The following is a 113284-nucleotide window of genomic DNA, read 5'->3' as shown; positions in this document are numbered from 1 at the left end:
TCAGGCGCTCGATCTCGACCCTGAAGCCCTCCCAGTCCCGTTGCAAGGCCTGGAACACACCGGCGCCGATGGCGGCCGCGCCGACATAGGTGCCGGCCAGCGGGAAACCGGCCATTTCCGTCCATTCGGTGCGTTCGTCCATGTCCGCCAGCATTCCGGCGAGGTCCCCACGGCTAGAGGCCGCATAGTGATCGCTGACGATCCGATAAGCGCTGCGCATCGTTGTCGCTCCGTAGCAGGGCAGAGAGGTCCATGCTCCTCGCTGGCGGGAGCGGAGGCAAGCGCGGCGCGCCGACTTGTGTTGCCGCGACCTTTTCTTACAAGGGCAAGCCGCCGGGGGTTACGCGCGTGCCGGCAAGTCTCTACCCTGAGCCGACCGGCGGGGTTCGCCCGCCTGCTGCTCGGGATCAACAATGTATAAAGACCTCAAATTTCCCGTCCTCATCGTCCATCGCGACATCAAGGCCGACACCGTTGCCGGCGAACGCGTGCGGGGCATCGCCCACGAACTGGAGCAGGACGGCTTCAGCATTCTCTCCACCGCCAGCTCCGCCGAGGGGCGCATCGTCGCTTCCACCCACCACGGCCTGGCCTGCATCCTGGTCGCCGCCGAAGGTGCCGGGGAAAACCAGCGCCTGCTGCAGGATGTGGTCGAACTGATCCGCGTGGCCCGCGTGCGGGCGCCGCAATTGCCGATCTTCGCCCTCGGCGAGCAGGTGACCATCGAGAACGCGCCGGCCGAGTCCATGGCCGACCTGCACCAGTTGCGCGGCATCCTCTACCTGTTCGAAGACACCGTGCCGTTCCTCGCCCGCCAGGTCGCCCGGGCGGCGCGCAACTACCTGGCCGGGCTGCTGCCGCCATTCTTCCGTGCGCTGGTCGAGCACACCGCGCAGTCCAACTATTCCTGGCATACGCCGGGCCACGGCGGCGGTGTCGCCTATCGCAAGAGTCCGGTGGGACAGGCGTTCCACCAGTTCTTCGGGGAGAACACGCTGCGTTCCGACCTGTCGGTCTCGGTCCCCGAGCTGGGATCGCTGCTCGACCATACCGGCCCCCTGGCCGAGGCCGAGGACCGTGCCGCGCGCAATTTCGGCGCCGACCATACCTTCTTCGTGATCAATGGCACTTCCACCGCGAACAAGATCGTCTGGCACTCCATGGTCGGTCGCGAAGACCTGGTGCTGGTGGACCGCAACTGCCACAAGTCGATCCTCCACTCGATCATCATGACCGGGGCGATACCGCTCTACCTGACTCCGGAACGCAACGAACTGGGGATCATCGGGCCGATCCCGCTGAGCGAATTCAGCAAGCAGTCGATCGCCGCGAAGATCGCCGCCAGCCCGCTGGCGCGCGGCCGCGAGCCGAAGGTGAAGCTGGCGGTGGTGACTAACTCCACCTACGACGGCCTGTGCTACAACGCCGAGCTGATCAAGCAGACCCTCGGCGACAGCGTCGAGGTGTTGCACTTCGACGAGGCTTGGTACGCCTATGCCGCGTTCCACGAGTTCTACGACGGACGCTATGGCATGGGCACCTCGCGCAGCGAGGAGGGACCCCTGGTGTTCGCCACCCACTCCACGCACAAGATGCTCGCCGCCTTCAGCCAGGCCTCGATGATCCACGTGCAGGATGGCGGGACCCGGAAGCTGGACGTGGCGCGCTTCAACGAAGCCTTCATGATGCACATCTCGACCTCGCCGCAGTACGGCATCATCGCTTCGCTGGACGTGGCTTCGGCGATGATGGAAGGGCCCGCCGGGCGTTCGCTGATCCAGGAGACCTTCGACGAGGCCCTCAGCTTCCGCCGGGCCCTGGCCAACGTACGGCAGAACCTGGACCGGAACGACTGGTGGTTCGGCGTCTGGCAGCCGGAGCAGGTGGAGGGCACCGACCAGGTCGGCACCCATGACTGGGTGCTGGAGCCGAGCGCCGACTGGCACGGCTTCGGCGATATCGCCGAAGACTACGTGCTGCTCGACCCGATCAAGGTCACCCTGACCACCCCGGGCCTGAGCGCTGGCGGCAAGCTCAGCGAGCAGGGGATTCCGGCCGCCATCGTCAGCCGCTTCCTCTGGGAGCGCGGGCTGGTGGTGGAGAAAACCGGTCTCTACTCCTTCCTGGTGCTGTTCTCGATGGGCATCACCAAGGGCAAGTGGAGCACCCTGGTCACCGAACTGCTCGAATTCAAGCGCTGTTACGACGCCAACCTGCCGCTGCTTGACGTCTTGCCCTCCGTGGCCCAGGCCGGCGGCAAGCGCTACAACGGCGTGGGCCTGCGCGACCTCAGCGACGCCATGCACGCCAGCTACCGCGACAACGCCACGGCGAAGGCCATGAAGCGCATGTACACGGTGCTGCCGGAGGTCGCGATGCGGCCGTCCGAGGCCTACGACAAGCTGGTGCGCGGCGAGGTCGAGGCGGTACCGATCGCTCGGTTGGAAGGGCGCATCGCTGCCGTCATGCTGGTACCCTATCCGCCGGGTATCCCGCTGATCATGCCGGGTGAGCGCTTCACCGAGGCGACCCGCTCGATCCTCGACTATCTCGAGTTCGCGCGGACCTTCGAGCGCGCCTTCCCTGGTTTCGACTCCGATGTGCACGGCCTGCAGCATCAGGACGGACCGTCCGGGCGCTGCTATACCGTTGAATGCATAAAGGAATGAGGCCGACAGGCTAAGGGGTGTCGATGGCGGGGGGAGAGAAGGCCGGCAAGCGCGGCATGGGGTTCTGGACCTGCAGCGCGCTGGTGATCGGCAACATGGTCGGTTCGGGAGTCTTCCTGCTTCCCTCCAGCCTGGCGGCGTTCGGCGGGCTCAGCCTGTTCGGCTGGCTGGTGTCGAGCACCGGCGCGGTGCTGCTGGCGCTGACCTTCGCCCGCCTGGCGCGGGTCAACCCCGGCGCCGGCGGCCCCTACGCCTATACCCGCGACGGTTTCGGCAGCTTCGCCGGCTACCTGTGCGCCTGGACCTACTGGAAAGCCGCCTGGATCGGCAACGCGGCGATCGCCGTGACCCTGGTCGGCTACCTGCGGGTATTCATCCCGGCGCTGGCGGATCCGCTGCTGATGGTCAGCGTGGCCATCGCCGCGATCTGGCTGTGCACCCTGATCAACCTGCGAGGCATCGGCACCTTCAGCGTGGTGCAGAACCTGCTGACCATCCTCAAGCTGCTGCCGTTGTTGCTGGTCGGTATCCTCGGCTGGTTCCACTTCAATCCCGAGCACCTGGCGATCCCGGCGCGCAGCGAGCTGCCGAACATGGGCTATGCCCAGGCGATCGCCACCACCGCGGCGCTGACCCTGTGGTCGTTCATCGGCCTGGAGTCGGCCACCGTGCCGGCCGACGACGTCGAGGATCCGCGCCGCACCATTCCCCGTGCGACCCTGTTCGGCACGCTGGCCGCGGCGGCCCTCTACATCCTCTCGATCACTGCGGTGCAGGGCCTGATGCCGCCGGAGGTGCTGGCCCGCTCCACCTCGCCGTTCGCCGACGCGGCGCGGATCCTGATGGGCGACTGGGGCTACTACCTGGTGGCTGCCGGGGCGGTGATCGCCTGCCTGGGCGCGCTCAATGGCTGGGTCCTGTTGCAGGGCCAGATCCCGGTGGCTCCGGCGCGCGACGGGCTGTTCCCGGAGTCGCTCGGCCAGCTCAACAAGAACGGCGCGCCGGCCCACGGCCTGCTGGCCTCGGGGCTGCTGGTGACGGCGCTGGTGATGGTCGACGGGCATGGCGACCTGGTCGATGTGTTCAACGTGATCATCCTGCTCGGCACCATGACCGGGGTGGTCCCCTACGCGTTCTGCACCGCCGCGCTGTTGCAACTGCTGGCGGTGCGACCGGACGAGTTCTCGCCGCGTTCACGCCGGCAATTGCTGGTGATCGGCTCGCTGGGCTTCGCCTACTCGCTATGGGCGCTGTATGGCACCGGCCAGCAGGCGATCTTCTGGGGCTTCCTGGTGCTGATGGCCGGTATCCCGATGTACACCTGGCGGCAATGGCGCAACCAGGTCAACGGAGTGCCGACGCTCAAAGCCAATGACTGACCGCCCACCAGCCCAGGCCGCCCATCACCAGGGTGTAGGGTAGCGCCATCCAGACCATGCGGCCGTACGACAGGCGCACCAGCGGGGCGATGGAGGAGGTCAGCAGGAAGAGGAACGCCGCCTGGCCGTTGGGCGTCGCTACGCTGGGCAGGTTGGTGCCGGTATTGATCGCCACCGCCAGGGTATCGAAATGCTCGCGGCTCATGTGGCCGGCATCCAGCGCCTGTTTCACCTCGGTGATGTAGATGGTGGCGACGAATACGTTGTCGCTGATCGCCGAGAGCAGGCCGTTGGCGATGAACAGCATGCCCGGCTGGCGTTCCGCCGGCAGCGCCAGCACCGCCTGGATGATCGGGGTGAACAGGTGCTGCTGGTGGATCACCGCGACCACCGCGAAGAACACCACCAGCAGCGCAGTGAACGGCAGGGCCTCCTGGAAGGCGCGGCCGATCTGGTGTTCGTCGGTGACGCCGGTGAAGGCAGTGATCAGCACGATCACCAACAGGCCGATCAGGCCGACCTCGGCGACATGCAGGGCCAGCCCGACGATCAGTACCAGCGCCGCCAGGGCCTGCACCAGCAGCGCGGCCTTCTGCTGCGCTCCGCGTTTGCGGCTTTCGCTGGCGGCGTACTCGGCGAGCACCTGGCGCACCGCCGCCGGCAACTGGGCGCCATAGCCGAAGCGGCGGCTCTTCTCCAGCAGCACGCAGGTCAGCAGGCCGGCCGCCAGTACCGGCATGGATACCGGCGCGACCTGGCGGAAGAACTCGACGAAATGCCAGCCGGCCTCGTGGCCGATCAGCAGGTTCTGCGGCTCTCCCACCAGGGTGCAGACGCCGCCCAGCGCGGTGCCGACCGCCGCGTGCATGAGCAGGCTGCGGAGGAAGGCGCGGAATTCCTCGAGATGGGCCCGGTGCAGCTCGGGGACCTGGCGGTCGGTGGCGGGATCGTAGTCCTCGCTGGCGCGCTGCCCCGAAGCGACCCGGTGATACACGGCGAAGAATGCCACCGCCACGCTGATCACCACGGCGGTCACGGTGAGGGCGTCGAGGAAGGCCGAGAGGAGGGCGGCCAGCAGGCAGAACAGGAGCGATAGCAGGGTCTTCGAGCGCACGCCGAGCAGCAGGCGGGAAAACAGCAGGAGCAGCAGGTCCTTCATGAAGTAGATGCCGGCGACCATGAACATCAGCAGCAGGAGCACCGGGAAGTTGTGCTGCAATTCCGCATAGAGCGCCTCGGGGGTAGCCAGGCCAAGCAGCAGCGCCTCCAGCACCAACAGGCCACCCGGCTGTAGCGGATAGCATTTCAGCGCCATGGCCAGGGTGAAGATGAACTCGCCGACCAGCACCCAGGCGCTTGTCACCGGCCCGGCCAGCCATAGCAGCAGGGGGTTGAGCAAGAGGAAGGCGAGCACCGTCAGCTTGTACCAGCGCGGCGAATGCCCGAGGAAGTTCTGTGCGAAAGCCTGGCTCAGGGGACTGCTCACGATGGACTCCACGGCAAGGAAAAGACTGAAAATGCCAGCAGGACTTTCGTTGGATCAAGCGTTTAGCGCAATCATCGAAGAGATTGCGGTATCAATGGGCGTGCCGTGCATCACATAGTGCAGCATCGACATTTGGCTCGCCCTTGTTATAGTTGCGGGATTTTCCGCACAACAAAAATCTCTGCGTTCTGACAGCGCAGTTGCTCTGCCGAGGACTATCGCCGTGACCGAGTACAACGCATTCCGTGTGGAGCTGGCAGACAAGATCGCCCACGTCCAGATCAACCGTCCGGACAAGATCAATGCCATGAACCAGGACTTCTGGCGCGAGATCATCGAGATCTTCCGCTGGGTCGACGATACCGACGAAGTGCGGGTGGTCGTGCTGTCCGGGGCGGGCAAGCATTTTTCCTCGGGGATCGACCTGATGCTGCTGGCCCAGGTCGGCAGCCAACTGGGCAAGGACGTCGGCCGCAACGCCGACGCCCTGCGTCGCAAGATTCTCGAGCTGCAGGCCTCGTTCAACGCGGTCGACAACTGCCGCAAGCCGGTGCTCGCGGCGATCCAGGGCTACTGCCTGGGCGGCGCCATCGACCTGGTCTCGGCCTGCGACATGCGCTACTCGACCGCCGACGCGCAGTTCTCGATCAAGGAGATCGACATCGGCATGGCCGCCGACGTCGGCACCCTGCAGCGCCTGCCGCGGATCATCGGCGATGGCATGATGCGCGAGCTGGCCTACACCGGGCGCATGGTCGACGGCGAAGAGGCACGGAGCATCGGCCTGGTCAATCGTACCTACGCGGACCAGGCCGCATTGATGGATGGGGTCTTCGAACTGGCGCGGCAGATCGCCGCGAAGTCGCCGATCGCCATCCGTGGTACCAAGGAAATGATCCGCTATATGCGCGACCACCGGGTCGACGACGGCCTCGAGTACGTCGCTACCTGGAACGCCGCCATGCTCCAGTCCGCCGACCTGCGGGTGGCGATGGCCGCGCATATGGCCAAGCAGAAGCCGGAATTCGCTGATTGATGCCGTTGTATATTCTTGCGCGGGAGGCGCACTAGACCGATGGTCACAGGAGCCACGTCCCTCAGTCTGGTGCGCGACGAGTTGTTCGCCACCATGGAACAGGCCGAACAGGGTCTTGAGCAGTTCATTGCCGAGCGGCAGAACGGCAGCCTGCTGCAGCACGCCGTCGAATGCCTGCAACAGATCCGCGGCACCCTCAACCTGATCGAGCTGGCCGGCGCCGAGCTGCTGGCCCAGGAAGCCCTGCAGCTGGCGACCGACATTCCCACCGGCGTCAGCGAGGAGCGCGACGGCCAGCTGGCAGCCCTGGGCAACGCCCTGTACGTGCTGCGCCGCTACCTGGAGAACGTCGAGGCCAATCGCCAGGAGATCCCCGAGCTGCTCTTGCCGGCGATCAACGAAGTGCGCTGTGCCGCAGGGCAGCCGGCGCTGCCGGAAAGCTTCTTCTTCAGCGCCCGCCTGGATATCCCGCGGCCGCCGAGCACTGCCATCGACCACCTGCCTTCCGAAGCCGAACTGGGCGAGGAAAGCCGGCGGATGCGCCACATGTACCAGATCGGCCTGCTCGGCCTGATCCGCGAACAGAACCTCTATCCCAGCCTCAAGCTGATGGGCCGCGCGCTGGCGCGCCTCGACAGTCTGCACGGCGGGGTGGCCCGTTCGCGGCTGTGCTGGATCGGCGCCGCGGCGATCGAGTCGATCGTCGATGGCCAACTGTTGCCGCGCAAGTCGCGCAAGCAACTGTTCTCGCGCATCGACCGCGAGCTCAAGCAATTGCTGATCGGCCCGGCCTACGAGGCGCCGCGCCATCTGCTCAAGGAACTGCTTTACCTGGTGGCGCTGTCCGACGGCCAGGGCCCGCGTTCGCGCGAGGTCCGCGAACTGCATGGGCTGGCGCCGCTGCCGTTCACCGACCACCTGCTGGAAGAGGAATCGCAGCGCCTGTCCGGCCCCGGCCAGTCGGTGATGCGTTCGCTGTCCACGGCGATCCGCGAGGAACTCGCCGGGGTCAAGGACATGCTCGACCTGATCGAGCGCGGCGTGGCCCAGCCGGATAGCCTGACCAACCTGCATGCGCAACTGGGCAAGCTGAGCAAGACCCTCGGCATGGTCGGCCTGAACTCGGCCGGCACCGCCCTGCAGACCCAGCTACCCACCGTGGCCGCCTGGGCTGCCAGCGGCGTCGCCGATTCGCCGCCGGCGTTGCTGCGCCTGGCCGATGCGGTGCTCTACGTGGAAAGCATGGTCGGCAACCTCGAGCGCGGCGAGCGCCGCATCATCCGGCCGACTCCGGCGGAGCCCGGGCAGGAAGCCGATGCGTTCGCCGTGCACCAGTTGGCCGAGGCGCGCATCGTGGTGATCGAGGAGGCCAAGGCCGGCCTGGCCCTGGCCAAGCGTGCGATCACCGCGTACCTGGAATCCAATGGCGACAAGCTCAACCTGGCCAACGTCCCGGCCAGCCTGCAGGCGGTCCGGGGCGGTCTCTGGTTCCTCGGTCAGGAGCGCGCCGCGCTGCTGGTCGGCGGCTGCGCCGACTACATCCAGCAGCGCATGATCGAGACCGCGCAGATGCCTTCGGAGCAGATGCTGGAAACCCTCGCCGACGCCCTGACCAGTCTCGAATACTATCTCGAGGGCGGTGCCGTGCTGCGTCCGCAGGGCCAGCCGGACGTCCTCGACCTGGCCAGCGCCAGCGTCAAGGCGCTCGGACTGCCGGTGGCCGCCTGATGGCCGGCGAGTTCCGCTGGCAGGCAGGTCGGCCGGCTACCGCCCAGGTCGGCGGCTGGGTGCTCGCGCACTGTCAGCAGCGCTTCCTCCAGGACGACAACGGCCTGCTGTTCCCCCGCGAATGGCTGAAACGCCAGGAACTCCCGCTGCTCGCCGAACATGGGGTCGGCCATTGGCAGGGCGAGCCGGTCTACGTGCTGGAACTGGACGAGCCGATCGAGCTGCCGGGCATGGCCTGGGCGCCGTTGCGGCAGTTCATGCTGCACGGCGATTTCGATCAGTTCTGCATGCTCGGCTATGCCAGCCAGATCGGCATCTGGGCACGTCACAACCGGTTCTGCGGCAATTGCGGCACACGCATGCAGGCGCAGGACCACGAGCGGGTGATGCAGTGTCCGCAGTGCGGGCTGCACCAGTACCCGCGCCTGTCGCCGAGCATGATCGTCCTGGTGACCCGGGGCGACGAGGTGTTGCTGGCGCGTTCGCCGCGCTTCGTGCCGGGGGTCTACAGTACCCTGGCCGGCTTCGTCGAGGCCGGCGAGTCGGTGGAGCAGTGCGTGGTCCGCGAGGTGCGCGAAGAGGTCGGGGTGGAGGTCGCCAATCTCGAATACATCGGCAGCCAGAACTGGCCGTTCCCGCATTCGCTGATGCTCGGTTTCCACGCCGAGTACGTGTCCGGCGAGATCGTCCCGCAGGAAGACGAGATCGAGGACGCCCAGTGGTTCTCCCTCGATGCCTTGCCGCCGCTACCGGCGCAGCGCTCGATCGCCCGGCACCTGATCGACCTGTACCTGGCGCGCCGCTCAGGCGCCGCTGAACCAGTGCTGCCAGGCTAGCCGCGCGGTCAGCGCCAGGACCACCAGGATGAACACCGGGCGAATGAACTTCGCCCCGCCGCCGATGGCGGTGCGCGCGCCGAAATAGGCGCCGACCATCAGCGACGCACCCATGCACAGGCCGAGCAACCAGATCACCTGGCCGGAGGCGATGAACACCGCCAGCGCCACTATGTTGCTGACGAAGTTCATGCTCCGCGCCACACCGCTGGCGCGGACCAGGTCCAGCGGGTACATGAGCAGCGAGCTGACGGTCCAGAACGCTCCGGTGCCCGGTCCCGCCACGCCGTCGTAGAAGCCCAGGGCGAGGCCCTGCGGCCACTGGCGCTTGCGTCCGAGCGGCGCATCGGCGTCCAGCGGCGCCTTCGGCGTGCCGCCGAAGAGCATGTAGAGGCCGCAGGTGAATACCACCACCGGGAGCATCCGGTTCAGCCACTCGGCGGGCAGCAGGTGAGCCGCCCAGGCGCCTATGGCGGCGCCGATCGCGGTGGCGAGCAGACCGTTGCGCCACTTCCCGGGATGGAACAGCTTGCGCCGGTAGAAGGTGTAGCTGGCGGTCGCCGCACCGAAGGTCGAGCTCAGCTTGTTGGTACCCAGCGCCAGGTGCGGCGGGACCCCGGCGGTGAGCAGCGCAGGGATGGTCAACAGGCCGCCGCCGCCGGCGATGGCGTCGATGAAGCCGGCGAGAAAGGCCACCACGGCCAGGATGATCAGGGTGCTGGGGTCTATCGCGAGTTCGAAGGGCATGAAAAACCGGACCTGCTTCCAATCGGGAAACGGCCTCGCTGGCCGTCGGGAGGAGGGGTGCGCATAATGCCCGCAATTTCACGCAGAAGGAATCGCTTGCATGCAGTACGACGGTCTGGCCTGGGCATTCGCGTTACTGGCCTTGCTGGCCGCCCTGGTCGCGGTGCGCATCCTCTTCGAACGCACCTGGTTCCTCGGCTGGCTGCGCGGCACCTGCGGCTTGGCCTTCGTCGCCGTGGCGGCGCTGCTGCTGGTGCTCGCCTGGGACCTGCGCAGCTATTCGCTGCTCAAGCCCGAGCAGCCGATGGCCACCCTGAGCTTCCAGGCCGAAGGGCCGCAGCGCTACCGGGTGCTGATCCAGGAGGGCGCCAACGAGCGCAGCGTGGTGCTGGACGGCGAACTCTGGCAACTGGACGCGCGGATTTTCCGCTGGAAGGGGCTGGCCGCGTTGATCGGTCTGGCGCCGGGCTATCGCCTCGACGCGCTCAGCGGCCGCTTCCTGGCTCTCGAGCAGCAGTCCCGGGGCCGCCGCCTGGGCTTGTCGCAGAGTCCGCTGGGGGTCGATCTCTGGCGCTGGCTGCGGGCCGGCGAGCACGACCTGTTCCTGTTCGAGCCGCTGGCGGGGCGGGTGACTTTCCTGCCGATGGCGGACAAGGCGGTGTTCGCGGTGAACTACGGCGTCGCCGGGCTGCTTGCCGAGCCGATGAACCTGGCGGCCGAGGAGGCGCTCAGGGACTGGCGCTAGGCCATGCGAAAAGCCGGGGCGGCGGCGATCGCCTGGGCGGTTTCGCGAAAGCGTTCGATGAGTTCCGACGGCGTGCGGTAGGCCAGCGCCAGCCGATAGGGAATTCGCGCCCGCCGCCCTTGCAGGGGACGAAAGGTGACCCCCGGCGGGCGCAACGGTTGTAGCAGCGAAGGCACTAGCGCGACGCCGATGCCGCCGGCCACCAGCCCGGCGATGGTCTGCATCTGCCGCGCCTCCTGCACCACCTCCGGGACGAAGCCGGCTGCCGCGCAGGCGGCGACGATCAGGTCGTGCATGCCCGGCCCATAGTGCCGTGGAAACAGCAGCCAGGGTTCTCCGGCCAGTTGTTCCAGGCGCAGGCGCGCATGGCGTGCCAGCCGATGCCCTTCGGGCAATGCCACGCGCATGTCGCCGTCCACCAGTAGATGTGTGTACAGGCCGGGCTGGCGGTCGACCGGCAGAACGATCAGGCCGGCATCGATGCGGTCTTCGCGCAACGCCTCCAGTTGCCCTGCGGTGGTGTCTTCCTGGAGCTGGAAGTCCAGCGCGCCATGCTGTTGGCGGAACGCCTGGAGTATGCGCGGTAGCAGAATATTGATGGTGCTGTCGACGAACGCCAGGCGCAACGTTCTGCGTCCGCTGGCGGCGCTGCGCGCGGCCGCCAGGGTGCGTTCGGCCTGGGCCAGGGTGCGCCGGGCTTCGTCGAGGAACGCGCGGCCCGCCGGCGTCAGGCGGTGGATACGGTTGTCACGCTCCAGCAGGCTGGCGCCGACTTCTTCTTCCAGCCGCCGGATCGCAGTGGTCAGCGGTGGCTGGGCCATGTGCAGGCGCTCAGCGGCGCGGCGGAAGCTCAGCTCCTCGGCAACCGCGACGAACTGGCGGAACTGGCGTAAGTCGGCCATTGCGATATCTCCCGGATATGGTGAGTTAAGAAAGACAGTATTGGATATATCGCGGCGGATCCGTCGAAAATCCATCCGTACGCTCGCTCTGGCCAGACGAGGCGTTCCATCCATTACAGAGGAAGCCCGTCATGCACACTCATTCTCCAATCCCCCGTACCGCCCTGGTCACCGGCGGCTCGTCGGGCATCGGCCTGGCCATCGCCCGGCGCCTTCGGCAACAGGGTTATCGGATCGCCCTGGTGGCCCGTGATTCCCAGCGCCTGCAACGCGCTGCCGCCGAGTTGGGCGGTGTGCCCTGGATGGCCGCCGATCTTTCTCGCCGCGAAGCTGTCGAGGCGGTGGCCGCCTGGGTTGGCGACACCTTCCAGGGGCTCGACGTGCTGGTGAACAACGCCGGGTTCACCCGAAAGATCGCCGCCACCACTCCGCTGGCTGAGGCCGAGCGGGAATGGGATGCGCTGCTGGACGGCAACCTGAAAAGCGCGTTCCTCATGTCGCTGGCGGTGTTGCCGCATTTCGCGGAAGAGGGCGGGCGGATCATCCATATCGGATCGATCGCTGCGCAGACCGGTAGCGGCAGTCCTGGTGCGCTGGGCTATGCGGCAGCCAAGGCCGGCCTGCATGGCTTCGGCGTGGCCCTGGCGCGGGAACTCGGTTCGCGCGGGATCACGGTGAACAGCGTGGCGCCGGGTTACATCGCCGACACCCGGTTCTTTCCCGGCGGCCTCGATCCGCAACGGGTCGCCGCCATCGTCGGCGAGACCCCGCTGGGCAGGACCGGCCGGGTCGAGGACATCGCCGCGGCGGTGGCCTGGCTGGCCTCGCCCGAGGCGGGGTTCGTCACCGGAACGGTGGTGTCGGTGAACGGTGGCTGGCGGGTCGGCAACTGAAGTGGAAGCGGCGGGTAACGCCTATGGGGGTACTCGTCCGGCTACCCGAGAACGCAGGTGAATAGCCGTGGGGCGCCTGTCCCGCGCTGGTGCGAGGCATTGGCAATCCTGAAATGAAAAGAGGGAGCCCTGGCTCCCTCTTCGCGCGTTCGCCGTTCCGTCAGGAAAGGAAGCCGCCGTCGACGTTCAGCGCCACGCCGGTGGTGTAGCTGGACGCTTCGCTAGCCAGGTAGAGCACGGCGCCTGCCATTTCGCTCGGCTCGGCCACGCGCTTGAGCGGGATGCGCTGCAGGGCGAGGTTGCGGATCGCGTCGTTCTTCACCAGCGCCGAAGCGAACTTGGTGTCGGTCAACCCTGGCAGGAGGGCGTTGCAGCGGATGCCGAACTGCGCGCATTCCTTGGCGAAGACCTTGGTCATGCTGATCACGGCGGCCTTGGTCACCGAGTAGATGCCCTGGAACTCGCCGGGCGATACGCCATTGATCGAGGCCACGTTGATGATGCTGCCGCCGCCGTGTTCCTTCATCAGCTTGCCGCCCTCGATGGACATGAAGTAGTAGCCGCGGATGTTGACGTCGACGGTCTTCTGGAAGGCGCCGAGGTCGGTTTCCAGTACGTTGCAGAACTGCGGGTTGGTGGCGGCGTTGTTGACCAGGATGTCGAGGCGGCCGAACTGCTCGCGGATCTGTGCGAAGACGTTCTGGATCTGCTCCATCTCGCCGATGTGGCAGGCGATCGCGGTGGCCTTGCCGCCCTCCGCGGTGATCGCGTCGGCGACCGCCTGGCAGCCATCGATCTTGCGGCTCGAGACGATCACGTGGGCGCCTTGCTGGGCCAGCAGCTTGGCTATCGCCTCGCCGATGCCGCGGCTGGCGCCGGAAACGAAGGCGATCTTGCCGTCGAGGTCGAACAGGTGGGTCTTGGACATGGGCTATCCCCTTGTAGTGGTCGGTTACAGGCGGGAGCGCTCGATGGCCTGCAGGCTCATCTGCTCCAGCAGCTTGTTCATCTGCACGAACTGGGCGAAACGCTTGTCCTGGGTCTGCCCGTGGTAGTAGCGGTAGTAGATCTGCTGGACGATGCCGGCAAGACGGAACAGGCCATAGGTGTAGTAGAAGTCCAGGTTGTCGATCGGTGGGATCCCGGCCCGCTCGGCGTAGTAGTCGGCGAACTCTCGGCGGGTCAGCATGCCCGGCAGGTGGCTGGGCTGGCGGCGGGTCAGCTGCACCGGAGCCGGGTCGCCGGCTTCCACCCAGTAGGCGAGGGTATTGCCGAGGTCCATCAGCGGATCGCCGAGGGTGGCCAGTTCCCAGTCCAGCACGCCGATGATCTGCATCGGGTTTTCCGGGTCGAGGATCACGTTGTCGAAGCGGTAGTCGTTGTGCACGATGCCCGGCTTGTGGTGATCGGCCGGCTGCTTGTCCTTGAGCCAGGCCTTGACCGGTTCCCAGAGCGGCGCGTCGGGGGTCAGGGCCTTCTCGTAGCGGTCGGTCCAGCCGGCGATCTGGCGCTGCACGTAGCCGTCCGGGCGGCCCAGGTCGGCCAGTCCGCAGGCGGCGTAGTCGACGTTGTGCAGTTCGACGAACTTGTCGATGAAGCTCTTGCACAGGCTGCGGGTCTGTTGTTCGTCGAGATTCAGCTCAGGCGGCAGTTCGGCGCGCAGGATGATGCCCTTGACCCGTTCCATGACGTAGAACTCGGCGCCGATCACCGACTCGTCGGTGCAGTAGAGGTAGGCTTTCGGGCAGTAGGGGAAGCCTGCGTTCAACTGGTTCAGGATGCGGTATTCGCGGCCCATGTCGTGGGCCGACTTGGCCTTGTGGCCGAATGGCGGGCGACGCAGGACGAACTCCTGGCGCGGATACTCGATCAGGTAGGTCAGGTTGGACGCGCCACCGGGGAACTGGCTGATCTTCGGGGTGCCTTCGAGGCCGGGGATATGGGCTTTCAGGTACGGGTCGATGACGGCGGCGTCGAGTTCTTCGCCGGCGCGGATGCGAGTGGATTGGTCGGTCAGCGACATGGGGTTCCCTTCTCGTGGTGCCACGGCGGAGCCGCGGGAGCCGGTGCGCGCATCAGGCTGCGCAATGATGGTGACCGGCGATAATTGGCTAATCTAATGCCCTGTCCCGGCCCTCACAAGCCGCCGCCAGGCGTTATGGGCAAGCGTGTTGCCGCTCCATCACGGTCCCTGATCGTCGGCCTGGAGGAATGCCGGACGAAAAAAAACCGGAGCCGCGAGGGACTCCGGTTTTCCTTCTGGCATGGCGCCGGAAACGGTCAGACCGGGAACAGTTCGCCCAGCTTCATCGCCAGCATCATGTCGCCTTCGGCGCGCAGCTTGCCGGCCATGAAGGCCTGCATGCCGTCGGTCTCGCCGCTGGTGATGCCCTTCAGGGTTTCGCTGTCCATGATCAGGGTGACGTTGGGGTTCTCGGCGTCGCCCTGTACCACTTCGCAGGTACCGTCCTTGACGACCAGGTAGTGGTTGTCGCCGTCTTCGATGTTGAACTGGAACACCAGATCCAGGCCGGCGGCCGCGCTGGCGTTGAACTTGCTTTTCATGGTGGAGACGATGTCAGCAACGGTGGTCATGGGTTCTATTCCTTTCTTCTAGGGTTTTTTCGGCGACCGGAACGGTCGCGGTAGGCCGGCTCATCGATAGGTGATGAGTTCCGGCGCCTTCAACAGTTCCAGGTGCACGTGACTGTTGAAGGAAGCCAGGGACACTTCCTCGCCGCGGAATCTCAGGCGAGTCAGCGAGGTATTGACGATCTGCCAGTTCAGCTCGAAGGCCTTGAGCGGCGGAACGCCGACGATCAGCTGGAGCAGGGCGGTAATGGTACCGCCGGAGGTGAACACGGCGACCCTGTCCTTGCCGCTGGCCTGCGCCAGCAGACGACGAAGACCGTCATGGACCTTATCGAGGAATTCCTGCCAGCTTTCCAGCCCATCTTTCTCATGGTTGCCGGAAACCCAGCGCGCGATGATGGTGGAGAACAGGCGCTGGAACTCGGCCCGATGCTCGGCCGCATGGCGAAGGATGTGCAAGGCTTCCGGCTGCTCATCGAGCAGGTCCGGCAGGTGCGCGCGGATCACCGCGTCGGCTTCGAATTCGTTGAACGCCGGATCGACTTCCAGCTCCGGCGTGGCCAGCCCGGAGGACTCCAGGCGTTCGAGGGCGGCGCGGGCGGTGTGCTGCTGGCGGCGCAAGCCGCCGCTGAGGACGCGGTCGAAACGGACGCCGAGATTCAGCAGGTGGTCGCCGAGGATTTCCGCCTGGCGGATGCCGGTCGGCGACAGCACGTCGTAGTCGTCGGCACCGAACGACGCCTGGCCATGTCGAATCAGGTAGATGCTGCCCACGGGCGGACCTCGGCGGGTGAAAGTTCCGCGAGGGTATGAGGATCACCCAGGGCTGTCAACGAAAAAACATACGCTTGTTTGAATGTCATTCGCTGCCTTTATCGGCTGCTCCGGGCGCGCCCTGCAAAGGCTCTCCAGGCAGTGGCATCGCTGGCCGCCCGTCGGTGGCCTGGGTATGCTTGCGCAATCGTGTCGCCCGTAGACGGGTGCGTCAACAGTAGAGAGGGGGTTGTGTGGAGTTCATTGCCGAATATGCGGGCTTTCTGGCCAGGACCGTGACCGTGCTGGCGGCGATCATCGTGGTGCTGGTGGTGATCGTCGCCCTGCGCGGCCGCGGCCGGCGCGGCGCAGGCGGGCACCTCGACGTGCAGAAGCTCAACGATTTCTACAAGGACCTGCGCGAGCGGGTCCGCCACAGCGTCCTCGACAAGGCCAGCCTCAAGGCCTTGCGCAAGGAGGAGAGCAAGGCGGCGAAGCAGGCGAAGAAACATCCTGAACAGAAGTCGCGGGTCTACGTGCTCGATTTCGACGGCGACATCAAGGCCTCGGCTACCGAGCAACTGCGCCACGAAGTGACTGCGGTGCTGAGCATGGCGGGCAAGGACGACGAGGTGGTGCTGCGCCTGGAAAGCGGCGGTGGCATGGTCCATGGCTACGGCCTGGCGGCCTCGCAACTGGCGCGCATCCGCCAGGCCGGCGTGCCGCTGACCGTGTGCGTCGACAAGGTGGCGGCCAGCGGCGGCTACATGATGGCCTGCATCGGCGATCGGATCCTTTCCGCGCCCTTCGCCATCCTCGGCTCGATCGGCGTGGTGGCGCAGTTGCCCAACGTCCACCGGCTGTTGAAGAAGCACGATATTGACTTCGAGGTGCTTACCGCCGGCGAATACAAGCGTACGCTGACGGTATTCGGCGAGAACACCGAGAAGGGCCGGGAAAAGTTCCAGGAGGACCTGGAGGTGACCCACGAACTGTTCAAGAACTTCGTGGCCCACTACCGGCCGCAACTGAACATGGACGAGATCGCCACCGGCGAGGTCTGGCTGGGCCAGGCCGCACTGGGCAAGCTGCTGGTGGACGAACTCAAGACCAGCGACGAGTACCTGGCCGAGCAGGCCAGGGAGCGCGATGTCTACCAGGTGCAATTCGTCGAGCGCAAGAGCCTGCAGGAACGCGTCGGCCTGGCCGCCAGCGTGGTTATCGACCGCGTGCTGGTGACCTGGTGGGGGCGGCTCAACCAGCAGAAGTTCTGGCAATAGGCCGGCGCCGACAGGGACGAACACGCTGTCTTCAGGGTTTTCACGAGAGGAGGTCGAAATGGCTGTATTCAAGGCGTTGTGGGTGACGGAAGCGCCCCACGGCGTTTACGAAACGCAGGTGGTCGAGCGCGATACCGGCGACCTGCCGGCGGGCGACGTACTGATCCGCGTGCAGTATTCCTCGCTGAACTACAAGGATGCGCTGTCCGCCAGCGGCAACCGCGGGGTGACCCGCAAGTACCCGCATACCCCCGGCATCGATGCCGCCGGTGTGGTCGCCGAGTCCTCGGTGGCCGAGTTCGCGGCCGGTGACGAGGTGATCGTCACCGGCTACGACCTGGGCATGAACACCGCCGGCGGTTTCGGCCAGTACATCCGCGTGCCCGCGGCCTGGGTGATCAAGCGCCCGCAAGGCCTGAGCCTGCGCGAGGCGATGATCCTCGGCACCGCCGGCCTGACCGCGGCGCTCTGCGTCGAAAAGCTGGAGCGCAGCGGCCTGCGCCCCGACCATGGCTCGGTGCTGGTCACCGGCGCCAGCGGCGGGGTCGGCAGTATCGCCGTGGAACTGCTGGCCAAGCTCGGCTACACCGTGGCGGCCGCCACCGGCAAGCTGGAGCAGGCCGAGTTCCTCAACCGCCTGGGGGCCAAGCAGATCCTCGATCGCGCCACCGTGGCCGATGGCGTCGACAAGCCGTTGCTCAAGGAACAGTGGGCCGGCGCGGTGGACACCGTCGGCGGCGACATCCTCTTCAACGTGGTCAAGTCGTTGCAGTACGGCGGCAGCGTCGCCTGCTGCGGCCTGACCGCCGGCGCCGGCTTCAAGGCCTCGGTGCTGCCGTTCATCCTGCGCGGGGTCAACCTGCTCGGGGTGGACTCGGTGGAGCTGCCGCTGGTGGTCAAGGCATCCATGTGGGACAAGCTGTCGCTGCAATGGAAGCTCGACAACCTCGAAGAGGTGGCGCGCGAGATCGCCCTCGAAGAGCTGCCGGGGGCGATCAACCAGATCCTCGCCGGCAAGCTGGTCGGCCGGGTGCTGGTCAACCTCGGCTGAGGGCGTTGCCGGAGCCCAGCTCCGGCAACAGGTAGCCCGCCCAGAGCGATTCGGCGAACTGCGGCCGGAAGAAGCCGAAATGGCCGATGTGGCGGGCGCCGATTTCCTCGGGAGCGATGCGCCAGGCGGTTTTCGGCGCTTCGCGGTAGAAGCCCAGCAGCGACTCGATGCTGCGTCGGGACATCATTTCATCGTCGGTGAACGACAGCGACACGATGGGCGTGCGTACGGCGGAGAAGGCGCGGCGGATGGCCTCGCCATCCGCGAGGGCGTACTGCGGATGCAGGCACCAGCGTCGCCATTGTTCGATCACCCCGCGCGGCAGGTCGCCGACCATGCCCAGGCGGCGCCCGGGAAAATAGCCGAGCAGCGGCGTCAGCAGGGGCGCGACGAGGTACCAGAACAACCAGACCTTGTTGCGCAACCGCGGGCTGTTTTCCTTCCAGTAGCCACTGCCGCTGGCGATGCTGAAGACCCTATCGATACGCTCGCGCCCTTCGACGAAGGGCAGGATCTGGCCGCCCAGGCTATGGCCGATCCAGTACAGGGGCTTGCTCCCGCTCTCGGCGAGCGCGGCGGCGAGCATGGCGCTGCAGTCATGACGGGCCCAGCCCAGCACATCGACCTCGAGACCGCGCAGCGAGCCGTTGCGCGATTGCCCCATGCCCAGGTAGTCGAAGGTGATGGCCAGGTAGCCGCGCTCTGCCAGCCAGGCGGCGAAGGGCGCGTAGAAGCGCTGTTCCACTCCCATCGCCGGGACGATCAGGAGATAGCCGCGCGGCTCCCCGGCAGGCCGGTACCAATGGCTGACCAGCGGATGGCCGTTGCCGTTATCGATGAGGCGTGGTTGCGGAGGGTTCATGCCGGTCTCCGTGGTCTGCTCATGGCTTCGAGAATAGAGCTGGCCGCCAGGGCGCCTCCAGCCGGCCGAAAGCACGGCCGGGACGCCTTGGCGGTCAGGCCTGGCTGACGTACATGGTGATCTCGGCGCGGAATACCGGCTTGTCGTCGACATAGGCGACCACCGGCACCACCAGGTTGCCGGTGGCTTGCCAGTCGATCTGGCTGCCGTCGGCCACCGCGCGCACGTCGCCAGTGGCCTTGGCCAGGTACTCGACGGTCATGCCGCGCGGAATCCAGCGATGGCCGGCGGGAATCGAGGCGTCGGTCATGGTCCCGGCGGCCAGTTCGGCGGCATTGCACAGGGCGATGGCATGCACCGTGCCGATATGGTTCAGCACCTCGCGGCGCTTGGGGAAGGTGACTTCGGCATAGCCGGGACGCAGTTCGACGAACTGCGGGGCGATGCTGGCGAAATAGGGTGCGAACTGGCCGATCATGGCGCTGAACTGGGCCGGGCCGACCTGCTGGTACATCTGCATCATCTGACTCATGGAAAACTCCGGGCGTTTCAGGATTGAAGATGTGTGCGCACCGGGGCAGTATACGAAGGTTAGAAATTTATTCTAGAAAAATATTCTAGTCAGCGTTTCGACGATTAACGACAAGGACCGACATGGGCCGTTCTTCCCGCAAAGACGAGATTCTCCAGGCCGCCCTGGCCTGCTTCAGCGAGCATGGCGTAGACGCCACCACCATCGAGATGATCCGCGACCGTTCCGGAGCGAGCATCGGTAGCCTCTACCACCATTTCGGCAACAAGGAACGCATCCATGGCGAACTCTACCTGGCCGGGATCGGCCAGTACGCGGCGTTGCTCGAAGCCGGCTTCGCCAGGGCGCGCAGCGCCGAGGAAACGGTCAGGTTGCTGGTCACCAGCTACATCGACTGGGTCGTGGCGAATCCCGACTGGGCACGCTTCATCCTGCACAGCCGCGGGCGGGTGGAGGCGGGGGAGCTGGGCGAGCGCCTGCGGGCCGACAACCAGGCGCACTTCGCACGGATCCATGCGGCGCTGGCGGGATATCGGGCCGAGGGCCTGTTCCGCGAGATGCCGGACGACTGCTTTGCTTCGGTGGTGATCGGCCCGGCCCACGACCTTGCCCGCCAGTGGCTGGCCGGGCGAACCCGGGTGGCGTTGGCCGACTGTCGCGAACTGCTGGCGCAGGTGGCGTGGGACAGCGTGCGGGCGGCCTGAGGCGTCCGTGACCTCGGGAATGAAAAAGCCCCGCGGCTGCGGGGCTTTTCCGTCAGGGCGGGGGTCAGCCGCGGCGGCGGAACAGCGGTAGAGGCTGCTCCACCGAGGTCTGGTAGACCTCGCTGAAGTCGTCCAGGCTGGCCAGGGCGTCTTCCGGGCTGCGGTCGGCACGGATGGCATAGGCGTCGAAGCCGCAGCGGCGCATGAAGAACAACTGGTCGCGCAGCACGTCGCCGATCGCGCGGATCTCGCCCTTGTAGCCGTAGCGCTCGCGCAGCAGGCGCGCGCTGCTGAAGCCGCGGCCATCGGTAAAGGCGGGGAAGTTCACCGCGATCACCTGGAACCTGTCGAGGTCGCCGGCGATGCTTTCCGGCTCCTCGTCCGCGTCCAGCCAGACCCCCAGGCCGCCGTCGCGGCCGCGCAGGGCCGGGCCGTGCTCGAGCCACAGGGCCAGCGGGATGATCACGTCGTCGCTGTTGGGTACGCTTTCCAGGGTCGCGTCCTTGGGCAGCAAGTGCCAGCGGTCGTCGACCACCTGGCGGTCCTTAATGATTCGCTGCATATACGCGCTCCTTGAACGGGTCGATACCGATACGGCGGAAGGTGTCGATGAAGGGTTCTTCCTCGGTCCGGCGTTCCACGTAGACCTGGATGATCTTGTCGATCACGTCGGCCATCTGCTCCTGGGCGAAGGACGGGCCGAGGATCTGCCCGAGGCTGGCGTCGCGCGCCGAGCTGCCGCCGAGGGAGACCTGGTAGAACTCCGCGCCTTTCTTGTCGACCCCGAGGATGCCGATGTGGCCGACATGGTGATGGCCGCAGGCGTTCATGCAACCGGAGATGTTCAGGTCGATGTCGCCGATGTCGAATAGATAGTCGAGATTGTCGAAGCGGCGCTGGATGGCTTCGGCGATCGGGATCGACTTGGCGTTGGCCAGGGAGCAGAAGTCGCCGCCGGGGCAGCAGATGATGTCGGTCAGCAGGCCGACGTTGGGGGTGGCGAAGCCCAGTTCGCGGAGTTCGCCCCAGAGGGCGAAGAGTTCGCCCTGCTCGACGTCGGCGAGAATGATGTTCTGATTATGGCTGTTGCGCACCTCGCCGAAGCTGTAGCGGTCGGCGAGATCGGCGATGGCCTCCAGCTGTTTGTCGGTGACGTCTCCCGGCGCGGTGCCGGTGGGCTTCAGCGAGAGCGTCACAGCGACGTAGCCGGGCTTCTTGTGGGCGAAGGTGTTGCGTGCGCGCCAGCGGGCGAAGCCGGGGTGCTCCGCGTCGAGCCGGGCGAGGGACTCGTCGAGGTCGTCGAGGGCCTTGTAGGCCGGATCGACGAAATGCGCGGCGACGCGCTGGACTTCCGCCTCGGTGAGGGTGCTCGGTCCGTCCTTGAGGTTGGCCCATTCGGCCTCGACGCGCTCGGCGAAGACTTCCGGGGTCAGCGCCTTGACCAGGATCTTGATCCGCGCCTTGTACTTGTTGTCGCGCCGGCCATAGCGGTTGTAGACGCGCAGGATGGCATCCAGGTAGCCGAGCAGGTGCTGCCAGGGCAGGAATTCATTGATGAAGCTGCCGACGATGGGGGTTCGGCCCAGGCCGCCGCCGACCGAGACGCGGAAGCCGAGCTCGCCGGCCTCGTTCTTCACCGCCTCCAGGCCGATGTCGTGCACTTCGATGGCGGCACGGTCGCTCACCGCGCCGTTCACCGCGATCTTGAACTTGCGCGGCAGGTGGGCGAACTCGGGGTGGAAGGTCGACCATTGGCGGATGATCTCGCACCAGGGGCGCGGGTCCACCAGCTCGTCGCGGGCGACGCCGGCGAACTGGTCGGTGGTGGTGTTGCGGATGCAGTTGCCGCTGGTCTGAATCGCGTGCATCTGCACGGTGGCCAGCTCGGCGAGGATTTCCGGCACGTCTTCCAGCTCCGGCCAGTTGAACTGCACGTTCTGCCGGGTGCTGATGTGGGCGTAGCCCTTGTCGTAGTCGCGGGCGATCTGCGCCAGCTTGCGCAGTTGGCGCGAGGAGAGCAGGCCATAGGGAACGGCGATGCGCAGCATCGGGGCATAGCGCTGGATATAGAGACCGTTCTGCAGGCGCAGCGGGCGGAACTCCTCACCGGTCAATTCACCCGCCAGGTAACGGCGGGTCTGGTCGCGGAACTGCTTGACGCGGTCCTCGACGATCCGTTGGTCGTACTCGTCGTATACGTACATGAATATTCCTGCTGTCAGGCTATGCGGCTTACTGCGTTAACCAGCGCGCACGGCTACGCGCTCCACGCGGAGTGGGCGCACGATACCAGTTCATATTTATGCGTAAAAGTGATGTTTGAGTATATGGTAAGAACCAAAAAGACTAAGTCGCCAGGCAAGCATAACCGCTTCGCAACGGCGCCTTTCTTGAGCGATGGGCGGCGCTGGTCTTAACTGGAGAGTGCCTTTCGATGTCTTCGTCCCGATACCCACAAGAAACAGGGGGAGTCATGAGCGAGCCGAGCAAAACCCAGGAAAACCGCGACAGCGTGGTCGACGCCCGCGCGGCCTTCGTCCTGATCCTGCTGGTGGTGGCTACCGCGGTGTTCTGGGTCAGCCACCAGTGAAAGCCCGCCTCGGCGGCGCAGAGGTCACAGGCCGCTGAGGCTCAGCACCAGTTTCACGATCCCGGCCAGCAACAGCACGAACACCAGGGTGAAGAGCAGGCCCAGCATGATGAAGTGCACGGGCTTGCCGTGGGTGAAGTCGCGGGCGCGGTTTCGCCCGCTCTGTACGCCGAAGGCGGCAGCCATCACGCTATGCAGCATCTGCCAGAAGGTCGGCGGCTTCTGGTTCGGTTCTTCCGTCTCGATACCCATCGGTGGTCCTCCCTTTTCCATACCTGCCCTGAGAGTCTAGACCCTTGGCGGGAGGAGGGTGGCTTCAGGCCTGGCGGGCGGGGATGCGCCGTTCCACCGTGGCCTGCGTGGCCCTGGCGCGCAGTTGCCCGCAGCCGCCGTCGATGTCCTGGCCGGCCGAGTTGCGCACCTTGGTCAGCACGCCGCGGCTGTGCAGGTAGCGCACCAGCTCGACGATCCGCTCCCCGCTCGGGCGCCGGTAGGCGTCGCCGTCCATGCTGTTGTAGGGGATCAGGTTCATCACCGCGAAGCGGCCCTTGAGCAGGCGCAGGATGCCGTCCATTTCCTCCAGGCTGTCGTTGATCCCTTCGAGCAGGGTCCATTGGTACTGGATCGGATAGTCGACCCGGCGGGCGTAGGCCTCGCCGGCTTCCACCAGTTCTTCCGGGCTCAGCGGCGGCGCCTTGGGCAACAGTTGCCGGCGCAGTTCGGCGCGGGTGCTGTGCAGGGACAGGGCGAGGGCGGGCTTCACCCGTTGCCGGGGCAGGCGCTCGAACACGCGGGGATCGCCGACGGTGGAGAACACCAGGTTCTTGTGGCCGATGCCGCCATCGGTGCCGAGCAGGTCGATGGCTTCGAGGACGTTGTCGAGGTTGTGCGCCGGCTCGCCCATGCCCATGAACACCACTTTCTTCACCGCTCGCCGACGGCGCGCCAGGACCACCTGGGCGACCATCTCCAGGCTGCCGACCTGGCGCAGCAGGCCGCTGCGGCCGGTCATGCAGAACACGCAGCCGACCGCGCAGCCGACCTGGGTCGAGACGCACAGCCCACCGCGCGGCAGCAGCACGCTTTCCACCATCTGCCGGTCGGCCAGTTCCACCAGCAGGCGCGACGAGCCGTCGCTCGCCGGATGCTCGCTGTGCAGGCGGGCGATGCCTTCCAGTTCCGCTGCTACCTGGGGCAGACCATGGCGTACGCCCAGCGGCAGGAAGTCCTCGGCCCGCTGGCGGGCGGTGCAGGCATCGAGGGCGCGGCCCTGCAGCCAGGCGCGGACGATCCTCCCGCAATGCAGGGGCTTGGCGCCGAGATCGGCGAGGCGCTGGTGGAGGTCTTGGCTACGCATGGGGCGCGCATCCTACCATTGCCCGTCATGAGGCGGTATGGCCGGCGCCGACGTGCTATCGTTGCGCTCCGCTCCACCGCAGCAACGGAACCGTTCCATGAAATTCGTCCACCAGCGCGAACACCTCAACGAAGACGACATCGTGGTCATCGAGTGCTCGCAGCAATGCAATATCCGCCTGATGAACGACGCCAATTTCCGCAGTTTCAAGAATGGCGGGCGGCATAGCTACCATGGCGGCGCCTTCGACCGCTTCCCGGCGAAGATCAAGGTGCCCAGCACCGGGTTCTGGAACATCACCATCGATACCGTGACCCGGCGCCCGATCAGCGTGACGCGCAAGCCGAACTTCAAGTGGTCGATCAAGTTCGTGCGCCGTTCCGGTTCGCAGTTCACCTGAGGGCGCGCGTCCCATGAGTGCGAAAATGGACGAGCAGGCGCTTCTGGCGTTGCTCCGCGAGCTGGCCATCGACAGCCAGCGGGTCGAGCATCCCGCGATCGCCTCCATCGAGGAATATTACGCGCAGGGCATCGAATTGCCCGACCAGGGCATCAAGAACCTGTTCCTGCGCAACCGCAAGGGTACTCGCCACTACCTGGTGCTGCTCGACGAGCGCAAGGAGGCCGACCTGCCGGGCATCGCTGAACAGATCGGCGAAAGCCGCCTGTCGTTCGCCTCGGTCGAGCGCCTGCGCGAATACCTCGGCGTCGAACTGGGCTGCGTGACGCCTTTCGCGCTGGTCAACGATCCGCAGCACAGGGTCGAGGTGTTGCTCGACGATGCCATCCGCCAGGACCAGTTGCTCGGTTTCCACCCGTTGGTGAATACCGCCACCGAGTGCATCCGCTACGCAGACCTGCTGGCTTTCCTCGCCCACACGGGGCATGAACCGCGCCTGATCCGGGCGTAGGTCGCAGCTTCGCGCCTGCCGGCGCCAGGCCAGGTCATGCCGGCGCCGGTTTCACTCGAAGAAGTTGTGCCAGCAGTCGCTCAACGGGCCGACCTCGAAGGTCTTGCACCAGGGTTGGGCTTCCAGCCACAGACGGGCGCTTTCCCGGTCCGCCTCGTCCAGGCTGCCGACCCGCGCCAGGCACAGGTAGCCGCTGATCTCCGCCTGTTCCGGCGAGCCGCCACCGCCGAACACCCAGCCCTGGGCCTCGACGAAGTCGATCAGATGGTCCAGCGCATCGTCGTGGGAGAGGGCGTTGCGGTCGTAGGTCAGTTCGAAGCTGAAGCCGAACTCCTGGAACTCGCCCAGGCGCAGTTTCTTGCGCAGGCGGCGCTTGCGCGGCTTTTCCATCTGCTCGGGAGTGAGGAATTTCATCGTCGCCTTCCTGGTCAGTCATCGTAGCCAAGGTTCGGCGCCAGCCAGCGCTCGCTGACGCTGGCTTCCTGGCCCTTGCGCTGGCTGTAGCGTTCCACCTGGTCCTTGTCGATCTTGCCGACCGCGAAGTACTGCGCCTGCGGGTGGGCGAAATACCAACCGCTGACCGCCGCGGCCGGGAACATCGCGTAGTGCTCGGTCAGGCTGACGCCGGACAGGCCCTGCGGATCGAGCAGTTCGAACAGAGTGCCTTTCTCGGTATGGTCGGGGCAGGCCGGGTAGCCCGGTGCCGGGCGGATGCCGACGTATTGCTCCTTGATCAAGGCCTCGTTGTCGAGGTGTTCGTCGCGGGCGTAGCCCCAGTACTCCTTGCGCACCCGCTCGTGCAGCCACTCGGCGCAGGCTTCGGCGAGGCGGTCGGCGAGCGCCTTGACCATGATGCTGTTGTAGTCGTCGCCCTTGGCTTCGTACGCCTTGGCCACTTCCTCGGCGCCGATCCCGGCGGTGGTGATGAAGCCGCCGATGTAGTCGCGCACGCCGCTTTCCTTCGGCGCGACGAAATCGGCCAGCGACAGGTTCGGCTTGCCGTCCGGCTTGATCGTCTGCTGCCGCAGGTGGTGCAGGGTGGCGAGGGTCTCGCCATCGGCGCCGTAGACCTCCAGGTCGTCGTGCTCGACCTGGTTGGCCGGCCAGAAGCCGAACACCGCGCGGGCCTTGATCAGCTTCTCGTCGATCAGCTTCTTCAGCATCGCCTGGGCGTCGTTGAACAACGAGGTGGCGGCCTCGCCGACCACCTCGTCGGTGAGGATGCGCGGGTACTTGCCGGCCAGGTCCCAGGAAATGAAGAACGGCGTCCAGTCGATGTACTCGGCGAGCACCGCGAGGTCGATCTCGTCGAGCACCCTGACGCCGGTGAAGGAAGGCGTCGGCGCCTGGTAGCCGGCCCAGTCGAACGCCGGCTTGTTGGCGATCGCCTGTTCGTAGCTCAGCCGCTCGGTGCGGGCGCTGCGGTTGGCCGTGCGTTCGCGGACCACCGCGTAGTCGGCGCGGGTGCGGGCCACGTAGTCGGCCTTCAGCTCCTTGGACAGCAGGCTGGTGGCCACGCCTACCGCGCGCGAGGCGTCGGTGACGTAGACCACCGCGTCGTTGCTGTACTGCGGATCGATCTTCACCGCGGTATGCGCCTTCGAGGTAGTGGCGCCGCCGATCATCAGCGGCAACTGGAAATTCTGCCGCTGCATTTCCTTGGCGACGTGGACCATCTCGTCCAGCGACGGCGTGATCAGGCCAGACAGGCCGATGATGTCGCATTTCTCGGCGATGGCGGTCTGCAGGATCTTCTCCGCCGGCACCATCACGCCGAGGTCGACCACGTCATAGCCGTTGCAGCCGAGCACCACGCCGACGATGTTCTTGCCGATGTCGTGCACGTCGCCCTTCACCGTGGCCATCAGGATCTTGCCCTTGGCTTCCGGCTTGTCGCCTTTCTCCGCCTCGATGAAGGGAATCAGGTGGGCCACCGCCTGCTTCATCACTCGCGCGGACTTGACCACCTGCGGGAGGAACATCTTGCCGGCGCCGAACAGGTCGCCGACCACGTTCATCCCGGACATCAGCGGACCTTCGATGACCTCGATGGGACGCGCACACTGCTGGCGGCATTCCTCGGTGTCCTCGACGATCCAGGTGGTGATGCCCTTGACCAGCGCATGCTCGAGGCGCTTCTCGACACTGTAGCTGCGCCATTCCTCGTCCTCGGCCTCCTTGACCGCGCCGCCGCCCTTGTAGTCGTCGGCGATCGCCAGCAGGGCCTCGGTGGCCTCGGGCGTGCGGTTGAGCACCACGTCCTCGACCCGGTCGCGCAGCGCTTTCGGAATCTCGTCGTAGATTTCCAGCTGGCCGGCGTTGACGATGCCCATGGTCAGGCCGTTGCGGATCGCGTAGTAGAGGAACACCGAGTGGATCGCCTCGCGTACCGGGTTGTTGCCGCGGAACGAGAAGGACACGTTGGACACCCCGCCCGAGCTCAGGGCGTAGGGCAGGTGGTCGCGGATGTAGGCGCAGGCGTTGATGAAATCGACCGCGTAGTTGTTGTGTTCCTCGATGCCGGTGGCGATGGCGAAGATGTTCGCATCGAAGATGATGTCTTCCGGTGGGAAGCCGACTTCGTCGACCAGGATGTCGTAGGAGCGCTTGCAGATTTCTTCCTTGCGCGCCTGGGTGTCGGCCTGGCCGTCCTCGTCGAAGGCCATCACCACCACCGCGGCGCCGTAGCGCTTGCACAGGCGGGCATGGTGCTTGAAGGCCTCGACGCCTTCCTTCATCGAGATCGAGTTGACGATGCCCTTGCCCTGGATGCACTTCAGGCCGGCCTCGATCACTTCCCACTTGGAGGAGTCGATCATGATCGGCACGCGCGAGATGTCGGGCTCGGAGGCGATCAGGTTGAGGAAGGTGACCATGGCCGCCTTCGAGTCCAGCATGCCTTCGTCCATGTTGATGTCGATCACCTGGGCGCCGGCTTCCACCTGCTGCTGGGCGACCTCGAGAGCTTCCGCGTAGTTTTCCTCGCGGATCAGCCGGGCGAACTTGGCCGAACCGGTGATGTTGGTGCGCTCGCCGACGTTGACGAACAGCGAGCTGCGGTCGATGGTGAACGGCTCCAGGCCGGACAGGCGACAGGCCCGGGGAATCTCCGGGATGGCCCGCGGCGGGTACTTGGCCACTGCCTTGGCGATCGCCTCGATGTGCGCCGGGGTGGTGCCGCAGCAGCCGCCGACGATATTGAGGAAGCCGGCGGCGGCGAATTCCTCGACCACCACGGCCATTTCCGCCGGCGATTCGTCGTATTCGCCGAAGGCGTTCGGCAGGCCGGCGTTGGGGTGGGCCGAGACATGAGTGTCGGCCTTGGTCGACAGTTCCTCGATGTACGGCCGCAATTCCTTGGCGCCGAGGGCGCAGTTCAGGCCTACCGAGATCGGCCGGGCATGCCGCACCGAGTTCCAGAAGGCCTCGGTGGTCTGGCCCGACAGGGTGCGGCCGGAGGCGTCGGTGATGGTTCCGGAGATCATGATCGGCAGCTCCACGCCGAGTTCCTCGAACACGCCCTGGACGGCGAAGATCGCCGCCTTGGCGTTCAGGGTGTCGAAGATGGTCTCGATCAGGATCAGGTCGGCGCCGCCTTCGATCAGGCCGCGGGTCGCCTCGACGTAGTTCTCCACCAGTTCGTCGAAGGTGACGTTGCGGTAGCCGGGGTTGTTCACGTCCGGGGAAATCGAGCAGGTGCGGCTGGTCGGGCCGAGCACGCCGGCGACGAAGCGCGGCTTGTCCGGGGTCTCGGCGGTCTTCGCGTCCGCCACCTGGCGAGCCAGGCGCGCCCCTTCGACGTTGAGTTCGTAGGCCAGCGACTGCATGCCGTAGTCGGCCTGGGACACCTGGGTGGCGTTGAAGGTATTGGTCTCGAGGATGTCGGCGCCGGCGTCGAGGTAGGCCTTCTCGATGGCCTGGATCACGTCCGGGCGGCTCAGCAGCAAGAGGTCGTTGTTGCCTTTCACGTCGCTCGGCCAGTCGGCGAAGCGCTCGCCGCGGTAGTCGGCCTCTTCCAGCTTGTAGCTCTGGATCATGGTGCCCATGCCGCCATCGAGGATCAGGATACGTTCCCTGAGGGCGTGCTGGAGGGCTTGCAGGCGGGCGCTGCGATCGGTGAGCGGGCTGGACATGGATGGACCTGGCGTCAGTGGGCGGAAAGGTGAAAAGCATAACAAAGGCAGGGGCTTTCCGACCGGGGGTGGCTGGACCATGAATTTCATTCAAGTTGAAAGATGTTCATCCGCGGGCCGGAAAAGCCCCTGGCGCCGTTTTGTCGCAGCATACGGGCGGAATGCGGAGGTCGGAGTGCGCAGGCGGGCGGCGAAGGGGCGGGCGAGTGGAGTCGGGATGCTCGTGGGAATCGTGCTGCGAATGAGTCTGGCTCATTCGCAGCACGGCCTGAATCAACTGGCCCTGGGCAGGCTGCAACTGGCCAGGGAGTAGACGTAGTAGTTGAGGCGGTCGCGGTCGGTGCGATTCCATACCTGGCCGACCGACTTCAGGCCCTGGCTCTGGCCGACCGCGCCGGCGATGCTGCCGCACCAGCACATCGGGTACTTCTGCCGATACAGCGGACCGCTGATGACCACCGCGACGTGCCTGTAGGTGCGGCCCTTCAGGCCGGCGATCACCAGGAAGCCCTGGGCCGCCTTCTGCGCGGCCTCGGCGCCGGAGGCGAGCTTGGTCCAGCTCTGCTCCAGGCCGTCGACCATGGCGTTGGCGTTGCCGCGGGGCATCGGTACGCCCAGCTCGGCGGCCACCGACTGGACGAAGCCGGAACAGTTGTCCTTGTTCGGGGTGCCGGCCAGGTAGCTCTTGTCCCAGCTGTTCTTGCAGGCGTTGACGATGCATTGATCGAGACTGTCCATGTATCACCTATGCGTGTCGATAAGGGGCGCTCCGGCCCGGATCATTTCTTTGCGGTCTGGCAGAACGGCGCGAGCGAACGCTTCACGATCTTCGCGCAGCTGTCGACGGATTCGCCCGAGCATTTCTCACCCAGGCGCAGCCCGTCCTTGTCCACCGCCCAGCGCTGGCCGGAGATGTCCTCGCGGTGCACCACCTTGCAGGTGGCGCTGTCGTAGGACACCAGCTCGGCGCTGGAGCCGCTGAATTCATGCATCAGCACGCGCCGGCCGTCCTGGCTCAGGAACACGCCGCCGCGCGACCAGATGCCGCCGTCCTCTATGCGGCAATCGTTGCCGCTGTCGCGGTCGGCCAGGTAGACCGGCGGTTCGGGAAAGGCATCGGGGTTGTCGTCGTTGGGATCCTCGTTGCTGAACATCACGCGGACGTGCTCGTCCTCGCCGCCGAACATGTTCGGCGAGCCGAACTGGGGCACGATTTCCAGCTGGGTGAAAGTACAGTCCGCCGCCTGGGCCGAAAGGCTCAGGAAGAGAGCGGCGAAGCTGCCGGCGAGCAGTTTCATGGGGCGGGTTCTCCGTTGGGCCGCCAGGGCGGCGAAAGGATGGACCAGGCCGCGCCGGGCGCGAACGGAAGCGCCGCCTGGCGACAGCAGGCGGAAAGCGGCGAAGAGGGGACGTGGGGCGCACGCGAACCGGCGCGGATGGGGCGCGGCGAGTCGAAACATATCCCTGTTTCCTCGAAGTCATCGTCCTTGATCGCCAGGGCGGGCCTGGGAGCCCGGCTAGCATACGTGGCGGCCGAAGCCGGTGGAATGCTGGCGAAATGGCGGCTCATGTCCGGGGCGCGTTCGCCCGCCGTTGTGAAAGTGCGGCGTAGAGAGGCGGGTTTGCTAGAATCGCCCGTCGCCGAGTGAGGAGTGGTTCATGTTGCCAAGACCGTTGGTTGGGTTGGCCTTCGTTTTGTCGTCTTTTATCCAGTCTGTTTCCGCTGCTGAAATTTCCTATAGCCGTGACGTCCAGCCGATCTTTACCGCCAAGTGCGTCGCCTGCCACGCCTGCTACGATTCGCCCTGCCAGCTCAACCTGAGCAGCGCCGAGGGCGCGCAGCGCGGCGCCAACCAGCTGCCGGTCTACGACGGCACTCGGACCAAGGCGCAGGAAACCACCCGCCTGTACCTCGATGCGCACGGTGCCGACGCCTGGCGGCGCAAGGACTTCTGGTCGGTGCTCGAACCGCAGGACGGCCAGGCCGCACTGATGGCGCGGATGCTCGAGCTTGGCCACAGCCAGCCGTTGCAGCCGAATGCGAAGATCCCCGAAGGCCTGGACATTTCGATCAACCGCGCCAACCAGTGCCCGACGCCGGCCAGCATCGATGCGTTCATCCGCAAGAACCCAGGTTCCGGCATGCCTTTCGCGGTGGCCGGGCTGAGCGACGACGAATACGCCACCTTGCAGAAGTGGCTGGCCGCGGGCGCCCCGGTCGACCAGCAGCCGTTGCGGCCGACCGCCGCCGAGGCGCGCCAGGTGGCCAGCTGGGAGCGTTTCCTCAACCAGCCTGGGGCCAAGCAGAGCCTGGTCTCGCGCTGGCTCTACGAGCACCTGTTCCTGGCGCACCTGTATTTCCCGGAGCAGGGCGCGCCCGGCCACTTCTTCCAGCTGGTGCGTTCGCGCACGCCCAGCGGCCAGCCGATCGACCCGATCCCGACCCGGCGTCCCAACGACGATCCGGGCAACAGCTTCTATTACCGCCTCTGGCCGATCCAGGGCGTGATCGTACACAAGACGCACATCACCTATCCGCTGACGGCGAAGAAGCTGGAACGCGTCCAGGAGCTGTTCTTCGGCACCCAGTGGAACACCGACAAGGTTCCCGGCTACGGCGTGCAGAGCCGTGCCAACCCGTTCGCCACCTTCGCCGCGATCCCGCCACGGGCGCGCTACCAGTTCATGCTGGACAACGCCGAATACTTCACCCGTACCTTCATCCGCGGGCCGGTGTGCCGTGGACAGATCGCCACCGACGTGATCCGCGACAACTTCTGGGTGGTATTCCAGGACCCCGAGCAGGACCTGTTCGTCACCGACGCCAACTTCCGCGCGCAGAGCGAGCCGCTGCTGGCCTTGCCGGGGCAGATCGACGAGCTGAAGAACCTGCTCGGCCTGTGGAGCGCCTACCGGGACAAGCGCAACGAGTACGAAGACCTGCGCCAGGACGTCTACGCCGACGCGCCGCCGCCGACCTGGAACACGATCTGGCACGGCAACGACAACGCCCTGCTGAGCATCTTCCGCCAGTTCGACAGCGCCTCGGTGCGCAAGGGCCTGCTTGGCGAGGTACCGCAGACCCTGTGGCTGATGGACTACCCGCTGTTCGAGCGAACCTACTACGGGCTGGTGGTGAACTTCGATGTCTTCGGCAACGTCTCGCACCAGGCGCAGACGCGGCTGTACTTCGACCTGATCCGCAACGGCGCCGAGCAGAACTTCCTCCGCCTGATGCCGGTCGACGCGCGCCAGCCGTTGCTCGACGACTGGTACCAGAACAGCGGCAAGCTGAAGATGTGGATGGACTACCAGGCCTTCGACGACGACACGCCGAGCGCGCTGGGATTGCCGGAGAAGCAGCCGAAGAAGGCCTTCGCCGAAGAACTGCTGCGTCGCTACGGCGACCTCAATGCGCGTCCCGACCCGATCAACCGCTGCCTGGACGGCAACTGCTATCGACCGGGCATCGACCGCGAACTGCAGGACGCCGAGCAGGCCTTCAGTCGCCTGGTGAGCCGGCCGGCGGCCGGCCTCAAGGTCATCGAGCGCTTCCCCGAGGCGACCATGCTGCGGATACGTACGTCCAGCGGCAAGCGCGAGGTCTATACCGTGCTGCGCAACCGCGCGCACAGCAATGTCGCCTTCATGCTCGGCGAGTCGCTGCGCTACCAGCCGGGCCTGGACACCCTGACGATCTACCCGGGCGTGCTGTCCAGCTACCCGAACTTCATGTTCGATCTGCCGGCGACGGATGCCGAGGCCTTCGTCGGCGCCCTGGAGGCGGCGAAGAGCGGCGAGGACTTCGACAAGGTGGTCGAACGCTGGGGCGTGCGCCGCAGCAATCCGCAGTTCTGGAGCTACTTCCACGATCTCGAGGCGTACATCCGCGAAACCGAGCCGGTCGAGGCGGGCGCACTGGACATGAACCGCTACGAGAACCTCTGAGTCTCGCGACCCGCTCCACAAGGGGCGGGTCGGTTATCGCGAATTATTCCTACTAATTTACTAGGGCTTTATCCGCAAGTACCGATTGGCGTAAACTGTCGGCATATTTGCGAGGAGTTGCCATGAGCGCCATCACCATTACCGAAGCTGCCCAAGCGTATCTGGCCGAGTTGCTGGAGAAGCAGAGCACCCCGGGTATCGGCATTCGTATCTTCATCACCCAGCCGGGTACCCAGTACGCGGAAACCTGCATCGCCTACTGCAAGCCGGGCGAGGAAAAGGTCGAGGACACCGCCATCGCCCTGAAGGACTTCACTGCCTGGATCGATGCGGTCAGCGAGCCCTTCCTCGAAGATGCGGTGGTGGACTACGCCACCGACCGCATGGGCGGCCAGCTGACCATCAAGGCGCCGAACGCCAAGGTGCCGATGGTCAACGAGGACAGCCCGATCACCGAACGCATCAACTACTACCTGCAGACCGAGATCAATCCCGGGCTGGCCAGCCACGGCGGACAGGTGAGCCTGGTCGACGTGGTCGAGGACAACATCGCCGTGTTGCGTTTCGGCGGCGGTTGTCAGGGCTGCGGGATGGTCGACATGACCCTCAAGGATGGCGTCGAGAAGACCCTGATCGAGCGTATTCCCGAACTGAAGGGCGTGCGCGACGTGACCGACCACAGCAACAAGGAGAACGCCTACTACTGAGGCGTTTCCGTAAGGCAGAAGAGGCGACCGCAAGGTCGCCTTTTTCGTTGCCGGCGTTTCAGCGCGACAGCGTCCGCGTTCGCCGTACCGGCCAGAGCAGTGCCAGCGCCACCAGCAGCGCCGGCCAGACCAGCAGGTTCACCGCGTTCCAGCCAAGGCTGGTGATCAGGGCGCCGGAGCCGAACGACATCAGCGCCGCCACCAGGCTGTTGCCTTGCTCCATCAATCCTTGCGCGGCGCCGCGCTCGCTTTCGGCGTGGCCCTCGCCGAGCAGGGTGGTGCCGGCGATGAGCATCAGGTTCCAGCCGCTGCCCAGGGCCAGCGAACTGAGCAGGAAATGCGTGACCGACTGCCCGTCCAGGGCGATGCCGGCACTTGCGGCGAGCAGGAACGCGCCGAGCAGGGCGACGCGACGGTTGCCGATGCGGTCGACCAGCGGTCCGGCGAAGAACGCCGGAAGGAACATTCCCAGCACGTGCCACTGGATGACCCGACTCGACTGTTCCAGCGGCAGGCCGCAGAAGCTCATGGCCAGCGGCGTGGCGTTCATGATCAGGATCATCAACCCGTGTCCGGTCGCGGTGCAGGCGATGGCCGCGCGGACCACCGGCCGCCGCAACAGGCCGCCTATGTCGCGCCAGGCGAGTCGTGCCGGGCGTGGCGCCTGGCCTTCGCGGAGCAGAGCCATCAGCAGCAGGCCGGCGAGGGCCAGCACGGCGATCAGCAGATAGGCGCCGACGAAGGGCTGGGCCAGCGCGTTGCGCGACCACAGCGCCAGGCTCGGCGCCAGCAGCGCGGCGAGTACTCCGCCGGCGAGCACGTAGGCGCTGGCGCGGCCTTTCCGCCCGGCATCCACCGCCTCCAGCGCGGCGAACCGGTAGTACATGGCCGAGGCCTGGTAGACCCCGATGCCCAGCGCGCCGAGACAGAACCAGAGGAAATCGCCAGTCCAGACACCGGCGGCGCAGACCAGGCCGCCGAGCACGCCGCCGCCGGCGCCGAGCATCAGCCCGGGACGTCGGCCGTGGCGCTGCATGAAGTGCGACAACGGCTGCACCGCCAGCAGGTTGCCCAGCACCAGCAGGGCCAGGGGCAGGGTAGCCAGGCTGTTCAACGGCGCCAGCTGGACGCCGACCAGGGCGGTCAGGGTTATGCCGATCAGCGAGCAGGACCAGTACAGGGCCTGGCCGCAGAACAGCAGGAGCAGGGTCGGGTTGCGTAGCAGCATGGCGTCACTCCGGACAACCGCCGGGCCTGACGACGCGTCGGCTGGAGGCAGGCTGACGGACCAGCGCATCCCGCGGACGCCTTGGCCGGGCCAGCAGTTCGCCGCCGCAGTTCGGGCACTGGCCGCCCAGGCGGGTCGTCGCGCAATCGCGGCAGAAGGTGCACTCGAAGGTGCAGATCAGCGCGTCGCCGCTGTCGCCGGGCAGGTCGCGGTCGCAGCACTCGCAGTTGGGGCGCAGTTCCAGCATGGGAAGGTCCTCGGTGGGAGCGTCAGGCCAGCATGCCGAAGCGTTCGGCGTATTCCTGGGGGCTGACCGAAAGATGCTTGTGGAACGTCCGCCGGAGGTTTTCCGGATGGCCGAAGCCGCACAGCCGGGACACCGTGGCGATCGACGCCTGGGCGTCCTGCAGCAGGGCGCGCGCGGCCTCCAGGCGAACCCGCTCGACGTAGCGACCGGGCGCCACGCCCAGTTCCTGGAGAAATACCCGGGACAGCGTACGCGGGCTCATGCAGGCCTGGTCGGCGAGGGCTTCCAGGGACAGGTCGCCGGCGAGGTTGGCGGGAATCCACTCCAGCAGCGCGGCCAGGCGCGGGGTGCGGCTCGGTTCCGGGGTCAGCCAGGCGCTGAACTGGGCCTGGCCGCCAGGACGCTTGAGGAACATCACCAGGCGTCGCGCGACGCTGAGCGCCAGGCTGCGGCCGAGGTCGGCCTCGACCAGCGCCAGGGCCAGGTCGATTCCCGCCGTGACGCCGGCCGAGGTGAAGATGTGGGCGTCGCCGTCGCGGCACCGCGGGTCGTAGGTGTGCAGGCGGTCGCCTTGCACATGGACGCCGGGAAACCCCTGGCGCAGCGTCGCCACGTCGGCCCAGTGGGTGGTCGCTGGGTGCCCGTCGAGAACCCCGGCGGCGGCCAGGATCAGCGCTCCCGAACACACCGAGCCGAGCCGCCGTATGCGCGGTTCGGCGGCTTTCAGCCAGGCGAGCAGGTCGGCGTTGCGGGTCTGCGCCTCGACACCGAGGCCGCCGGGCACCAACAGGGTGTCCAGGCTTTCCGGCGGACAGTCGCGCCAGGCGAGGTCGGCGCAGATGCGGATGCCCGCGGAACTGGGCACCGCTTCGCTACGCTCGCCGAGCACCTGTATCCGGTAGAAAGGCGGCAGACCCTGGCGCTGGCGTTCGACGTTGGCCGAGGCGAATACCTGCAGCGGTCCGGTCACGTCCAGGCTCATCACGTCGGGATAGATCAGGCAGGCAATCAGGCGTGGTTCGGGCATGGCATGACCTCATGGCGATGGCGGCAGTCTGGCGTCCTTCGGACCTGGCCGCAATGCCAGTTGGCCCACGGATCTTGCCATTCGCTCGCCGGGGCGTCCCGCTGCGCCGATGGCTGGTATCGCCTCGGCACGCCGCATGCCCTATTGTCTGGTAACGGGTGATGGCTTTTTGACTCATCGCTGTAGAGGCGCCAGGGTATTGTCGTCCAGGCCTGTTCCAGCGTTCGGTCCGAGGTAGGGGAGTCAGCATGCTTGCACGCGACGGCCTGGTACAGGCTGGTCTGCCGGATAATCCGTATGCGCGCCAGTTGCGCAACGGTTTTCGTTGGTTGCGGTTCGAAAAGGAGCTGGAAAACGAGTTTCGCGAGTTTCTCAGTTGGAACTCGCTGATGCAGCGGCGTGCTGCCATCGGGGTGGCGTTCCTGATCTGGACGCTGTTCATCGTGGCCGACTGGTTGATGGTGGACATCCGCCTGCATCCCAACCTGTTCGAGCAACTGCTGGGCGTGCGCCTGGGAATGATCGGCCTGCTGCTGGTGGTCTGGCCGGCGGCCTTCCTGCCCAGCCTGCGCAAGGTCGGCGATGCCATCGCGCCCTACTGCCTGCTGCTGATCAACCTGGCGGTGCTGGCCTGCGACGTGCTGTTCGAGTGGCATGGGGTGCCACGCTTCACCCAGTTGGGCGCGACCCTGGGCATCCTCGCGGTGTTCTTCCCGCTCGGCCTGGCGTTCTGGGCCTGCGTGCGCCTGGCGTTGCTGTGCCTGGCCCTGAACCTGGCGGTATTCCTGCTCTTCGGCGGCGAAGAGAACCTGCGCACCAACCTGCTGAATACGCTCTACAACGGCCTGGTGGTCTTGATCTGTTCGTTCGCCCTGTACCTGCAGGACTACGCCCAGCGCGAGCAGTTCCTCGGCCGGCGGCTGCTGGGCATGATGGCCGAACAGGACAGCCTCACCGGCCTGGTCAACCGGCGCTACTACGAGCTGCTCGCCCAGCGGGCCCTGGAGCAGGGCGCCCGCGAGGAAAAGGGGGTGGCGCTGATCCTGGTGGATGTCGACGACTTCAAGGCTTACAACGACCATTACGGGCATCCGGCCGGCGATGCCGCCCTGCGCCAGCTTGGCGTCGTGCTCCGGCAGGGCGCGCGGCGGCCGCTGGATATCGCCGCGCGCCTGGGCGGGGAGGAGTTCGCCGTGTTGCTCTACGACAGCGAGGAGGGCAACACCCTGGCCATCGCCGAGCGCCTGCGGCAGGCGGTGGAGGCGCTGGGCATCGAGCACCTGGGCTCCAGCGCCGGCCCCTGCCTGACCATCAGCCTGGGGGTGGCCTATTCGACCTCAGGCATGGGCCTGGACGCGCTCTATCGCGAGGCCGATCGCGCGCTCTACGAGGCCAAGGATGCAGGGCGCAACGCGGTGCGCGTGGCGTTCCGGCAGCACGACCGCCTCGAATAGAGGAAACGAAAAAAGGCGCCCGTGGGCGCCTTTCGTCGTATGGAGCGGCTCAGCCTTGGCTGGGCATACTCCAGTCCTGCAGGTTGTAGCCGTTGTGGCTGAGTTCTTCGCGTGCCTGTTGCAGCAGGCCGGCAAGCTGCTCCGGATCGGAGTAGGCGGAGCTCGGAATGCGCGCACGGCCCAGCAGGCGGGTGCCAGTGCGATCGACTACGGACAGGCTCAGGCCGCCGTCACTGCCTAGCTCGGACCAGGCAACGCACTGGTATGGCTGGAAGGCGCGCCCGGTGATCAGCAAAGCCTCGTTGAAACGGAGCGTAGCGTTCATGGGAGTCGGTCTCTCTCGTTCATGTCTGTGTGGAACATGGGTGGCGCTTCCCGGCTCCACCGTGTTCGGTCACGCTAACTGATGCTTTCGAAAGCGAAAAAGTCACGGCGTGGCGCGTTTGTGCAACAGGTTGTCGCTTTTTCGAAGGGTTTTAGCGTGCCGAAGCGGCTAGGCGCGGTGTTTTGTCGCAGAACTCCAGGAGGGCGGCCAGGCCGCCTTGCGCTCGCCGCCCGCGCCTGCACAGCCTAGAATGGCGGCCCACCTGTGGCAGCGGACCGCTTCGCATGGATATCGACCTCGCCCGTACCTTCCTGGAGATCGCCCGCAGCGGTAGCTTCGTCGCTGCCGCGGAACGCCTGCACCTGACCCAGACCGCCGTCACCGCGCGCATCCAGAACCTCGAAGGGCAACTCGGCTGCCGGCTGTTCGTGCGCAACCGCGCGGGCGCGCGCCTGACCGCCGACGGCGAGCACTTCCTCGGCTACGCCAGCCAACTGGTGCAGACCTGGGATGCGGCGCGACGCGACCTGCCGCTGCCGGACGGCTTCCGCAACCTGCTCAACCTCGGCGGCGAGGTCAGCCTGTGCAATCCGCTGCTGCTTAACTGGATGCGGCGCCTGCGCGAGGCGATTCCCGGCCACGCCGTGCGGGTCGAGATCGGCCAGGGTGCCGACCTGCTCAAGCAACTGGAGCAGGGCGCGCTGGACGCCGCGCTGGTCTACCAGCCGGAATACTGGCCGGGGCTGCAGGTCGAGCAGTTGCTGGAGGAAAAGCTGGTGATGGTGCGTTCCGTGCTATCCGCGGAGCCTTATCTGTATGTCGACTGGGGCCCGGATTTCCGCAGCCAGCACGATGCCGCGCTGCCGGACCGGGCCAAGGCCGCGCTAGCCTGCAACCTCGGTCCGCTGGCCCTGCAGTACATCATGCAGAACGGCGGCAGCGGTTATTTCCGTACCCGGGTGGTGAGCAGCTACCTGGATGGCGGCACCCTGCAACGGGTCGAGCAGGCGCCGGAGTTCGCCTACCCGACCTACCTGGTGTACTCCCGCGAGCGCCTGTCGCCGACCCTGCGCCATGCGTTCCAGTTGCTGCGCGAAGTGGTCCGCGAGGACAGCGACTGGTCGCAGCGCTGGGACTACGTGATCTGATCGGCCTGGCCCAGGTGCTGCAGCCAGTTGCGGTAGAGCGCGGCGATCAGGTCGGTCTGGCTGACGATGCCGACCAGGTAGCCGGCCTCGTTGAGCACCGGCAGGCAGTGCAGGCCTTCGTCGGATAGCAGCGAGACCAGTTCGACGGCGTGGGTGTCGGCCTGTACGCAGACCACCGGGGTGGTCATGATCGTCTTCAGCTTGGTCCCGCGCAGGAAGCGCAGGCGCTTGAACGGGCTGCCGTCGGGGCGGAAGTGCTTGAGCAGGTCGCTCTGGGTGACGATGCCGGCCAGCCGCCGATGCTCGTCGAGCACCGGCAGGGCCTTCAGACGGTGTTCCTGCAACTGCTTCCAGGCGTCGTCGATGAAGGTCTCGGTGCTGGCGGTCTGCACGTCGCGGGACATGATCCGTGCCGCGGTCAGCTCGCCCATGCGCCGGCGCAAGGCGTAGCGCTCGGTATGGTGGATCAGTCGCTCGAGGTCGTCGCGGGTGATGTCGACGTATTCGCCGAAGTCCTGCAGCGCCTGGTCCAGGTCCCGGGCGGAGAAGTCCGTACGCGCGCTCGGCGCCAGGTCGCGGGTGCCATGGAGATTGGCCCGCGGCGACTGGTAGGGGCGCGGGTAGGGAGAGCGCATCAGGTTGTTGTAGAGCAGCGCGCAGCCGATCAGCACCAGGGTGGAGAGCAGGATCGGCCAGACCACGTCGATGCCGAGTTCGCTCAGGGACGGGTTGAGGGCCACGCTCAGGGCCAGCGCGCAGCTCGGCGGATGCAGGCAGCGCAGGGCGAACATCAGCAGCATGCCGAGGGCCATGCCGACCAGGGCCGGGGCCAGATCGTGTCCGAACCAATAGGCGCTGAGGCCGCCGGCCAGGGCGGCGACCAGGTTGCCGCCGAGCATCGACCAGGGTTGCGCCAGGGGGCTGGAGGCGAGGGCGAACAGTAGTACGGCGGATGCGCCGAGCGGCGCTGCCAGGCGCAGCGCCAGCTCGCTGCCGAACAACGCCTGGCAGGCGAATACCGCGGCGAGCGCGCCGATGCAGGCGCCGAGTCCGGCGCGCAGGCAGTCGCGTGGTCGGGCGTTCAGGGTCAGGGGGCGGAAGCCTTTCAGCCAGGTGCGTACGGCGGTGCTGGGGGAGTCGTTCATGGAACTCTTCGAAGCGAAAGAAAGGGGCCGTTGCCGGCCCCGTAAGGCACTTTCGTGCTGGAGGCATCCATCCCTGGATGATGGAGTCGGTTCAGGCGAGGAACGGCGGGCCGGCGGCCTCGCGGGATTCCTCGAGGGGGCGGACCACCTGCCGGCAGATCTTGCCGGTATCCCGGGCGACCCGGCGGGCGGCCTCGGGATCGTCGGCGAACGGCAGCAGGGCGGCCTGCTCGCGTTCCTCGCGGGTACTGCCGGCGAGGCTGAGGGCGAGGCCGAGCGCCAGGGTGGAGAGGCACAGCAGGGACAACAGCATGTTCAGGCCCCCTGGCCGGCCGCCAGGACCGGCTGCCGCTGGTCCTGCGCGCTGCGCAGGGTCCGCCAGGTGTTGTAGGCCATCAGCAGCATGCCGCTGGCGAAGGTGGCGCCGCCGAGCAGGCGCACCACGTAGCCCGGATGGCTGGCCACCAGTGCCTCGACGAACGAGTAGGTGAGCGTGCCGTCCTCGTTGATCGCCCGCCACATCAGGCCCTGGGTGATGCCGTTGACCCACATCGAGGCGATGTACAGCACGGTGCCGATGGTGGCCAGCCAGAAGTGCGCGTTGATCAGGCCGACGCTGTGCATCCGCTCGCGGCCCCAGAGTTTCGGGATCATGTGGTAGAGCGTGCCGATGGAGATCATCGCCACCCAGCCGAGGGCGCCGGCGTGGACATGGCCGATGGTCCAGTCGGTGTAGTGGGACAGCGAGTTGACCGTCTTGATCGCCATCATCGGGCCTTCGAAGGTGGACATGCCGTAGAACGCCAGGGACACCACCAGGAAGCGCAGGATCGGGTCGTCGCGCAACTTATGCCAGGCCCCGGAGAGGGTCATCATGCCGTTGATCATGCCGCCCCAGCTCGGTGCCAGGAGGATCAGCGACATCACCATGCCGAGCGACTGCGCCCAGTCCGGCAGCGCGGTGTAGTGCAGGTGGTGCGGACCGGCCCAGATGTAGATCGAGATGATCGCCCAGAAATGCACGATGGACAGGCGATAGGAGTAGATCGGTCGCCCGGCCTGCTTGGGCACGAAGTAGTACATCATGCCGAGGAAGCCGACCGAGAGGATGAAGCCGACCACGCTGTGCCCGTACCACCACTGGATCATCGCGTCGGTGGCGCCGGAATAGGCCGAGTAGGACTTGCCCAGGCTCACCGGCAGCAATGCGTGGTTCACCATATGGACCATCGCGGTGACGATGATGAAGGCGCCGTAGAACCAGTTGCCGACGTAGATGTGCTTCACCTTGCGACGGGCGATGGTGCCGAAGAACAGGTAGGCATAGACCACCCAGACGATCGCCATCCACAGCGCCAGCGGCCATTCCATCTCGGCGTATTCCTTGGAGGTGGTATAGCCCAGCGGGTAGCTGACGATCATCCCCACGATCGCCGCCTGCCAGCCCCAGAACACGAAGCGCGCCAGGGCATCGGAGATCAGCCGCACGCCGCTGGTGCGCTGCACCACGTAGAAGGATGTGGCGAACAACGCGCTGCCGCCGAAGGCGAAGATCACCAGGCTGGTGTGGATCGGGCGGATGCGGCCGAAGCTGGTCCAGGGCAGGTCGAGGTTGAGCGCCGGCCAGACCAACTGGGCGGCGATGAACACCCCCAGGCCCATGCCGAGGATGCCCCAGACCAGGGTCATCAGGGTGAACTGGCGGACGACGTCGTAGTTGTAGCCGTCCGGATCTTTTCTGCTATCCGTATCGTTCATGGTCGCTGGCACGCCGGGCCCCGGGGTCCGGCCGGCTGGCGAGCAGGCGCGACCCTCGGGTCCTCGTTGGGTTATCGGTATTTTTCTGGGTATCCCGTTGCCGGGTCGATGGAGTGCGGAGGTCGGATCTTCGTCTGGAAGGCTCGGAACAGACGGCTCATGGCACTGGTGGACATTCTAGGAGGGGAGCTTTATTCGTCTCCAACGAATAATGTTGCTATTACAGTGCAAAATTATTGAATTGAAACGGAGGGGGACTTCCGGGGCAGGGCGCACAACCGCTTCGTGGGATGTGCGCCAGGGCGGCTATCCGCCCTCCGCGATGGTGCTGCCGGCGATGGCAGGCTCAGCCAGTCTTTTTCTTCTTCGGCAGCAGGCGCTTGACCAGCAGCACCCCCGCCAGCACCACCGCGCCGGCGACGATGCCGAACAGGAAGTTCAGCAGGGTCGGGGTGATCGCCGCCAGCAATGGGCCCAGCGTGGCGATGCCGGCGACGCTCTGCGCGGCCTGTTCGATGGCGTGGTGGACCACCGGGATACCGTGGGTGAGGATGCCGCCGCCGACCATGAACATCGCCGCCATGCCGACCACCGACAGGCCTTTCATCAGGTACGGCGCGGTGCGCAGGATGGCGCCGCCGAGCCCTTGGGCGAAGCCGCTGTCGCGCTTGGACAGATAGAGGCCGGCGTCGTCCAGCTTGACGATGCCGGCGACCAGGCCGTAGACGCCGATGGTCATCACCAGGGCGATGCCGACCAGCACCAGCACCTGGGTGGTGAAGCTGGATTCGGCGACGGTACCGAGGGTGATGGCGATGATTTCCGCGGAGAGGATGAAGTCGGTACGGATCGCGCCGCCGATCTTCTGCTTTTCCAGGGCGGCCACGTCGACATTGGCCGCCAGCGCTGCCTCGTCGGCGTGCTCGTCGTCATGGGGCAGGTATTTGTGGGCGATCTTCTCGAAGCCTTCGAAGCACAGGTAGGCGCCACCGAGCATCAGCAGCGGGATCACCGCCCAGGGCGCGAAGGCGCTGATCAACAGCGCGGCGGGAACGAGGATCGCCTTGTTCCGCAGCGAGCCCTTGGCTACCGCCCAGACCACCGGCAGTTCGCGGTCGGCGTTGACCCCGGTGACCTGCTGGGCGTTGAGGGCCAGGTCGTCGCCGAGGACACCGGCGGTCTTCTTCGCGGCGACCTTGGTCATCAGCGAGACGTCGTCGAGCACCGCGGCAATATCGTCGAGGAGGGTGAGGAGGCTGGCTCCGGCCATCTTGGGTTTCCTTACTGGGTGGTGGGCACCGCCATCTTGGCGGGGTGTGTATTTGACACCGGATCGCGGCGGCGGAACAGTGCCTCGCGTTGGAGCGCGGGAGCCGCCGCACAGTTCATTGCGCAGGCGTTCGAGCGAGGTTTGCCAGGGCCAGGCGGGCGATGGCCAGCTCGGCTTCGGTCTCCTCGCGACTGCCGTCCTCGTCGAACCAGGCCGCCGAGAGTCCGGTCCAGGCCAGGATCCATTGCAGCAGGCGGCGGCGCTGCAGGCCGCTGGCGGCGATTACGATCTCCAGCTGGCGCTCGAAACGGCCGGGCGCCTGGGCGGTCTTCGCGTCGGGATTGGTGAACAGGTTGGCGTAGTCGTAGCCGCGCTCGCCGTAGAGCCGCTTGGGGTCGATGACTTGCCAGCCGCGCTCGCCGAAGTCGAGCACATTGCCGTGGTGGATGTCGCCATGCAGCGGGCGCTGTTCGCGAGCGGTCTCCAGCAGGTAGCGGGCGGCATTCGCGCAGTCGACGTAGAGCCCGCCGTAGCGGCGCTCGGCGGCATACAGCGAGTCGAACCAGCGCTCCAGCGGGGTCAGCTCCGGCAACGGACCCGGGCGCGGGGCATGGATGCGTTCGATGGCCTGGCAGAGGATACGCGTAGCCTCGTCGTCGTCGCCGCGCCTGACCATTTCCAGCAGCGAGCGCCCGCCGGTGGCACGCTCCATCAGCAGCGCCTGGTGGTCGTAGGCCAGCACCCTGGCCGCGCCCTGGCCGTCCCACCAGTTGAGCAGTACGTGGCCGAAACGCTCTTCTTCGGCACTGGATATCTTCAGCATCGCCGCTGCGCCGCGATGGCGCACCGGCAGCAGGCGGCTGCTGTGGGTGGCGAAGGGCTCGCCGTCGGGTTGCAACGCCCAGCGCTCGAGGTAGGGCGAGAAATCGAGGGATTCGTTCACGGTCGGTCTCAGGCGCCCAGGCGCTGCTGGATGAAGTCGAGGAAGCACTGGATGCGCAGCGCCAGTTGCGAGTTGCGATAGTAGACGGCGTGGATCGGTTGCCGGTATTCGCTCATCTGTTCGGCGAACAGCGGCACCAGGCGCCCATCCTGGATATCGCGGTCGGTCATGAAGCTGGCCAGGCAGGCGATGCCCTGGTGGCTCAGGGCCAGTTGGCGGAGCGTCTCGCCGCTGGAGGCAGAGATATCCGGCTGGATCTCCAGGCGATCGCCGTCGGCGTGCACCACCGGCCAGCGGTTGAGATGCTCGGGCTGGGTGAAGCCGAGCAGGGTGTGCCCTCGCAGCCCCTCGATGCTCGCCGGCGTGCCGTGGCGGGCCAGGTACTCCGGGCTGGCGAGGATGTGCAGGCGGCTGGCGCCCAGCGGCCGCGCGTGCAGGGTGGAGTCGCTGAGCGCACCGATGCGGATCGCCACGTCGGTGCGTTGCTCCAACAGGTCGATGATCAGGTCGTTGGTGTTGAGTTCGAGCTGGATGTCCGGGTACAGCCGGCGGAACTCGCCGATGTGCGGCACCACCGCGTGCAGCATGAAGGGCGAGGCGGCGTTGATCCGCAGGCGCCCGGCGGGGCTCTGCCGGCGCAGGGCCAGGCGTTCCTCGAGCGCCTCCATCTGCTGCAGGATCTGCCGTGCCTGGTCGAGGAAGTAGCGGCCTTCCTCGGTCAGCTCCATGCGCCGGGTGGTGCGGTTGAGCAGGGTGGTGCCGAGCTTGTGCTCGAGGCGCGAGAGGGTCCGGCTGACGGCCGAGGCGGTCAGTCCCATCTGTTCCGCGGCGGCGCTGATGGAACCGCTGTCGACTACACTGACGAAGCTTTGCAGTTCATCGGAGTTGGCTTTCATTCGTGACTCCAGGGCAATCATTGCCGAAGCATAGCGATGTTTTCGGCAAGGACTGAAGAGGCACGCGTGCCCGCAGGAGGTTTTCATGCCCGGCCACCACATTACCCTCACCGGAGAAAAGCAGACGCTCCTGATCACCCTCTACGCCAAGGCGCTGGATAGCCGCCTGGACGATTCCATCCTCCATGACCGTTTCGCCGAGGAGGCGGTGCGGCAGATCGACTTCGACTTCTCCAGGGTCGCCCTCGGCAAGGGCAACGAACGGGCCCTGGCCATGCGCTCGCATTACTTCGACCAGGCCTGCCGCGACTTCCTCGGCCGCCATCCCGAGGGGCAGGTGCTCAACCTCGGTTGCGGCCTGGACAGCCGTATCTACCGGGTCGATCCGCCGGCCGAGCTGCCCTGGTTCGACCTTGACTATCCGGAAGTCATGGACCTGCGCGAGCGACTCTACCCGCCGCGCGCCGGCGCCTATCGGGCGCTGCGCCACTCGGTGGACGACGACGGCTGGCTGCAAGGGGTGCCGCGCGAGCGGCCCGCCCTGGTCCTGGCCGAGGGGCTGATGCCTTATCTGCGGGAGTCCCAGGTGCGACGCCTGGTGGAACGCCTGGTCGACCACCTGGGTAGCGGCGAGCTGCTGTTCGACGGCTACGGCCGCCTCGGCATCATGCTGCTGCGCCTGTATCCGCCGCTGCGCGAGACCGGGGCGCAGGTGCATTGGAGCATCGACGACCCGCGCGAACTCGAGCGGTGGCATCCGGCCCTGCGCTTCATCGAGGAGGTCACCGACTATGACCCGCAGGACGTTGCCAAGCTGCCGCAGTCGTCGCGGCTGATGCTGCCGATCTACAACGGCTTCGCCTTCCTGCGGCGGATGGGGCGGCTGATCCGCTACCGTTGGCCCAGGGTCTAGGCGCCGCAGGCGAGGCCGGGGTCAGGCGAGCACCGCCACCGACTTGATCTGCGCCCACAACAGCTGGCCGGGTCGTAGTTGCAACTGGTCCCGCGAGTAACGGGTGATCCGCGCCAGCAGCGGATTGCCGCCGGCATCCAGGCGCACCAGGACGTGGGCCGCGGTGTCGGTATCGACCAATTCCAGGACCCGTACCGGCAGGCGGTTGAGGATGCTGCTCTGGGCGTCGTCGCGCAGGTTCAGGCTGACGTCGCGCGCCTGTACCTTGAAGCGCAGGCGCTTGCCGGGGGCCAGCGGGGCGTGGGCGACGCGCATTTGCAGCGCGCTGCCGGGCAGGACCAGGGTCAGCAGGCCGTAGGCCGGGTCGTGGTCGCTGACCGTGCCCTCGATCACCACCCCGGCATCGTCGTCCAGCGCCAGCGGCAGGTCGACTCGCGCCAGGGTTTCGCCGATCGGCCCGCTGGCGCGGACCTTGCCGTTCTCCAGCAGCACCAGGTGATCGGCCAGGCGCGCCACTTCGTCTGGCGAGTGGCTGACATAGAGCACCGGGATGTCCAGTTCCTCGTGCAGGCGCTCGAGATAGGGCAGGATCTCGCCCTTGCGCTTCAGGTCGAGGGATGCCAGAGGCTCGTCCATCAGCAGCAGGCGCGGGCTGGTGAGGAGGGCCCGGGCGATGCCGACGCGTTGCTGCTCGCCGCCGGAGAGGCGTTCCGGCATGCGTTCCAGCAGGTGCTCGATGCCCAGCAGGGCGCAGGCCTGTTCCAGCTCGACGCGGCGTTCGGCGGCGGCGATGCGCTTGAGACCGAAGGCCAGGTTGCGCCGCACCGTCAGGTGGCGGAACAGGTTGGCATCCTGGAACACGTAGCCGAGGGCACGCCGGTGGGGCGCGACGAAGAGGTTGCGGCGGCTGTCCTGCCAGGTCTCGCCGTTGATCGTCACCTCGCCCTCGGCGGCCTTTTCCAGGCCGGCGATACAGCGCAGGCAGGTGCTCTTGCCGGAGCCTGAATGGCCGAACAGAGCGGTCACGCCACGACCGGGAAGAGCCAGGTCGATGTCCAGTTCGAAGCCGGGGTAGGCGCGGCGGAAGCGCAGGCGCAGGCCGTCCATCTCAGGCCCAGCCCGGCCGGCGGCGCCGGCCCGAATAGAGGGCGAGGAGGACGACGAAGGAGAACGCCACCATGCCGCCGGCCAGCCAGTGGGCCTGGGCGTATTCCATGGCTTCGACGTGATCGAATATCTGCACCGAGACCACGCGGGTTTTCTCCGGGATGTTGCCGCCGATCATCAGCACCACGCCGAACTCGCCGACGGTATGGGCGAAGCCGAGGATCGCGGCGGTGACGAAACCCGGCCGGGCCAGCGGCAGGACCACGCTGAAGAAACGGTCGACGGGGCTCGCGCGCAGGGTCGCGGCAGCCTCCAGCGGTTTCTCGCCGATCGCCTCGAAGGCGTTCTGCAACGGTTGCACGACGAAGGGCAGCGAGTAGAACACCGAACCGACCACCAGACCGGCGAAGGTGAAGGGCAGGGTGCCGAGACCGAGGCTCTGGGTGAGCTGGCCGATGAAACCGTTGGGACCCATGCTGACCAGCAGGTAGAAGCCGATCACCGTCGGCGGCAGCACCAGCGGCAGGGCCACCACCGCGCCGATCGGCCCCTTCAGCCAGGAGCGGGTGCGCGCCAGCCACCAGGCGATGGGCGTGCCGATCAGCAGCAGGAGGAGGGTGGTGAGCGAAGCCAGCTCGATGGTCAGCCAGATGGCCGCCAGGTCCGTACTGTCGAGTGGCAACGCCATGCAGGTCCCGCCTTAGAGTTCGTAGCCGTAGGACTTGATCAGCGCGACGGCCTTGGCGCCCTTCAGGTAGTCGACCAGGGCCTTGGCGGCGGCGTTGTCCTTGCCCTTGTTGAGGATGACCGCGTCCTGGCGGATCGGGTCGTGCAGCTCGGCGGGAACGATCCAGGCCGAGCCGGTTGCGACTTTACCATCCTTGTAGATCTGCGACAGGGCGACGAAGCCCAGTTCGGCGTTGCCGCTGGAAACGAACTGGTAGGCCTGGCTGATGTTCTGGCCTTCCACCAGCTTCGGCCCGAGCGTGGCGGCGAGGCCGAGCTTGTCCATCGCCTGGGTGGCGGCGAGGCCGTAGGGCGCGGTCTTCGGGTTGGCGATGGACAGGTGCCTGAAGCTGCCACTCTTCAGCACCTCACCCTTGGCGTCGACGTAGCCGGCCTTGGGCGACCAGAGTGCCAGGGTGCCGATGGCATAGGTGAAGCGCGAGCCGGGCACGATCTCGCCTTCCTGCTCCAGTTTCGCCGGAGTGCTGTCGTCGGCGGAGAGGAAAACCTGGAACGGAGCGCCGTTCTTGATCTGCGTATAGAACTGGCCGGTGGCGCCGTAGGCGGCAACCAGCCTGTGCCCGGTGTCTTTCTCGAATTCCTTGGCGATGGCCTGGATCGGCGCGGTGAAGTTGGCCGCGACGGCGACCTGCACCTCGTCGGCGCTGGCGGCCAGGGATACGGCGCTGGCGAGGAGGGCGAGCAATAGCTGGGGCAGGCGGGTGGTCATGGAGTGCTCCTGTGGGGGGCGAACGAAGTTGGCGGACGGGGCTGGCGCAAGCTTAGGGGTTCGCTATGGCTTTTGGAATATAGCGCTACGCGGAAATTGATCCGGCGCAAGTCGCTCAGCCGGCCAGCGCGCGGAAACGCCGACGCGGCGCGGCCTCGCCGGGGAGTGCCAGGCAGCCGGCGCAGACCAGGCGGACGATGTTTTCCGCCGCCTGCCGGTAGTCGCTTGCGTCCAGCCCGGCCTGGCCGGTGAGGCGCGCCAGTTGCCAGCCGCCAAGGGCATAGGACTCGGTCATCGCCCACAGGTTGAGCAGCAGGTGGTACGGATCCAGCGGCGCCAGCAGGCCTTCGTCGATCCACTGGCGGATGCGCTCGGCGTTGCGTTCCGCCTGGGCGTCGAGGCGTTCCAGCAGCGGCGCCGGCATGCGCGGCGCGCCGCGCATGATCTCGCAGGAGAAGACTCTGGCCGCGTGCGGCCGCTCGGCGCCGATGCGCATCTTGTTGTCGACGTAGGCGCGTAGCGCCTCGGCGGGCGGCTGGTCGCCGGCGAATGGCCGGGAGGCTTCCAGCAGGGGCTCGACGATGCTGTCCAGCACCGCCTCGTAGAGTTGCGCCTTGGAGCGGTAGTAATAGAGCACGTTGGCCTTCGCCACGCCGGCGCGCTCGGCGACGTCGCTGAGCCGGGCGGCGCTGAAGCCGCAGTCGGCGAAGACTTCGCAGGCGGCGTCGAGGATCAGTTGCAGGTTGCGTTGGCGGATCTTCTTCATCGGGACCGATACGGGGCAGGTTTCGTTGTTAATATTTTTATATAACGAACGCCTTGTGCCTGGATAGTCGTCGTCAGGCCGGCGACGCTTGATCGGATGCGCATTGCCAAGCCGTGGGGGCGCTGGTATCTGTATGCATGAACAGTACCAGGCTCCGCTTCCCGTGAATTCCCCAGCGCTTCCCGAACCCTTCTACTACCTGCACAACTTCCGCGCGGTGCTCGCCTGGATCGGCGAACGCTATGCCGATCTGCTCGACGATCAGGAACGTGCCTTCATCGCCGCGTTCGCCGAGCTGCCCGAGGCCAGCCAGGCCCTGCTGGTGCGCATGGTGATGCGCAAGGGCACGCTGTTCCGCGAAGGCAAGCTGGCCTATGCCGAGATCGGCGACACGCGCGCCGCCGTGCAACCGCTGTTGGCATTGGGCTGGGTGGACGCGCAGCCGACCCTGGAACTGGCGCAACTGTTCGGCTTGCTGAGGAAGGACGAATTGTCGCAGCTGTTCAGGGACCATCTCGGGCGCGCGAACCTGCGCAAGGATGCGCTGCTGGAACGGCTCCAGCCGTTGTTCCCCGAGGCGCGGCGGCTCGCCGAGTGGCAGGCCGACTTCGCCGAACCGGTCTACGAGTTGCGCTGCATGGCGCTCTGCGACCGGTTGCGGTTGATGTATTTCGGCAACCTGTGGCAGGACTGGTCGGAGTTTGTCCTTGCCGACCTGGGTATCTATCGTTACGAAAGCGTCGAGTTTTCCGCCGACTCCCGCGGCTTTCGCCTGCGCGCCGACGTCGACGCCTATCTCCACCTGTTCGACTGCCGCCAGCGCTTCGACCTCGGCGAGCCGCTGGAGGAACTGCTCGCCGGCCTGCCGGGCGAACCCTACGCCAATCCCTGGCTGGAAGGGCGGCGGGTCAAGCTGCTGTTCCAGTTCGCCCAGCACTGCGAAAAGCAGCGGGATTTCGACCTGGCCCAGCGGCTCTATCGCCAATCCAGCCACCCCGGCGCGCGCCTGCGGGCGATTCGCAGCCTGGAACGCGGCGAGCGCTTCGCCGAAGCCCATGCATTGGCGCGGGAGGCCAGCTGTGCGCCGGAAAGCGACGCCGAACGCCAGGGCCTGGCCCGATTGCTGCCGCGCCTGCAAGGCAAGCTCGGCCTGCCGCGACAGGCGCGGGCGGCGGCTCCTGAAATCGACCGCCTGGACCTGTGCCTGGCGTACCCGAGCGAACCCTGTAGCGTCGAGTGGGCGGTTCGCGAGCACCTGGAAGAGCCCGGTTGCGCGGTGCACTACGTCGAGAACGGCCTGATCAATTCGCTGTTCGGGCTGCTCTGCTGGGAGGCGATCTTCGCCGCCATTCCCGGGGCGTTCTTCCATCCCTTCCACAGCGCGCCGGCGGACCTGCACAGCGCCGACTTCCGCCAGCGCCGCGCCGCCCTGTTCGAGGCCTGCCTGGGACGGCTGGAGGACGGCAGCTACCGCGACGCGATCCGCTGTCGCTACCGCGACAAGTTCGGCATGCAGTCGCCCTTCGTCTACTGGGAACTGCTTGGCGAGGAACTGCTCGAACAGGCGCTCGATTGCCTGCCGGCGGCCCACCTGCGCGCCTGGTTCGAACGCCTGCTGGAGGATATCCCGGGCAACCGCGCCGGCCTGCCGGACCTGATCCAGTTCTGGCCGGCGCAGCGGCGCTACCGGATGGTCGAGGTCAAGGGACCGGGCGACCGCCTGCAGGACAACCAGTTGCGCTGGCTGCAATTCTGCCGCGAGCGGGAGATGCCGGTGGCGGTCTGCTACGTGCGCTGGCATGTCGATGACTGAGCAGGGCGGCGAGGCGCTGTACCAGGTGGCGGTGCGCGCGCTTTGCGAGTTCAGCGCCAAGCGCGGCGACCTCGACCTGCGCTTCACCCCGTCGCCCAGCGCCCTGGAAGGCATCGCCGGACATACCCTGGTGACCTCCCGGCGCCCCGCTCACTACCAGCGCGAAGTGGCGCTGGACGGACGCTACCGTCACTTGCAGGTGCGCGGCCGGGCGGATGGCTACGATCCGCAGGCGAACTGCCTGGAGGAAATCAAGACCCACCGCGGCGACCTCGCCCTGCAACCGGCCAACCACCGGCACCTGCACTGGGCCCAGGCCAGGGTCTACGGCTGGCTGCTCTGCGCCGAACGGAAGCTGGAGGAAGTCGAACTGGCGCTGGTCTACCTGGAGGTCGGCAGCCAGAAGGAGACCCGCTTCGTCGAGCGGGTGCGGGCTGACGAGCTGCGGCTGTTCTTCGAGAGCCAGTGCCAGGCGTTTCTCGCCTGGGCCGAGCAGGAACTGGCGCACCGCCAGCGGCGCGACCGCGAACTGGCCGCGTTACGCTTTCCCCACGCCGAATTCCGCCACGGCCAGCGGCAACTGGCGGAGGCGGTGTACAAGGCCGCCTCCGCCGGTTGTTGCCTGATGGCCCAGGCGCCGACCGGGATCGGCAAGACCATCGGCACGCTGTTCCCGCAACTCAAGGCGATGCCCGGGCAGCGCCTGGACCGGCTGTTCTTCCTGGCCGCCAAGACCCCGGGCCGGGCCCTAGCGCTGCATGCCCTGCGCAGCCTGGAAGGGGAGACCGGCGGACTGCCGGTGCGGGTGCTGGAACTGGTGGCGCGGGACAAGGCCTGCGAGCACCCGGACAAGGCCTGCCACGGCGAGTCCTGTCCCCTGGCCCAGGGCTTCTACGAACGCCTGCCGGCGGCCCGCGCCGCCGCCGTGGAGGCGCGCTGGCTGGACCAGGCGCGGTTGCGCGAGGTGGCGCTGGCGCACCGGGTCTGTCCCTACTACCTGGGCCAGGAACTGGCGCGCTGGTGCGACCTGGCGGTGGGCGACTACAACTACTACTTCGATCTCGGCGCCATGCTCCATGGCCTGGCCCAGGTCAACCAGTGGCGGGTGGCGGTACTGGTGGACGAGGCGCACAACCTGGTGGAGCGCGGCCGGCGGATGTATTCCGCCGAACTCGACCAGGGCGATTTCCTCGGTGTGCGCAAAACCGCCCCGGAGGCCCTGAGGAAACCGCTGGAGCGCATCCAGCGTGCCTGGAACGAACTGGCCAAGACCCAGGCGGACGACTACCAGGCCTACGACGAGCCTCCGCAGAAGCTGCTCCTGGCCTTGCAGAACGCGGTGGCGGCGATCAACGACCTGCTCGCCGAGCAACCGCAGGCGCTGGAGCCGGCGTTGCAGGAGTTCTACTTCGCGATCCTGCAGTTCGGCCGTCTCGCCGAGCTGTTCGGCGAGCATTCGCTGTTCGACATCGAGAAGCGCCCAGGCCGCAACGGCCGCAGCCTGGCCCGGCTGTGCCTGCGCAACGTGGTGCCGGCGGCGTTTCTCGCCGAGCGCTTCGCCGCCAGCCGCTCCACCGTGCTGTTCTCCGCTACCCTCGGGCCGCGCGACTATTACGCCGACCTGCTCGGCCTGCCGGCGGGCACGCCCTGGCTGGAAGTGGACTCGCCATTCAGCGCCGAGCAACTGGAGGTGCACATACAGCGTCGGGTTTCCACGCGCTATGCGCAGCGCCAGGCATCCCTGGCGCCCATCGCAGCGATTCTCGGCGAGCAGTTTCGCCAGCGGCCGGGCAACTACCTGGCCTTCTTCAGCAGTTTCGATTACTTGCAGCAGGCGCTGGACGTCTTCCGCCAGGCATACCCGTGGGTGCCGTGCTGGAGCCAGACGCCACGGATGGACGAGGCGGAGCGCCGAGGCTTCCTTGAGCGCTTCGTCGCGGGCGGCGAGGGCATCGGCTTCGCCGTGCTCGGCGGTGCCTTCGGCGAAGGCATCGACCTGCCTGGCGAGCGCCTGATCGGCGCCTTCATCGCCACCCTCGGGTTGCCCCAGGTGAATCCGGTGAACGAGCAGATCCGCCTGCGCATGCAGCGCCTGTTCGGTGACGGCTACGACTACACCTACCTGTATCCGGGACTGCAGAAGGTGGTCCAGGCCGCCGGGAGGGTGATCCGCAGCCGCAGCGATCGCGGCGTGGTGCACCTGATCGACGACCGTTTCGCCCAGGCCAGGGTGCGCCGGTTGCTGCCGGGCTGGTGGCAACTGCGTTGACCCGTGGCGATACGCCGGCAGGTGCTGCCGGACAGCCGGACAGCCATGTATAATCGCGTCCCCACGATTTCCCCCGATCCGGATACGCCATGGCTTCCGCTCCCGACGCTCTTCCCCAGGCCCTTTCCTCCGACGACGCTCCGGCCCAGGCCGCGCCGAGCGACGCCAGCGCGTTGCTGAAGGCCGCCCTGGCGAAGAAGAACCAGGCCCAGCTCTATCCGCAGCGGAAGATCCACGACAAGGGCCAGCGTCCCGGCATGGCGCCGCGCGGTACCCGTCGTTCGATGGGCAAGCGCTGAGGCCTTTCCCGCGCCTGGCGTTTTGTGGGCCAGTTCCCGCCACGAAGGATCAAAGCGGGCAGCCTTAACAGTTTTGCCCTTTCGCGGCCGTAGGCCGCAGCCCCATCCCTTATGCTCGCCGCCCCTGGGCGAGCCGCGTCGATGCAGCGCGCCCGTTTGCCGGAATCCGCCTGCTGCATGTCGCGTCACCTTCCATCGTCTTTCGTTTCCCTGCGCAGCCTGGCCGGGCATGCGCCCGCTGTGCTTTGCGTGCTGCTGCTGGCGTTGCTCAGCGCCAGCCTGGCCAGCCAGACGCGCTCGCTGCGCCGCGAGCTGGCGGAATTGCCCGCCGCAGCGGCCCCGGCGCCGCCAGCCAACCCTTCAGCGGCCCCGCGCGCGGCGTTAGCCGGCTTGTTCGGTGGCGCTCCGTCGCCGCGCGGCGCGACGGCGGGCGAGCGTCTGCAATTGCGCCTGCTGGCCTGCTTCCTGGCGCGTCGCGAGGACCGCTCGGCGGCGCTGATCGCGGTGGCCGGGCGCTCGCAGCGCTTCCTGCCGGGCGCCGAAGTGCGCCCCGGCACCGTGCTGCTGGCGGTTCATCGCGACCATGTGGTGCTGCGCGACCAGGGTTATGAAGAACGTCTGTATTTCCCCAAAGCCGAAGGGGCAGAAACCACCCATGCCACGTTGTAGTACCCGTTCCGCCCAGCGCCTGTCTCCGCTGTTCCTGGTCCTGTCGCTGGCCGTCCTCGGCCTGGCGCCGCCGGTCCATCCGGCACCTGCCGAGACTGCCGCCGCGCAAGAGGAAGAGCAGTGGACGATCAACATGAAGGATGCCGAGATCGGCGACTTCATCGAGCAGGTATCGAGCATCAGCGGCCAGACCTTCGTCGTCGATCCGCGGGTGAAGGGGCGGGTCACGGTGGTATCCCAGGCGCGGCTCAGCCTGGCGGAGGTCTACCAGCTGTTCCTTTCGGTGCTCGCCACCCATGGCTACGCGGTGCTGCCGCAGGGCGACCAGGCGCGTATCGTGCCGAACATGGAGGCACGCCAGGACGCCGCGCAGAAGACCGTCCGCGATGGGCCGGGCAGCCTGGAGACGCGGGTGGTCCAGGCGCAGCAGACCTCGGTGGCGGAACTGATCCCGATGATCCGGCCGCTGGTCCCGGCCCATGGCCATCTGGCCGCCGTACCGTCGGCCAACGCGCTGATCGTCAGCGACCGCCGCTCCAACATCGAGCGCATCGAGGCGATCGTGCGCAGCCTCGACCGGGCCGGCGAACATGACTACAGCATCTACGACATGCGCCATGCCTGGGTCGCGGAAATCGCCGAGGTGCTCGATCGCAGCGTCACCCCGGCCGCCGGGAAGAGCGCCGCCACCGTCCAGGTCCTTGCCGACAGCCGCAGCAACCGCCTGGTCCTGCTCGGTCCGCCGCAGGCGCGAGCGCGCTTGCTGCGGCTGGCGCAGTCGCTCGACGTCCCCTCGTCGCGGTCGGCGAACAGCCGGGTGATCCGCCTGCGCCATGGCGACGCCAAGACCCTTGCCGCCACCCTCGGGGAGATCGGCGAATCGCTGCACGGCGAGCGGGGCCAGGATGGCCGGGGAAGCGGCAAGCGCGGCCTGCTGGTGCGCGCCGACGAATCGCTGAATGCCCTGGTGATCCTCGCCGACCCGGAGGATGTCGGCCTGCTCGAGGACATCGTCCGCCAGCTCGACGTGCCGCGCGCGCAACTGCTGGTGGAGGCGGCGATCGTCGAGCTGTCCGGCGAGATCGGCGACGCCCTCGGGGTGCAATGGGCGCTGCGTAGCGGGCATGTCGCCGGCGGCGCTGGCTTCGCCGACAGCGGGTTGTCCATCGGCACCCTGCTGGGCGCGTTGCAGGCCGGCAAGCCGCCGGCAGAGCTGCCCGACGGTGCGATAGTCGGCCTCGGCAGTCGCGATTTCGGCGCACTGGTCACCGCGCTGAGCCGCAATAGCCGCAGCAACCTGCTGTCGACGCCGAGCCTGCTGACCCTGGACAACCAGAAGGCGGAAATCCTGGTCGGCCAGAACGTGCCGTTCCAGACCGGCAGCTACACCACCAGCGCCAGCGGTTCGAGCAATCCGTTCACCACTGTCGAGCGCAAGGATATCGGGGTGACCCTCAAGGTCACGCCGCACATCGGCGAGGACCGCATGCTGCGCCTGGAGATCGAGCAGGAAATATCCTCCATCGCGCCAACCGCCACCCTGGCGGCGAAGGCGGTGGACCTGGTGACCAACAAGCGCTCGATCAAGAGCACCGTACTGGCTGACGACGGCCAGGTCATCGTCCTCGGTGGATTGATCCAGGACGACCTGCAGCGCAGCGATTCGCGGGTACCGCTGCTGGGCGACATCCCCGGCGTCGGCCGGCTGTTCCGCTCGTCCCGCGAGACCCGGGTGAAGCGCAACCTGATGGTCTTCCTGCGACCGAGCATCGTCCGCGATGCCGCCGGCCTGGAGCGCATCAGCCATGGCCGTTACCGTTCCATCCAGTTGCTGCGCGGTGCCGCCGGCGAACCGGCGCGCCCGCTGTTCGAGGATGCCGGCGCCATCGACCTGCGTCCCGCCGCCCAGGTCGCACCGGCACCTATTGGCTCGCCGCGCAGCTATCCGGCTCCAGCCCCGGTGCTGATGGAGAAGCCGCGCCTGGCGGACCCGGCGTCCCTGGGCGACGGTCGCGGCGGCGAGGTGCTGGAGGTTCGCCAGGGCACGCACGCGCCGCAGCCGCCGTCACCCCAGCGCTACGCCGTGCGATTGGTCGAGGGCAGCAGCGAAGCCTTCATGCGCGCGCTGATCGAGCGGCATCCGGGCCTGTCGTTGCGTTTGCGCCGCGAACTGCGCGATGGCCAGGAGCTGTTCGCGGTGGAGCGGGGCGACTACCTCGACCCGGAGCAGGCACGCCGGGCCCTGGCGGAACTGCCCGAAAGCCTGCCGCGAGGGAAGGCGCGGGTGATTGCGCATACGCCGGGAAGCGCCCTGTGACGGACTTCGAATCCTCGCGTCGCGCTCCGTCCACCGGATTGTCCGGCGCGCTGCGGCGGCCGCGCTCCAGCGCAGCGCCACTGCCAGATCTGGCAGTTGTCGCTGGCGGGGACGGAGGCTTTAGTAGCCGCACTTTTTTCCAGGGCCGGGCAGTGGGACCGCAATGCATGGACGACATCGAGACCAGAGTGAGGAAACTGGTAGCCGCCCGGTTCGGCGTGGAGGAATGCGACATCCGGCTGGACAGCGACTTCCGTAACGACTTCGGTGCCGAGTCGCTCGAGGTAGTCGAACTGGTCATGGCCCTGGAAGCGGAGTTCGGCGTCGAGATCGCCGATGACGATGCGGAACGGATCGAGACCGTGCGCCAGGCCATCGACTATCTCGAGGAAGCCGTGCCGACCTGACTCCCCCTGGACCACCGGCCGATGCCGTGGTCATTCCCTGCGAAACGCTGTGCGCCACCTCCCGCCCGTGCCGGCGGCAAGGTGCGCGACGTCCCGCGCTTCGATTACGCCGGATCGTCCAGCCCGCCCCGGGCCGATCCGGCTTTTTTTTGCCCGCCGCCGCGATTGCGAGGCGGCCGCCGTCGGTTGGATTTCCTGAATCTTCCCGCGCCTCGCCGGTCGACCGAACAAGGGCAGCGTGCCATTCCCGGCGCGTGCCCGCCATTCGTAACGGAGGTCGTCATGGCTACACGACGGAAAACAACACCCCAGGAAATCGATGATATCCAGGACCGCATGGGTTCGATGCGCGAGCTCGATTTCGACGAGCGCCGCCAGGCGCGTAAGGCGCGGATCGGCGACGAGCGGCCCGAGGCCGAGGTGGAGGCCGAATTTTCCTCGCGGCGGGTACGCGAGGCGGGCCACGCTGGCGGGCAGCCGGACGAGGACGATGGTTACCAGGATAACGTCGGCATGGACGATCTGGCGCCGGAAACCCTGATCGACGAAAGCGGCGCCCGCTCGCCGGCCGAGCGCGGCGGCGAATCGCCCGCGGACAAGCGCCTGAGGGTCGTGCATGGCAACGAGATCGGAGCCGGCCACGGCCTCGACGAGGCCGAGCTGGCGCGTCGTGATCCGCTCGACGGTTCCTCCGACGAGGAACGCTGAGCGCGCAGACTGTATCGAAGTATTTCCGACGCCTGGCGTTCTGTGATCGATTCGGCTCGGTTGGAGTGCGCTGCCGCACGCTTTACAGCCGGACGGAGCGGGGCACCGGATCTACTGCAAAAGCTGATAGTTGTCTTCCCGGGTGACGGCGTTGCACGGTCCTGCGGCGTGCAACCCGGCCTGGGCGAAATACCGGCGGAGCGGACCAGGCTATCCCGTCGGAGGCGATGTCGCCGGGCTGCTGGCTTTCAAGGTTTCCCTTCGATGACCAGGAGCTACCCATGCAGCACAAAAGATCCCGCGCGATGGCGAGTTCGCGCTCGCCGTTCCTCTTCGTCTTGCTGGCGCTCGCCGTGGGCGGTACGGCCAATGCCCATGACGATGGCCTGCCGGCCTTCCGCTATTCGGCGGAGTTACTCGGCCAGTTGCAACTGCCCAGCGTGGCCCTGCCGCTGAATGACGACCTGTTCCTCTACGGTCGCGACGCCGAGGCGTTCGACCTCGAGGCCTACCTGGCCTTGAACGCGCCGGCGCTGCGCGACAAGAGCGAATACCTGGAGCACTGGAGCGGCTACTACAGCATCAACCCGAAAGTGTTGTTGACCCTGATGGCCATGCAGTCCGGGCCGTTGGGGGGGCCGGACGAGCGCGCCTTGGCGGCGCCGCTGGGGCGGCTGTCGGCGAAACGCGGCTTCGATGCCCAGGTACGCGACGTGTTGCAGCAGTTGTCGCGGCGCTACTACGGTTTCGAGGAATACCAGTTGCGCCAGGCGGCTGCGCGCAAGGCCGTCGGCGAGGACGGCCTGAACGCGGCATCGGCCGCGCTGCTCGGTCTGTTGCGAGAGGGGGCGAAGGCCTCCGCCGTGCAAGGCGGCAATCCGCTCGGCGCCTACGCGCAGACCTTCCAGCGCCTGTTCGGCACCCCGGCCGCCGAACTCCTGCAGCCGCGCAACCGCGTGGCCCGGCAACTCCAGGCGAAGGCCGCGCTGGCGCCGCCATCCAACCTGATGCAATTGCCCTGGCGCCAGGGCTATTCCTGGCAGCCCAACGGAGCGCATTCGAACACCGGCTCGGGCTATCCGTACTCGTCCTTCGATGCGTCCTACGACTGGCCGCGCTGGGGCAGTGCGACCTACAGCGTGGTCGCCGCCCACGCCGGTACGGTACGGGTGCTGTCGCGCTGCCAGGTACGGGTGACCCACCCCAGCGGCTGGGCGACCAACTACTACCATATGGACCAGATCCAGGTGAGCAACGGCCAGCAGGTCAGCGCCGACACCAAGCTCGGCGTCTATGCCGGCAACATCAACACCGCGCTCTGCGAGGGTGGCAGCTCCACCGGACCGCACCTGCATTTCTCGCTGCTCTACAACGGCGCCTTCGTTTCCCTGCAGGGCGCCAGCTTCGGTCCGTACCGGATCAACGTCGGCACCAGCAACTACGACAACGACTGTCGCCGCTACTATTTCTACAACCAGAGCGCCGGCACCACCCATTGCGCTTTCCGTCCGTTGTACAACCCCGGCCTGGCGCTCTGAGTCGGCGCGGGGCCCGGCTCCAGCCGGGCTCCGCCGCGAGCGAAACGGCGCTGAACAGCTGGCGCGTCGCTGCCGCCGCGCCCGGCGCCAGGCTGACCGCGTGGGCCGGCATGCTCAGCCGCGCCGGGGCAGCAGGGCGTAGGCGTCGCGAACCACATCCTTGCCGTAGTGGCGTTCCAGGCGGCGGACGACGAAGTGACCGCGCGCCATGGCCTGGAAATGGTTCATGAACACCGTGTTGATCGCCGCGCCGCCGAGGGCACCGACGATGGGCACGATCTGCGCCGCAAGCTTTTCCGAATACTGCACGCCCAGGCGCTCGGCGACCTTGCGCACCAGGGCCAGGAGCATCGGCGCGGCCTTCTTGCTGCCGGCGTCCTTGCCGAGGAAGTCGGCGGCCGCCTTGACCTGCTGGGCCAGCGCCGTACGCACCGCGTAGTAGCCGGACTCCGACGCGTCGTCCGAGGCGGATTTGCCGCCGAGGGCGAAGACTTCGATACAGGCCATCAGGGTGTCCATGTCCCTGATCGACTCGCCCTCGCTGCGCGCGATGTCGGCGATGGAACGGAAGATGATGCCGGTGGTGACCGGCACCTCGACCAGCATCGCCAGCGGCCCGAAGAAGCCGCCGACGCCACCGGAAACGGCGGCGCCGAGGGTATGCAGGCGGTTCGCCGGCTGACCGCTGGCGTTTTCCTGGAGGGTGGCGGTGGCCGAGCGGGCGACTTTCAGCAGCGCTCCCTCGATCACCGAACCGAGCTTCTCGTTGACCTTCCGCGGCAACTTCTTCAGGCCATATTCGATCGGCGTGCCCAGCAGGCTGGTGAGTTGCGCGGTGAGTCCAGGGTTTTCCAGCAGGTTCTTGGCGGCCTGGAGTTGCTTGAGATCGGCGGGGGAAAGGCTCATGGAAGGTCCGGCTGACGGTGGTCGGTCAACCTAACCACTGTCCACCGGCGTTGTCCACGCTCAATAGTCGCCACGCTTGCGGAAGGCCCAGCGGCCGGCAAGGAAGGTGAAGCTGGCGACCAGCACGAGCATGATCCAGAAGCCTTCAGGATCGTCGGCGAAGGGAATCCCGCCGACGTTCATGCCGAAGAAGCCGGCGACGATGTTGATCGGCAGGGCCAGTACCGTGACCATGGTCAGGGTGAAGAGGATGCGGTTGTTCTGTTCGTTGAGCTTGGCCGCGATCTCTTCCTGCAGCAGCTTGATCCGTTCGCCCAGGGCGGTCAGGTCGCTGATCACCAGGGAGAACTCCTCGGTGGCTTCGCGCAGCTCCCGCAGGTCGGCATCCTGTAGCCATTCCGGCGGTCGGTTGAGCAGGCGCAGCAGCGAACCGGGCTCCAGCGCCAGCAGGCGTTGCAGGCGTACCAGCACGCGCCGCATGGCGCCGAGGTCGGCGCGGTTGGCGGAGAGGCGCAGGGCCAGTAGCTGGTCCTCGATGCGGTCCACTGCGACACTGGTTTCGCGGACGATCTGGGTCAGCACGTCGCCCTGGTCGCGCAACAGGTGGATCAGCAACTGCAGGGGTGAACGGAAAGGTTCGCCATGCTTCACCGAAGAGCGCAGCTTGTCCACCGAGCGCAGTGGTTGCGCTCGTGCACTGACCAGCAGTCGGCCACGGGCGCAGACCCACAGGGTGGCGACGTCCGAAGAGACCAGGCCGAAGTTGAAGACCACGTCGTTGACCACTGCCAGCAGCGCCGAGTCGACATGTTCGATGCGCGTCGAGCGCGACCCTTCGCGCAGGCTTTCGAAGAAATACTCCGGCAGTTCCAGATGCCTCTTCATCCAGCGTTCGCAGGCGGCATGGGCGAGGTTCAGGTGCAGCCAGAGGAACTCGTCCGGCTCCTCCTCGGGGGCCTGCCGCAGGCAGGCGAGGGCGGTGGCCGAGTCGATTTCCCGGCCCGCTTCGCCGGGACGGAAACGGAAGCCGTAGATCAGGCCGAAGGGATCGGCGTCCTGGGGCGGAGAGATGCCGTGGTGCATGGGCGTTCGCGGGAGAGGATCGGTTGGGTAACTTGGCATCGTAACGATGACGCTTTGATTGCAGGGCGATGAATGCCGTTTCGCGGGAAGGCCGGCAAAGCATTCCATGAGATCTGCCGAGGTCCTCTTCTCGGCACGCCGTGCCGAGGAACTACTAGTTGTGGGTAGTGCTTCTTCATTGCAGCAAAGTTGTTATGAAATCCGCATCGTAGAGTTCTGATATTTGTCCGCTGGTTTGTTGGGTCGACTTGCCGGCATGGGTGGTTTGGGTTGTTTATAAAGTATTATAACTTTTTGATTATATATTATTTATCAATGAGATAGGTGTGTGATGGCTAAGTGACTCCATGTTCTCGAGAGATTTTCGCAATTGGACTTTCGCTGAGGGTTTTCTTAGTCGTTATATATAAAGTCAGACTCGCCTTTTGTTTAAAAGCTGCTATTTCTGGATTACATGGTGCGGCCGTTCGGTCGCTGCTTGACAAGAGGAATGTCGGAAATGTCGATCCAGGCGAAAGTTACCCCTATCGATCAGAGTATTTCTTCTGCGGCTGCCGTCGAGGTTCCGGAAAACGGGATACTCAAACTCTCCCAGAGCAGTAATATCGCGCTCGATGTCGCACCGGAGTCGGTGGCGGGATACTCGAAGAGCGGTTCGGACCTGATCGTCCAGCTGAAGACCGGGGAAAGCGTACGCATCGCCAACTTCTATGCGGAAGGCCAGCCTTCCAGCCAGCTGTTCCTGGCCGACAAGGACAAGCTGGTGGCGGTAGACCTGCCGCCGGTCGCCGCCGACGGGCCGCTGATGGCCGGCTACATCCCGCAGGAAAGCCTGGCCGGTTTCGAGTCGCTGACCGGCGCCGGTGTGCTCGGTGGCATGAGCGCAGGGACTGCGCTGCTGGTCGGTGCGGCGGCCATCGGCGCCGGGGTGGCGATTTCCAACAGCAGCGGTGGCGGTGGCGGCGGCGGTTCTTCGGTGCCCCCGGACACCACTCCGCCGAAGGCGGCCAGCGGCCTGAAGATAGCGCCTGACGGCAGCAGCATCAGCGGCCAGGCCGAGGCCGGCGCGAGCGTCGGCATCGATACCAATGGCGACGGCAAGCCGGACCTCACCGTGATCGCCGATGCCAACGGCAATTTCACCGCTCCGCTGAACCCGCCGCTGACCAATGGCCAGACGGTCACCGTGGTGGTCACCGACCCGGCTGGCAACGCCAGCCCGCCGGCCCAGGTCACCGCTCCGGACACTACCGCCCCGGCGCCGGCTACCGACGTGCAGGTGGCGCCGGACGGCAGCAGCGTCACCGGCAAGGCCGAACCCGGCTCGACGGTGGGCGTCGATACCGACGGCGACGGCCAGCCGGACACCACCGTGGTGGTCGGCCCCGGCGGCAGCTTCGAGGTCCCGCTGAACCCGCCGCTGACCAATGGCGAGACGGTGACGGTGATCGTTACCGACCCGGCCGGCAACAACAGCACCCCGGTGACCGTCGAGGCGCCGGACACCACAGCCCCGGCGCCGGCCACCGACGTGCAGGTGGCGCCGGACGGCAGCAGCGTCACCGGCAACGCAGAGCCGGGCGCCACCGTCGGTGTCGACACCGATGGCGACGGCCAGCCGGACACCACCGTGGTGGTCGGCCCCGGCGGCAGCTTCGAGGTCCCGCTGAACCCGCCGCTGACCAATGGCGAGACGGTGACGGTGATCGTTACCGACCCGGCCGGCAACAGCAGCACCCCGGTCACCGCCGAAGCTCCCGACTTCCCCGACGCGCCCCAGGTCAATGCCAGCAACGGCAGCGTCCTCAGCGGTACGGCGGAAGCGGGCGTGACCATCGTGATCACCGACGGCAACGGCAATCCGATCGGCCAGACCAGCGCCGATGCCAACGGCAACTGGAGCTTCACCCCCGGTAGCCAACTGCCGGATGGCACCGTGGTCAATGTGGTGGCCAGGGACGCCGCCGGCAACAGCAGCCCGGCGACCTCCATCACCGTCGACGGCGTGGCGCCGAACGCGCCGGTGGTCGAGCCGAGCAACGGCAGCGAACTCAGCGGGACTGCCGAACCGGGCAGCAGCGTGACCCTGACCGACGGCAATGGCAATCCGATCGGCCAGACCACCGCCGATGCCAACGGCAACTGGTCTTTCACGCCGTCCACCCCGCTGCCGGACGGTACCGTGGTCAACGTGGTGGCCAGGGATGCCGCCGGCAACAGCAGTCCGCCGGCCAGCGTTACCGTGGATGCCGTCGCGCCGGCCACGCCCACCGTCGATCCGAGCAACGGTACGACCCTCAGCGGCACCGCCGAGCCGGGCGCTACCGTGACCCTGACCGACGGCAACGGCAACCCGATTGGCCAGGTCACCGCCGACGGCAGCGGCAACTGGACCTTCACCCCGAGCACGCCGTTGCCCAACGGCACGGTGGTCAACGCCACGGCTACCGACCCGTCCGGCAACGCCAGTTCGCCGGCCAGCGTCACCGTGGACGCCGTGGCACCGGCCACGCCAGTGGTCAACCCGAGCAACGGCACCACGCTCAGCGGCACCGCCGAGCCGGGCGCCACCGTGACCCTGACCGATGGCAACGGCAATCCCATCGGGCAGGTCACCGCCGATGGCAGCGGCAACTGGAGCTTCACTCCGACCACGCCGTTGCCCAACGGCACCGTGGTCAACGCCACGGCCACCGACGCCTCCGGCAACACCAGTGCGGGCAGCAGTGTCACCGTGGACTCGGTAGCCCCGGCCACGCCAGTGATCAACCCCAGCAACGGCACCACGCTCAGCGGCACCGCCGAGCCGGGCAGCAGCGTGACTCTGACCGATGGCAACGGCAACCCGATCGGGCAGGTCACCGCCGACGGCAGCGGCAACTGGAGCTTCACCCCGTCCACGCCGCTGGCGGATGGAACCGTGGTCAACGCCACGGCCACCGATCCGGCGGGCAACACCAGCGGCCAGGGCAGCACCACCGTCGATGGCGTGGCGCCGACCACGCCGACCGTCAACCTGAGCAACGGCAGCAGCCTCAGCGGCACTGCGGAACCGGGTAGCACGGTGATCCTCACCGACGGCAACGGCAATCCGATCGCCGAGGTCACCGCCGACGGCAGCGGCAACTGGACCTACACCCCGTCCACGCCGATCGCCAACGGCACCGTGGTCAACGTGGTGGCCCAGGACGCCGCCGGCAATAGCAGCCCGGGCGCCAGCGTCACCGTGGACTCGCAAGCCCCGGCGGCGCCGGTGCTCAACCCGAGCAACGGCACCACGCTCAGCGGCACCGCCGAGCCGGGCGCTACCGTGACCCTGACCGACGGCAACGGCAACCCGATAGGCCAGGTCACCGCCGACGGCAGTGGCAACTGGAGCTTCACGCCGGGCACGCCGCTGGCTAACGGCACCGTGGTCAACGCCACGGCCAGCGACCCGACCGGCAATACCAGCGCTCCGGCCAGCACCACCGTGGACTCGGTGGCGCCGGCCGCGCCGGTGGTCAATCCGAGCAACGGCGCGGAGATCAGCGGCACCGCCGAACCGGGCGCCACCGTGACCCTGACCGATGGCAGCGGCAATCCGATCGGGCAGGTCACCGCCGACGGCAGCGGCAACTGGAGCTTCACGCCGTCCACGCCGCTGGCGGATGGAACCGTGGTCAACGCCACCGCTACCGACCCGGCCGGCAATACCGGCGGCCAGGGCAGCACTACCGTGGACGCCATCGCGCCGGCCACGCCGACCGTCAACCTGAGCAATGGCAGCAGCCTCAGCGGCACTGCGGAACCGGGCAGCACGGTGATTCTCACCGACGGCAACGGCAATCCGATCGCCGAGGTCACCGCCGACGGCAGCGGCAACTGGACCTACACCCCGTCCACGCCGATCGCCAACGGTACTGTGGTCAACGTGGTGGCCCAGGACGCCGCCGGTAACAGCAGCCCGCCGGCGACGGTGACCATCGATTCCAGCGCGCCGCCGGCGCCGGTGATCAACCCGAGCAACGGCGTCGTCATCAGCGGCACCGCCGAGGCCGGTACCACCGTGACCCTCACCGATGCCGGCGGCAACCCGATAGGGCAGGTCACCGCCGACGGCAGCGGCAACTGGAGCTTCACGCCGGGCACGCCGCTGGCCAACGGCACGGTGATCGTCGCCACGGCCACCGACCCGACCGGCAATACCGGCCCGCAGGCCGCCACCACGGTGGACGCGGTGGCGCCGCCGGCGCCGGTGATCGATCCGAGCAACGGCACGACCATCAGCGGCACCGCGGAGGCCGGGGCCAAGGTGATCCTCACCGACGGCAACGGCAACCCGATCGGCGAAACCACCGCCGACGGCAGCGGCAACTGGACCTTCACGCCCGCCACGCCGCTGGCCAACGGCACGGTGGTCAACGCCGTGGCCCAGGACCCTGCGGGCAATACCGGCCCGCAGGGCAGCACTACCGTGGACGCGGTGGCGCCGAACACGCCTGTGGTCAATCCGAGCAACGGCAACCTGCTCAACGGTACCGCCGAGCCGGGCAGCACCGTGACCTTGACCGACGGCAACGGCAACCCGATCGGCCAGACCACCGCCGATGGCAGCGGCAACTGGAGCTTCACGCCCGGCTCGCAACTGCCCAACGGCACCGTGGTCAACGTGACCGCGAGCGACGCCGCCGGCAATACCAGCGCTCCCGCTACCACGACGGTGGATTCCTCGCTGCCGTCGATCCCGCAGGTGGATCCGAGCAACGGTTCGGTGATCAGCGGCACCGCGGACGCCGGCAACACCATCATCATCACCGATGGCAACGGCAACCCGATTGGCCAGGTCACCGCCGACGGCAGCGGCAACTGGTCCTTCACTCCAGGCATCCCGCTGCCGGATGGCACGGTGGTCAACGTGGTGGCGCGCAGCCCAAGCAATGTCGACAGTGCGCCGGCGGTGATCACGGTGGATGGCGTGGCCCCGGCGGCGCCGGTGATCGATCCGAGCAACGGCACCGAGATAAGCGGTACCGCGGAGGCTGGCGCGACGGTGATCCTCACCGATGGCGGAGGCAACCCGATTGGCCAGGCTACCGCCGACGGCAGCGGCAACTGGACGTTCACCCCGGGCACCCCGCTGGCCAACGGCACCGTGATCAACGCCGTGGCCCAGGACCCGGCCGGCAACACCAGCGGTCCGGCCAGCGTCACCGTCGATGCCATCGCCCCGCCGGCGCCGGTGATCGATCCGAGCAACGGAGTCGTCATCAGCGGTACGGCGGAAGCCGGGGCCACGGTGATCCTCACCGACGGCAACGGCAACCCGATCGGCCAGGTCACCGCCGACGGCAGCGGCAACTGGGCCTTCACGCCCGCTACGCCGTTGGCCAATGGCACGGTGATCAATGCGCTGGCCCAGGACGCCGCCGGCAACAACAGCAGTCCCACCAGCGCCACCGTCGACTCGCTGGCGCCAGCAGCCCCGGTGATCGATCCGAGCAACGGTAGCGTGATCGCCGGTACCGCCGAGGCTGGTGCCACGGTGATCCTCACCGACGGCAACGGCAACCCGATCGGCCAGGTCACCGCCGATGGCAGCGGCAACTGGAGCTTCACGCCCGGCACGCCGCTGGCCAATGGCACGGTGGTCAATGCGGTGGCCCAGGACGCTGCCGGCAACACCAGCGGCCCGGCCAGCACCACGGTGGACTCGGTGGCGCCGGCCGCGCCGGTGATCGACCCGAGCAACGGCAGCGTGATCGCCGGTACCGCGGAAGCCGGTGCGACGGTGATCCTCACCGATGGCGGCGGCAACCCGATCGGCCAGGCCACCGCCGACGGCAGCGGCAACTGGACGTTCACCCCGAGCACCCCGCTGGCCAACGGCACCGTGATCAACGCCGTGGCCCAGGACCCGGCCGGCAATACCAGCGGTCCGGCCAGCGTCACCGTCGATGCCATCGCCCCGCCGGCGCCGGTGATCGATCCGAGCAATGGAGTCGTCATCAGCGGTACGGCGGAAGCCGGGGCCACGGTGATCCTCACCGACGGCAACGGCAACCCGATCGGCCAGGTCACCGCCGACGGCAGCGGCAACTGGAGCTTCACGCCCGGCACGCCGCTGGCCAACGGCTCGGTGATCAATGCGCTGGCCCAGGACGCCGCCGGCAACGCCAGCGGCCCGGCCAGCACCACGGTGGACTCGGTAGCCCCGGCCACCCCGGTGCTCGATCCGAGCAACGGTACGGTGATCAGCGGTACCGCCGAAGCCGGGGCCACGGTGATCCTCACCGACGGCGGCGGCAACCCGATAGGGCAGGCCACCGCCGATGGCAGCGGCAACTGGAGCTTCACTCCGGGCACACCGCTGACCAACGGCACGGTGATCAATGCGGTGGCCCAGGACGCCGCCGGCAACACCAGCGGTCCGGTCAGCACCACGGTGGACGCGGTGGCCCCGGCCACCCCGGTGATCGACCCGAGCAATGGTGTCGAACTCAGCGGCACCGCCGAACCCGGCGTCCGGGTGATCCTCACCGATGGCAATGGCAACCCGATCGGCCAGACCCTCGCCGACGGTAGCGGCAACTGGACCTTCACACCGGGCACGCCGCTGGCCAACGGCACGGTGGTCAACGCCGTGGCCCAGGACCCGGCCGGCAATACCAGCGGTCCGGCCAGCACCACGGTGGATACGGTGGCGCCGGCCACGCCGGTGATCAATGCCAGCAACGGCAGCGTGATCACCGGCACCGCCGAGGTCGGCGCCAAAGTGATCCTCACCGACGGCAACGGCAACCCGATCGGCGAGACCACCGCCGACGGCAGTGGCAACTGGACCTTCACCCCCAGCACGCCGCTGGCCAACGGTACGGTGATCAACGCCGTCGCCGAAGACGCCGCGGGCAACGCCAGCGGTCCGGCCAGCACCACGGTGGACTCGGTGGCGCCGTCCGCTCCGCTGCTGAGCATCAGCGCCGACGGCGCGCTGCTGACCGGCACCGCCGAGCCGAACAGTCAGGTGCGTATCGTGGTCAACGGCGACACCGCCAACCCGATCACGGTCACCGTCGACGGCGCCGGCAACTTCAGCCTGCCGTTCGCGCCGCCGCTGATCACCGGCGAACTGATCGCCGGGGTTGCCGTGGACGCCGCCGGCAACGTCAGCGGGCCGGCCACCATCAACGCGCCGGACCTGGCGCCGCCGACCATCAGCGTGCCGGAAGCCGCCGATACCTGGATCAACGCCGCGGAGATCGGCGACGGCATCCAGGTCGATGTGACGGTCCGTCCGACCATGCAGGTCGGCCAGGTGGTCACGGTCAAGTTCGCCGGGCAGAACGGCTACGAGGCCGAGGTCAGCCATACCCTCACCGCCGGCGACATCGCCGCCGGCAACCTGACCCTGACCCTGACGCCTCCCGGCGGCATGGGCCCGTTCCCGGAGGGCGCCTCGACCGTCACCGCCGACATCAACGGCGGCACCGCGTCGACCCCGGTGCCGTTCACCATCGACACCATTCCGCCGGCGACCCCGGTGCTGTCCCTGGTCGGCAACATCCTGACCATCTCGGCGGAGCCAGGGACCGAGTTGACGGTGACCGTCGACGTCGGCGGGGTGACCGCCACCGCCACGGTGACCGCCGACAACAGCGGGCTGGCGTCGCTGAACCTGCTCACCGACCTGGACATCGACTTCAGTTGGGACCAGTTGCTCAATGCCCAGGTGTCGGTGGTCGGACGCGACCCGGCCGGCAACCCGAGCAACACGGCGAGCATCGGCGTCGGCACCAGCATCGAGCAACCGGTGACCATCGGCAACTTCGGCCTCGACGTCAGCCTCAACCCGCTGAACCCGCGTTTCGGTTTCAGCGGAACCACCGAGCCTGACTCCAGCGTGGTGATCCGGGTCATCACCCCGGCGTTGAACGTCGAATTGCTGCCGATCCAGGCGGATTCGTCCGGAAACTTCTCGCTGAACCTGCTGAGCCCGACCATCCTCACCCAGTTGGGGCTGAACATCACCGACATCCTCAACCTCGGCTCGCAGATCTCGTTCAACCTGGTGTCCACCGACTCCAATGGCAACGACAGCGCCGCCTACGGGATCACCCTGACCCCCAACGGACTGTCGCTCAATATCGGCCAGATCGATGTCAACGGTACTTCCGGCGACGACGTGCTGTCCGGCGCCAACGGCAGTTCGGAGCACATCAACGGCGGCGACGGCAGCGACCTGATCTTCAACGTGGGCACCGGCGATCACGTGGTGGCCGGCAACGGCAACGACACCATCCAGATCACCGCGACCGATTTCGTCAGCATCGATGGCGGCGCCGGGTTCGACACCCTGGTCCTGGCCAACGGCATCGACCTCGACTACAACGCCGTCGGCGTCGGCACGCTCAGCAACCTCGAGCGCATCGACCTCGGCAAGGGCGATTCGGGTAGCGTGCTGACCCTGACCGCGGCGGAGGTGGATGCCATCACCGATGCCAACAACACGTTGCAGATCACCGGCGAGAACAACGACACCCTGAACGTGGTGGGCGCGGTGAATACCGGTACCACGCAACTGATCAACGGCATTACCTACGACGTCTACACCTTCGGCAGTACCACCCTGCTGATCGAGGACAACACGGTACAGGTCGTGGTCTGATGCGCGGGCGCAGGCAGTACGCGCGCAAGGGACGGCGGCATGGGAAGGGAGCCATCTGGCTCCTTTCCCTGGGTCTGCCGATGTTCGCGTCGGCCATGCCCCTCGACCAGGCGGTCAGGGCAGGGCTGGCGATCCACCCGGAAGTACGATCCGCGATGGCCGAAGCGGACCGTGCAGGCACCGAGGTGGAGATGGCCAAAGGGGGGTACTACCCCTCCGTGACGATGTCCGGGGGGCCGCAGGAGTTCGACTTCGGCGAGATCGTCTACGATCTCACCGCGTCGCAGATGCTGTACGACTGGGGTCGGGTGACGAGCAAGGTCGACAGCGCCAGCGCGACCCAGCGCAAGCTGTCCGAGGCGGTGCTGGTGGCGCGCGACGATGCGGCGCTGGATATCGTCGAGACCTACCTCGATGTGCTTGCCTCGGAGCGCCGGGTGGAGGCGGTGCGCGAACACATCCAGCGCCTCGACGGCATCCGCGAGATGACCCAGGCGCGCGGCGGCGACGGCTACGCCGACCGCAGCGAGCTGGATCGCGCCAATCTGGAACTGTCGCGGGCCCAGGAGCAGTTGTCGCTGGAGAAGGGCAACCTGCAGGACGCGCGCAACCAGTACGCGATCCTGGTCGGCCAGGAGCCCGCCGACCTGGTGGAGCCCGAGCCGATGTCGCTGCAACGCTACCTGGCGGCCAGCGATATGGCGCGGGTGATCCGCGAATCGCCTTTGCAGCGCAAGGCCCTGGAGGACGCCAATGTCGCCGAGGCCGAGGTCCGCGAGGCCAAGGCGTCGCTGCTGCCGCAACTGAACCTGGAGGCCAGCGCGCTGCGCCGGGAGATCGGCGGGCATCCGGAAAGCGACTCGGTGGTATCCCTGCGCTTCCGCATGGACACCTTCCAGGGGCTTTCCAACTTCCGCCGGCCGACCGCCGCGCAGCAGCGCCTGGAGTCGGCGAAATGGAGCGCCGACGCGATGCAGCGCGACATCCGCCGGCAACTGCAGAACCTCTTCGACAACGGCGACACGCTGCGCTGGCGGGAACAGTCGCTGACCCAGCAGGTGACCGAGTCGGAGCAGGTCGGCGAGTTGTATCGCGAACAGTTCGAGGTTGGCCGGCGCGACGTGATCGACCTGCTCAACGTGCAGCGCGAGCGGTTCGAGGCAGAGCGGCAACTGATCAACCTGCGGATCGAACGCAAGCGCATCGAGTATCGGGCGGCCGCGCAAGTCGGCCTGTTGGGTCCGCTATTGGAGAACCGGCTGAATCATGGAAGCTGAGAAAACCCCGGATAACGTCGTGATCCTCAACCACGACCCCATCGTCGACCCGTTGCGCCAGGGCTTGTTGCTGCTCTGCCGGCAGCTTGGCCGACCGCTCGGCGACGCCGAACTGGTGGACGGCATGCCGCTGGAGCACGGTCGCCTGCCGTTGCACCTGGTGGCCCGCGCGTTGCGCCGCGCCGACATCACCGCCCAGGTCACCCGCCAGCCGTTGCGCCGGATCGATCGCTACCTGCTGCCGGCCCTGCTGCTGCTCGACGACGGCCGCGCCCTGGTGCTGGTGGGCAACGACGGCGAGCACGCCGAGGTGCTGGTACCGCAGAGCGACGGCGGAAGCCAGAGGATGCCGCTGGCCGAGCTGGAAGCGCTGTACAGCGGCACGGCGGTCTTCGCCAAGTGCCGCTACCGCCCGGACGGGCGGGTCGGCGACTACGCCAGCGCCTTGCCCGAACACTGGTTCTTCGGCCCGCTCAAGCGGCTCTGGCGTTCCTACGCCGAGGTCACCGCCGCGGCGTTGGTGGCCAACGTCCTGGCGGTCGCCTCGGCACTGTTCGCCATGCAGGTCTACGACCGCGTGGTGCCCAACGCGGCGTTCGACACCCTGTGGATCCTCGCCAGCGGCGTGGCCCTGGCGATCGTCCTCGACGGTGTCCTGCGGATCATGCGCGGCCACCTGCTCAACGTGCTCGGCAAGCGCCTCGACCTGCAACTCTCGACCCTGCTGTTCTCCCGCGTGCTGAGCACCCGGGTCGCTGCCAAGCCGGCGTCGATGGGCGCCTTCAGTACCCAGGTGCGGGAGTTCGAGTCGGTGCGCGAGTTCTTTACCTCGTCCAGCGCGGCGCTGATCAGCGACCTGCCGTTCGTGGCGATCTTCCTGCTGATCATCGCCGTGATCGGCGGCCATGTGGTCTGGGTGCCGCTGGTGGCCTGCGTGCTGATGATCCTGCCGGGGCTGCTGACCCAGCGCCTGCTCGGCCACCTGTCGCGGCAGAACCTGCGCGAAGGGGCGATGAAGAACGGCGTGCTGCTGGAAGCCTTCGAGCACCTGGAGACGGTCAAGGCGACCCGCGCCGAAGGCCGCTGCCTGCACCAGTGGGAAACCCTGACCGGCGAACTGGCCGGTACGGCGATGAAGACCCATACCCTGGCCTCGACCCTGAGCTACTCGGCGAGCATCGTCCAGCAGCTCTGCTACGTCGGCGTGGTGGTCTTCGGCGTCTATCGGATCAGCGAGGGCGCGATGACCGTCGGCGGCCTGGTGGCCTGCTCGATCCTCGCCTCGCGGGCCATCGCACCGCTGTCGCAGGCGGCCGGCATCCTCGGTCGCTGGCAGCACACCAAGGTGGCGATGGAAGGCCTCGACCAACTGATGAGCGCCGAGCAGGAGCGACCCCAGGGCAAGCGCTTCGTGCACAAGGAGCGCCTGCAGGGACATTACCGCCTGGAGGGCGTGCGCCTGGCCCACGGCGACAGCCCGCCGGTGGTCGACGTGCAGGCCCTGAACATCCGCGCCGGCGAGCGGGTGGCGCTGCTCGGCGGCAACGGCGCCGGCAAGTCGACCCTGCTGCGCCTGCTCAGCGGCCTGCTCGACGCGCAGGCGGGACGCCTGCTGCTGGACGACGTCAGCCTGACCCAGATCGACCCGGCCGACCGCCAGCGCGGTATCGGCTACCTGCCGCAGGACGTGGCGCTGTTCCATGGCAGCCTGCGCGACAACCTCAACCTGGAGAACGCCGCGCTGGGCGACGAGGAACTGCTGGAGACCCTCGACGGGGTCGGCCTGGGCGCCTTCGTCCGCGGCCACCCGCTGGGGCTGGACATGCCGATCCAGGGCAACGCCAGCCTGTCCGGCGGCCAGCGCCAGGCCGTCGGGCTGGCCCGGGTGCTGCTACAGGACCCTCCGATCCTGCTGCTCGACGAGCCGACCGCGGCCTTCGACCAGGGCAGCGAGAAACAGGTCATCGACTACCTGCAGCAATGGTTGGGCAAGCGCACCCTGGTCATCACCACCCACAAGAAAAGCATGCTCGCCCTGGTCGAGCGTGCGGTGGTCCTGCGCCAGGGCAGGGTGATCATGGACGGCCCGCTGGAGCAGGTGGTGCAGGGCAACCAGGTACAGGCACCGCAGGCCGCCGAAGGAGGCAACCATGGACTCTGACCGCGACGCCGCCGCCCTGCGCCGGCAACTGGCCGACCCGTTGCTGGCGGCTACCCACCCGGTCTACCGGCCGCTGCTCTGGACCCTGCTCGGTTGCGTGCTGCTGTTCATCGGCTGGGCGGCCTGGGCGCAACTGGACGAGGTGACCCGCGGCGACGGTCGGGTCGTGCCGTTCAGCCGCATCCAGAAGATCCAGAGCCTGGAGGGCGGCATCCTCGACCGCCTGCTGGTGAAGGAGGGCGACCTGGTGGAAGTCGGCCAGCCGCTGGTGCGCCTCGACGAGACGCGCTTCCTCACCAACTTCCAGGAGTCGGCGAACCAGGCCAGCGTGCTGCGCGCGGCCATTGCCCGGCTCGACGCCGAGGTGCTAGGCAAGAAGAGCATCGAGTTCCCGCCGGACGTCGATCCCGAGGGGCCGCTGGCGCGTTCCGAACGCGAGCTGTTCAAGTCACGCCGCGACAAACTGGTGGAGGGCACCCAGGCGATTCAGCGGCAGATCCACCTGGCGCAGAGCCAGCTCGACCTGGTTCGCCCGCTGGTGGCCAAGCGTGCGGTGAGCCAGATGGAGGCGCTCAAGCTGAGCCAGGACATCGCCACCCTCAGCGGCAAGCTGACCGAGCTGAAAAGCACCTATTTCCAGGATGCCTATACCGAGCGCGCCCAGCGCAAGGCCGATCTCAGCGCCCTGGAACCGATCGTCCAGCAGCGCCAGGACCAGTTGCGCCGCACCGAGATCCTGTCGCCAGTGCGCGGGCGGGTGAACACCGTGCTGATCAACACCCGCGGCGGGGTGATCCAGCCCGGCGAGCCGATCATGGAAGTGATCCCGGTAGAGGAGCGTCTGCTGGTGGAGGCGAAGATCAAGCCGCGCGACGTGGCCTTCCTGGTTCCCGGCATGCCGGCCAAGGTGAAGATCACCGCCTACGACTACACCATCTATGGCGACCTCAAGGGCACCCTGGAGCAGATCAGTGCCGACACCATCGAGGAGGACACCCCGCATGGCAAGGAGTCCTACTACCAGGTGCTGATCAAGACCGATGGCAGCCAGTTGAAGCGCGGCGAGGAGGTGTTACCGATCATTCCGGGGATGGTCGCCGAGGTGGACATCCTCAGCGGCAAGCGCAGCGTGCTCAACTACCTGCTGCGGCCGCTGATCAAGGCGCGCCTTTACTGAGGCGTGCAGGACAGGCCCGGTCGGTGGAAACGTGCCAGCCGCTTCCCTGTAGCCATGGCGAGCTACGTAGGCGGTGGCGCTGGTAACGCTGCCCGGGCGGGCGCACGCTAGGCGTCGCGCCGAACTGCGAGGCGCTGTCGGGTCCTGGCGTCGAGTAGCTCGCGCAGGGTCTTGAACAGCGGTGCGCGGTCGGTATAGCGACGGCCGTAGTCGAGGTTGAAGGCATAGTCGAAGTCCGCCGGATTGTCGCCCTGGGTGTGCTGGAGCAGGGTTTCCAGCTTGTCCAGGGCCTTCACTGCCAGGGCTTCGGCGGACTCGCCGCGCTCGTATTCGTCCCACAGGGCGAGCAGGCGGTCGCGCAGCGGCGCGTCGAGGTGACGGGTCAGCTGCAACAGGTCGGCGCGTTCCTGTTCGCCTTTGTCCGGGTGCGCGGCCTGCTCGACGGCGGGGATGTCGCCGTGGATCGCTTCGCCGAGGTCGTGGACCACGCACATGCGCAGGACCTTGCCGAGGTCCAGGCCGGCCAGTTGGTCCTCGAAGGCCAGTGCCATCAGGCACAGCCGCCAGCTATGTTCGGCGGTGCTTTCCGGGCGGCCGGAGGAGGTGTGCGCGGAGCGCAGGACGTCTTTCAGGCGTTCGGCTTCGCGGAGGAATTCGAGGCGGTTGCTCAGCAGTTCGAGGGACATGGCGCGGGCTCCGCTACCGGTGAAACGAGCCTGCAAGCCTAGGCGCGGCGGTGCTGAAGGTCCATGGATAAAATATCCGCGGCGACGTTCAGAGGGTTTCCACCAGGCGCACCGCGCGTCCGTCCGAGAGGGTCATGCGGGTCCAGCGGCAACGGCTGCGCCGGATCGGCACGATGGCCGAGGCGTTCGCTCCGCTGGCGAACTCCAGCGCCGGCGGTGCCAGCAGTTCGCGCCAGCCGAGTTCCTCGAGGGTGGCTTCCTGGCGGAGGATTTCCTCGCTGCAATAGGGCCACAGCGAACGGTCGAGCAGTTCGCCGAGAGGCACGCCGAATTGCGCGGCGCGTGCCGGCGAACAGGCCAACAGGCGATGGGTGAGGTCGCAGATCAGGTGCACGGGTTGCGGGTTGGCCTCGACCAGGCGGGCCAGTGCCTGGTCGGCGGCGGCTTCCAGGCGGGCGCCGAGCAGACGCTCCAGGCGTGCCCGTTCCTCCACCAGCAGCGCCTGGGTACCGGACTCCCAGCGCGAGATGGTCGATTGCGCCACGCCGAGCAATTCGGCGGCATGCGTTTGCTTGACCCGGTGCAGCAGGCGCCAGCGACGCAGGGCGGGGCCCAGGGACGAAGAAGGGAGAGGCTCGGTCATGCTTGGCTACGCGGGCGAATGGACGCTGAAGTCTGCGCCCGACGCCGGGCGGAGGCAAATCGGCGCGACACCGGGGGGACCCGTATGGTCGGCGGCGAACCTCGGAGGGCCGCCCGCGCCGCGCCGGCAGCCGTGGAGCTGCCGGCGGGCGTCTCGCTCAGGCCTTGGCGAAGGAGGTGGGGAAGGGCAGGTTGTACAGGCGTTGCCCGGTGGCGGCGAAGATCGCATTGGCCAGCGCCGGGCCGATGGGCGCCACACCGGGTTCGCCGACCCCGGTGGGCGCTTCGCCGGAGGGCACGATGTGCACTTCGACCTTGGGCATCTCGGCGATCCGCAGCACCTGGTAGCCGTCGAAGTTGTTCTGCTCGACCTTGCCGTCCTTCAGGGTGATCGCGCTGTGCAGGATCGCGCCGAGGCCGAAGCCGATGCCGCCCTCCATCTGCGCGGCGATCACGTCCGGGTTGATCGGGATGCCACAGTCCACCGCACAGACCACCCGCTCGACCTTCAGCTTGCCGTCCTTGTCCACCGAGACCTCGACCACCTGGGCGACGAAGGTCTTGAATGCCTCGGTCACCGCGATCCCGCGCCCGCGCCCGGCGGGCAGCGGCCTGGACGGGTCCCAGCCGGCCTTTTCCGCAGCCAGTTCGAGCACGCCGCGCAGGCGCGGCTGCTCTGCCAGCAGGTCGCGGCGGAACAGGTAGGGGTCCTTGCCGGCGGCCTGCGCCGCCTCGTCGATGAACGCCTCCACCGCGTAGACCGTGTGCGAGCTGCCGACCACCCGCCACCACAGGACCGGCACGCCGACCTGGGTGGTGCTCAGCTCGACCGAGACATTGGGCACCGCATAGGGCAGGTTGGCGGCGCCTTCCACCGAGGTGGCGTCGATGCCGTCCTTGACCATCACCGCGGCGAACGGCGTGCCTTCCAGGATCGACTGGCCGACGATGCGATGTTGCCAGCCGACCAGCTTGCCGTCGGCGTCGAGCCCGGCTTCGAGCCGGTGGTAGTACATCGGCCGGTAGAAACCGCCGTGGATGTCGTCCTCGCGGGTCCATTGCAGCTTCACCGGCACGCCGTTGGCGCCCAGCGCCTTGGCGATCGATACCGCCTCGACGATATAGTCCGACCAGGCGTTGGCGCGCCGGCCGAAGCTGCCGCCGGCGTAGAGCGTATTGATCTTCACCTGCTCCGGCTTCAGCCCGGCGGTGCGCGCCGCGTTGCCCTGGTCGACGGTCTGGAACTGGTCGCCGGCCCAGATCTCGCAGCTGTCGGCGGTCAGCCTGACCACCGCGTCCAGCGGCTCCATCGGCGCATGGGCGAGGAACGGGAACTCGTAGCTGGCGGCGATCCTGCGGGTCGCCCCGGCCACCGCCTTGGCGGCGTCGCCGTCCCTGCGCGCGGGCTTGCCGGGTTGCTCGGCGAGCTTGCGGTACTCCGCCATCAGCGCCTCGGAACCACGCTTCTCGGCCTTGCTCTCGTCCCACTCGACCTTGAGCGCGTCGCGGCCTTGCTTCGCCGCCCAGAAGCCCTTGGCGACCACCGCCACGCCGTGCGGCACCTGGACCACCTCGACCACCCCCGGAATCGCCCTGGTCGCCGTGGCGTCGAACGATTTCACCGTGGCGCCGAACAGCGGCGGGCGCTGGAGCAGGGCGACCAGCATGCCGGGCAGGCTGACGTCGAGGGTGAATTGCGCACTGCCGTCGGTCTTGCCGGGAACGTCGACGCGCGGCGCCTGGTGACCGATCAGGCGGAAGTCCTTGGGATCCTTCAATTGCACTTTTTCCGGCACCGGCAGTTCCGCCGCCGCAGCGGCCAGCGAACCGTAGCTGGCCTTGCGCTGGCTGGCCGGATGTTCGACGAAGCCGTCGCGGGTGCGCAGTTCGGTGGCCGGCACTCGCCACTGGCGGGCGGCGGCCTCGACCAGCATCGCGCGCGCCTTGGCCCCGGCCTCGCGCAATTGCATCCAGGAGTTGGCCATCGCCGAACTGCCGCCGGTGCCCTGCATGGTGCCGAAGGCCAGGTTGGCGTAGCGCTTGGCGTCGGCGGGCGCGCTTTCCACGCGGACCTTGCTCCAGTCCGCGTCGAGTTCCTCGGCGACGATGGTGGCGATACCGGTATAGGCACCCTGGCCCATCTCCACGTGCTTGGCGATCACCGTGACACTGTCGTCCGGAGCGATCCGCAGGAAGGCGTTGGGCGCGAAGCCGGCGTCCGGCAGGGCCGCGGCGAGGGCACGCCGGGCTCCGCTCCACTGGAAGCCGATGGTCAGGCCGACCACCGCGGCGCCTTTGAGGAAGCCGCGGCGCGAGCCGGGCAGGGCGTTGCTCAGATCGATCTTGCTGTTCATGGCGTCAGGCCTTCAGGGTGTCTGCGGCTTCGTGGATGGCGGCGCGGATCCGCACATAGGCGGCGCAGCGGCAGATGTTGCCGTTCATCGCGGCATCGATATCGGCGTCGCTGGGGCTGGCGTTCTGCTCCAGCAGCGCGGTGGCGGACATGATCTGGCCGGACTGGCAGTAGCCGCACTGCGGTACCTGGAGCTTGACCCAGGCGTCCTGCACGGCCTTGCCGGGCTTGCTCTGGATACCTTCGATGGTGGTGACGCGCTTGCCGGCGACCGCGGAGACCGGCAGCACGCAGGAGCGTACCGCGGTGCCGTCCAGCTGCACGGTGCAGGCGCCGCACTGGGCCATGCCGCAGCCGAACTTGGTGCCGTGCAGGCCGGCGCTTTCCCGGATGGCCCAGAGCAGGGGCATGTTGGGATCGACGTCGAGGGTGACGTTCTTGCCGTTCAGGACGAGCGAGGTGGGCATGCTGATTCTCCACGGAAAGGCCCGGGCAGGGCGTTATCTCTTATCAGGCAGGAATGCATCGGGCGAAGTGTGCGCGAAGGACGAAACGGACGCCTTGCACGATCCTGCGAAAGTCTAGATCAATCCTGCCGAGCGTCCCGGCGGGCACGGCGCGGAAACGCGGCGAAACAACTCCGTCGGCGCAGGCGTTCACCCGGCATCGGCAACGCGCTAGGATCGCTGCCGTCGGTGACTGACGCCCGCCCGGGCGGCACGCACTTTCAGCCGGAAGCGGGACGACCCGTTTTCCCTCTTTCATTGCGCGGGGACGACCCTGCAGAGAGGCTGAAAATGGCGTGGATCTATCTCTTGCTCGCCGGTGTCTTCGAAATCGTCTGGGCCACGGCCATGAAGGAGTCGGCCGGCTTCACCCGCCTGTGGCCAAGCCTGGTCACCCTGCTGTTCATGATCCTCAGCTTCGGCCTGCTGGCCGTTTCCATGAAAACCCTGCCCCTCGGCACGGCCTACACCATCTGGGTCGGCATCGGTGCGGTCGGCGCCTTCGCCCTGGGCATCCTGCTCTTCGGCGAAAGCCCGAGCCCGTTGCGGCTGCTGGCGGTGGGGCTGATCGTGGCCGGCATCGTCATTCTCAAGCTGGCGACCCGTCAGGGCTGAGGGGCGACCATCATGTACGCATCCTTCGCTCCCGCGACCTGGGCCTTGCTCGCCTACCTCTTCGGCGCGCTCGCCCTTTGCCTGCTCATGCTGGGGTTGGGCCGGGTGCTGGGCGGCCGATCGCATGGCCGGGCGAAGAACCTGCCGTTCGAGTCGGGGGTGGATTCCACCGGCTCGTCGCGCTTGCGCTTCTCGGTCAAGTACGCGTTGGTCGCCATGCTGTTCGTGATCTTCGGCATCGAGATGCCGTTCCTCTACCTCTGGGCGGTGTCGCTGCGGGAGAATGGCTGGGCGGGTTTCGTCGAGGCGACGCTGTTCGTCTCCCTGCTGCTGGTCGGACTGTTCTACCTGCACCGGGTCGGCGCCCTCGACTGGTCGCCGGAGCGCCGGCGGAAAAAGCCGCACGACTAGTCGTGGAGGATCACCAGCAGGTAGCGGCAGGCTTGCCCGGCGGTGGCGAAGGTCACCGCGCGGTCGACGCCGAAGTCCAGGCGGTCGCCGCGTTGCAGGTGGAACGACTGCTCGCCGTAGTCCACCCGCAGCGCACCCTCGACCAGCCACAGGCGCTGCCGGTAGGGCCGGCCGCCCCAGCGGGGATAGTCGAGGCGGGTGGTCGCCGGGATCTCCACTTCCACCATCTCGCAGCCGCTGCGCGGATCGCGAGCGCCGACCTGGCGGCGGCGGTAGCCGCTGACCGGGTCTTCCCACACTTCCTGCTGCGCGCGCCGGCAGAGCGGTTCGGCCGGCACCTGCGCGTCGCCGAGCAGCTCGGAGAGGGCGACCCCCAGGCCGCCGGCGAGACGGCCGAGGACGCTGGCGGTGGGGCTGCTTTGGTTGCGCTCGATGCGCGAGATCATCGCCTTGCTCACCGCGCAGCGTTCGGCCAGTTGGGCGAGGGTCAGCTCGCGCTCCTTGCGCAGGGCGGCTAGGCGTCGGGCAATCAGTTCGTCGATATCCATGAGTGGCCCTGGCGGATTTTTCTCGTCCATGATAGTCACTGTCCAATATATTGGAAATTCGACCTTGCATTGGAGCTTGCCCGCGATGACCGAACCGACGATTCGCCGCCTGGCTGGCGAGGAGATCCTGGCGCGCCTGGACGAACTGGCCGAGGTACTGCTGGACTGCGTGGAAGGCGGGGCTTCGGTCAGCTTCATGTGGCCGTTGCCGCGGGAGCGGGCGCTGGCTTTCTGGCGCGGCGTCGGCGAGAGCGTGGCGGGCGATGAACGCCTGCTGCTGGTGGCGGAAGCGGAGGGGCGGATCGTCGGTACCGTGCAACTGCTCCTCGACCAACCGCCGAACCAGCCGCACCGCGCCGACGTGGCGAAGATGCTGGTGCACCGGCGTGCGCGTCGGCGCGGCATCGGCGAGGCGCTGATGGGCGAGCTGGACCGGCTCGCCCGGGCCTGCGGCAAGTCCCTGCTGGTGCTGGACACGGTCAGCGGCAGCGCCGCCGAACGGCTGTACCTGAAGACCGGCTGGACACGGGTCGGGGAAATCCCGGACTACGCCCTGATGCCGGACGGCACGCCCTGTCCCACCACCTATTTCTACAAGCGCCTGGCTGCTGCCGGCTGACCGAAGATGCCAGCGTTCCCAAGGCAGGCCGGGTAGAATCGGCGGATGCGAGAGATTCGGGGTCGATGGTGGAGTTACTGCAAGGGTTCGTCCTGACCCGGCACTGGCGCGATACGCCGGCCGGCACGGAAGTCGCGTTCTGGCTGGCGACCGAGCAGGGCCCGCGGCAGGTGCGGCTGCCGCCGCAGCCGTCGGTGGCGTTCGTCCTCGCCGAGCAGCGCGGGCGCGTCGAGTCCCTGCTCGCCGGGGAGACTGGCGCCGAGCTGCGGCCGCTGGCGCTGCGCGACTTCCAGCAGCGGCCGGTGCTCGGCCTGTACTGCCAGCAGCATCGCCAACTGATGAATCTGGAGAAACGCTTGCGCCAGGCCGGCGTCGAGGTGTTCGAGGCCGATATCCGGCCGCCGGAGCGCTACCTGATGGAGCGCTTCATCACCGCGCCGGTCAGCCTGGAGGCGAGTGTCGAGGCTGACGGCAGCCTGCTCGCCCGGCGCCTGAAGCCGGCTCCGGACTATCGCCCGCGCCTGCGCCTGGTGTCGCTGGACATCGAGACCAACGCCCGCGGCGATCTCTACTCCATCGCCCTGGAAGGCTGCGGCCAGCGCCAGGTATACATGCTCGGCCCGGCCAACGGCGATGCCGCGGCCGTGGATTTCCGCCTCGACTATTGCGACAGCCGTGCCGGGCTGCTGGAACGTCTCAACCAGTGGCTGGCCGAGCACGATCCCGACGCCATCATCGGCTGGAACCTGGTGCAGTTCGACCTGCGTGTCCTGCATGAGCATGCCCAGCGCCTGAAGGTGCCGCTGCGCCTGGGGCGTGGCGGCGACGAAATGGGCTGGCGCGAGCACGGCAGCCGCAACAACCACTTTTTCGCCGCGGCGGCCGGCCGCCTGATCATCGATGGCATCGAGGCGCTGCGCTCGGCGACCTGGAGCTTCCCCTCGTTCAGCCTGGAGAACGTCGCCCGGACCCTGCTCGGCGAAGGCAAGGCGATCGACAATCCGTACCAGCGGATGGACGAGATCGATCGCATGTTCGCCGAGGACAAGCCGGCCCTCGCGCACTACAACCTGAAGGACTGCGAATTGGTGACGCGGATCTTCGCCCGTACCGAACTGCTCGACTTCCTCCTCGAACGGGCCACCGTCACCGGCCTGCCGGCGGACCGCAGCGGCGGCTCGGTGGCGGCCTTCACCCACCTGTACATGCCGTTGATGCACCGCGCCGGCTTCGTCGCCCCGAACCTCGGCGAGAAGCGTCCGGAAGCCAGTCCCGGCGGCTTCGTCATGGACTCGCGGCCGGGCCTCTACGAATCGGTGCTGGTGCTCGACTACAAGAGCCTGTATCCGTCGATCATCCGTACCTTCCTGATCGATCCGGTCGGCCTGGTGGAAGGCCTGCGCCAGCCGGACGACGAGCACTCGGTGGAAGGCTTTCGCGGCGCCCGCTTCTCGCGTACCCGGCATTGCCTGCCGGCCATCGTCGCACGGGTCTGGGAGGGCCGCGAGGCGGCCAAGCGCGAACGCAACCAGCCGCTCTCGCAGGCGTTGAAGATCATCATGAACGCCTTCTACGGGGTGCTGGGTTCCAGCGGCTGCCGCTTCTTCGACCCGCGCCTGGCCTCGTCCATCACCCTGCGCGGGCATCGGATCATGCGCCGTACCCGCGAGCTGATCGAGGCCGAGGGCTATACGGTGATCTATGGCGATACCGACTCCACCTTCGTCTGGCTCGGCAGCCCCCGCGCCGAGGAGGAGGCCGCGGCCATCGGCCGGGCGCTGGTGGCGCGGGTCAACGACTGGTGGCGCGAGCACCTGAAAGAAGAATTCGGCCTCGACAGCGCCCTCGAGCTGCAATTCGAGACCCATTACCGGCGTTTTCTCATGCCCACCGTGCGCGGCGCCGAGGAGGGCAGCAAGAAACGCTACGCCGGCCTGGTGCGCCGCGCCGACGGTGGCGAGGAGATGGTCTTCAAGGGCCTGGAGACCGTGCGCACCGACTGGTCGCCGCTGGCCCAGCGCTTCCAGCAGGAACTCTACCTGCGCATCTTCAATCGCCAGCCCTACCAGGACTACGTGCGCGATTACGTACGACGGACCCTGGCCGGCGAGCTGGACGACCTGCTGGTCTACCGCAAGCGCCTGCGCCGGCGCCTCGACGATTACCAGCGCAACGTGCCGCCGCATGTGCGCGCGGCGCGCATCGCCGACGACTACAACCTCGAGCGCGGGCGCCCGCGGCAGTACCAGAGCGGCGGCTGGATCAGCTACGTGATCAGCGTCGCCGGTCCCGAGCCGCTCGAGGCGCGGCGTTCGGCCATCGACTACGAGCACTACGTGGGCAAGCAGTTGCAGCCGGTGGCCGACGCCATCCTGCCGTTCGTCGGCGATGATTTCGCCACTTTGGTCGACCGGCAGATGGCGCTGTTCTGAGGCTGCCGACGCCTAGGCGAGCCGCGCCGGGATCTCCGCGAGCAAGCTCCCGAGCCGTTCCGCCAGTGCCGCGCCGCAGCCCAGCAAGGGCGCGCGCAGCTCGTCGCCGATCAGTCCCTGGCGCGCCAGGCCGGCCTTGACCGGCGCCGGGTTGGGTTCGGCGAAGGCCGCACGGATCAACGGCAACAGCGTGAAGAAGTTGGCCCGGGCCGCTTCCAGCCGGCCCTCGACGACCTGCCGGTGAAGCGCGACGAAGCGCTGTGGGTGCAGGTGCGCGGAGGCGGCGATGGCACCGCTGGCGCCCAGGCAGAAGGCGTTGAACATTTGCAGGTCTTCGCCGGCGAGCACCGCCACCTGGCCGTCTGCCAGCAATGCCAGGGTGTTTTCCAGGCTGCCGCCGCAGTCCTTGATCGCGGCGATGCGCGGGTGGTCGACGATCCGTCGCAGGGTTTCCAGTTCCATGCGCACACCGGTGCGATAGGGAATGTCGTAGACGATCAGCGGCACGCTGGACGCGTCGGCGACCCCATGGAAGAAGCGCACCAGCGCCTCCTGGGAGGGGCGGATGTAGTAGGGCGCCGGCACCAGCAGGCCGGCGAGCGGACGCTCTAGCACTTCGCGCTGGAAGGCCAGCAGTTGCGCCTGGTTGTTGCCGGCCAGCCCCATCGCCACGCGCTCCGGCGCCACCCGTTCGAGCACGGCGTCGAGCAATTGCAGCTGTTCGCCGTGTTCGAGCGCCGCGGCTTCGCCGGTGGTACCGCAGACCACGACCCCGGCGACACCGGCATTCAGCAGGTGGTCGAGCAGGCGCGGCAGCGCGGCGAAGTCGATCTCGCCATGGCGGAACGGCGTGACCAGCGGGACCCAGATACCTTGGAACGATGACATGACTCTCTCCTGGTGGCTGACCGTCTTGTCGGCGTCAGGAGGGCGGAAGGGGTTCGGCGGGAGGCGGGAGCGCCTGCGTGTCCTGTCAGCTCACCTGACGGGACAGCACGCCCCGGTCAAATGAGCGACTGTTTCTTCGATTTCTTCGCGGCAACGGCACGGCCCCGAGCCTTGGCGCCGGGGCCAAGCGGAAAACGCTCGAAGTCGAAGGACAGGGACATGCCGTGGAATACCGGAAAAAGGGGGACGGGCAATTTCTACGGGCTGCGCGGCGCGCTGTCAACCGCGTCGCGGGTTCAGGCCAGTTGCGCCGGGTCGAGCATGTCGCTTTCGAAGGTCATCCAGCCGCCGTTCTCGCTGGCCGCGCCGTCGAGGATCGGGCCGTAGTAGGTGAGGCCGATGGTCAGGCTGAAGCAGATGTGGGTAGCGTTCTCCGGGGCGTCCAGCTGGCCTTCGAAGTGCAGCTTGAGCACGCCCGGCTCGACGCTTTCCAGGCCGATGGCGACGTTCGGGTTGTCCACGGCCTCGCTTTCGCGGCCGCGTTGCTCGGCGCTGACGGTGAGGGTCACGGTGTCTCGGTACATGTCTTGCTCCAGTTGGCGTGGGGCCGGCGTCGCCAGCGCGGCGGACAGACTACTGGCAGACGCGCCGGCTGGCCAGTGCTGGCTGCGGTAGGCGCCGCGCGGGGCCTGGGAATCATTCGCCGGCGGCGCAGTCCAACTGCGCATCACCAACCGACCCCCGAGGGGATGATGAAGCTACCCGTGCTCGCTGTATTGGGCGCCGCGCTGCTGTTGAGCGCCTGCGCGAAGAAGGAGGCCGAGGCCTGTGCCTCGCCGGACGTGAAGGACCAACTGATGCGGATCTTCCTCCAGGGCGCGATCACCGAGCGCTCGCCGGAGTTCAAGGACAGCGCGCTGCGCGACGTGGCGATCCTCGAGAAGGATCCCGACAGCGGCGTGCTGTCCTGCGTCGGCACCCTCAGCGTGCCGGCCGGCCAGCAGGTGGTCGAGGGCGTCCTGCAATATCGCATCGCCCCGGTGGCCAAGTCCGACTACGACTACCTGCTGCTGGATACCGCCGGCGCCAACACCACCGCCCTGGCGCAGCGCCTGAACAAGGCGCTCGGCCAGTGATCGCGCGCCTCGCTCAGGGTACGCCGTTGCGGCCGTGGGCGAGGAAGCCGGGACGGGCGCCGAGGCGCTCGTAATAGGCGCGCACCGCTGGCAGCGACGGATGCTCGAACGGCGTCTCGTACCAGCGGTTGACCGACAGGCCGATGGCGATGTCGGCCAGGCTGAAGGTCTCGCCGGCGACATAGGCGCCGGTGCGTAGCAGTTGTCCCTCGAGGATTTCCATGAAGCCCGTCCAGCCGCGCAACGAAGCCTCCACCTGGGCCGCGTCGCGGTGCGCCGGCGACTGCCGGACCAGGCTCATGAAGGCATAGCTCCACGAGCGGTTGAGGTCGGAGGCCTGCCAGTCCAGCCACTGGTCGACCCGCGCGCGCGGCGCCGCCTGCTGCGGATAGAGGCGTTCGCCGGCATAGCGGTTGGCCAGGTAGCGGATGATGCTGTTGGATTCCCAGAGCACCAGTTCGCCGTCGCGCAGCACCGGCACCATGGCGTTCGGGTTGAGGGCGAGGAACTCCGCCGCGTGGGTGTCGCGGAAGCCGCTGCCCCAGTCTTCGCGGCGGTAGGGCAGGTCCAGTTCGGCGCAGGTCCAGAGCACCTTGCGCACGTTGATCGAAGAGGCCTTTCCGAGAATCTCCAGCATGGCGATGGCGCGTCCTTGGGCGGATAGGAAGGCTCCGAGTATACGGGCCGATCCCGCCGACGGGGAACGGCTCGAGCGGGGGCGCCGGCTAGGCGCCGCTGGCTTGCCGGCGGCCCGGGCGGCGGCGCGCCCAGAGGGCGAAGTAGAGCCAGCCGATGACGAACGATGGCGCCACGCTCGCCAATGGATGCGGCGTGCCCGAGAGCCAGTGCAGCGCGGCCATCGGTGCGGTCAGCAGGAGCACCACCAGCAGGGGCGCCTGGCGTTGCGCAAGGCCGTGGCGGCGGCCGAGACATTGCAACAGGTACAGGCCGAAGCGCGTCGCCAGGAGACTCGCGGCGCCCTGGAGCAGGGCGGCGACGCCCATCTCGGCCAGGCCGCCGTCCTGGTTGGCATAGGCCGCCCAGGCGCCGTAGAGCACCGCGGCCGGCAGCGCCGCCAGCCACGGGTCGTCGGAGCGCTGCGCGAGTCCGCTCACCGGATGATCCTCTGCTGCACGTAGGGTTCGGCACCGGGCGCGAGGCGGACCATGCAGAGGATCTGGTCGCTGCTGCCGACGTGGGCGACGAAGTGGTCGTTGGTCCTGGCGTGGCTGGACATCGCCATGCGCGGGAAGAAATCCGGGGCGACGCTGCGTTGCCCGCCGGGTATCAGGCCGGTTTCCGCATCCAGACGCAGGTTGGCGGACAGCGTGCCGACCACGTCGAGGGCCAGGTCGACCATGTCCGGGTTCTGGCGCGGCGCTTCCAGGTCCGGGTACAGCGTCGCTCCCGGAATCCGCGCGCTGAGGGCGCGGAACATGTTGTAGACCACCGGGTTGTAGGTCTTCGCCACGATCAGCGGCGGCAGCCCGCCGTTGCGCTCGCTGACCTGGCGCAGGAAGAACTGGTTGATCCGCTTGAACAGGCTGGTGCGGTGGTAGCGGTCGACCACCATCGCCGTCCACAGGTAGAGGAAGCGCGTCGAGCCGCGGACGAAGTCCTTCGCGCCCAGGATGCCAATGATCCGTTCGCCCTCCGGGTCGGTCGCCAATACCAGGTGGTCGTAGGTCTCGAAGATATCCGGCTGGTTGCCGAAGTATTGCAGCACGTCGAACTGCGGCATTCCCTCTTGCAGGTCGGCGACTATCTTGCGCTTGAAGCCCTCGGGGAACTGCCGTTCGCGGCTGGAGTAGTCGAGGTCGAAGGCGTTTTTCTGCGGATCGCTGGTCATGGTCGTGGCTCGCCGGAGGAAGAGGCTGAAGGGCGCAGGACCAACTGGCGGTCCGTCGCGTCGGGGGCGTCGTCGGCGATACGGATGTACGCGCCGCGGGCCCAGAGTTCGTTGAGGTCGGTGGCGCCGTCGAACGGCAGGCCGGAGTTGCGGGTGGACAGCGCGTAGCGCGAGTTGTCGAAGTCCGCCAGGTCGATGACCATCCGCAGGGTCGCGGCGATCCGGGTGTTGAACGGGTTGGCCGGGTCGCTGTAGTCGAAGCGCCCGACGTTGACGCTGAAGTTGTCGCCGCCCTTGTTGTTCTTCAGGTCGAACAGCGCGCGCAGCGGGGTCTTGTGGAAGGGCACGTGCTCGGCGAGGGCGGCGTGCGCCTCGCCCCACTTCCAGCCGCTCGGCGCGCTTCCGTGGGCGGCACGCAGTTCGTCGAGGGCGCGGCGCAACGACTGGTTCAGCTTGAGGTCGCAGCCTTGTTCCTGGCCGCACCAGAAGCGCAGGTCGGCCTGGCCGTCGAGGATCAGCCGGAGGAATCCGTCGTAGTTGCGCTGGTTCCAGCCGCTGGCCAGCAACTGCGTGCCGATCCTCGGTTGCAGCAGCTCGCGGGTGAAGGCGCGTACCCAGTAGCCGGCGATCAGTGGCGCGGCCAGGTCGGCGGCGGCCTGGTGGTTCCAGCCCTGGAGCAGGGCGAAGGCCTCGCTGGCGCGCAGTTCGGGGTCGCTGACCTGCTCCAGCATCTTCGGCAACAGGCTCGCCATCACGCTGGAGAACTCGTCGTTCTGCAACTCCAGGCTGTCTTCCAGGGTGCGCTGGCCGGGGCCGCCGAGCCACTCGCGGATGCGGTCATAGCGGTAGGGCAGGACCCAGTCGTGGCCGAAGTCGAAGGCATTGTCGGGCGGCACGATGCGCTGGTTCGCCGTGGCGATGAACCCTTCGCGCGGGTTGAGGCTGCGTGGCTTGGCGCTTTCCGGAACGTAGCCGACCCAGTCGTAGCGGCTCTCCCAGCCGGGCGAGGGGGCCAGGCCATGGAGGTCGTCGTCGGCGCCGCGGAGCGGTACGCGACCGGCGGAGACGTAGCCGATGTTGCCCTCGACGTCGGCATAGACCATGTTCTGCGGCGGTACGCCGAAGTCGGCGGCGGCGTCGAGGAACTGTTCCCAGCCTTCGGCCCGGTTGATCGCCAGCAGGCTCGGGAAGGTCTTGTCGTGACGGTCGAGGCCGGTCCAGGCGAGGGCGATCACCAGCCGGTCGCGCTGCGCCTGCGGCAGCCGCGCCGGTTCGTAGATGTCGCTGATCACCGGGCCGTGGCGGGTGCTGCGGACCTCCAGCGAGACCGTCTCGCCGTCGCGCACGGTGATGCGTTCCAGGCGCGTCTCGAAGGGCCGGTAGCCGTCCGGGGTCAGGTAGCGCCGCGGGTCCTGGGGATCGACGCGCTCCAGGTAGGCGTCCTGGATGTGCGAGCCGGTATTGGTGTAGCCCCAGGCGATGCGCTGGTTATGGCCGATGACGAACAGCGGGGCGCCGGCGAAGTTGGCGCCGGTGAGGCTCAGGCCGGGGATCTTCAGGCTGGCCAGGTAGAAGGCCGCCGGGTTGGTCAGGCGCAGGTGTGGATCGTTGGCCAGCAGCGGCTTGCCGGTGGCGCTGCGGCTGGCGGAGACCACCCAGTTGTTCGAACCGATGCCTTCGACGTTGGAACCGGGCAGTTGCCCCAGCAGCTTGCCGGCGTCCGGCGTGCCGCGCAGGGAGCGGTACAGGCTGGCGTAGTCGCGGGTGGCCGGCGGCCGCTCGCCCGGATAGGGGGCGAACACCTCGTTGATCCGCGCCAGGTCCAGGTGCTCGGCCAGCGCCAGGCGCTGCAACTGCATGCCCAGGTTGGCGCTCAGGGTCCAGGAATAGAGCAGGTGCAGGGACAGGCTGTCCACCGGCCCCCAGGGCCCCGGCCGTTCGTGGCGCACCAGGCTGAATTCCAGCGGCAGCGCCGCCGGGGCCAGCTCCAGGTAGGCGTTGATCCCGTCGCTGTAGCGTTGCAGCAGGACGCGCGTGGGCGCGTCCAGGTTGGCGTAGATGCCCTCGGCGGTGCGCCGGAAGCCCAGGGTGCGGGCGAACCTGTCCATCGGCAGGGTCTTGGCGCCGAACACTTCGGAGAGCGTCCCGCCGGCATAGCGGCGGGCGAACTCCATCTGCCACAGGCGATCCCTGGCGTGGCTGTAGCCGAGCAGGAAATAGCCGTCCTTCAGGCTCTGCGCGCGGATATGCGGGACGCCGGCGGCGTCCCAGGCGATCCGCCCCTCGTGTTCCAGGCCATGGCCGACCTGGATCTCGCCGTACTTGAAGCCCAGCGGGACGGCCAGCAGGTAGACCGCGCAGGCCAGTAGCCCCAGCAGCAGGCCGCCGAGGGACAGGCGCCAGGCGTAACGTGCGTTCTTCGACATCGCTTCGAGTCTCCACGCCGACGGGTCAATAGACCCGCCGGTTCCGGTCCGCATGGCGACTGACGAAGAACACCAGCGAGACGCGCTCGCCGGCGGTCACCCGCTGGACCTCGTGGGGATAGCTGCAGTCGCTGATGATCACCGAGCGCGGCTCCGGCTTGATGTCGTTGCGCAGGTTGCCGTCGCGGTCGTAGACCACGAACTGGCCGCCGGAGAAGTAGGTGCCGAGCTGCAGGACGATGGAATACTGGTAGTCCGGGTTGCTGTCGGTATCCAGGTGCCGGCCGATGAACGAGCCGGCCTTCATCCGGTTCACCTGCATGCGCCGGACGTAGAAGGCGTCGTCGCCCATCAGCTTGCGGAACAGGCTCATCACGTTGTCGTTGCAGACGCGCGGGATGATCAGCTCCGACAGCGCATGGTTGACCACCGTGGGACGGTCGCGGTCGGTCATGAAACGGGCCACGTAGAGGTCGTTCTCCTCGTCGGCGTCGCCGATCAGGATCTTCTCCCACGGCAGGGTCGAGTTGGCCAGGACCTGGTTCATCAGTTCCCAGTCCTGCTCGTCGTAGAGCGCGTCGCTGGGGGTGATATAGGCGCAGCCGTTGGCTGCCAGGCTCTGGGTGATCTGGGCAATCTGAGTATTCATGGGGTTTCCTGTGTGATCAGGCGGTAGCCTGGGATGCGGGTTGGTTGGTGTGGGGCTGGTTGGCGGCATCGGTCTCCGGAGCGAGCCGGGCATGGTTCTCGCGGTACCAGTCGACGATTCCGAACGGGTCCGACTGGCCGCGGCAGAGGTGGTCGCGCAGGATCAGGAAGTTCTCCCACATGCCCCAGGTCTCGGTCATCGGGCCGAACTTCGAGGGGCGCGCCTCGTTGGCCGCGCGCTCCGGCGCGATGCGCCAGAAGTTCACTCCCGGCTTGCGATGGTGGAAGTCGTGGCTGGGCAGGTCCTGCATGAAGGAGAACACCCGCAGCGGGATGTCGATCAGCAGCACGCCCAGGCTCCAGCGAACGAACGCCAGGGCGAAGGCCAGGCCCTGCTTGTCGGCCGGGTAGGGGCGGCCGAGGAAGCGTCCCCAGCTCAGCGAGCCGTAGTGCAGGAAGCGCGGCAGGCCGTGCTCGTTGCGGGCGAACCAGAGGTGCTCGGAGACGTGCTGGATCCACGACGAGTACTGGGTGAGGATGAAGATCGGGAACAGGTAGAACAGCGCGAATGCCTCCAGGTAGCCGCTGGCGTACACCAGGCCGAGCAGCGCGGCCCAGTAGAGCGCCCGGCTGACGCGCTCGTGGCGCGGGGCGGAGACGAAGCTGACGTCGAAGCGGAACTTCAGGTGCTCGAGGATCCGCGCCGGATGGAAGGGCGCGAGCACCAGGCGGGTCCAGAAGGCGCTCTCGGACATGCCCTTGTAGAAGCCGTGCTGCTTCATGAAGACCAGGTCGACGTCGTGCTCGGTATTGAAGGTGCGTACGCTGTGGTGTTCGTTCACGTGCAGCTTCACGTACTCGTCGCGCGGGGTGTGCAGGATCGGGATCGACAGGATCCACTTGCAGGTGAAGCGGGCCAGCGCCTTGTTCTCCAGGCTGGCGCCATGGGTGGTGTAGTGGAAGGTATGGAGGAAGCCGCGCTGGCGGTTGACCACCAGGCACATGATCAGCGCGCCCAGCAGGCACTTCAGCCACAGTGGCTGCTGCGAGGCGAGCAGTTGCTGGCCGTAGATCACCGCGAGGAAGAACACCGCGTAGCCCCAACTGATGTGCAGGTAGAGCTGCCAGGGCTTGAGCAGGGTGTCTTTCGGCCGTCGCGGCGGGCGGTCGTTCAGCGACTTGCCGGTGACCCAGGTCCAGAACGGCTGGCAGGGCAGGTCCTTGTAGGTACGGCGCACGTCGATGCCGTATCCGTACTTGGAGTATCGGGTCTTGAACAGTTCATCTTGCATGGCGCAGGCGCTCCCTCGTTACAGGTAGTCGGTTCGGATGTAGAGCGTCGGGACGGTCGCGAAGAACGAGTAGAACGGCTCCATCCGGTAGTGATCGACGGCCAGCACGACGAAGTTGTCGAAGCGCTCGCCGAAGAGTTTTCCCATCAATGCGTACTCGGCGGCCTGGGAGACGAAGCTGGCCCAGATCTGCTCGCGCGACTGGCTGGCGAACCATTTCTCGTAGAGCGGCAGGCGCGACAGGAAGATCGATTCCAGGGCCGGGTAGTCCAGCCCGGTCTGGCCGTAGTCGCCCTGTTCCAGGCGCTGGACGATCTCGCCGTGGGCCCTGTGCCAGCCGTCCTCGCCGCCGCACATCTCGAAGAACGAGCAGGTCGCGGCCGGGCAGGGCAGGGCCCCGGCGATCCGCTCGAGCTGGCGCTCGACCTTGCCGAGGAAACCCTCGCGGGTCTCGCCGGTGGCGGGGTTGCGGTTGAACGATAGGTACTCGAACTCGCCGCCGAGGATCGCGTGGCGGATTTCCACCTGGCGCGCCCTGGCCAGCTCCGCCACCGCCTGGCCGGCGCTGACCAGCTTGGCGCCGGCCAGGCCGGGCTGGTCGCCGACTCGCTCGAAGGTGTAGCGCGGCTTGCCCTCGGCATCGCTGGAGTGCGAGTAGTCCGGGCATACCGCGCTCACCAGGTGCAACGGACGGCCTTCGCCAGCGGCGCGCTCCAGCGCCTCAACCAGGCCGCGCAGGGCCCGCTCGCTGGGCGGCATGACGTTGCCGGCGGCCAGCCAGCGCTCGATGTCGCGAGCGTGGCGGTCGAGCTGCGGGATGTCCGGATGCTTGAGCTCCAGCTCGCTCTTGGCGTTGACCGCATCGGCCAGGAGCAGGGTGGTCAGGGACGGGATGCGTCCCTTGCTCTTGAATCGGTGGATGTTGGTGACCACCGAGTTGCCCTGGCGCAGCTTGAAGTCGAATTCCTGGTGGCGCGACTGGAGGATCAGGTAGAACAGGTAGTTGCTGAACGGCAGCTCGCGCGCGCCGTGGGAGATGCGCAGCTCCAGATACCTGCGTTTCAGTTCGCCGAGGCGCGTTTCCAGTTGCGCATAGGTATGGTCGGGGACCACTTCGGCGAGGGGGAGGCCATACGAGATGGATTTCAATATGTTCCGGCTGAGACGGGAATCGATGTCTGGAATCATGGCGTTCACCTGACGTCGGGCTTGACCAGGACGGGAGCGGGCTGGGTTTTTCCGGGGAGGCTGTGCACGTCGCGGAACAGCAGCATGTCGACGAACTGCTGCTCCTTGTCGCCGGCGAAGCCCTGCGGCTCGTCGATGCGGCGGGGGTTCTCGTAGGTGCCGAACAACATGTCCCAGATCGGGAAGTCGCTGTAGTTGCACTCGTGGCGGTCGCGCTGGTGGTGGATGCGGTGCATCTCCGGGCGCTGGAACAGGTAGCCGAGGACGTGCGGGGTGCGCAGGTTCGAGTGGTAGAACATCTCGCCGAGCGCGGCGAACATGATGTAGTAGGCGCCGGCCTCGATGCTGATGCCCATCACCACGTAGGCGACGAAGCTGCCCAGCAGCGAGTTGAAGACCATCTCGGTCGGATGCTTGTAGAAGGAGGTGAATACCTCGATGCGTTGCGGCGCGTGGTGCAACTGGTGGAACAGCCGCCAGAGCGTGTCGTTGGCGTGGCGCGCGCGATGCCACCAGTAGGTGACGAAGGTGTTGACGAAGTAGGCGGCGAAGCCGGCCAGCAGTGGTGGCAGGGCATCCGAGGTGTGCAGCAGGCTGTGCCCCATCATCCATTTGTTCCAGGTGATGCCGGCGAGCAGGGCGATCGACACCTGGACGATGTTGAGGAAGATCACCCGGGCCACCCAGGTGCTCACCTTGGGCAATTTCCAGCCGGGAACCAACTGTTCCAGCATGAAGATGAATAGCGCCACTCCGATCAAGTAATAAATCATATTTATCTCCTCTTCCTTAGGGGCGGACGCCATGCGGAACTTTCATCGATACGAAAGGCCAGCGTCCTGTTTATTGTCTGAAGCACTTCTCGGCAGGCTGCGGTTATCGCTTCGCTATATTCGGAAGGCGATCTCGGTCAGGCGTGGATAGCTTGTCCATGGTCGAATGGAGCGCTCTTTTTAATTGCCTCAGAATGCGCTTCGTGAAAATCGGCACGGACAATGAAATGCCTGGTCGAATTAAATTGTCACAGCCCGGCAGGGACAACCTGCCCTTCCGGGCAGGTATCTGCGGAGAGATAGGGGGGGAAGTATGTAGTTGCCATTTCTGGTCCCCGGGGAGCCTCGTCGACGAGGCCCGCCATGGGCCAAGGTTTGTTGTCGGGAGGCTCTCCCGACGACGATGGAGCGTGCGAGAAGAACAATGAGAAAGACCGCCGTGAGGCCCATCGGAGAGCCGTTCTACGGTTTCCGCAAAGATCCGGGGCGCCGTCCCCTCCAGCCCAGCGCAGTTCCTGCGCGGCGCCTCGTGTCCGTGCTCATCGAGAAGTTCTCTTCAGCCTCGTTTCGTCGTCGCCCGGCGGGCGGCGAATGGGCTCGACCTCGTCCGGAACACCCGCACAGGGCCGGTGGCGATATGTACTTCCAGGTCCGGCTTGATAAAGGGAATTGTCATGAGTGGATAAGACGGAAACAAAAAAGAATAAAAACGCTGAAGAACCGAATCCTGCCGGGATCGATTGTTGACTGGTGAAGCTGGCATGCATGATGAGAGAGAGGGATATCTCGAGGTTTTGTCAAGAATAACAACCGAGGAAGAGTTCTTCTCCCTGGTTCTCGAGATATGCGGTAATTATGGATTCGAATTCTTTTCATTCGGTGCGCGGGCGCCTTTCCCGCTGACCGCACCTAAATATCATTTCTTGTCCAATTACCCAGGGGAATGGAAAAGCAGATATATCTCCGAAGACTACACATCCATCGACCCGATCGTGCGCCATGGTCTCCTGGAATACACCCCGCTGATCTGGAATGGCGAAGACTTCCAGGAGAACCGTTTCTTCTGGGAGGAAGCGCTGCATCACGGCATCCGTCACGGCTGGTCGATCCCTGTCCGCGGCAAGTACGGGCTGATCAGCATGCTGTCCCTGGTGCGTTCCAGCGAGAGCATCGCCGCCACGGAAATCCTGGAGAAGGAATCCTTCCTGCTCTGGATCACCAGCATGCTGCAGGCTACCTTCGGCGACCTGCTGGCGCCGCGCATCGTCCCGGAAAGCAATGTGCGCCTGACCGCCAGGGAAACCGAGATGCTCAAGTGGACCGCGGTGGGCAAGACCTACGGCGAGATCGGCCTGATCCTGTCGATCGACCAGCGCACGGTGAAGTTCCATATCGTCAATGCGATGCGCAAGCTCAACTCCAGCAACAAGGCGGAGGCCACCATGAAGGCTTACGCCATCGGCCTGCTCAACTGAATCGACGCCTCGTCGCCTAGCGAGGCCGCCGCGCAAGCGTCCGGCCATTCACCGAATGGCCGGATAGCGTTTGCGCCGGTCGCCTGAGCGCAGCCTTCCCACCGGCAGCGTTTCCCCGCTGCCCCCTTCGCCATTGCGCCCGTCCTCCTGTTGTCCGGCACGCTAGTGCAACTTTCCGGGCGCTTGGCAAACCGGCCAAAGAATAGAACGGAATCGTTGCCCCACACCTGTAATTTTTAAGGGGTTATGGCTATTGCAAAAAAGCGTTTATAAGTTTGTCCCCTGTCAAATCTGGTTACAACTGGGTTTCAGGCGAAACATTCGGTCATGGCAATTCGGCATTAGTTGAAACTTTGGAGACGCTCCGAAGCGGGCAACTTTTGCCCGGAAAAAGCTTCACGGCAATTTCTCCGGCCTGTCATCCCGATGTCTTCTTTCCGGTATGAATGCCAGTCGATTCGAACTGGCGGAGATTCGCACCATGCGAGAGTACCAACGGTTGAAAGGGTTTACCGACAACCTGGAATTGCGTCGGCGCAACCGTGCCACGGTCGAGCACTACATGCGCATGAAGGGGGCCGAACGGTTGCAGCGGCACAGCCTGTTCGTCGAGGACGGCTGCGCCGGCAACTGGACCACGGAAAGCGGCGAACCCCTGGTTTTTCGGGGCCATGAGAGCCTCAGGCGGCTCGCCGAGTGGCTCGAGCGCTGCTTCCCCGACTGGGAGTGGCACAACGTGCGGATCTTCGAGACCGAGGATCCGAACCACTTCTGGGTCGAGTGCGACGGGCGCGGCAAGGCGCTGGTCCCGGGGTATCCGGAGGGCTATTGCGAGAACCACTACATCCATTCCTTCGAACTCGAGAACGGCCGGATAAAACGCAATCGCGAGTTCATGAACCCGATGCAGAAATTGCGTGCATTGGGAATAGCCGTTCCACAAATAAAACGTGACGGTATTCCCACCTGATTAATGTTTATTCCAATTCAAGAGGAGATATGACGATGCTCGATAATGCCATTCCCCAAGGTTTCGAAGACGCCGTGGAGTTGCGCAGGAAGAATCGCGAGACGGTGGTCAAGTATATGAACACCAAAGGCCAGGATCGCCTGCGCCGCCATGAACTTTTCGTCGAGGACGGCTGTGGCGGTTTATGGACCACCGATACCGGCTCGCCCATCGTCATTCGTGGCAAGGACAAGCTGGCCGAGCACGCGGTGTGGTCGCTGAAATGCTTCCCGGATTGGGAGTGGTACAACATCAAGGTCTTCGAGACCGACGATCCCAACCACTTCTGGGTCGAGTGCGACGGCCACGGCAAGATCCTCTTCCCCGGGTATCCCGAGGGCTACTACGAGAACCACTTCCTGCATTCCTTCGAGCTGGACGACGGCAAGATCAAGCGCAACCGCGAATTCATGAACGTCTTCCAGCAATTGCGCGCCCTGAGCATTCCGGTCCCGCAGATCAAACGCGAAGGCATTCCCACCTGAGGCCATCCTGGAAGGGGTGAACTATGGACGATCTATTGCAACGCGTACGGCGCTGCGAAGCGCTGCAGCAACCCGAATGGGGCGATCCGTCGCGCCTGCGCGACGTGCAGGCGTACCTGCGCGGCAGTCCGGCGCTGATCCGCGCCGGCGACATCCTGGCCCTGCGCGCGACCCTGGCGCGGGTCGCCCGCGGCGAGGCGCTGGTGGTGCAGTGCGGCGACTGCGCCGAGGACATGGACGACCACCATGCCGAGAACGTGGCGCGCAAGGCCGCCGTGCTGGAACTGCTGGCCGGCGCCCTGCGCCTGGCCGGCCGGCGGCCGGTGATCCGCGTCGGGCGCATCGCCGGGCAGTACGCCAAGCCGCGTTCCAAGCCGCACGAGCAGGTCGGCGAGCAGACCCTGCCGGTCTATCGCGGCGACATGGTCAACGGCCGCGAGGCCCATGCCGAGCAGCGCCGGGCCGATCCGCAGCGGATCCTCAAGGGCTACGCGGCGGCGCGCAACATCATGCGCCACCTGGGCTGGGACGCCGCGTCCGGGCAGGAGGCGAATGCCTCGCCGGTCTGGACCAGCCACGAGATGCTGCTGCTCGACTACGAGCTGTCGATGCTGCGCGAGGACGAGCAGCGCCGGGTCTATCTCGGTTCGACCCACTGGCCGTGGATCGGCGAGCGCACCCGCCAGGTCGACGGCGCCCATGTGGCGCTGCTGGCCGAGGTGCTCAACCCGGTGGCCTGCAAGGTCGGCCCGGAGATCGGCCGCGACCAGTTGCTGGCGCTCTGCGAGCGCCTCGACCCGCGCCGCGAGCCGGGGCGCCTGACGCTGATCGCGCGGATGGGCGCGCAGAAGGTCGGCGAGCGCCTGCCGCCGCTGGTGGAGGCGGTGCGCGCGGCCGGGCACCCGGTGATCTGGCTGAGCGACCCGATGCACGGCAACACCATCGTCGCGCCCTGCGGCAACAAGACCCGCCTGGTGCGCAGCATCGCCGAGGAGGTGGCGGCGTTCCGCCTGGCGGTGTCCGGCTCCGGCGGCGTGGCCGCCGGGCTGCACCTGGAGACCACCCCGGACGACGTCACCGAGTGCGTCGCCGATTCCAGCGGCCTGCACCAGGTCAGCCGGCACTACACCAGCCTCTGCGATCCGCGGCTGAACCCCTGGCAGGCACTCAGCGCGGTGATGGCCTGGTCCGGCGCAGAAGCGATCCCGAGCGCAACCTTCCCCCTGGAGACCGTGGCATGAGCGGCATTCCCGAAATCACCGCCTATCCCTTGCCGACCGCCCAGCAGTTGCCGGCCAACCTGGCGCGCTGGAGCCTGGAGCCGCGGCGCGCGGTGCTGCTGGTGCACGACATGCAGCGCTACTTCCTGCGCCCGCTGCCCGAGAGCCTGCGCGCCGGACTGGTGGCCAACGCCGCGCGGCTGCGCCGCTGGTGCGTCGAGCAGGGCGTGCAGATCGCCTACACCGCCCAGCCGGGCAGCATGACCGAGGAGCAGCGCGGCCTGCTCAAGGACTTCTGGGGGCCGGGCATGCGCGCCAGTCCGGCCGACCGCGAGGTGGTCGAGGAGCTGGCGCCGGGGCCGGACGACTGGCTGCTGACCAAGTGGCGCTACAGCGCCTTCTTCCACTCCGACCTGCTCCAGCGGATGCGCGCCGCCGGCCGCGACCAGTTGGTGCTGTGCGGCGTATACGCCCACGTCGGGGTGCTGATCTCCACGGTCGACGCCTACTCCAACGACATCCAGCCGTTCCTGGTGGCCGACGCCATCGCCGACTTCAGCGAGGCGCACCACCGCATGGCCCTGGAATACGCCGCCAGCCGCTGCGCGATGGTGGTCACCACCGACGAGGTGCTGGAATGAACGCCCTGCCCACATCGCTGTTGCAGCGCCTGCTCGAACGGCCGGCGCCGTTCGCCTTGCTCTACCGCCCGGAAAGCAATGGCCCGGGCCTGCTCGACGTGATCCGCGGCGAGGCGCTCGAACTGCACGGCCTGGCCGACCTGCCGCTGGACGAGCCCGGCCCGGGCCTGCCGCGCCATGACCTGCTGGCGCTGATTCCCTACCGGCAGATCGCCGAGCGCGGCTTCGAGGCGCTCGATGACGGCACGCCGCTGCTGGCGCTGAAGGTCCTGGAGCAGGAACTGCTGCCGCTGGAGCAGGCCCTGGCGCTGCTGCCGAACCAGGCGCTGGAACTGAGCGAGGAAGCTTTCGACCTCGACGACGAGGCCTACGCCGAAGTGGTCGGGCGGGTCATCGCCGACGAGATCGGTCGCGGCGAAGGCGCCAACTTCGTGATCAAGCGGCGCTTCCAGGCGCGCATCGACGGCTACGCCACGGCCAGCGCGCTGAGTTTCTTCCGCCAGTTGCTGCTGCGCGAGAAGGGCGCCTACTGGACCTTCATCGTCCACACCGGCGAACGCACCCTGGTCGGCGCCTCGCCCGAGCGACACATCAGCGTGCGCGACGGCCTGGCGGTGATGAACCCGATCAGCGGCACCTACCGCTACCCGCCGGCCGGGCCGAACCTGGCCGAGGTCATGGAATTCCTCGACAACCGCAAGGAAGCCGACGAGCTGTACATGGTGGTGGACGAGGAGCTGAAGATGATGGCGCGGATCTGCGAGGACGGCGGCCGGGTGCTCGGTCCCTACCTCAAGGAGATGGCGCACCTGGCGCACACCGAGTACTTCATCGAGGGCCAGACCAGCCGCGACGTGCGCGAGGTGCTGCGCGAGACGCTGTTCGCCCCGACCGTCACCGGCAGCCCGCTGGAAAGCGCCTGCCGGGTGATCCGCCGCTACGAGCCGCAGGGTCGCGGCTACTACAGCGGGGTGGCGGCGCTGATCGGCGGCGATGGCCAGGGCGGGCGCACGCTGGACTCGGCGATCCTGATCCGCACCGCCGAGATCGAGGGCGACGGCCGCCTGCGCATCGGCGTCGGCTCGACCATCGTGCGTCACTCCGATCCCCTGGGCGAGGCGGCGGAAAGCCGGGCCAAGGCTTCCGGGCTGATCGCCGCGCTGAAGAGCCAGGCGCCGCAGCGCCTGGGCTCGCACCCGCACGTGGTGGCGGCGCTGGCCAGCCGCAACGCGCCGATCGCCGACTTCTGGCTGCGCGGCGCCAGCGAGCGCCAGCAGTTGCAGGCCGACCTGTCCGGACGCGAGGTGCTGATCGTCGATGCCGAGGACACCTTCACCTCGATGATCGCCAAGCAGCTCAAGTCGCTGGGCCTGACGGTGACCGTGCGCGGCTTCCAGGAGCCGTACTCGTTCGACGGCTACGACCTGGTGATCATGGGCCCCGGCCCGGGCAACCCCACCGAGATCGGCCAGCCGAAGATCGGCCACCTGCACCTGGCCATCCGTTCGCTGCTCAGCGAGCGCCGGCCGTTCCTCGCCGTGTGCCTGAGCCACCAGGTGCTGAGCCTGTGCCTGGGCCTGGACCTGCAACGCCGGCAGGAGCCCAACCAGGGCGTGCAGAAACAGATCGACCTGTTCGGCGCCGCCGAGCGCGTCGGCTTCTACAACACCTTCGCCGCGCGCGCCTTGCAGGACCGCATCGAGATTCCCGAGGTCGGCCCGATCGAGATCAGCCGCGACCGCGAGACCGGCGAGGTCCATGCCCTGCGCGGGCCGCGCTTCGCCTCCATGCAATTCCACCCCGAATCGGTGCTGACCCGCGAGGGTCCGCGCATCATCGCCGACCTGCTGCGTCACGCGCTGGTCGAGCGGCGGCCCTGAGCCAGGAGAGCCCATGCACAGATATGTCGTGATAGACGCCTTCGCCAGCGAACCGCTGCAAGGCAACCCGGTGGCGGTGTTCTTCGACTGCGACGACCTCAGCGGCGAGCGCATGCAGCGCATGGCGCGGGAGATGAACCTGTCGGAGAGCACCTTCGTGCTCCGCCCGCAACAGGACGGCGACGCGCGCATCCGCATCTTCACCCCGGTCAACGAACTGCCGTTCGCCGGCCACCCGCTGCTGGGCACCGCCATCGCCCTGGGCGCCGAGACCGACAAGGACAGGCTGTTCCTGGAGACCAGGATGGGCACCGTGCCCTTCGCCCTGGAGCGCCAGGACGGCAAGGTGGTGGCCTGCAGCATGCAGCAGCCGATCCCCACCTGGGAGCACTTCAGCCGCCCGGCCGAGCTGCTCGCCGCCCTCGGCCTGAAGGGCTCGACCTTTCCCATCGAGGTCTACCGCAACGGCCCGCGCCACGTGTTCGTCGGCCTGGAGAGCGTCGCCGCGCTGTCCGCGCTGCACCCCGACCACCGCGCGCTGTGCGACTTCCCGGACCTGGCGGTGAACTGCTTCGCCGGCGCCGGGCGGCACTGGCGCAGCCGCATGTTCTCGCCGGCCTACGGCGTGGTCGAGGACGCCGCCACCGGTTCCGCCGCCGGGCCGCTGGCGATCCACCTGGCGCGCCACCGGCAGATCCCCTACGGGCAGCAGATCGAGATCCTCCAGGGCGTCGAGATCGGCCGGCCGTCGCGCATGTACGCCCGCGCCGAGGGCGCCGGCGAGCGGGTCTCGGCGGTGGAAGTGTCGGGCAACGGCGCGGCCTTCGCCGAAGGCCGGGCCTACCTGTGAACGGGCAGAACGGAGGAACGCCGTGATGGGCGTCAACGCGAACATTTCCGAGTCCCTCACCGGGACCATCGAAGCCCCTTTCCCGGAGTTCGAGGCGCCGCCGGCGAACCCCATGGAGGTGCTGCGCAACTGGCTGGAACGCGCCCGCCGCTATGGCGTGCGCGAGCCGCGGGCACTGGCCCTGGCCACGGTCGACGGGCAGGGCCGGCCGTCGACGCGGATCGTGGTGATCGCCGAGCTGGGCGAGCGCGGGGTGGTGTTCGCCACCCACGCCGATAGCCAGAAGGGCCGCGAACTGGCGCAGAACCCCTGGGCCTCGGGGGTGCTGTACTGGCGCGAGAGCAGCCAGCAGATCATCCTCAACGGCCGCGCCGAACGCCTGCCCGACGAGCGCGCCGACGCCCAGTGGCTGAGCCGCCCGTACCAGACCCACCCGATGTCGATCGCCTCGCGGCAGAGCGAAACCCTCGCCGACATCCACGCCCTGCGCGCCGAAGCACGGCGCCTGGCGGAAACCGACGGCCCGCTGCCGCGCCCACCGGGCTACTGCCTGTTCGAACTGTGCCTGGAGTCGGTGGAGTTCTGGGGCAACGGCACCGAGCGGTTGCACGAGCGCCTGCGCTACGACCGCGACGAAGGAGGCTGGAAGCACCGCTACCTGCAACCGTGACGACACCGCTGCGCCGGCGTTTCATGGCGGATAACCGCAAGCGGTTATTCGCCCTACGCGGCCTCGGAGCCCATCCAACCGCACGCGGTCATGCGTACCGCGGCCTCGGAGCCGGGTCGTAGGGCGAATGACGCCACCGGCGTTATCCGCCGCTGCGCCGGCGTTTCATGGCGGATAACCGCAAGCGGTTATTCGCCCTACGCGGCCTCGGAACCCACCCAACCGCACGCGGTCATGCGTCCTGCGCGGACTCGGAGTCCGGCCCAGACGATGTTCGGGGTTGGACGCCGTAGCCGAATGCCCGGCGCAATCCGCCGATCGCCTGTTGCCGATCCATGCCGCGCACGGCCGGTGGATCGGCGCGTTCGCAGAATTCGCGCCAGACGAACAGGGTCAGCTCGGCGCCATCGGTAAGGGGGTCGGCGGTCGGCACGCCGAACTGCTGGAGCGTCCGGTAGCGCGTGTCCTCCCAGAACAATTCCTCGACCCAGTCGTACAGTGGAATCAGGTGGAAATGCACCGGCAGGCCGGGCATGTGGCCGTAGCGGCCGACATAGATGCGTCGCGGCCGCAGCAGCGTGTCCATTTCGCGTTCGACCCTGGCCAGCAGCGGCCCGAATTCGGCGAGGGCCTGTTCCGGCAACTGGTGGAAGGCCGTCGCCAGTTGCCGCGAGCCGAGCATGCAGTAGCCGGGCAGGGCCGAGTCGATCCGCTGGTTCAGCGTCCAGTGGCGGGTCTGGTGGATGATCAGCTCGGGCGGGATATGCATGGACGGCGCTCCGCAGATGGGGCGCCCACTGTAACCCGTCGTCAGGGAAGATCCAGCCCGGTCTTGCGCCGTTTCATTTCGTCGATGCGTTGTCGCAGCGCCAGGCGCTGGGCTTCCGGCTTGGCCAGCCACCAGTCGCGCACCGCCGAGTTGTCGTAGCGCGTCAGCCAGGCGGGGAAGCGCGCCATCTGCGCTTGCGGAAAGTCGTTGGCGCGGCCGCGCAGGTAGTGATCGAAGAAACCCAGCACCAGGGCGTTGGGAGCCTGGATGAGGACTTCCGTCGGTGCCGAGCCGAGCAGCCCGTCGCGCAGCGGCCGGCGGATGAACAGCGGATTGTCGGTAAGCCCGGCATGGGCCGAATCGCGCAGTACCAGGCGATGAATGTCCTGGCGCTGGCCGGCGTGCTCGAAGCGTTCGTAGGAAAAGTCGTTGAAGCTTCTCGGGCGGGCCGGCGGTTCGATGCCGAACAGCCGGTAGAAGTTGCCAAGGTCGGCGTGCAGCATCAGCAGCGGTGCCGGGAGATCGCTATCGAAGGGCGCGAAGTCGAAGTCGCCGCCATCGAGGTTGACGGCCGCCGCGCAGCGTCGGTCGACCATGCAGACCGCGCCGGTGGCCGAGCCGCCGAAGGACATGCCCATCTCGCCGGTGTGCGCGAAGTCGCTGGCGGCCACCAGGTCGGCGACCCTGTCCGGGACCTCGCCGGCCTGCAGGCGGTCATGGACGAACAGGCGGTCGGCCAGCCATACCGGCGCGCTGAGGTTGACGGCGCGGTTGGCCGGGGCGGGCAGGTCGAGGGCGGTGTGCAACTGGCCGTCGAGGCGCTGGTCGAGATCGTCGCTGACATAGCCCTGGCGCATGGCCTGCGGCAAGCCGTCGTGGGCGGCCCGGCGCAGGTGTTCGACCAGCCCGGGGTCCATGGGCAGCAGCGTGCCATCGGGCAGGCGGGTCGGCGACGCGTCGCCGCTGTGCTGGATGGCGTAGACCGCGTAGCCGTGGCTGGCCAGTTCTTCCATCAGGGTCCAGTTGCCGCCGGCGAAGGCGCTGTAGCCATGGCTGTAGAACACCACCGGCAGGCGAGCGGAATCGTCGCGCAGCGGGGCGTCCGGATAGGAATTGGTGCGCAGGTGCTTGAGGTAGGCGAGCAACGGCGGAAAGCCGAGTATTTCACCGAAGCCCCGCGCGGTGCTGCGCGCCTCGCCTGGATCGAAATAGTGACGCGGCGCGGCGCCGGCGATCGGGCGTGCCGGGTACCAGGCGCGTACCAGCAGGCGCCGCGGCTGCCCGGCCGGGGTGCCGAGCAGGCCGGGCCGGCTGGGGTCATCCAGTTCGAAATCGCGCACGCCGACCGCATAGGGGCCGCTCGGCGCCGGCAGCGGCGCGACCGGGAACAGGTACAGCGCGGCGATTGCCAGCAGCACCAGCAGGCCGTACAGCGAACCGGTCCGGAACGGCAGGCCGCGCTCGGGCTTCCGGCGCAGGCAGGCGCCGAGCAGCAGGGAGAAACCGGCGAAGGCGCCGACGCCGGCTTGCCAGCGGTCGTCCCATGCAGCGTACAGGCCGGCGCCGAGCGCCAGCGTCGAGGCGAGCGCCAGCAGGCCACGGTGGCCGGGCAGGGCGGGTATCCACCAGGCGAGCAGGGCCGCCAGCAGGGTCGCGACCAGCAGCAGGTCGACAGCGGTCATGGTGCTTCGCTCCTCGTTTCCACGGGGCGCGTCGGTTGGCTCGGCCAGAACGCCGCCAGCGCCAGCAGCAGACCGACCAGCGCGTAGGGGGCGCGGCTGTCCAATTGGTGGAGCAGCGTGCCGAGCAGCGGCCCGCTGATCAGGCCGAAGCCATGTACGGCCACCAGGGTGCCGGCGGCGGCACCCTGTTCCTCGGCGCGCACGGCATTGGCGTTGAGCGCCGAGACTGCCGGGAATACCCAACCCATGCCCGCCGCGGCGACGAAGAAGGCCAGCCAGAGCAGCGGCGGCGAGTCGGCGAAGCACACGGCGGCGAAGCCGATGGCGGCGACCAGCCCGCCGACCCGGATCAGTCGCGGCGGTGGCCAGTCCAGGCGGCGCACCAGGAGCTGGGCCAGGATCAGCGCGACGCCCACTGCGGTCAGGGCGATGCCGGCCACCCGCGCGGCGTCGGCGGAATCCAGGCGCAGCCGGTCGAGGGCGAAGAAGCCCACGGTGATCTGCGCCACGGTGACGCTGAACATCGCCACGAAGCCCACCGCCAGCGGCCGCCGCAGGCGGCGGTCGCCGATCGCCAGGGCGGCGCCGCGGTTCGGCTGGCGACGCTCCTCGCGCGGCAGCCAGCGCCAGAGCGCCAGCAGGGCGACCAGGGGCAGCGCGCCGGTGACCAGCAACGGCAGGACCAGCCCGTGAGTCGCCAGGAGTCCGGCCAGCCCCGGCCCGATCACCATGCCTATCGCGCTGGCCGCGCCGAGTCCGGCCAGCGCCGCGGCGCGTCGTTGCGCCTCGACGTGATCGGCCACCAGTGCCGCCGTGCAGGCCGGCACCGCGGCGTAGAAACCGCCGGCGAGGCCGCGCAGGAGAACGATACCGGCGAAGGCGAGCAGGGTCGGCAACGTCCAGTGCAGGGCGAGCACGATGAACAGGCAGAGCGAGCCGTAGGAGAGGGCGAAGCCGGCCAGCCCGCCGAGCAGTATCCGCCGTCGCCCATGCCGGTCGCTGGCGATGCCCCAGGGCCGCGCCGCGAGCATCCAGGCGATGCCGCCGACGGTCACCGCGGCGCCGGCCTGCCAGGGCGCCAGGCCGAGCTTGCGGGCGAGCGGGCCGACCAGGGCGACGAAGGACATCACCGCGAGGGTGCAGACGAAGGTCTCGAACATCAGCGGACGCAGGTCCAGGGTGTTGGCGGAGGGCGGCGGGGTGGTCATCTCAGGGGTTCCTTCGGGTTCGCGGCAGGCGCAGCCAGACCCAGCCGACCAGCACCAGCGGAGTGCCCAGGGCGAGCCAGGAGAGCAGGTCGTAGAGGCCGTCGCCGAGCAGCGCCGAGAGCAGCCCGAAGAGGCCGAGCAGGGCCAGTAGCAGGGGCCAGCGGAAGATCATCCAGAGACCGCGCCTCATGCCTTGCCCTCCGTCGCCAGGCTGCCGTCCGGCAGTTCCGCCAGGCGCTTCTCCAATGGCGTCTTGCGTCGGCCGAGCCAGAGGTAGAGACCGCTGGCGAGGATGACGATGCTGACGAGGTCGAGCAGCGCCCAGACGATCTTCAGCGGCATGCCGCCGTAGTCGCCGAAGTGCAGCGGCTGCGACAGCAGGAGCGTCTTCACGTACAGCGGCATCTCGCGCATGTCGGTGAGTTCGCCGCTCTGCGCGTCGATCAGTGCCGGCTTCAGCAGGCGCTCGGTGAGCGGCGTGTTGCCGCGCATGAACACCGCATAGTGATGCTGGCTGCTGAACTGGGTGCCGGGGAAGCCGACGAAGCTGACCTCCATGTCCGGCGCCGCCCGGCGTGCCGTGGCCAGGGCCGCGTCGAGCGAGCCGAGGCGCTGTAGCGGCGGCGCGTCCTTGTAGGGCGCGGTCATTTCCGCCAACTGCCCGCCTTGCCAGAGCATCAGGATCGGCAGGGCCAGGGTGTTGATCACTCCGGTCACGCCGACCACCAGTACCCAGGACAGGGTGACGATGCCCAGCAGGTTGTGCAGGTCCAGCCACTTCAGGCGACGGCTGCGTTCGGCGCGTACCGTGGCGAAGTCCAGCTTGCGCATGAACGGCGTGTATACCACCACCCCGGACACCAGCGAGGCCACCAGCAGCAGGCCCATCAGGCCGAGGAACAGGTAGCCGGGCAGGCCGAGGAACAGGTCGGTGTGCAGCTTCAGCATCAGGTACATGAAGCCGCCCGGCGGCGGCAGCGCGTCGAAGAATTCCCCGGTGCGCGCGTCGAACGGCTGCATGTGGCCGTTCTCCGGCGGCGGTACCAGGCTCGGCGCGCTGATCACCAGGCCCAGCGGGTCGTCCTTTTCGAATACCAGGAAGCGCACCACTTCGCCCGGCCGGGCGGCCAGGGCGCGGGCGATCACGTCGTCGTAGTCGATGCGCGGCGACTCGGCGGTGAGCGGCTCGAGCTGCGGATGCGGCTCGAAGTAGTGCTCGATCTCCTCGTGGAAGATCAGCGGCAACCCGGTGAGGCAAAGCATCAGCAGGAAGATCGTGGAGATCAGGCTGGTCCATTTGTGCACCAGGTACCAGGTGCGCAGGGTTTTCGCGGTCATTGGCTGGTCATCGGCGGTTTCTGGTTATGGTGGGGCGGACTCAGAAGTCCGCCGTGAGGGAAAGGGAAAGGGTGCGCGGCGAGCTGATCGACAGGTAGCCGTTGGCTGCGGTCCAGTAGTCCTTGCCCAGTGCGTTCTCCAGGTTGGCGCGCGCCACCAGCGGCTTGCCGGCGACCTGGAAGGCGTAGGCGGCGCCGAGGTCGACGCGGTTCCAGTGCGGCACGGCGAGGGCGTTGGCGCTGTCCACATAGGCCGAGCCGGTGTAGATCCAGCGGCTGTCGAGGGTCAGTCCGTCGACGAACGGGGTGTCCCAGCTGACCCCCAGGTTGGCCTGGCGGCGGGCCACGCCGGGCGCGTCCTTGCCTTCGCTGGCAGGGTCGCCGGTCTTGTTCTGCTCGGGCTTGATGTAGGTGGCGCCGGCCATCACCCGCACGCCGTCCAGCGGTTCGCCATAGAGGCTCAGCTCCACGCCGCGGTTGCGTTGCTCGCCGTCGGCGCGGAAGACGTTGCTGGCGTCGGTATAGGCGTTCGGTTTCCTGATCTCGAACAGCGCCAGGGTGGTGGTGAAGCCGCCCAGGTCGTACTTGGCGCCGATCTCGTATTGCTCGGCCTTGTACGGTGCCAGCACCTGGCCGGCGTTGGCCGCGGTCATCGGCGCCGCCTCGCCCTGGCTGAGGCCCTGGATGTAGTTGGCGTACAGCGACAGGTCCTGCAGCGGCTTGACCAGCACGCTGGCCATCGGCGTCCACACGTGCCGCTTGTCGTGGCTGGTGCGCGCGCCGCTGGTCTGGTCGTAGTTGCGCGACTCGATCTGCTGGCGGCGCACGCCCAGGGTGACCTGCACGCGATCCTCGAGGAACGACAGCCTGTCGGCCAGCGCCACGCCGCCGAGGTCGGTTTCATTGGTCTTCGGAATGCTCCCGTCGAGGCTGGAGAAGTCCGGCAGCGGCGTATGCGGCGAGGTCTGGTAGAGGTTGCCCGGCTGCATCCCGGTGAAGGCATAGACCATGCCCAGCCGTTCGTGCAGGCGGTTGGCGCTGAGCGTCCAGTCGTGGCGGAGCGGGCCGGTGTCGAAGTTGCCGCGCAGGCCGACCTCGGCGGAATAGGTGCGGCGGTCGCCGCGCTGGCGTGCCAGGCTGTTGACGATATCGCCCTGGTTGCCGACGAGGATGCTGTTGGCGGCGATGGTTTCGTAGTTGCTCTGGCGGCCGCCGATGCTGGCGAACGCCGTCAGGTTGTCGGCGAGGTCGTACTCGCCGCGGTTGACCATGGAGTAATCCTCCTGGTCCAGGTAGGAATCGCGCAGGCCGAAGCGTGTCTTCGAGTCCGGGGCGTGGGGGATGTGGGTGGTTCCCGGGCCGGTCAGCAGCGGGCGCACCACGCCTTCCAGGCTTTCCTTCTGGTACAGCAGGTCGCTGGACAGGCGCAGGCGCTCGCCACGGAAGTCCAGGCCCAGGGAGAGCATGGGAAACTCGCGGCTCTGATGGTCGACGGCGGTATCGCCGTTGCGGTAGACGCCGTTGAAGCGCACGCCGAAGGCGTTGTTCTCGCCGAAGCGCCGGCCGATGTCGAGGTGAGTGCCGAGCTGGCCGCGCTGGGTCCAGTCGACGCTGACGCGGGTCAGCGGCTGGTCGTCGGCGCGCTTGGGCACCAGGTTGATGGTGCCGCCGACGCTGCCGCCGGGGGAAATCCCGCCGAGCAGGGCGTTCGGTCCCTTGAGCACTTCCACGCGCTCGGCGAATTCGATCGGTACCCGCCAGAACGGCAGCAGGCCATAGAGGCCGTTGAAGGCGACGTCGGCGTTCTGCACGCTGAAGCCGCGAATCGTGTAGCTGTCCACCAGGTCGCCGCGCCCGCCGACGACCCGCACCGACGGATCGTTGGCCTGTAGCAGGTCGGCGACGCTGCGCGCCTGCTGCTGCTCGATGGTCCTGGCGGTGTAGCTGGTGATGCTGAATGGCGCATCCATCACGTCGGCGTTGCCCAGCATGCCCAGGCGCGCGCCACGGGCCACCTGGCCGCCGGCGTACTCGGCGGGCAGGGTCTCGGCACCGGCGGCCTGGGCGGTGATCAGCGAGGATTGCAGTTCCAGCGCGCCATCGGTGGCTGCCGGCACCAGGGTGTAGCTGCCATCGCTGCGCTGCTGCAACTCCAGGCCGCTGCCCAGCAGCAGGCGGTGCAGCGCCTCGACCGGCGCGTAGCGGCCGCGCAGGGCGGCGCTGCGGCGACCCTCGGTGAGCGCCGGGTCGAACGCCAGGGATACCCCGTTGTCGCTGGCGAAGGCCGACAGGGTACGGCCGAGCGGGCCGGGGGCGATGTCATAGCTGCGCGCCGAGCTGGCGGCGGGCGCCTCGGCGGCAAGCAGGGCGGGGGCCGCGCCGGCGAGGGCGAGGGTCATGGCGGCGGCGTGGATGGCCAGGGACAGCGAACGGGGGCGAAGCGTGCGTACGGGCATGTACAGGGTTCCTCGTGGTCTCTGCGGACCTTGGGTCGGGGCGGATTCCTCTACTTGCCAGCCGAGAAGGAAAAAGGTCTCAGGTCGAGGCGGTTATTTTTCTGCGGAGCACGGTATGTCGATGGCAACGTCTGTTCCGGCGCAACCGCGGACGGCCTGCCGGGGTGGACGCGAGGGGGCGGTTGCCACGGGGATGGCGGCCGCGCCGTCACGCCGGCACCAGGCTGATCCAGTAGTCGGTCACCCCGCGCACCTTCAGCGGATAGGTGGCCTGCAGCATGCCCAGCGTGCGCCGCAGGTCCAGCAGCGGATAGGCGCCCGACACCGCCAGCCTGGCCAGTTGCGGGTCGCAGCGCAGTACGCCGCGACGGTAGCGGGCGAGTTCGGCGAGCACCTCGGCCAGCGGCATCCGGTCGGCCATCAGCATGCCGCGGGTCCAGGCGTCCGGCAGGCCGTCGAAGGCCAGCCGGCGCGCTTCGCCGTCGGCGCCCAGGCGCATCGACTCGCCGCTTTCCAGCCAGCGCCCGCGTCCGTGGAGCGGGCTCAGTTCGACCCGCCCGGCGAGTACCGCGACCCGGGTCGCGGCCATCTCCTGGCGTACGTTGAAGCGGGCGGCACCGGCATGCAGCCGCGCTTCGGCGGTGGCGACGCGGAACGGACGCGGGTCGGCGCGGCTATCGACGAAGATCTCGCCGCGCAGCAGGCGTACCAGCCGCTGGCTGGCGTCGAAGGCCAGGTCCACGGCGCTGTCGGTGTTCAGGGTCAGCAGGCTGCCGTCGGGCAGGGTCAGGCGGCGCTGTTCGCCGACGCCGGTGCGCTGGTCGGCCAGCCAGTCGCGCAACGGTTCGGCCTGCCAGGTGGCGAGCCCCAGCGAGGCGCCGCCGAGGACTAGGGCGAGGTGCTTGATCGCGCGCCGCCGGTCCAGCCCGCGCTCGCGGCCGAGGGTCGGCAGGGCCAGCGCCGGCGGCAGTCGGCCGAGGCATTGCAGCAGGCGCTCGGCGCGCTCCCAGGCATGGGCGTGCTGCGGGCTGCGCTGCCGCCACTGGGCGCAGGCCTGGCGCGTGTCGTCGGTGCAGCCGCTGTCCTGCAGGCGCACCAGCCACTCGGCGGCCTCGTCGAGGATCGGCGAGGGAATCCGGCCTTCGTCCGCGGCGTTCATTCCATCAGCTCCAGGCACTGGCGGAAGGCCTGCTGCATGTAGCGCTTGACCGAACCCAGGGACACGCCCAGGCGCTCGGCGATGGCTTCGTACTTCAGGCCTTCGATCTGCGCCAGGAGAAACGCCTGGCGGACCCTGTCCGGCAGGCTGCCGAGCAGGGCGTCTACTTCATGCAGGGTTTCCAGCACCATCAACCGCTGTTCCGGCGGCGGCGCGAGGTCTTCCGGGAGGTTGGCCAGGGCATCGAGGTAGGCGCGCTCCAGCGACTGGCGCTGGAACCAGTTGATCATCAGCCCCTTGGCGACGGTGGTCAGGTAGGCGCGCGGTTCGCGCGCATCCAGTACCCGGCGCGAGGCGAGCAGGCGGGCGAAGGTGTCCTGGGCCAGGTCGGCGGCGTTTTCCGCGCAGCCCAGGCGTCGCCGCAACCAGCCTTGCAGCCAGCCATGGTGGTCCTGGTAGAGATGGCTCACAGCGTCGTGCAGGGAGGCGTCGGCCGGCGGCATGGAGGGGGTCGCTGTTGTAATTGAGAATGAGTCTCATACTACTTACAGCGAGGGCATGCCTACAAGTCCCCCGGATCGGCGGCGCAGCGCCTCAGGCGTTTTCCAGGCCGTACTGGAAGAAAGCCATGTCGGCCAGGCGCCCGGTGGGGTAGAGGAGCCCCTTGCGGGCGGTCTCCAGGCGCGGGAACGACAGCCTTTCTTCGCCGATCAGGCGGTGCAGCGCGGTGAGGGTCCCGCCGTTGACGCTCGTCAGGCCCCGGCGTGGATACAGCGCGCGACAGGCGGCCACGTAGTGGCGGTCGAGGGCGGGAAACTCGCCCCAGACGCCGAGCAGGATCTTGCTCTTCAGGGTGTCGGTCCAGCTCACCCGGCTGCTGAGGGCGTCCATCGACCCGAGTACCGTTTCCAGCAGCTTGCGGTTGTGCGCCAGGCGCGCGCCGTTGCCGGCGAAATCCACCAGGGACAGCTCGAAGAGTTCCGCTCCGGCACCGCTGAAGAGCTGCCGGGCCAGCGCTTTCATCAGGTCCAGGTTGCTGTTCTGCAGCAGTCCCGAGGAGCCACGGAACATGCCCCAGTTGGCCAGGTAGAAACCCAGGTGCAGGGCGGTGGTGTCGAGCTGTTCGGGGGCGGTCAGGTCGTCCCAGCTGCGACTGGGGTCCCAGACATACTCCCAGAGGTACTCCCAGGCCCTCAGGCGCGGGTATTCGTTGCCCGGGGCGGGCGCCAGGCTGGCGTAGTAGCGGTGGACATAGCGGGCGGCATCGAAAGCCATGCGTTCGTTCCCTGGCGGCTTGGAAAGACGGCATGGTAGAGCGTGTGATATCAAAAGGCCATATCGCTGTTCGCAGGGGACGCCTTAGCGCCCCCGCGGAGCGGCCTCAGGTGTTATTGCAGCCCTTGGCGATGGAGTCCTCGTTGGAGGTGTACGGCCGCGAGGGTTCCAGGTTCCACTCGGGCTTGTTGCGGGCGACGTTGAAGTGGCAGACCAGTTGTCGGCGCATGCTGCCGATATTGCTGTCGCGGTTGTCCGGGTTGTCCTTCCATTCGCTGTCCAGGTAGTGGTCGACCACCAGCTCGTTGAAGAAATTGTTGGTCTGGTTGTCCTGGATCTTGCGCCCGCAATCGGTCGGTACCACTTCCAGGGTCATGATCTTCTTCCTGAAGCCCGGATCGTCGCGCTCCACCCAGGTGGCGCTTTCCACATAGCGCTCGCAGGCATTCTTCTCGCTGGTCGGGTAGATCGCCTGCTTACGCCCGTCGTAGGCGAACTGCGCGTCCTGCTGGCGGGTCTGCGGCAGTCGCATGTTGATGATCGGGAGGAATGCCTGGACCGACTGATACCACTGGATCTGGTTGAGCCGAGCGCCCTCCAGGCCGGCGTCCTCGGTGTAGAACGCGGCGAGGATCGACGGCGACTTCGGCGGGTTTTCCTCCCACTTGGCCAGGCGCAGTTCGTTCTGGGTGGTGAAGGATTCGTCGGCGATCTGCGCCATCGCCCGGATGCTCTGGTAGAAGGCCGGGCCGGCGGCGGTATTGCGCTCGTCGCGGACGTCGAAGGAGCACTGCCGCGAATGGTCGCCGCGGTTCTGCCGGTAGTTCGCCGCCCACTGCTCGGCGGTGCTGACGTTGATGTCCTGGCAGGACTTCTCGACGCTGTTCGGCGTGCGCCGCGAATCGGTGCAACCCTGCTGGGCGCGGTCGTCGGTGGCGGCGTCGATGGGGAAGGAACAGAGCACCGCATAGTCTTGGTGGTCCTTCGGATTACCGAAGATGGTGTCGAAGATGAAGCCACTCTTCAGGCCATAGGCGAGCTTGCGGTACTTGGCGTCCTTGCGCAGGTAGGAGGCGGAGACGCCGCCGCTTTTCTGGCTCTTCGGACTGATGCTGTAGAACATGTAGTCGGTCGAAGGCCAGGTGGCGCGGAACAGCACGCCGGAACAGAGGAATGCCGGCTTCGACGGTCCGCCGCAATCCTGGCGGGTGTCGTTGTACAACTGGTTGAGCCGGGCGACCACGTCGTTGCCCCGGTCGGCCTGGGCCGCGGGTGTCAGCGCCAGGCCGGCGGCGGCGAGAAGGTAGAGAAAGGTGGATCTGCTTCCGTTCATGGGATGGACTCCACGCAGGTTCGAAGGAGCG

The 113284-nt window shown here is 67.4% G+C and carries 101 protein-coding genes (1 of these 101 cut by a window edge); 42 read left to right on the top strand and 59 right to left on the bottom strand.

What is annotated here, in order from left to right:
- Positions 1-220, bottom strand: partial view of a nuclear transport factor 2 family protein gene (locus tag ACI766_RS16650; RefSeq protein ID WP_003098144.1) — the 5' portion only. Its footprint begins 170 nt before the window's first position; only the first 220 of its 390 coding nucleotides appear in the window; the start codon lies at positions 218-220; its stop codon lies beyond the left edge, outside the window.
- A gap of 193 nt (positions 221-413) precedes the next feature.
- Here ACI766_RS16650 and ldcA point away from each other — a divergent pair, with 193 nt between their 5' ends.
- A complete protein-coding gene (ldcA, locus tag ACI766_RS16645) occupies positions 414-2669 on the top strand; it encodes a lysine-specific pyridoxal 5'-phosphate-dependent carboxylase LdcA (protein WP_003113592.1) in 2256 nt (751 codons plus the stop codon).
- A gap of 23 nt (positions 2670-2692) precedes the next feature.
- On the top strand, positions 2693-4048 hold the full coding sequence (locus tag ACI766_RS16640) for an amino acid permease (protein WP_003117687.1): 1356 nt from the start codon (positions 2693-2695) through the stop codon (positions 4046-4048).
- On the opposite strand, the gene nhaB is transcribed toward ACI766_RS16640, so the two are convergent.
- Positions 4032-5534, bottom strand: a complete 1503-nt coding sequence (gene nhaB, locus ACI766_RS16635) for a sodium/proton antiporter NhaB (RefSeq protein WP_003113594.1) — start codon at positions 5532-5534, stop codon at positions 4032-4034. The two genes, ACI766_RS16640 and nhaB, sit on opposite strands and share 17 nt — an antisense overlap.
- A gap of 223 nt (positions 5535-5757) precedes the next feature.
- Here nhaB and ACI766_RS16630 point away from each other — a divergent pair, with 223 nt between their 5' ends.
- From ACI766_RS16630 to nudC, 3 genes are read left to right on the top strand one after another with little or no spacing between them, the layout of a single operon-like run.
- Positions 5758-6570: a crotonase/enoyl-CoA hydratase family protein gene (locus ACI766_RS16630; protein ID WP_003087972.1), complete on the top strand. Its 813-nt coding sequence runs from the start codon at positions 5758-5760 to the stop codon at positions 6568-6570.
- Between the two features lie 39 nt (positions 6571-6609).
- Positions 6610-8298 (top strand): type IV pilus/biofilm regulator FimL, encoded by a 1689-nt coding sequence (gene fimL / locus ACI766_RS16625; protein ID WP_003098159.1) that lies wholly within the window; start codon positions 6610-6612, stop codon positions 8296-8298.
- Positions 8298-9134: an NAD(+) diphosphatase gene (nudC, locus tag ACI766_RS16620; protein ID WP_003113595.1), complete on the top strand. Its 837-nt coding sequence runs from the start codon at positions 8298-8300 to the stop codon at positions 9132-9134. Before fimL ends, nudC begins: the two co-directional genes overlap by 1 nt.
- Here nudC and ACI766_RS16615 read toward each other — a convergent pair.
- Positions 9102-9881: a TSUP family transporter gene (locus ACI766_RS16615; RefSeq protein ID WP_003113596.1), complete on the bottom strand. Its 780-nt coding sequence runs from the start codon at positions 9879-9881 to the stop codon at positions 9102-9104. The genes nudC and ACI766_RS16615 overlap by 33 nt on opposite strands.
- A gap of 100 nt (positions 9882-9981) precedes the next feature.
- On the opposite strand from ACI766_RS16615, the gene ACI766_RS16610 reads away from it, so the two are divergent.
- Positions 9982-10626 (top strand): hypothetical protein, encoded by a 645-nt coding sequence (locus ACI766_RS16610; RefSeq protein WP_003087981.1) that lies wholly within the window; start codon positions 9982-9984, stop codon positions 10624-10626.
- Here the strand turns inward: ACI766_RS16610 and ACI766_RS16605 are convergent.
- Positions 10623-11528 (bottom strand): LysR family transcriptional regulator, encoded by a 906-nt coding sequence (locus ACI766_RS16605; RefSeq protein ID WP_003098166.1) that lies wholly within the window; start codon positions 11526-11528, stop codon positions 10623-10625. The two genes, ACI766_RS16610 and ACI766_RS16605, sit on opposite strands and share 4 nt — an antisense overlap.
- Before the next feature lie 131 nt (positions 11529-11659).
- On the opposite strand from ACI766_RS16605, the gene ACI766_RS16600 reads away from it, so the two are divergent.
- Entirely contained in the window at positions 11660-12421 is a 762-nt protein-coding gene (locus ACI766_RS16600) for an SDR family NAD(P)-dependent oxidoreductase (protein WP_003113599.1), read from the top strand.
- A 160-nt stretch (positions 12422-12581) separates the two neighbouring features.
- On the opposite strand, the gene ACI766_RS16595 is transcribed toward ACI766_RS16600, so the two are convergent.
- The 4 genes from ACI766_RS16595 to ACI766_RS16580 all read right to left on the bottom strand — a co-directional run bounded on the left by ACI766_RS16595 (position 12582) and on the right by ACI766_RS16580 (position 15787).
- On the bottom strand, positions 12582-13349 hold the full coding sequence (locus tag ACI766_RS16595) for an SDR family oxidoreductase (protein ID WP_003087987.1): 768 nt from the start codon (positions 13347-13349) through the stop codon (positions 12582-12584).
- A 24-nt stretch (positions 13350-13373) separates the two neighbouring features.
- Complete coding sequence (locus tag ACI766_RS16590) at positions 13374-14444, bottom strand: phosphotransferase family protein (protein WP_003098170.1); 1071 nt, start codon at positions 14442-14444, stop codon at positions 13374-13376.
- 257 nt (positions 14445-14701) lie between these two features.
- Positions 14702-15016, bottom strand: coding sequence for an SCP2 sterol-binding domain-containing protein (locus ACI766_RS16585; RefSeq protein WP_003087993.1), 315 nt, complete (start codon positions 15014-15016; stop codon positions 14702-14704).
- 60 nt (positions 15017-15076) lie between these two features.
- Positions 15077-15787 (bottom strand): histidine phosphatase family protein, encoded by a 711-nt coding sequence (locus tag ACI766_RS16580; protein WP_003113600.1) that lies wholly within the window; start codon positions 15785-15787, stop codon positions 15077-15079.
- 233 nt (positions 15788-16020) lie between these two features.
- Here ACI766_RS16580 and sohB point away from each other — a divergent pair, with 233 nt between their 5' ends.
- Together sohB and ACI766_RS16570 are read left to right on the top strand one after the other, a co-directional pair.
- The gene (gene sohB / locus ACI766_RS16575; RefSeq protein WP_003087997.1) at positions 16021-17046 is read left to right on the top strand and encodes a protease SohB; all 1026 of its coding nucleotides are present in this window, start codon (positions 16021-16023) and stop codon (positions 17044-17046) included.
- A 58-nt stretch (positions 17047-17104) separates the two neighbouring features.
- Positions 17105-18097, top strand: a complete 993-nt coding sequence (locus ACI766_RS16570; protein ID WP_003087998.1) for a YhdH/YhfP family quinone oxidoreductase — start codon at positions 17105-17107, stop codon at positions 18095-18097.
- Here ACI766_RS16570 and ACI766_RS16565 read toward each other — a convergent pair.
- The gene (locus ACI766_RS16565; protein ID WP_015648637.1) at positions 18084-18959 is read right to left on the bottom strand and encodes an alpha/beta fold hydrolase; all 876 of its coding nucleotides are present in this window, start codon (positions 18957-18959) and stop codon (positions 18084-18086) included. The genes ACI766_RS16570 and ACI766_RS16565 overlap by 14 nt on opposite strands.
- Before the next feature lie 94 nt (positions 18960-19053).
- A complete protein-coding gene (locus tag ACI766_RS16560) occupies positions 19054-19491 on the bottom strand; it encodes a hotdog fold domain-containing protein (RefSeq protein WP_003098177.1) in 438 nt (145 codons plus the stop codon).
- A gap of 122 nt (positions 19492-19613) precedes the next feature.
- On the opposite strand from ACI766_RS16560, the gene ACI766_RS16555 reads away from it, so the two are divergent.
- The gene (locus ACI766_RS16555) at positions 19614-20195 is read left to right on the top strand and encodes a TetR/AcrR family transcriptional regulator (protein ID WP_003098179.1); all 582 of its coding nucleotides are present in this window, start codon (positions 19614-19616) and stop codon (positions 20193-20195) included.
- A 64-nt stretch (positions 20196-20259) separates the two neighbouring features.
- Here ACI766_RS16555 and ACI766_RS16550 read toward each other — a convergent pair whose 3' ends face one another.
- From ACI766_RS16550 to ACI766_RS16535, 4 genes are all read right to left on the bottom strand, one after another.
- The gene (locus tag ACI766_RS16550; protein WP_003088003.1) at positions 20260-20757 is read right to left on the bottom strand and encodes a DUF934 domain-containing protein; all 498 of its coding nucleotides are present in this window, start codon (positions 20755-20757) and stop codon (positions 20260-20262) included.
- Positions 20741-22399, bottom strand: a complete 1659-nt coding sequence (locus ACI766_RS16545) for a nitrite/sulfite reductase (RefSeq protein WP_003098180.1) — start codon at positions 22397-22399, stop codon at positions 20741-20743. The genes ACI766_RS16550 and ACI766_RS16545 overlap by 17 nt, the downstream gene beginning before the upstream one ends.
- A 410-nt stretch (positions 22400-22809) precedes the next feature.
- Positions 22810-23037 carry a DUF2970 domain-containing protein gene (locus tag ACI766_RS16540; protein ID WP_003098182.1) on the bottom strand — a complete coding sequence of 76 codons (228 nt, stop codon included), beginning with the start codon at positions 23035-23037 and terminating at the stop codon, positions 22810-22812.
- Positions 23038-23101: 64 nt separating this feature from the next.
- Positions 23102-24142 (bottom strand): RNA methyltransferase, encoded by a 1041-nt coding sequence (locus ACI766_RS16535; protein WP_003161610.1) that lies wholly within the window; start codon positions 24140-24142, stop codon positions 23102-23104.
- Positions 24143-24179: 37 nt separating this feature from the next.
- On the opposite strand from ACI766_RS16535, the gene ACI766_RS16530 reads away from it, so the two are divergent.
- Together ACI766_RS16530 and ACI766_RS16525 are read left to right on the top strand one after the other, a co-directional pair.
- Positions 24180-24542 carry a DUF1883 domain-containing protein gene (locus ACI766_RS16530; RefSeq protein WP_003122824.1) on the top strand — a complete coding sequence of 121 codons (363 nt, stop codon included), beginning with the start codon at positions 24180-24182 and terminating at the stop codon, positions 24540-24542.
- Between the two features lie 13 nt (positions 24543-24555).
- Positions 24556-25053: a prolyl-tRNA synthetase associated domain-containing protein gene (locus ACI766_RS16525; RefSeq protein WP_003144704.1), complete on the top strand. Its 498-nt coding sequence runs from the start codon at positions 24556-24558 to the stop codon at positions 25051-25053.
- A 51-nt stretch (positions 25054-25104) separates the two neighbouring features.
- Here the strand turns inward: ACI766_RS16525 and ACI766_RS16520 are convergent, their stop codons facing one another.
- The 4 genes from ACI766_RS16520 to tsi1 form a co-directional block, all read right to left on the bottom strand.
- Positions 25105-25467, bottom strand: a complete 363-nt coding sequence (locus ACI766_RS16520; RefSeq protein WP_003098191.1) for a YggL family protein — start codon at positions 25465-25467, stop codon at positions 25105-25107.
- A 14-nt stretch (positions 25468-25481) separates the two neighbouring features.
- Positions 25482-29186 (bottom strand): methionine synthase, encoded by a 3705-nt coding sequence (gene metH / locus ACI766_RS16515; RefSeq protein WP_003088025.1) that lies wholly within the window; start codon positions 29184-29186, stop codon positions 25482-25484.
- 273 nt (positions 29187-29459) lie between these two features.
- The gene (gene tse1 / locus ACI766_RS16510) at positions 29460-29924 is read right to left on the bottom strand and encodes a type VI secretion system effector peptidoglycanhydrolase Tse1 (RefSeq protein ID WP_087823716.1); all 465 of its coding nucleotides are present in this window, start codon (positions 29922-29924) and stop codon (positions 29460-29462) included.
- Positions 29925-29965: 41 nt separating this feature from the next.
- On the bottom strand, positions 29966-30484 hold the full coding sequence (gene tsi1, locus ACI766_RS16505) for a type IV secretion system immunity protein Tsi1 (RefSeq protein WP_003132761.1): 519 nt from the start codon (positions 30482-30484) through the stop codon (positions 29966-29968).
- Between the two features lie 361 nt (positions 30485-30845).
- Between tsi1 and ACI766_RS16500 the strand changes: the two genes are divergently transcribed.
- Together ACI766_RS16500 and nfuA are read left to right on the top strand one after the other, a co-directional pair.
- On the top strand, positions 30846-33134 hold the full coding sequence (locus ACI766_RS16500; RefSeq protein WP_023464640.1) for a fatty acid cis/trans isomerase: 2289 nt from the start codon (positions 30846-30848) through the stop codon (positions 33132-33134).
- A gap of 122 nt (positions 33135-33256) precedes the next feature.
- Entirely contained in the window at positions 33257-33841 is a 585-nt protein-coding gene (gene nfuA, locus ACI766_RS16495; RefSeq protein ID WP_003088034.1) for a Fe-S biogenesis protein NfuA, read from the top strand.
- A gap of 58 nt (positions 33842-33899) precedes the next feature.
- Here nfuA and ACI766_RS16490 read toward each other — a convergent pair whose 3' ends face one another.
- Genes ACI766_RS16490 through ACI766_RS16480 form a run of 3 tightly spaced genes read right to left on the bottom strand, consistent with a single transcriptional unit; the run spans position 33900 to position 36343 of the window.
- On the bottom strand, positions 33900-35069 hold the full coding sequence (locus ACI766_RS16490) for an MFS transporter (protein ID WP_003113605.1): 1170 nt from the start codon (positions 35067-35069) through the stop codon (positions 33900-33902).
- Between the two features lie 4 nt (positions 35070-35073).
- Entirely contained in the window at positions 35074-35316 is a 243-nt protein-coding gene (locus ACI766_RS16485; protein ID WP_003088038.1) for a DUF1272 domain-containing protein, read from the bottom strand.
- A 22-nt stretch (positions 35317-35338) separates the two neighbouring features.
- Positions 35339-36343 carry a GlxA family transcriptional regulator gene (locus tag ACI766_RS16480; RefSeq protein ID WP_003144687.1) on the bottom strand — a complete coding sequence of 335 codons (1005 nt, stop codon included), beginning with the start codon at positions 36341-36343 and terminating at the stop codon, positions 35339-35341.
- 248 nt (positions 36344-36591) lie between these two features.
- Here ACI766_RS16480 and ACI766_RS16475 point away from each other — a divergent pair, with 248 nt between their 5' ends.
- Positions 36592-37797 (top strand): sensor domain-containing diguanylate cyclase, encoded by a 1206-nt coding sequence (locus ACI766_RS16475; RefSeq protein WP_003132751.1) that lies wholly within the window; start codon positions 36592-36594, stop codon positions 37795-37797.
- A gap of 49 nt (positions 37798-37846) precedes the next feature.
- On the opposite strand, the gene ACI766_RS16470 is transcribed toward ACI766_RS16475, so the two are convergent.
- Positions 37847-38122, bottom strand: a complete 276-nt coding sequence (locus tag ACI766_RS16470) for a hypothetical protein (protein ID WP_003098204.1) — start codon at positions 38120-38122, stop codon at positions 37847-37849.
- A 284-nt stretch (positions 38123-38406) separates the two neighbouring features.
- Between ACI766_RS16470 and ACI766_RS16465 the strand changes: the two genes are divergently transcribed.
- The gene (locus ACI766_RS16465; RefSeq protein WP_003098205.1) at positions 38407-39270 is read left to right on the top strand and encodes a LysR family transcriptional regulator; all 864 of its coding nucleotides are present in this window, start codon (positions 38407-38409) and stop codon (positions 39268-39270) included.
- On the opposite strand, the gene ACI766_RS16460 is transcribed toward ACI766_RS16465, so the two are convergent.
- The 6 genes from ACI766_RS16460 to ACI766_RS16435 all read right to left on the bottom strand — a co-directional run bounded on the left by ACI766_RS16460 (position 39258) and on the right by ACI766_RS16435 (position 45282).
- A complete protein-coding gene (locus ACI766_RS16460; RefSeq protein ID WP_003113608.1) occupies positions 39258-40415 on the bottom strand; it encodes an HPP family protein in 1158 nt (385 codons plus the stop codon). The genes ACI766_RS16465 and ACI766_RS16460 overlap by 13 nt on opposite strands.
- Before the next feature lie 91 nt (positions 40416-40506).
- Positions 40507-40728: a hypothetical protein gene (locus tag ACI766_RS16455; protein WP_003098206.1), complete on the bottom strand. Its 222-nt coding sequence runs from the start codon at positions 40726-40728 to the stop codon at positions 40507-40509.
- Between the two features lie 2 nt (positions 40729-40730).
- On the bottom strand, positions 40731-42173 hold the full coding sequence (gene ccoN, locus ACI766_RS16450) for a cytochrome-c oxidase, cbb3-type subunit I (protein WP_023084377.1): 1443 nt from the start codon (positions 42171-42173) through the stop codon (positions 40731-40733).
- 346 nt (positions 42174-42519) lie between these two features.
- Positions 42520-43443: a DUF808 domain-containing protein gene (locus ACI766_RS16445; RefSeq protein WP_003088054.1), complete on the bottom strand. Its 924-nt coding sequence runs from the start codon at positions 43441-43443 to the stop codon at positions 42520-42522.
- 115 nt (positions 43444-43558) lie between these two features.
- Positions 43559-44386, bottom strand: coding sequence for an aminoglycoside phosphotransferase family protein (locus tag ACI766_RS16440; RefSeq protein WP_003098209.1), 828 nt, complete (start codon positions 44384-44386; stop codon positions 43559-43561).
- 8 nt (positions 44387-44394) lie between these two features.
- Complete coding sequence (locus tag ACI766_RS16435) at positions 44395-45282, bottom strand: LysR family transcriptional regulator (protein WP_003098210.1); 888 nt, start codon at positions 45280-45282, stop codon at positions 44395-44397.
- 85 nt (positions 45283-45367) lie between these two features.
- Between ACI766_RS16435 and ACI766_RS16430 the strand changes: the two genes are divergently transcribed.
- Positions 45368-46195, top strand: coding sequence for a class I SAM-dependent methyltransferase (locus tag ACI766_RS16430; protein ID WP_033986773.1), 828 nt, complete (start codon positions 45368-45370; stop codon positions 46193-46195).
- Between the two features lie 21 nt (positions 46196-46216).
- Here ACI766_RS16430 and modC read toward each other — a convergent pair whose 3' ends face one another.
- The 4 genes from modC to ACI766_RS16410 all read right to left on the bottom strand — a co-directional run bounded on the left by modC (position 46217) and on the right by ACI766_RS16410 (position 49524).
- A complete protein-coding gene (gene modC, locus ACI766_RS16425; protein ID WP_003098212.1) occupies positions 46217-47302 on the bottom strand; it encodes a molybdenum ABC transporter ATP-binding protein in 1086 nt (361 codons plus the stop codon).
- 1 nt (position 47303) lies between these two features.
- The gene (gene modB, locus ACI766_RS16420; protein ID WP_003088068.1) at positions 47304-47990 is read right to left on the bottom strand and encodes a molybdate ABC transporter permease subunit; all 687 of its coding nucleotides are present in this window, start codon (positions 47988-47990) and stop codon (positions 47304-47306) included.
- Between the two features lie 12 nt (positions 47991-48002).
- Positions 48003-48758, bottom strand: a complete 756-nt coding sequence (modA, locus tag ACI766_RS16415; RefSeq protein ID WP_003098213.1) for a molybdate ABC transporter substrate-binding protein — start codon at positions 48756-48758, stop codon at positions 48003-48005.
- 115 nt (positions 48759-48873) lie between these two features.
- Positions 48874-49524: a TetR/AcrR family transcriptional regulator gene (locus ACI766_RS16410; RefSeq protein ID WP_003098214.1), complete on the bottom strand. Its 651-nt coding sequence runs from the start codon at positions 49522-49524 to the stop codon at positions 48874-48876.
- A 133-nt stretch (positions 49525-49657) separates the two neighbouring features.
- Here ACI766_RS16410 and fan1 point away from each other — a divergent pair, with 133 nt between their 5' ends.
- From fan1 to lasA, 8 genes are all read left to right on the top strand, one after another.
- Positions 49658-51337 (top strand): nuclease Fan1, encoded by a 1680-nt coding sequence (fan1, locus tag ACI766_RS16405; RefSeq protein WP_004343071.1) that lies wholly within the window; start codon positions 49658-49660, stop codon positions 51335-51337.
- Positions 51330-53606 carry an ATP-dependent DNA helicase gene (locus tag ACI766_RS16400; RefSeq protein WP_010794056.1) on the top strand — a complete coding sequence of 759 codons (2277 nt, stop codon included), beginning with the start codon at positions 51330-51332 and terminating at the stop codon, positions 53604-53606. The genes fan1 and ACI766_RS16400 overlap by 8 nt, the downstream gene beginning before the upstream one ends.
- 89 nt (positions 53607-53695) lie before the next feature.
- A complete protein-coding gene (locus ACI766_RS16395; RefSeq protein ID WP_003088087.1) occupies positions 53696-53905 on the top strand; it encodes a hypothetical protein in 210 nt (69 codons plus the stop codon).
- 141 nt (positions 53906-54046) lie between these two features.
- Complete coding sequence (locus ACI766_RS16390) at positions 54047-54574, top strand: type VI pilus biosynthesis protein (protein WP_003113617.1); 528 nt, start codon at positions 54047-54049, stop codon at positions 54572-54574.
- The gene (gspD, locus tag ACI766_RS16385; RefSeq protein ID WP_003106682.1) at positions 54561-56891 is read left to right on the top strand and encodes a type II secretion system secretin GspD; all 2331 of its coding nucleotides are present in this window, start codon (positions 54561-54563) and stop codon (positions 56889-56891) included. The genes ACI766_RS16390 and gspD overlap by 14 nt, the downstream gene beginning before the upstream one ends.
- A gap of 167 nt (positions 56892-57058) precedes the next feature.
- Positions 57059-57298 (top strand): acyl carrier protein, encoded by a 240-nt coding sequence (acpP, locus tag ACI766_RS16380; RefSeq protein WP_003106681.1) that lies wholly within the window; start codon positions 57059-57061, stop codon positions 57296-57298.
- Positions 57299-57580: 282 nt separating this feature from the next.
- Positions 57581-58006 carry a hypothetical protein gene (locus ACI766_RS16375; protein WP_003120217.1) on the top strand — a complete coding sequence of 142 codons (426 nt, stop codon included), beginning with the start codon at positions 57581-57583 and terminating at the stop codon, positions 58004-58006.
- A gap of 281 nt (positions 58007-58287) precedes the next feature.
- Positions 58288-59544: an elastinolytic metalloprotease LasA gene (lasA, locus tag ACI766_RS16370; protein ID WP_023132082.1), complete on the top strand. Its 1257-nt coding sequence runs from the start codon at positions 58288-58290 to the stop codon at positions 59542-59544.
- 114 nt (positions 59545-59658) lie between these two features.
- Here the strand turns inward: lasA and ACI766_RS16365 are convergent, their stop codons facing one another.
- Together ACI766_RS16365 and ACI766_RS16360 are read right to left on the bottom strand one after the other, a co-directional pair.
- Positions 59659-60450, bottom strand: coding sequence for an EcsC family protein (locus ACI766_RS16365; RefSeq protein ID WP_003106675.1), 792 nt, complete (start codon positions 60448-60450; stop codon positions 59659-59661).
- A gap of 60 nt (positions 60451-60510) precedes the next feature.
- On the bottom strand, positions 60511-61533 hold the full coding sequence (locus ACI766_RS16360) for a transporter (protein WP_003117668.1): 1023 nt from the start codon (positions 61531-61533) through the stop codon (positions 60511-60513).
- A gap of 499 nt (positions 61534-62032) precedes the next feature.
- On the opposite strand from ACI766_RS16360, the gene ACI766_RS16355 reads away from it, so the two are divergent.
- The 4 genes from ACI766_RS16355 to ACI766_RS16340 are packed head-to-tail and all read left to right on the top strand — an operon-like array spanning position 62033 to position 74792.
- A complete protein-coding gene (locus ACI766_RS16355; protein ID WP_076938965.1) occupies positions 62033-70177 on the top strand; it encodes an Ig-like domain-containing protein in 8145 nt (2714 codons plus the stop codon).
- Positions 70177-71454, top strand: a complete 1278-nt coding sequence (locus ACI766_RS16350) for a TolC family protein (RefSeq protein WP_003102743.1) — start codon at positions 70177-70179, stop codon at positions 71452-71454. Before ACI766_RS16355 ends, ACI766_RS16350 begins: the two co-directional genes overlap by 1 nt.
- The gene (locus ACI766_RS16345) at positions 71444-73615 is read left to right on the top strand and encodes a type I secretion system permease/ATPase (protein ID WP_003114950.1); all 2172 of its coding nucleotides are present in this window, start codon (positions 71444-71446) and stop codon (positions 73613-73615) included. Before ACI766_RS16350 ends, ACI766_RS16345 begins: the two co-directional genes overlap by 11 nt.
- Complete coding sequence (locus ACI766_RS16340; RefSeq protein ID WP_003102741.1) at positions 73605-74792, top strand: HlyD family efflux transporter periplasmic adaptor subunit; 1188 nt, start codon at positions 73605-73607, stop codon at positions 74790-74792. Before ACI766_RS16345 ends, ACI766_RS16340 begins: the two co-directional genes overlap by 11 nt.
- A 107-nt stretch (positions 74793-74899) precedes the next feature.
- Here the strand turns inward: ACI766_RS16340 and ACI766_RS16335 are convergent, their stop codons facing one another.
- The 4 genes from ACI766_RS16335 to ACI766_RS16320 form a co-directional block, all read right to left on the bottom strand.
- Complete coding sequence (locus ACI766_RS16335; protein WP_003114949.1) at positions 74900-75478, bottom strand: HD domain-containing protein; 579 nt, start codon at positions 75476-75478, stop codon at positions 74900-74902.
- A gap of 88 nt (positions 75479-75566) precedes the next feature.
- The gene (locus tag ACI766_RS16330; protein WP_003088112.1) at positions 75567-76121 is read right to left on the bottom strand and encodes a helix-turn-helix domain-containing protein; all 555 of its coding nucleotides are present in this window, start codon (positions 76119-76121) and stop codon (positions 75567-75569) included.
- Positions 76122-76278: 157 nt separating this feature from the next.
- Positions 76279-78474 carry a xanthine dehydrogenase family protein molybdopterin-binding subunit gene (locus ACI766_RS16325; RefSeq protein WP_004349295.1) on the bottom strand — a complete coding sequence of 732 codons (2196 nt, stop codon included), beginning with the start codon at positions 78472-78474 and terminating at the stop codon, positions 76279-76281.
- Positions 78475-78478: 4 nt separating this feature from the next.
- Positions 78479-78940, bottom strand: coding sequence for a (2Fe-2S)-binding protein (locus ACI766_RS16320; RefSeq protein ID WP_003102736.1), 462 nt, complete (start codon positions 78938-78940; stop codon positions 78479-78481).
- A gap of 330 nt (positions 78941-79270) precedes the next feature.
- On the opposite strand from ACI766_RS16320, the gene ACI766_RS16315 reads away from it, so the two are divergent.
- Positions 79271-79594, top strand: coding sequence for a DMT family transporter (locus ACI766_RS16315; protein WP_003102734.1), 324 nt, complete (start codon positions 79271-79273; stop codon positions 79592-79594).
- A gap of 12 nt (positions 79595-79606) precedes the next feature.
- A complete protein-coding gene (gene ndhC, locus ACI766_RS16310) occupies positions 79607-80005 on the top strand; it encodes an NADH-quinone oxidoreductase subunit A (RefSeq protein ID WP_003088123.1) in 399 nt (132 codons plus the stop codon).
- On the opposite strand, the gene ACI766_RS16305 is transcribed toward ndhC, so the two are convergent.
- Complete coding sequence (locus ACI766_RS16305) at positions 80002-80553, bottom strand: helix-turn-helix domain-containing protein (protein WP_004343115.1); 552 nt, start codon at positions 80551-80553, stop codon at positions 80002-80004. The two genes, ndhC and ACI766_RS16305, sit on opposite strands and share 4 nt — an antisense overlap.
- An 85-nt stretch (positions 80554-80638) precedes the next feature.
- Between ACI766_RS16305 and ACI766_RS16300 the strand changes: the two genes are divergently transcribed.
- A complete protein-coding gene (locus ACI766_RS16300; RefSeq protein ID WP_003102722.1) occupies positions 80639-81172 on the top strand; it encodes a GNAT family N-acetyltransferase in 534 nt (177 codons plus the stop codon).
- Between the two features lie 68 nt (positions 81173-81240).
- On the top strand, positions 81241-83604 hold the full coding sequence (locus tag ACI766_RS16295; protein ID WP_003122806.1) for a DNA polymerase II: 2364 nt from the start codon (positions 81241-81243) through the stop codon (positions 83602-83604).
- Between the two features lie 12 nt (positions 83605-83616).
- On the opposite strand, the gene dapA is transcribed toward ACI766_RS16295, so the two are convergent.
- Together dapA and ACI766_RS16285 are read right to left on the bottom strand one after the other, a co-directional pair.
- Positions 83617-84492, bottom strand: a complete 876-nt coding sequence (gene dapA / locus ACI766_RS16290) for a 4-hydroxy-tetrahydrodipicolinate synthase (RefSeq protein WP_003160094.1) — start codon at positions 84490-84492, stop codon at positions 83617-83619.
- A 296-nt stretch (positions 84493-84788) separates the two neighbouring features.
- Complete coding sequence (locus tag ACI766_RS16285) at positions 84789-85076, bottom strand: hypothetical protein (protein ID WP_003088136.1); 288 nt, start codon at positions 85074-85076, stop codon at positions 84789-84791.
- Positions 85077-85241: 165 nt separating this feature from the next.
- Here ACI766_RS16285 and ACI766_RS16280 point away from each other — a divergent pair, with 165 nt between their 5' ends.
- Positions 85242-85628, top strand: coding sequence for a hypothetical protein (locus tag ACI766_RS16280; RefSeq protein WP_003115740.1), 387 nt, complete (start codon positions 85242-85244; stop codon positions 85626-85628).
- 13 nt (positions 85629-85641) lie between these two features.
- On the opposite strand, the gene ACI766_RS16275 is transcribed toward ACI766_RS16280, so the two are convergent.
- From ACI766_RS16275 to ACI766_RS16240, 8 genes are all read right to left on the bottom strand, one after another.
- Positions 85642-86265: a glutathione S-transferase family protein gene (locus tag ACI766_RS16275; RefSeq protein WP_003088140.1), complete on the bottom strand. Its 624-nt coding sequence runs from the start codon at positions 86263-86265 to the stop codon at positions 85642-85644.
- Positions 86266-86353: 88 nt separating this feature from the next.
- Entirely contained in the window at positions 86354-86743 is a 390-nt protein-coding gene (locus ACI766_RS16270; RefSeq protein ID WP_003122803.1) for a hypothetical protein, read from the bottom strand.
- The gene (locus ACI766_RS16265; protein WP_003102703.1) at positions 86740-87477 is read right to left on the bottom strand and encodes a hypothetical protein; all 738 of its coding nucleotides are present in this window, start codon (positions 87475-87477) and stop codon (positions 86740-86742) included. The genes ACI766_RS16270 and ACI766_RS16265 overlap by 4 nt, the downstream gene beginning before the upstream one ends.
- Complete coding sequence (locus ACI766_RS16260; RefSeq protein ID WP_012614268.1) at positions 87474-89903, bottom strand: penicillin acylase family protein; 2430 nt, start codon at positions 89901-89903, stop codon at positions 87474-87476. Before ACI766_RS16260 ends, ACI766_RS16265 begins: the two co-directional genes overlap by 4 nt.
- A gap of 25 nt (positions 89904-89928) precedes the next feature.
- Positions 89929-90552, bottom strand: a complete 624-nt coding sequence (locus ACI766_RS16255; RefSeq protein WP_003088147.1) for a 2OG-Fe(II) oxygenase — start codon at positions 90550-90552, stop codon at positions 89929-89931.
- A gap of 16 nt (positions 90553-90568) precedes the next feature.
- A complete protein-coding gene (locus tag ACI766_RS16250; protein WP_003102695.1) occupies positions 90569-91843 on the bottom strand; it encodes a fatty acid desaturase in 1275 nt (424 codons plus the stop codon).
- A gap of 18 nt (positions 91844-91861) precedes the next feature.
- Entirely contained in the window at positions 91862-93031 is a 1170-nt protein-coding gene (locus ACI766_RS16245; RefSeq protein ID WP_003088150.1) for a hypothetical protein, read from the bottom strand.
- 5 nt (positions 93032-93036) lie between these two features.
- The gene (locus ACI766_RS16240; RefSeq protein WP_003102692.1) at positions 93037-93804 is read right to left on the bottom strand and encodes a sterol desaturase family protein; all 768 of its coding nucleotides are present in this window, start codon (positions 93802-93804) and stop codon (positions 93037-93039) included.
- Between the two features lie 761 nt (positions 93805-94565).
- On the opposite strand from ACI766_RS16240, the gene qscR reads away from it, so the two are divergent.
- The 8 genes from qscR to phzG all read left to right on the top strand — a co-directional run bounded on the left by qscR (position 94566) and on the right by phzG (position 102034).
- On the top strand, positions 94566-95279 hold the full coding sequence (gene qscR, locus ACI766_RS16235) for a quorum-sensing transcriptional repressor QscR (RefSeq protein WP_023104278.1): 714 nt from the start codon (positions 94566-94568) through the stop codon (positions 95277-95279).
- Between the two features lie 481 nt (positions 95280-95760).
- Entirely contained in the window at positions 95761-96249 is a 489-nt protein-coding gene (phzA, locus tag ACI766_RS16230; RefSeq protein WP_003450170.1) for a phenazine biosynthesis protein PhzA, read from the top strand.
- Between the two features lie 35 nt (positions 96250-96284).
- The gene (gene phzB / locus ACI766_RS16225) at positions 96285-96773 is read left to right on the top strand and encodes a phenazine biosynthesis protein PhzB (RefSeq protein WP_003115119.1); all 489 of its coding nucleotides are present in this window, start codon (positions 96285-96287) and stop codon (positions 96771-96773) included.
- A gap of 23 nt (positions 96774-96796) precedes the next feature.
- The gene (phzC, locus tag ACI766_RS16220) at positions 96797-98014 is read left to right on the top strand and encodes a phenazine biosynthesis protein PhzC (RefSeq protein ID WP_003093621.1); all 1218 of its coding nucleotides are present in this window, start codon (positions 96797-96799) and stop codon (positions 98012-98014) included.
- Positions 98011-98634 (top strand): phenazine biosynthesis protein PhzD, encoded by a 624-nt coding sequence (gene phzD, locus ACI766_RS16215; protein WP_003093625.1) that lies wholly within the window; start codon positions 98011-98013, stop codon positions 98632-98634. The genes phzC and phzD overlap by 4 nt, the downstream gene beginning before the upstream one ends.
- Entirely contained in the window at positions 98631-100514 is a 1884-nt protein-coding gene (gene phzE, locus ACI766_RS16210; protein ID WP_003117653.1) for a phenazine biosynthesis protein PhzE, read from the top strand. The genes phzD and phzE overlap by 4 nt, the downstream gene beginning before the upstream one ends.
- 13 nt (positions 100515-100527) lie before the next feature.
- Positions 100528-101364: a phenazine biosynthesis protein PhzF gene (gene phzF, locus ACI766_RS16205; protein WP_003093628.1), complete on the top strand. Its 837-nt coding sequence runs from the start codon at positions 100528-100530 to the stop codon at positions 101362-101364.
- 25 nt (positions 101365-101389) lie between these two features.
- A complete protein-coding gene (gene phzG, locus ACI766_RS16200) occupies positions 101390-102034 on the top strand; it encodes a phenazine biosynthesis FMN-dependent oxidase PhzG (protein WP_003112073.1) in 645 nt (214 codons plus the stop codon).
- 232 nt (positions 102035-102266) lie between these two features.
- Here the strand turns inward: phzG and ACI766_RS16195 are convergent, their stop codons facing one another.
- The 10 genes from ACI766_RS16195 to ACI766_RS16150 all read right to left on the bottom strand — a co-directional run bounded on the left by ACI766_RS16195 (position 102267) and on the right by ACI766_RS16150 (position 113253).
- On the bottom strand, positions 102267-102803 hold the full coding sequence (locus ACI766_RS16195) for an HIT family protein (RefSeq protein WP_014603028.1): 537 nt from the start codon (positions 102801-102803) through the stop codon (positions 102267-102269).
- A 41-nt stretch (positions 102804-102844) separates the two neighbouring features.
- The gene (locus tag ACI766_RS16190; RefSeq protein WP_076938964.1) at positions 102845-104485 is read right to left on the bottom strand and encodes a dienelactone hydrolase; all 1641 of its coding nucleotides are present in this window, start codon (positions 104483-104485) and stop codon (positions 102845-102847) included.
- The gene (locus ACI766_RS16185; protein ID WP_023128953.1) at positions 104482-105693 is read right to left on the bottom strand and encodes an MFS transporter; all 1212 of its coding nucleotides are present in this window, start codon (positions 105691-105693) and stop codon (positions 104482-104484) included. The genes ACI766_RS16190 and ACI766_RS16185 overlap by 4 nt, the downstream gene beginning before the upstream one ends.
- Before the next feature lies 1 nt (position 105694).
- Positions 105695-105883, bottom strand: a complete 189-nt coding sequence (locus ACI766_RS16180) for a hypothetical protein (protein ID WP_003088166.1) — start codon at positions 105881-105883, stop codon at positions 105695-105697.
- On the bottom strand, positions 105880-107031 hold the full coding sequence (locus ACI766_RS16175; RefSeq protein WP_003088170.1) for a PepSY-associated TM helix domain-containing protein: 1152 nt from the start codon (positions 107029-107031) through the stop codon (positions 105880-105882). The genes ACI766_RS16180 and ACI766_RS16175 overlap by 4 nt, the downstream gene beginning before the upstream one ends.
- Before the next feature lie 40 nt (positions 107032-107071).
- Positions 107072-109486 carry a TonB-dependent receptor gene (locus ACI766_RS16170; RefSeq protein WP_003144451.1) on the bottom strand — a complete coding sequence of 805 codons (2415 nt, stop codon included), beginning with the start codon at positions 109484-109486 and terminating at the stop codon, positions 107072-107074.
- A 208-nt stretch (positions 109487-109694) separates the two neighbouring features.
- On the bottom strand, positions 109695-110645 hold the full coding sequence (locus ACI766_RS16165) for a FecR domain-containing protein (protein ID WP_019726115.1): 951 nt from the start codon (positions 110643-110645) through the stop codon (positions 109695-109697).
- On the bottom strand, positions 110642-111148 hold the full coding sequence (locus ACI766_RS16160; protein WP_003088185.1) for a sigma-70 family RNA polymerase sigma factor: 507 nt from the start codon (positions 111146-111148) through the stop codon (positions 110642-110644). Before ACI766_RS16160 ends, ACI766_RS16165 begins: the two co-directional genes overlap by 4 nt.
- A gap of 91 nt (positions 111149-111239) precedes the next feature.
- Complete coding sequence (locus tag ACI766_RS16155; RefSeq protein ID WP_009315577.1) at positions 111240-111920, bottom strand: hypothetical protein; 681 nt, start codon at positions 111918-111920, stop codon at positions 111240-111242.
- Between the two features lie 106 nt (positions 111921-112026).
- The gene (locus ACI766_RS16150) at positions 112027-113253 is read right to left on the bottom strand and encodes a DUF2599 domain-containing protein (RefSeq protein WP_003112111.1); all 1227 of its coding nucleotides are present in this window, start codon (positions 113251-113253) and stop codon (positions 112027-112029) included.
- Between the last annotated feature and the right edge of the window lie 31 nt (positions 113254-113284).

Source organism: Pseudomonas sp. DL (genome assembly GCF_047199225.1).
GTDB classification, from domain to species: Bacteria; Pseudomonadota; Gammaproteobacteria; order Pseudomonadales; family Pseudomonadaceae; genus Pseudomonas; species Pseudomonas aeruginosa.
This window is presented reverse-complemented; position numbering and strand designations above follow the sequence as displayed.

Coding starts and splice junctions, on each gene's coding strand:
- ACI766_RS16395 (WP_003088087.1), top strand. CDS start 53,696: ATGGCTTCCGCTCCCGACGCTCTTCCCCAGGCCCTTTCCTCCGACGAC.
- ACI766_RS16435 (WP_003098210.1), bottom strand. CDS start 45,282: ATGAAAGCCAACTCCGATGAACTGCAAAGCTTCGTCAGTGTAGTCGAC.
- ACI766_RS16565 (WP_015648637.1), bottom strand. CDS start 18,959: ATGAACCCTCCGCAACCACGCCTCATCGATAACGGCAACGGCCATCCG.
- ACI766_RS16400 (WP_010794056.1), top strand. CDS start 51,330: ATGACTGAGCAGGGCGGCGAGGCGCTGTACCAGGTGGCGGTGCGCGCG.
- ACI766_RS16335 (WP_003114949.1), bottom strand. CDS start 75,478: ATGTCCCTCGAACTGCTGAGCAACCGCCTCGAATTCCTCCGCGAAGCC.
- phzG (WP_003112073.1), top strand. CDS start 101,390: ATGGGCGTCAACGCGAACATTTCCGAGTCCCTCACCGGGACCATCGAA.
- ACI766_RS16360 (WP_003117668.1), bottom strand. CDS start 61,533: ATGCACCACGGCATCTCTCCGCCCCAGGACGCCGATCCCTTCGGCCTG.
- ACI766_RS16465 (WP_003098205.1), top strand. CDS start 38,407: ATGGATATCGACCTCGCCCGTACCTTCCTGGAGATCGCCCGCAGCGGT.
- ACI766_RS16595 (WP_003087987.1), bottom strand. CDS start 13,349: ATGTCCAAGACCCACCTGTTCGACCTCGACGGCAAGATCGCCTTCGTT.
- ACI766_RS16470 (WP_003098204.1), bottom strand. CDS start 38,122: ATGAACGCTACGCTCCGTTTCAACGAGGCTTTGCTGATCACCGGGCGC.
- ACI766_RS16540 (WP_003098182.1), bottom strand. CDS start 23,037: ATGGGTATCGAGACGGAAGAACCGAACCAGAAGCCGCCGACCTTCTGG.
- ACI766_RS16350 (WP_003102743.1), top strand. CDS start 70,177: ATGCGCGGGCGCAGGCAGTACGCGCGCAAGGGACGGCGGCATGGGAAG.
- ACI766_RS16610 (WP_003087981.1), top strand. CDS start 9,982: ATGCAGTACGACGGTCTGGCCTGGGCATTCGCGTTACTGGCCTTGCTG.
- fimL (WP_003098159.1), top strand. CDS start 6,610: ATGGTCACAGGAGCCACGTCCCTCAGTCTGGTGCGCGACGAGTTGTTC.
- ACI766_RS16485 (WP_003088038.1), bottom strand. CDS start 35,316: ATGCTGGAACTGCGCCCCAACTGCGAGTGCTGCGACCGCGACCTGCCC.
- dapA (WP_003160094.1), bottom strand. CDS start 84,492: ATGTCATCGTTCCAAGGTATCTGGGTCCCGCTGGTCACGCCGTTCCGC.
- ACI766_RS16180 (WP_003088166.1), bottom strand. CDS start 105,883: ATGAGGCGCGGTCTCTGGATGATCTTCCGCTGGCCCCTGCTACTGGCC.
- ACI766_RS16245 (WP_003088150.1), bottom strand. CDS start 93,031: ATGATTCCAGACATCGATTCCCGTCTCAGCCGGAACATATTGAAATCC.
- ACI766_RS16160 (WP_003088185.1), bottom strand. CDS start 111,148: ATGCCGCCGGCCGACGCCTCCCTGCACGACGCTGTGAGCCATCTCTAC.
- ACI766_RS16155 (WP_009315577.1), bottom strand. CDS start 111,920: ATGGCTTTCGATGCCGCCCGCTATGTCCACCGCTACTACGCCAGCCTG.
- ACI766_RS16175 (WP_003088170.1), bottom strand. CDS start 107,031: ATGACCGCGAAAACCCTGCGCACCTGGTACCTGGTGCACAAATGGACC.
- phzA (WP_003450170.1), top strand. CDS start 95,761: ATGCGAGAGTACCAACGGTTGAAAGGGTTTACCGACAACCTGGAATTG.
- ACI766_RS16325 (WP_004349295.1), bottom strand. CDS start 78,474: ATGAACAGCAAGATCGATCTGAGCAACGCCCTGCCCGGCTCGCGCCGC.
- ACI766_RS16585 (WP_003087993.1), bottom strand. CDS start 15,016: ATGACCACCGTTGCTGACATCGTCTCCACCATGAAAAGCAAGTTCAAC.
- ACI766_RS16300 (WP_003102722.1), top strand. CDS start 80,639: ATGACCGAACCGACGATTCGCCGCCTGGCTGGCGAGGAGATCCTGGCG.
- ACI766_RS16390 (WP_003113617.1), top strand. CDS start 54,047: ATGCAGCGCGCCCGTTTGCCGGAATCCGCCTGCTGCATGTCGCGTCAC.
- ACI766_RS16560 (WP_003098177.1), bottom strand. CDS start 19,491: ATGAGTCAGATGATGCAGATGTACCAGCAGGTCGGCCCGGCCCAGTTC.
- ACI766_RS16285 (WP_003088136.1), bottom strand. CDS start 85,076: ATGTACCGAGACACCGTGACCCTCACCGTCAGCGCCGAGCAACGCGGC.
- acpP (WP_003106681.1), top strand. CDS start 57,059: ATGGACGACATCGAGACCAGAGTGAGGAAACTGGTAGCCGCCCGGTTC.
- ACI766_RS16605 (WP_003098166.1), bottom strand. CDS start 11,528: ATGGCCGACTTACGCCAGTTCCGCCAGTTCGTCGCGGTTGCCGAGGAG.
- phzB (WP_003115119.1), top strand. CDS start 96,285: ATGCTCGATAATGCCATTCCCCAAGGTTTCGAAGACGCCGTGGAGTTG.
- ACI766_RS16365 (WP_003106675.1), bottom strand. CDS start 60,450: ATGAGCCTTTCCCCCGCCGATCTCAAGCAACTCCAGGCCGCCAAGAAC.
- phzD (WP_003093625.1), top strand. CDS start 98,011: ATGAGCGGCATTCCCGAAATCACCGCCTATCCCTTGCCGACCGCCCAG.
- ACI766_RS16480 (WP_003144687.1), bottom strand. CDS start 36,343: ATGCCCGAACCACGCCTGATTGCCTGCCTGATCTATCCCGACGTGATG.
- ACI766_RS16555 (WP_003098179.1), top strand. CDS start 19,614: ATGGGCCGTTCTTCCCGCAAAGACGAGATTCTCCAGGCCGCCCTGGCC.
- ACI766_RS16340 (WP_003102741.1), top strand. CDS start 73,605: ATGGACTCTGACCGCGACGCCGCCGCCCTGCGCCGGCAACTGGCCGAC.
- ACI766_RS16590 (WP_003098170.1), bottom strand. CDS start 14,444: ATGTCGCTGACCGACCAATCCACTCGCATCCGCGCCGGCGAAGAACTC.
- ACI766_RS16410 (WP_003098214.1), bottom strand. CDS start 49,524: ATGAAGAAGATCCGCCAACGCAACCTGCAACTGATCCTCGACGCCGCC.
- fan1 (WP_004343071.1), top strand. CDS start 49,658: ATGCATGAACAGTACCAGGCTCCGCTTCCCGTGAATTCCCCAGCGCTT.
- modA (WP_003098213.1), bottom strand. CDS start 48,758: ATGACCACCCGCCTGCCCCAGCTATTGCTCGCCCTCCTCGCCAGCGCC.
- ACI766_RS16315 (WP_003102734.1), top strand. CDS start 79,271: ATGGCGTGGATCTATCTCTTGCTCGCCGGTGTCTTCGAAATCGTCTGG.
- ACI766_RS16355 (WP_076938965.1), top strand. CDS start 62,033: ATGTCGATCCAGGCGAAAGTTACCCCTATCGATCAGAGTATTTCTTCT.
- ACI766_RS16535 (WP_003161610.1), bottom strand. CDS start 24,142: ATGCGTAGCCAAGACCTCCACCAGCGCCTCGCCGATCTCGGCGCCAAG.
- lasA (WP_023132082.1), top strand. CDS start 58,288: ATGCAGCACAAAAGATCCCGCGCGATGGCGAGTTCGCGCTCGCCGTTC.
- ACI766_RS16260 (WP_012614268.1), bottom strand. CDS start 89,903: ATGTCGAAGAACGCACGTTACGCCTGGCGCCTGTCCCTCGGCGGCCTG.
- ACI766_RS16550 (WP_003088003.1), bottom strand. CDS start 20,757: ATGCAGCGAATCATTAAGGACCGCCAGGTGGTCGACGACCGCTGGCAC.
- qscR (WP_023104278.1), top strand. CDS start 94,566: ATGCATGATGAGAGAGAGGGATATCTCGAGGTTTTGTCAAGAATAACA.
- ACI766_RS16455 (WP_003098206.1), bottom strand. CDS start 40,728: ATGCTGTTGTCCCTGCTGTGCCTCTCCACCCTGGCGCTCGGCCTCGCC.
- ACI766_RS16330 (WP_003088112.1), bottom strand. CDS start 76,121: ATGACCGAGCCTCTCCCTTCTTCGTCCCTGGGCCCCGCCCTGCGTCGC.
- phzF (WP_003093628.1), top strand. CDS start 100,528: ATGCACAGATATGTCGTGATAGACGCCTTCGCCAGCGAACCGCTGCAA.
- ACI766_RS16165 (WP_019726115.1), bottom strand. CDS start 110,645: ATGAACGCCGCGGACGAAGGCCGGATTCCCTCGCCGATCCTCGACGAG.
- phzC (WP_003093621.1), top strand. CDS start 96,797: ATGGACGATCTATTGCAACGCGTACGGCGCTGCGAAGCGCTGCAGCAA.
- ACI766_RS16255 (WP_003088147.1), bottom strand. CDS start 90,552: ATGAATACTCAGATTGCCCAGATCACCCAGAGCCTGGCAGCCAACGGC.
- nfuA (WP_003088034.1), top strand. CDS start 33,257: ATGAGCGCCATCACCATTACCGAAGCTGCCCAAGCGTATCTGGCCGAG.
- ACI766_RS16265 (WP_003102703.1), bottom strand. CDS start 87,477: ATGACCAGCGATCCGCAGAAAAACGCCTTCGACCTCGACTACTCCAGC.
- modC (WP_003098212.1), bottom strand. CDS start 47,302: ATGGACGGCCTGCGCCTGCGCTTCCGCCGCGCCTACCCCGGCTTCGAA.
- ACI766_RS16460 (WP_003113608.1), bottom strand. CDS start 40,415: ATGAACGACTCCCCCAGCACCGCCGTACGCACCTGGCTGAAAGGCTTC.
- ACI766_RS16170 (WP_003144451.1), bottom strand. CDS start 109,486: ATGCCCGTACGCACGCTTCGCCCCCGTTCGCTGTCCCTGGCCATCCAC.
- ACI766_RS16185 (WP_023128953.1), bottom strand. CDS start 105,693: ATGACCACCCCGCCGCCCTCCGCCAACACCCTGGACCTGCGTCCGCTG.
- tse1 (WP_087823716.1), bottom strand. CDS start 29,924: ATGGACAGTCTCGATCAATGCATCGTCAACGCCTGCAAGAACAGCTGG.
- ACI766_RS16490 (WP_003113605.1), bottom strand. CDS start 35,069: ATGCTGCTACGCAACCCGACCCTGCTCCTGCTGTTCTGCGGCCAGGCC.
- ACI766_RS16275 (WP_003088140.1), bottom strand. CDS start 86,265: ATGCTGGAGATTCTCGGAAAGGCCTCTTCGATCAACGTGCGCAAGGTG.
- ACI766_RS16615 (WP_003113596.1), bottom strand. CDS start 9,881: ATGCCCTTCGAACTCGCGATAGACCCCAGCACCCTGATCATCCTGGCC.
- ACI766_RS16150 (WP_003112111.1), bottom strand. CDS start 113,253: ATGAACGGAAGCAGATCCACCTTTCTCTACCTTCTCGCCGCCGCCGGC.
- ACI766_RS16525 (WP_003144704.1), top strand. CDS start 24,556: ATGAGTGCGAAAATGGACGAGCAGGCGCTTCTGGCGTTGCTCCGCGAG.
- ACI766_RS16640 (WP_003117687.1), top strand. CDS start 2,693: ATGGCGGGGGGAGAGAAGGCCGGCAAGCGCGGCATGGGGTTCTGGACC.
- ACI766_RS16530 (WP_003122824.1), top strand. CDS start 24,180: ATGGCCGGCGCCGACGTGCTATCGTTGCGCTCCGCTCCACCGCAGCAA.
- ACI766_RS16280 (WP_003115740.1), top strand. CDS start 85,242: ATGATGAAGCTACCCGTGCTCGCTGTATTGGGCGCCGCGCTGCTGTTG.
- ACI766_RS16195 (WP_014603028.1), bottom strand. CDS start 102,803: ATGCATATCCCGCCCGAGCTGATCATCCACCAGACCCGCCACTGGACG.
- ldcA (WP_003113592.1), top strand. CDS start 414: ATGTATAAAGACCTCAAATTTCCCGTCCTCATCGTCCATCGCGACATC.
- ccoN (WP_023084377.1), bottom strand. CDS start 42,173: ATGAACGATACGGATAGCAGAAAAGATCCGGACGGCTACAACTACGAC.
- ACI766_RS16570 (WP_003087998.1), top strand. CDS start 17,105: ATGGCTGTATTCAAGGCGTTGTGGGTGACGGAAGCGCCCCACGGCGTT.
- metH (WP_003088025.1), bottom strand. CDS start 29,186: ATGTCCAGCCCGCTCACCGATCGCAGCGCCCGCCTGCAAGCCCTCCAG.
- ACI766_RS16500 (WP_023464640.1), top strand. CDS start 30,846: ATGTTGCCAAGACCGTTGGTTGGGTTGGCCTTCGTTTTGTCGTCTTTT.
- nudC (WP_003113595.1), top strand. CDS start 8,298: ATGGCCGGCGAGTTCCGCTGGCAGGCAGGTCGGCCGGCTACCGCCCAG.
- ACI766_RS16345 (WP_003114950.1), top strand. CDS start 71,444: ATGGAAGCTGAGAAAACCCCGGATAACGTCGTGATCCTCAACCACGAC.
- ACI766_RS16600 (WP_003113599.1), top strand. CDS start 11,660: ATGCACACTCATTCTCCAATCCCCCGTACCGCCCTGGTCACCGGCGGC.
- ACI766_RS16190 (WP_076938964.1), bottom strand. CDS start 104,485: ATGACCGCTGTCGACCTGCTGCTGGTCGCGACCCTGCTGGCGGCCCTG.
- gspD (WP_003106682.1), top strand. CDS start 54,561: ATGCCACGTTGTAGTACCCGTTCCGCCCAGCGCCTGTCTCCGCTGTTC.
- ndhC (WP_003088123.1), top strand. CDS start 79,607: ATGTACGCATCCTTCGCTCCCGCGACCTGGGCCTTGCTCGCCTACCTC.
- ACI766_RS16375 (WP_003120217.1), top strand. CDS start 57,581: ATGGCTACACGACGGAAAACAACACCCCAGGAAATCGATGATATCCAG.
- ACI766_RS16305 (WP_004343115.1), bottom strand. CDS start 80,553: ATGGATATCGACGAACTGATTGCCCGACGCCTAGCCGCCCTGCGCAAG.
- tsi1 (WP_003132761.1), bottom strand. CDS start 30,484: ATGAAACTGCTCGCCGGCAGCTTCGCCGCTCTCTTCCTGAGCCTTTCG.
- ACI766_RS16545 (WP_003098180.1), bottom strand. CDS start 22,399: ATGTACGTATACGACGAGTACGACCAACGGATCGTCGAGGACCGCGTC.
- ACI766_RS16475 (WP_003132751.1), top strand. CDS start 36,592: ATGCTTGCACGCGACGGCCTGGTACAGGCTGGTCTGCCGGATAATCCG.
- modB (WP_003088068.1), bottom strand. CDS start 47,990: ATGGCGTTGCCACTCGACAGTACGGACCTGGCGGCCATCTGGCTGACC.
- ACI766_RS16430 (WP_033986773.1), top strand. CDS start 45,368: ATGCCCGGCCACCACATTACCCTCACCGGAGAAAAGCAGACGCTCCTG.
- ACI766_RS16250 (WP_003102695.1), bottom strand. CDS start 91,843: ATGCAAGATGAACTGTTCAAGACCCGATACTCCAAGTACGGATACGGC.
- ACI766_RS16445 (WP_003088054.1), bottom strand. CDS start 43,443: ATGGCCGGAGCCAGCCTCCTCACCCTCCTCGACGATATTGCCGCGGTG.
- ACI766_RS16240 (WP_003102692.1), bottom strand. CDS start 93,804: ATGATTTATTACTTGATCGGAGTGGCGCTATTCATCTTCATGCTGGAA.
- ACI766_RS16520 (WP_003098191.1), bottom strand. CDS start 25,467: ATGAAATTCCTCACTCCCGAGCAGATGGAAAAGCCGCGCAAGCGCCGC.
- ACI766_RS16320 (WP_003102736.1), bottom strand. CDS start 78,940: ATGCCCACCTCGCTCGTCCTGAACGGCAAGAACGTCACCCTCGACGTC.
- phzE (WP_003117653.1), top strand. CDS start 98,631: ATGAACGCCCTGCCCACATCGCTGTTGCAGCGCCTGCTCGAACGGCCG.